102 protein-coding genes and 1 riboswitch (2 of these 103 cut by a window edge) are annotated in these 115,343 nt (G+C 34.6%); of the genes, 33 read left to right on the plus strand and 69 right to left on the minus strand.

The window, feature by feature from the left end:
- On the minus strand, positions 1 to 107 hold the 5' end (the start) of the coding sequence (locus BW983_RS04990) for a helix-turn-helix transcriptional regulator (protein ID WP_076550362.1). 313 nt of this gene lie to the left of the window's left edge; the window shows 107 of its 420 coding nt (coding positions 1-107); it begins with the start codon at positions 105 to 107; its stop codon lies off the left edge, out of view.
- 185 nt (positions 108 to 292) lie between these two features.
- Between BW983_RS04990 and BW983_RS04995 the strand changes: the two genes are divergently transcribed.
- Positions 293 to 487, plus strand: coding sequence for a SymE family type I addiction module toxin (locus BW983_RS04995; protein ID WP_228408955.1), 195 nt, complete (start codon positions 293 to 295; stop codon positions 485 to 487).
- 862 nt (positions 488 to 1,349) lie between these two features.
- Positions 1,350 to 1,898, plus strand: a complete 549-nt coding sequence (locus BW983_RS05000) for a YdcF family protein (RefSeq protein ID WP_228408956.1) — start codon at positions 1,350 to 1,352, stop codon at positions 1,896 to 1,898.
- 78 nt (positions 1,899 to 1,976) lie between these two features.
- Here the strand turns inward: BW983_RS05000 and BW983_RS05005 are convergent, their stop codons facing one another.
- Positions 1,977 to 2,852 (minus strand): YDG/SRA domain-containing protein, encoded by an 876-nt coding sequence (locus BW983_RS05005; RefSeq protein WP_228408957.1) that lies wholly within the window; start codon positions 2,850 to 2,852, stop codon positions 1,977 to 1,979.
- 224 nt (positions 2,853 to 3,076) lie between these two features.
- Positions 3,077 to 3,472 carry a VOC family protein gene (locus BW983_RS05010; RefSeq protein ID WP_076550366.1) on the minus strand — a complete coding sequence of 132 codons (396 nt, stop codon included), beginning with the start codon at positions 3,470 to 3,472 and terminating at the stop codon, positions 3,077 to 3,079.
- Positions 3,473 to 3,645: 173 nt separating this feature from the next.
- Here BW983_RS05010 and BW983_RS05015 point away from each other — a divergent pair, with 173 nt between their 5' ends.
- Both BW983_RS05015 and BW983_RS05020 read left to right on the plus strand, forming a co-directional pair.
- A complete protein-coding gene (locus BW983_RS05015; RefSeq protein WP_228408958.1) occupies positions 3,646 to 4,185 on the plus strand; it encodes a hypothetical protein in 540 nt (179 codons plus the stop codon).
- An 8-nt stretch (positions 4,186 to 4,193) separates the two neighbouring features.
- On the plus strand, positions 4,194 to 4,787 hold the full coding sequence (locus BW983_RS05020; RefSeq protein ID WP_076550368.1) for a hypothetical protein: 594 nt from the start codon (positions 4,194 to 4,196) through the stop codon (positions 4,785 to 4,787).
- A 144-nt stretch (positions 4,788 to 4,931) separates the two neighbouring features.
- On the opposite strand, the gene BW983_RS05025 is transcribed toward BW983_RS05020, so the two are convergent.
- From BW983_RS05025 to BW983_RS05055, 7 genes are all read right to left on the minus strand, one after another.
- Positions 4,932 to 5,720: a GLPGLI family protein gene (locus tag BW983_RS05025; RefSeq protein ID WP_076550370.1), complete on the minus strand. Its 789-nt coding sequence runs from the start codon at positions 5,718 to 5,720 to the stop codon at positions 4,932 to 4,934.
- A 146-nt stretch (positions 5,721 to 5,866) separates the two neighbouring features.
- Positions 5,867 to 6,652 (minus strand): hypothetical protein, encoded by a 786-nt coding sequence (locus BW983_RS05030; protein WP_076550371.1) that lies wholly within the window; start codon positions 6,650 to 6,652, stop codon positions 5,867 to 5,869.
- 177 nt (positions 6,653 to 6,829) lie between these two features.
- Positions 6,830 to 8,329, minus strand: a complete 1,500-nt coding sequence (locus BW983_RS05035; protein WP_076550373.1) for a BspA family leucine-rich repeat surface protein — start codon at positions 8,327 to 8,329, stop codon at positions 6,830 to 6,832.
- 240 nt (positions 8,330 to 8,569) lie between these two features.
- The gene (locus BW983_RS05040) at positions 8,570 to 10,957 is read right to left on the minus strand and encodes a TonB-dependent receptor (RefSeq protein ID WP_076550374.1); all 2,388 of its coding nucleotides are present in this window, start codon (positions 10,955 to 10,957) and stop codon (positions 8,570 to 8,572) included.
- 238 nt (positions 10,958 to 11,195) lie between these two features.
- Positions 11,196 to 12,014 carry a ferritin-like domain-containing protein gene (locus BW983_RS05045; protein ID WP_076550376.1) on the minus strand — a complete coding sequence of 273 codons (819 nt, stop codon included), beginning with the start codon at positions 12,012 to 12,014 and terminating at the stop codon, positions 11,196 to 11,198.
- A 25-nt stretch (positions 12,015 to 12,039) separates the two neighbouring features.
- On the minus strand, positions 12,040 to 12,753 hold the full coding sequence (locus BW983_RS05050; RefSeq protein ID WP_076550377.1) for a ferritin-like domain-containing protein: 714 nt from the start codon (positions 12,751 to 12,753) through the stop codon (positions 12,040 to 12,042).
- 78 nt (positions 12,754 to 12,831) lie between these two features.
- Complete coding sequence (locus tag BW983_RS05055) at positions 12,832 to 13,401, minus strand: fasciclin domain-containing protein (protein ID WP_076550861.1); 570 nt, start codon at positions 13,399 to 13,401, stop codon at positions 12,832 to 12,834.
- A 341-nt stretch (positions 13,402 to 13,742) separates the two neighbouring features.
- Here BW983_RS05055 and BW983_RS05060 point away from each other — a divergent pair, with 341 nt between their 5' ends.
- Together BW983_RS05060 and BW983_RS05065 are read left to right on the plus strand one after the other, a co-directional pair.
- Entirely contained in the window at positions 13,743 to 14,312 is a 570-nt protein-coding gene (locus BW983_RS05060; protein ID WP_228408959.1) for an RNA polymerase sigma factor, read from the plus strand.
- A 1-nt stretch (position 14,313) separates the two neighbouring features.
- Positions 14,314 to 15,129, plus strand: coding sequence for an anti-sigma factor (locus BW983_RS05065; RefSeq protein ID WP_076550380.1), 816 nt, complete (start codon positions 14,314 to 14,316; stop codon positions 15,127 to 15,129).
- 89 nt (positions 15,130 to 15,218) lie between these two features.
- Here BW983_RS05065 and metE read toward each other — a convergent pair whose 3' ends face one another.
- Entirely contained in the window at positions 15,219 to 17,522 is a 2,304-nt protein-coding gene (gene metE, locus BW983_RS05070; RefSeq protein WP_076550382.1) for a 5-methyltetrahydropteroyltriglutamate--homocysteine S-methyltransferase, read from the minus strand.
- Positions 17,523 to 17,696: 174 nt separating this feature from the next.
- A riboswitch (cobalamin riboswitch) is annotated at positions 17,697 to 17,881 on the minus strand.
- A gap of 191 nt (positions 17,882 to 18,072) precedes the next feature.
- On the opposite strand from metE, the gene BW983_RS05075 reads away from it, so the two are divergent.
- A complete protein-coding gene (locus tag BW983_RS05075) occupies positions 18,073 to 18,534 on the plus strand; it encodes an Lrp/AsnC family transcriptional regulator (protein ID WP_076550384.1) in 462 nt (153 codons plus the stop codon).
- A 74-nt stretch (positions 18,535 to 18,608) separates the two neighbouring features.
- On the opposite strand, the gene BW983_RS05080 is transcribed toward BW983_RS05075, so the two are convergent.
- On the minus strand, positions 18,609 to 18,893 hold the full coding sequence (locus BW983_RS05080) for a bacteriocin-like protein (RefSeq protein WP_076550386.1): 285 nt from the start codon (positions 18,891 to 18,893) through the stop codon (positions 18,609 to 18,611).
- 437 nt (positions 18,894 to 19,330) lie between these two features.
- Between BW983_RS05080 and BW983_RS05090 the strand changes: the two genes are divergently transcribed.
- Positions 19,331 to 20,119, plus strand: coding sequence for an XRE family transcriptional regulator (locus BW983_RS05090; RefSeq protein ID WP_076550390.1), 789 nt, complete (start codon positions 19,331 to 19,333; stop codon positions 20,117 to 20,119).
- 122 nt (positions 20,120 to 20,241) lie between these two features.
- Here the strand turns inward: BW983_RS05090 and BW983_RS05095 are convergent, their stop codons facing one another.
- Positions 20,242 to 20,580, minus strand: coding sequence for a MerC domain-containing protein (locus tag BW983_RS05095; protein WP_076550392.1), 339 nt, complete (start codon positions 20,578 to 20,580; stop codon positions 20,242 to 20,244).
- A gap of 86 nt (positions 20,581 to 20,666) precedes the next feature.
- On the opposite strand from BW983_RS05095, the gene BW983_RS05100 reads away from it, so the two are divergent.
- Positions 20,667 to 21,056 (plus strand): Fur family transcriptional regulator, encoded by a 390-nt coding sequence (locus BW983_RS05100; protein WP_076550394.1) that lies wholly within the window; start codon positions 20,667 to 20,669, stop codon positions 21,054 to 21,056.
- A 90-nt stretch (positions 21,057 to 21,146) separates the two neighbouring features.
- On the opposite strand, the gene BW983_RS05105 is transcribed toward BW983_RS05100, so the two are convergent.
- Positions 21,147 to 21,629: a hypothetical protein gene (locus tag BW983_RS05105; RefSeq protein ID WP_076550396.1), complete on the minus strand. Its 483-nt coding sequence runs from the start codon at positions 21,627 to 21,629 to the stop codon at positions 21,147 to 21,149.
- A gap of 149 nt (positions 21,630 to 21,778) precedes the next feature.
- Complete coding sequence (locus BW983_RS05110) at positions 21,779 to 22,282, minus strand: GNAT family N-acetyltransferase (protein ID WP_076550398.1); 504 nt, start codon at positions 22,280 to 22,282, stop codon at positions 21,779 to 21,781.
- 159 nt (positions 22,283 to 22,441) lie between these two features.
- Here BW983_RS05110 and BW983_RS05115 point away from each other — a divergent pair, with 159 nt between their 5' ends.
- Complete coding sequence (locus BW983_RS05115; RefSeq protein ID WP_076550400.1) at positions 22,442 to 22,939, plus strand: hypothetical protein; 498 nt, start codon at positions 22,442 to 22,444, stop codon at positions 22,937 to 22,939.
- 480 nt (positions 22,940 to 23,419) lie between these two features.
- On the opposite strand, the gene BW983_RS24315 is transcribed toward BW983_RS05115, so the two are convergent.
- The 19 genes from BW983_RS24315 to BW983_RS05215 form a co-directional block, all read right to left on the minus strand.
- Positions 23,420 to 24,262 (minus strand): sulfite exporter TauE/SafE family protein, encoded by an 843-nt coding sequence (locus BW983_RS24315; protein WP_228408960.1) that lies wholly within the window; start codon positions 24,260 to 24,262, stop codon positions 23,420 to 23,422.
- 125 nt (positions 24,263 to 24,387) lie between these two features.
- Entirely contained in the window at positions 24,388 to 24,945 is a 558-nt protein-coding gene (locus BW983_RS24320) for a precorrin-2 dehydrogenase/sirohydrochlorin ferrochelatase family protein (protein WP_076550405.1), read from the minus strand.
- A 5-nt stretch (positions 24,946 to 24,950) separates the two neighbouring features.
- Positions 24,951 to 27,827 carry a TonB-dependent receptor gene (locus tag BW983_RS05135; protein WP_076550407.1) on the minus strand — a complete coding sequence of 959 codons (2,877 nt, stop codon included), beginning with the start codon at positions 27,825 to 27,827 and terminating at the stop codon, positions 24,951 to 24,953.
- 302 nt (positions 27,828 to 28,129) lie between these two features.
- Positions 28,130 to 29,803, minus strand: coding sequence for an NADPH-dependent assimilatory sulfite reductase hemoprotein subunit (locus BW983_RS05140; RefSeq protein WP_076550409.1), 1,674 nt, complete (start codon positions 29,801 to 29,803; stop codon positions 28,130 to 28,132).
- A 30-nt stretch (positions 29,804 to 29,833) separates the two neighbouring features.
- On the minus strand, positions 29,834 to 31,546 hold the full coding sequence (locus BW983_RS05145) for a diflavin oxidoreductase (protein WP_076550411.1): 1,713 nt from the start codon (positions 31,544 to 31,546) through the stop codon (positions 29,834 to 29,836).
- On the minus strand, positions 31,536 to 32,381 hold the full coding sequence (cobA, locus tag BW983_RS05150) for a uroporphyrinogen-III C-methyltransferase (RefSeq protein ID WP_076550413.1): 846 nt from the start codon (positions 32,379 to 32,381) through the stop codon (positions 31,536 to 31,538). The genes BW983_RS05145 and cobA overlap by 11 nt, the downstream gene beginning before the upstream one ends.
- Positions 32,382 to 32,402: 21 nt before the next feature.
- A complete protein-coding gene (gene cysK, locus BW983_RS05155) occupies positions 32,403 to 33,314 on the minus strand; it encodes a cysteine synthase A (protein ID WP_076550415.1) in 912 nt (303 codons plus the stop codon).
- A 28-nt stretch (positions 33,315 to 33,342) separates the two neighbouring features.
- Complete coding sequence (epsC, locus tag BW983_RS05160) at positions 33,343 to 34,173, minus strand: serine O-acetyltransferase EpsC (protein WP_076550417.1); 831 nt, start codon at positions 34,171 to 34,173, stop codon at positions 33,343 to 33,345.
- A gap of 4 nt (positions 34,174 to 34,177) precedes the next feature.
- Positions 34,178 to 35,416 carry a sulfate adenylyltransferase subunit 1 gene (locus BW983_RS05165; RefSeq protein ID WP_076550419.1) on the minus strand — a complete coding sequence of 413 codons (1,239 nt, stop codon included), beginning with the start codon at positions 35,414 to 35,416 and terminating at the stop codon, positions 34,178 to 34,180.
- Positions 35,417 to 35,489: 73 nt separating this feature from the next.
- The gene (gene cysD / locus BW983_RS05170; protein ID WP_076550420.1) at positions 35,490 to 36,398 is read right to left on the minus strand and encodes a sulfate adenylyltransferase subunit CysD; all 909 of its coding nucleotides are present in this window, start codon (positions 36,396 to 36,398) and stop codon (positions 35,490 to 35,492) included.
- Positions 36,399 to 36,409: 11 nt separating this feature from the next.
- The gene (locus BW983_RS05175) at positions 36,410 to 37,123 is read right to left on the minus strand and encodes a phosphoadenylyl-sulfate reductase (RefSeq protein WP_076550863.1); all 714 of its coding nucleotides are present in this window, start codon (positions 37,121 to 37,123) and stop codon (positions 36,410 to 36,412) included.
- An 81-nt stretch (positions 37,124 to 37,204) separates the two neighbouring features.
- Positions 37,205 to 37,621, minus strand: a complete 417-nt coding sequence (locus tag BW983_RS05180) for an RrF2 family transcriptional regulator (RefSeq protein WP_076550422.1) — start codon at positions 37,619 to 37,621, stop codon at positions 37,205 to 37,207.
- A gap of 378 nt (positions 37,622 to 37,999) precedes the next feature.
- Complete coding sequence (locus tag BW983_RS05185; RefSeq protein ID WP_076550423.1) at positions 38,000 to 38,485, minus strand: GNAT family N-acetyltransferase; 486 nt, start codon at positions 38,483 to 38,485, stop codon at positions 38,000 to 38,002.
- Positions 38,486 to 38,789: 304 nt separating this feature from the next.
- Entirely contained in the window at positions 38,790 to 40,940 is a 2,151-nt protein-coding gene (locus BW983_RS05190; protein WP_076550425.1) for a zinc-dependent metalloprotease, read from the minus strand.
- 81 nt (positions 40,941 to 41,021) lie between these two features.
- Positions 41,022 to 42,287: an NAD(P)/FAD-dependent oxidoreductase gene (locus tag BW983_RS05195; protein WP_076550426.1), complete on the minus strand. Its 1,266-nt coding sequence runs from the start codon at positions 42,285 to 42,287 to the stop codon at positions 41,022 to 41,024.
- A gap of 15 nt (positions 42,288 to 42,302) precedes the next feature.
- Complete coding sequence (locus tag BW983_RS05200) at positions 42,303 to 43,301, minus strand: 4-hydroxyproline epimerase (protein WP_076550428.1); 999 nt, start codon at positions 43,299 to 43,301, stop codon at positions 42,303 to 42,305.
- A complete protein-coding gene (locus tag BW983_RS05205) occupies positions 43,298 to 44,782 on the minus strand; it encodes an aldehyde dehydrogenase (NADP(+)) (RefSeq protein WP_076550429.1) in 1,485 nt (494 codons plus the stop codon). The genes BW983_RS05200 and BW983_RS05205 overlap by 4 nt, the downstream gene beginning before the upstream one ends.
- 17 nt (positions 44,783 to 44,799) lie before the next feature.
- Entirely contained in the window at positions 44,800 to 45,705 is a 906-nt protein-coding gene (locus tag BW983_RS05210) for a dihydrodipicolinate synthase family protein (protein WP_076550430.1), read from the minus strand.
- A gap of 88 nt (positions 45,706 to 45,793) precedes the next feature.
- A complete protein-coding gene (locus BW983_RS05215) occupies positions 45,794 to 46,678 on the minus strand; it encodes an AraC family transcriptional regulator (protein WP_076550431.1) in 885 nt (294 codons plus the stop codon).
- A 186-nt stretch (positions 46,679 to 46,864) separates the two neighbouring features.
- Here BW983_RS05215 and BW983_RS05220 point away from each other — a divergent pair, with 186 nt between their 5' ends.
- Positions 46,865 to 48,259, plus strand: a complete 1,395-nt coding sequence (locus BW983_RS05220; RefSeq protein ID WP_076550432.1) for an aminopeptidase P family protein — start codon at positions 46,865 to 46,867, stop codon at positions 48,257 to 48,259.
- Between the two features lie 14 nt (positions 48,260 to 48,273).
- Positions 48,274 to 50,442 carry a S9 family peptidase gene (locus BW983_RS05225; protein ID WP_076550433.1) on the plus strand — a complete coding sequence of 723 codons (2,169 nt, stop codon included), beginning with the start codon at positions 48,274 to 48,276 and terminating at the stop codon, positions 50,440 to 50,442.
- 42 nt (positions 50,443 to 50,484) lie between these two features.
- On the opposite strand, the gene BW983_RS05230 is transcribed toward BW983_RS05225, so the two are convergent.
- Entirely contained in the window at positions 50,485 to 50,820 is a 336-nt protein-coding gene (locus BW983_RS05230) for a lipocalin family protein (protein WP_139329223.1), read from the minus strand.
- A gap of 214 nt (positions 50,821 to 51,034) precedes the next feature.
- On the opposite strand from BW983_RS05230, the gene BW983_RS05235 reads away from it, so the two are divergent.
- A complete protein-coding gene (locus tag BW983_RS05235) occupies positions 51,035 to 51,637 on the plus strand; it encodes a DNA-3-methyladenine glycosylase (RefSeq protein ID WP_076550435.1) in 603 nt (200 codons plus the stop codon).
- Between the two features lie 104 nt (positions 51,638 to 51,741).
- Here the strand turns inward: BW983_RS05235 and BW983_RS05240 are convergent, their stop codons facing one another.
- From BW983_RS05240 to BW983_RS05265, 6 genes are all read right to left on the minus strand, one after another.
- A complete protein-coding gene (locus tag BW983_RS05240) occupies positions 51,742 to 52,443 on the minus strand; it encodes a LytR/AlgR family response regulator transcription factor (protein WP_076550436.1) in 702 nt (233 codons plus the stop codon).
- A complete protein-coding gene (locus BW983_RS05245; RefSeq protein ID WP_076550437.1) occupies positions 52,424 to 53,497 on the minus strand; it encodes a sensor histidine kinase in 1,074 nt (357 codons plus the stop codon). The genes BW983_RS05240 and BW983_RS05245 overlap by 20 nt, the downstream gene beginning before the upstream one ends.
- Before the next feature lie 79 nt (positions 53,498 to 53,576).
- A complete protein-coding gene (locus BW983_RS05250) occupies positions 53,577 to 53,966 on the minus strand; it encodes a DoxX family protein (RefSeq protein WP_076550865.1) in 390 nt (129 codons plus the stop codon).
- Between the two features lie 148 nt (positions 53,967 to 54,114).
- A complete protein-coding gene (locus tag BW983_RS05255) occupies positions 54,115 to 54,618 on the minus strand; it encodes a TlpA family protein disulfide reductase (protein WP_228408961.1) in 504 nt (167 codons plus the stop codon).
- A 1-nt stretch (position 54,619) separates the two neighbouring features.
- Complete coding sequence (locus tag BW983_RS05260; protein ID WP_076550439.1) at positions 54,620 to 55,048, minus strand: rhodanese-like domain-containing protein; 429 nt, start codon at positions 55,046 to 55,048, stop codon at positions 54,620 to 54,622.
- A gap of 85 nt (positions 55,049 to 55,133) precedes the next feature.
- Positions 55,134 to 55,409, minus strand: a complete 276-nt coding sequence (locus tag BW983_RS05265; RefSeq protein ID WP_076550440.1) for a hypothetical protein — start codon at positions 55,407 to 55,409, stop codon at positions 55,134 to 55,136.
- Positions 55,410 to 55,524: 115 nt separating this feature from the next.
- Here BW983_RS05265 and BW983_RS05270 point away from each other — a divergent pair, with 115 nt between their 5' ends.
- The 3 genes from BW983_RS05270 to BW983_RS05280 all read left to right on the plus strand — a co-directional run bounded on the left by BW983_RS05270 (position 55,525) and on the right by BW983_RS05280 (position 59,248).
- Complete coding sequence (locus BW983_RS05270) at positions 55,525 to 56,637, plus strand: SMI1/KNR4 family protein (RefSeq protein ID WP_076550441.1); 1,113 nt, start codon at positions 55,525 to 55,527, stop codon at positions 56,635 to 56,637.
- Between the two features lie 118 nt (positions 56,638 to 56,755).
- On the plus strand, positions 56,756 to 58,435 hold the full coding sequence (locus BW983_RS05275) for an FAD-binding dehydrogenase (RefSeq protein ID WP_076550442.1): 1,680 nt from the start codon (positions 56,756 to 56,758) through the stop codon (positions 58,433 to 58,435).
- A gap of 9 nt (positions 58,436 to 58,444) precedes the next feature.
- Positions 58,445 to 59,248, plus strand: coding sequence for an SDR family oxidoreductase (locus BW983_RS05280; RefSeq protein ID WP_076550445.1), 804 nt, complete (start codon positions 58,445 to 58,447; stop codon positions 59,246 to 59,248).
- Positions 59,249 to 59,315: 67 nt separating this feature from the next.
- Here the strand turns inward: BW983_RS05280 and BW983_RS05285 are convergent, their stop codons facing one another.
- Positions 59,316 to 60,917, minus strand: a complete 1,602-nt coding sequence (locus BW983_RS05285; protein WP_076550447.1) for a T9SS type A sorting domain-containing protein — start codon at positions 60,915 to 60,917, stop codon at positions 59,316 to 59,318.
- A gap of 794 nt (positions 60,918 to 61,711) precedes the next feature.
- The gene (locus BW983_RS05290) at positions 61,712 to 62,392 is read right to left on the minus strand and encodes a MarR family winged helix-turn-helix transcriptional regulator (RefSeq protein WP_076550449.1); all 681 of its coding nucleotides are present in this window, start codon (positions 62,390 to 62,392) and stop codon (positions 61,712 to 61,714) included.
- Positions 62,393 to 62,656: 264 nt separating this feature from the next.
- Between BW983_RS05290 and BW983_RS05295 the strand changes: the two genes are divergently transcribed.
- Complete coding sequence (locus BW983_RS05295) at positions 62,657 to 62,938, plus strand: hypothetical protein (RefSeq protein WP_076550451.1); 282 nt, start codon at positions 62,657 to 62,659, stop codon at positions 62,936 to 62,938.
- 56 nt (positions 62,939 to 62,994) lie between these two features.
- Here the strand turns inward: BW983_RS05295 and BW983_RS05300 are convergent, their stop codons facing one another.
- The 17 genes from BW983_RS05300 to BW983_RS05380 all read right to left on the minus strand — a co-directional run bounded on the left by BW983_RS05300 (position 62,995) and on the right by BW983_RS05380 (position 80,431).
- Positions 62,995 to 63,366 (minus strand): response regulator, encoded by a 372-nt coding sequence (locus BW983_RS05300; RefSeq protein WP_076550453.1) that lies wholly within the window; start codon positions 63,364 to 63,366, stop codon positions 62,995 to 62,997.
- Between the two features lie 26 nt (positions 63,367 to 63,392).
- A complete protein-coding gene (locus tag BW983_RS05305; RefSeq protein ID WP_076550454.1) occupies positions 63,393 to 63,962 on the minus strand; it encodes a chemotaxis protein CheB in 570 nt (189 codons plus the stop codon).
- Between the two features lie 11 nt (positions 63,963 to 63,973).
- Complete coding sequence (locus BW983_RS05310; protein ID WP_076550456.1) at positions 63,974 to 64,804, minus strand: CheR family methyltransferase; 831 nt, start codon at positions 64,802 to 64,804, stop codon at positions 63,974 to 63,976.
- A complete protein-coding gene (locus BW983_RS05315) occupies positions 64,805 to 65,167 on the minus strand; it encodes a response regulator (RefSeq protein WP_076550458.1) in 363 nt (120 codons plus the stop codon).
- Positions 65,168 to 65,182: 15 nt separating this feature from the next.
- A complete protein-coding gene (locus tag BW983_RS05320; protein WP_076550459.1) occupies positions 65,183 to 68,785 on the minus strand; it encodes a hybrid sensor histidine kinase/response regulator in 3,603 nt (1,200 codons plus the stop codon).
- A 5-nt stretch (positions 68,786 to 68,790) separates the two neighbouring features.
- Positions 68,791 to 70,263: a hybrid sensor histidine kinase/response regulator gene (locus tag BW983_RS05325; RefSeq protein ID WP_076550866.1), complete on the minus strand. Its 1,473-nt coding sequence runs from the start codon at positions 70,261 to 70,263 to the stop codon at positions 68,791 to 68,793.
- Positions 70,264 to 71,175: 912 nt separating this feature from the next.
- A complete protein-coding gene (ribA, locus tag BW983_RS05330) occupies positions 71,176 to 71,766 on the minus strand; it encodes a GTP cyclohydrolase II (RefSeq protein ID WP_076550461.1) in 591 nt (196 codons plus the stop codon).
- Between the two features lie 25 nt (positions 71,767 to 71,791).
- A complete protein-coding gene (locus BW983_RS05335; RefSeq protein WP_076550462.1) occupies positions 71,792 to 72,340 on the minus strand; it encodes a lipocalin family protein in 549 nt (182 codons plus the stop codon).
- Entirely contained in the window at positions 72,330 to 73,019 is a 690-nt protein-coding gene (locus BW983_RS05340) for a lycopene cyclase domain-containing protein (RefSeq protein ID WP_076550464.1), read from the minus strand. Before BW983_RS05340 ends, BW983_RS05335 begins: the two co-directional genes overlap by 11 nt.
- A complete protein-coding gene (locus tag BW983_RS05345) occupies positions 73,016 to 73,468 on the minus strand; it encodes a sterol desaturase family protein (RefSeq protein WP_076550466.1) in 453 nt (150 codons plus the stop codon). The genes BW983_RS05340 and BW983_RS05345 overlap by 4 nt, the downstream gene beginning before the upstream one ends.
- 1 nt (position 73,469) lies before the next feature.
- Positions 73,470 to 73,937: an SRPBCC family protein gene (locus tag BW983_RS05350; RefSeq protein ID WP_076550468.1), complete on the minus strand. Its 468-nt coding sequence runs from the start codon at positions 73,935 to 73,937 to the stop codon at positions 73,470 to 73,472.
- A gap of 58 nt (positions 73,938 to 73,995) precedes the next feature.
- Positions 73,996 to 74,832, minus strand: coding sequence for a phytoene/squalene synthase family protein (locus BW983_RS05355; RefSeq protein ID WP_076550469.1), 837 nt, complete (start codon positions 74,830 to 74,832; stop codon positions 73,996 to 73,998).
- Between the two features lies 1 nt (position 74,833).
- Complete coding sequence (locus BW983_RS05360) at positions 74,834 to 76,324, minus strand: phytoene desaturase family protein (RefSeq protein WP_076550471.1); 1,491 nt, start codon at positions 76,322 to 76,324, stop codon at positions 74,834 to 74,836.
- Between the two features lie 47 nt (positions 76,325 to 76,371).
- On the minus strand, positions 76,372 to 77,028 hold the full coding sequence (locus BW983_RS05365; protein WP_076550473.1) for a MarR family winged helix-turn-helix transcriptional regulator: 657 nt from the start codon (positions 77,026 to 77,028) through the stop codon (positions 76,372 to 76,374).
- A 446-nt stretch (positions 77,029 to 77,474) separates the two neighbouring features.
- Positions 77,475 to 77,771, minus strand: a complete 297-nt coding sequence (locus BW983_RS05370) for a helix-turn-helix domain-containing protein (RefSeq protein WP_076550474.1) — start codon at positions 77,769 to 77,771, stop codon at positions 77,475 to 77,477.
- Positions 77,772 to 77,867: 96 nt separating this feature from the next.
- Positions 77,868 to 78,719, minus strand: coding sequence for an RteC domain-containing protein (locus BW983_RS05375; RefSeq protein ID WP_076550476.1), 852 nt, complete (start codon positions 78,717 to 78,719; stop codon positions 77,868 to 77,870).
- A gap of 59 nt (positions 78,720 to 78,778) precedes the next feature.
- Positions 78,779 to 80,431 carry a helix-turn-helix domain-containing protein gene (locus tag BW983_RS05380; protein ID WP_139329225.1) on the minus strand — a complete coding sequence of 551 codons (1,653 nt, stop codon included), beginning with the start codon at positions 80,429 to 80,431 and terminating at the stop codon, positions 78,779 to 78,781.
- 307 nt (positions 80,432 to 80,738) lie between these two features.
- Between BW983_RS05380 and BW983_RS05385 the strand changes: the two genes are divergently transcribed.
- Genes BW983_RS05385 through BW983_RS05395 form a run of 4 tightly spaced genes read left to right on the plus strand, consistent with a single transcriptional unit; the run spans position 80,739 to position 82,923 of the window.
- Positions 80,739 to 80,966: a hypothetical protein gene (locus BW983_RS05385; protein WP_076550481.1), complete on the plus strand. Its 228-nt coding sequence runs from the start codon at positions 80,739 to 80,741 to the stop codon at positions 80,964 to 80,966.
- Positions 80,963 to 81,136 (plus strand): hypothetical protein, encoded by a 174-nt coding sequence (locus tag BW983_RS23980; RefSeq protein ID WP_167369959.1) that lies wholly within the window; start codon positions 80,963 to 80,965, stop codon positions 81,134 to 81,136. The genes BW983_RS05385 and BW983_RS23980 overlap by 4 nt, the downstream gene beginning before the upstream one ends.
- A gap of 10 nt (positions 81,137 to 81,146) precedes the next feature.
- On the plus strand, positions 81,147 to 82,640 hold the full coding sequence (locus tag BW983_RS05390) for a MauE/DoxX family redox-associated membrane protein (RefSeq protein ID WP_076550483.1): 1,494 nt from the start codon (positions 81,147 to 81,149) through the stop codon (positions 82,638 to 82,640).
- 34 nt (positions 82,641 to 82,674) lie between these two features.
- Positions 82,675 to 82,923, plus strand: coding sequence for a hypothetical protein (locus BW983_RS05395; RefSeq protein WP_228408962.1), 249 nt, complete (start codon positions 82,675 to 82,677; stop codon positions 82,921 to 82,923).
- 40 nt (positions 82,924 to 82,963) lie between these two features.
- Here BW983_RS05395 and BW983_RS05400 read toward each other — a convergent pair whose 3' ends face one another.
- The gene (locus BW983_RS05400) at positions 82,964 to 83,296 is read right to left on the minus strand and encodes a hypothetical protein (RefSeq protein WP_076550490.1); all 333 of its coding nucleotides are present in this window, start codon (positions 83,294 to 83,296) and stop codon (positions 82,964 to 82,966) included.
- Positions 83,297 to 83,922: 626 nt separating this feature from the next.
- Positions 83,923 to 84,792, minus strand: coding sequence for an AraC family transcriptional regulator (locus tag BW983_RS05405; RefSeq protein WP_076550492.1), 870 nt, complete (start codon positions 84,790 to 84,792; stop codon positions 83,923 to 83,925).
- Positions 84,793 to 85,743: 951 nt separating this feature from the next.
- Here BW983_RS05405 and BW983_RS05410 point away from each other — a divergent pair.
- On the plus strand, positions 85,744 to 86,367 hold the full coding sequence (locus BW983_RS05410) for a hypothetical protein (RefSeq protein WP_076550494.1): 624 nt from the start codon (positions 85,744 to 85,746) through the stop codon (positions 86,365 to 86,367).
- Positions 86,368 to 86,498: 131 nt separating this feature from the next.
- On the opposite strand, the gene BW983_RS05415 is transcribed toward BW983_RS05410, so the two are convergent.
- Genes BW983_RS05415 through BW983_RS05425 form a run of 3 tightly spaced genes read right to left on the minus strand, consistent with a single transcriptional unit; the run spans position 86,499 to position 93,490 of the window.
- Positions 86,499 to 88,979, minus strand: a complete 2,481-nt coding sequence (locus BW983_RS05415; protein ID WP_076550496.1) for an alpha/beta hydrolase family protein — start codon at positions 88,977 to 88,979, stop codon at positions 86,499 to 86,501.
- Positions 88,969 to 90,360 carry a RagB/SusD family nutrient uptake outer membrane protein gene (locus BW983_RS05420; RefSeq protein ID WP_076550498.1) on the minus strand — a complete coding sequence of 464 codons (1,392 nt, stop codon included), beginning with the start codon at positions 90,358 to 90,360 and terminating at the stop codon, positions 88,969 to 88,971. The genes BW983_RS05415 and BW983_RS05420 overlap by 11 nt, the downstream gene beginning before the upstream one ends.
- Positions 90,361 to 90,370: 10 nt before the next feature.
- On the minus strand, positions 90,371 to 93,490 hold the full coding sequence (locus BW983_RS05425; RefSeq protein WP_076550499.1) for a SusC/RagA family TonB-linked outer membrane protein: 3,120 nt from the start codon (positions 93,488 to 93,490) through the stop codon (positions 90,371 to 90,373).
- A 725-nt stretch (positions 93,491 to 94,215) separates the two neighbouring features.
- Between BW983_RS05425 and BW983_RS05430 the strand changes: the two genes are divergently transcribed.
- From BW983_RS05430 to BW983_RS05450, 5 genes are all read left to right on the plus strand, one after another.
- Positions 94,216 to 94,476 carry a helix-turn-helix domain-containing protein gene (locus BW983_RS05430; RefSeq protein ID WP_047432759.1) on the plus strand — a complete coding sequence of 87 codons (261 nt, stop codon included), beginning with the start codon at positions 94,216 to 94,218 and terminating at the stop codon, positions 94,474 to 94,476.
- A gap of 359 nt (positions 94,477 to 94,835) precedes the next feature.
- Complete coding sequence (locus BW983_RS05435; RefSeq protein WP_076550500.1) at positions 94,836 to 95,828, plus strand: hypothetical protein; 993 nt, start codon at positions 94,836 to 94,838, stop codon at positions 95,826 to 95,828.
- Positions 95,829 to 96,182: 354 nt separating this feature from the next.
- Positions 96,183 to 97,379, plus strand: a complete 1,197-nt coding sequence (locus BW983_RS05440) for a hypothetical protein (RefSeq protein WP_139329226.1) — start codon at positions 96,183 to 96,185, stop codon at positions 97,377 to 97,379.
- A gap of 144 nt (positions 97,380 to 97,523) precedes the next feature.
- The gene (locus BW983_RS05445) at positions 97,524 to 98,264 is read left to right on the plus strand and encodes a hypothetical protein (RefSeq protein WP_139329227.1); all 741 of its coding nucleotides are present in this window, start codon (positions 97,524 to 97,526) and stop codon (positions 98,262 to 98,264) included.
- Positions 98,265 to 98,363: 99 nt separating this feature from the next.
- On the plus strand, positions 98,364 to 99,692 hold the full coding sequence (locus BW983_RS05450; RefSeq protein ID WP_076550504.1) for a HEPN domain-containing protein: 1,329 nt from the start codon (positions 98,364 to 98,366) through the stop codon (positions 99,690 to 99,692).
- A 65-nt stretch (positions 99,693 to 99,757) separates the two neighbouring features.
- On the opposite strand, the gene BW983_RS05455 is transcribed toward BW983_RS05450, so the two are convergent.
- Together BW983_RS05455 and BW983_RS05460 are read right to left on the minus strand one after the other, a co-directional pair.
- A complete protein-coding gene (locus BW983_RS05455) occupies positions 99,758 to 100,663 on the minus strand; it encodes a hypothetical protein (RefSeq protein ID WP_076550505.1) in 906 nt (301 codons plus the stop codon).
- Between the two features lie 158 nt (positions 100,664 to 100,821).
- A complete protein-coding gene (locus BW983_RS05460; protein WP_076550506.1) occupies positions 100,822 to 101,043 on the minus strand; it encodes a DUF2188 domain-containing protein in 222 nt (73 codons plus the stop codon).
- A 265-nt stretch (positions 101,044 to 101,308) separates the two neighbouring features.
- On the opposite strand from BW983_RS05460, the gene BW983_RS05465 reads away from it, so the two are divergent.
- From BW983_RS05465 to BW983_RS23985, 4 genes are all read left to right on the plus strand, one after another.
- The gene (locus tag BW983_RS05465; protein WP_076550507.1) at positions 101,309 to 103,480 is read left to right on the plus strand and encodes a hypothetical protein; all 2,172 of its coding nucleotides are present in this window, start codon (positions 101,309 to 101,311) and stop codon (positions 103,478 to 103,480) included.
- 350 nt (positions 103,481 to 103,830) lie between these two features.
- On the plus strand, positions 103,831 to 106,383 hold the full coding sequence (locus BW983_RS05470) for an AAA domain-containing protein (RefSeq protein WP_076550508.1): 2,553 nt from the start codon (positions 103,831 to 103,833) through the stop codon (positions 106,381 to 106,383).
- Between the two features lie 82 nt (positions 106,384 to 106,465).
- Positions 106,466 to 106,873 carry a hypothetical protein gene (locus BW983_RS05475; protein WP_076550509.1) on the plus strand — a complete coding sequence of 136 codons (408 nt, stop codon included), beginning with the start codon at positions 106,466 to 106,468 and terminating at the stop codon, positions 106,871 to 106,873.
- 147 nt (positions 106,874 to 107,020) lie between these two features.
- The gene (locus BW983_RS23985) at positions 107,021 to 107,161 is read left to right on the plus strand and encodes a hypothetical protein (protein ID WP_165690254.1); all 141 of its coding nucleotides are present in this window, start codon (positions 107,021 to 107,023) and stop codon (positions 107,159 to 107,161) included.
- Between the two features lie 143 nt (positions 107,162 to 107,304).
- Here BW983_RS23985 and BW983_RS05480 read toward each other — a convergent pair whose 3' ends face one another.
- Complete coding sequence (locus tag BW983_RS05480) at positions 107,305 to 108,594, minus strand: DUF3945 domain-containing protein (RefSeq protein WP_076550512.1); 1,290 nt, start codon at positions 108,592 to 108,594, stop codon at positions 107,305 to 107,307.
- 768 nt (positions 108,595 to 109,362) lie between these two features.
- Here BW983_RS05480 and BW983_RS23990 point away from each other — a divergent pair.
- On the plus strand, positions 109,363 to 109,530 hold the full coding sequence (locus BW983_RS23990; protein ID WP_167369960.1) for a hypothetical protein: 168 nt from the start codon (positions 109,363 to 109,365) through the stop codon (positions 109,528 to 109,530).
- Positions 109,531 to 110,166: 636 nt separating this feature from the next.
- Here BW983_RS23990 and cas13b read toward each other — a convergent pair.
- Positions 110,167 to 113,277, minus strand: coding sequence for a type VI-B CRISPR-associated RNA-guided ribonuclease Cas13b (cas13b, locus tag BW983_RS05485; RefSeq protein WP_139329228.1), 3,111 nt, complete (start codon positions 113,275 to 113,277; stop codon positions 110,167 to 110,169).
- A 1,133-nt stretch (positions 113,278 to 114,410) separates the two neighbouring features.
- On the opposite strand from cas13b, the gene BW983_RS05490 reads away from it, so the two are divergent.
- Positions 114,411 to 115,343, plus strand: the 5' portion of a protein-coding gene (locus BW983_RS05490; protein ID WP_076550515.1) for a hypothetical protein. Its footprint extends 12 nt past the window's final position; the window shows 933 of its 945 coding nt (coding positions 1-933); the start codon lies at positions 114,411 to 114,413; its stop codon lies beyond the right edge, outside the window.

Consider the following 115,343-nt stretch of genomic DNA (forward strand, 5'->3'; position numbering starts at 1 on the left):
CCCAATTCAAAAGCTAAGGCTTCCTGTTTGATGCCCAGCATTTCACGGAAACGTTTTATATTTCTACCCTGATGTATTTTTTTATTTTGCATATCTGTGTAACTCATAATAACAAATATAAAGTTTTAAAAGATAAGAATAAAGTCCTTTCTTAAAATAAATTATCTCCTAAAATAGGTGCTTTTCAGTATAAAATATCCTTTCAATAACTGGTATAGCCCAACAGATATTTCTTGCTTTGTTGAAAAACAACAAGATGAGAGAAATAGTTATTCGGGGCAAATATAAGATTGTGTCCATTAGGAACCTTACGGTTTCCCATAAAGCATTTGGAAGAGCATATAGAAGGCTGGTTTTCTTCCCGGAAATCCGGCTGGCAGGGAAGTGGTTGCTGGAGAGTGGTTTTGAACCGGGAGATAAAGTGCTGGTGACGGTTCGGAGGAATCAGATTATTTTAGAAAAGGAGATGAATTATGAAGAAGGGTAAACAAAACTGTGGATTACGGAAAAAATATTACTTGCCACGAATGCACGAATAAGATATTTTACAAGATTCTGTTATGATAAAAAAGAAATCTCTTTTCTAAACTTCTTAAGATATAATCTGTAGATAGATTAAAATCAATAAATCCTTTTTATTCGTGCATTCGTGGCAAAAAAATCTGCGTCATCTGTGTGATCCGCGGGAGAATTTTTTAACGCAAAGTTTTATGATGATGGCTGCAGATTTTTAGGGAGCTAAGGACGGACAAGTGAACTTGTCTGATGAAGGGGAGTGAATAGAGTTTCGGCGACCGGAGGTCGCCGAAACTTTTTATTATAAGTCTAGAGGTTTATCTTTTTATTTAAAATTCTATCTTATTTTTATTGCTTTTTATTCAAAAGCTTCAAAATCATTAAGATGTGTTAATGGTTTAAGTAAAGTTAGGATTCAAATCAATTTGAATGAAGTCTTTCTCTTAAAAAATTCTAAGATATTTTCCTTAATAATTTTAACAACTTAATATATTCTTAATGGCTCAGAAAAATGTCGTGAAAAAAGAGTAGTTGTGAAATTACCTTATCTTTGTAAATCCAATGTTTTCTTTGCATTAATTAATCAATTACTATCATAGAAGAAATTTTTACTAGATCTCTTATTTCGTGTTTTACAGCTTTTTACAGAACCTTATTTTTTACTATTTCTTGCGGTAATTATTATTGCTCTGCTGAAAAGAAAAAATAAAGGTAAAAATCTGAGAATAGGAATTTTCACATCGGTAGTTTTAGTGATTATTCTTATAGGAAATGGATTTCTGGGTAAATTGATCTCCGGATATCTACAGAAAAATTATATCAATAGTTCTGAAATGAAGAATTCAACTGATCAGAATCCTATTATTGTAGTTCTGGGTGGCGGAAGTGTAAATATTGATAATACAGAGAAATTGCACACCATGTCTTATTCCAGAATTGTGGAAGCCTACCAATTGTATCATGAATACAGGAAAAATAATCAACCTTGTAAAATACTGATTTCCGGAAAAGGAAGAGGATATATAAGTGAAGCTGAATTATTCAGTAAGAATTTTAAAAGTATGGGTGTACCGGATTCTGATATTATTAAGGAAGATCAAAGCATGAATACCTATCAGAATGCGAAATATTCCAGTCAGATATTAAATAAGATTGCTCCTTCCAGTGTATATTTGGTGACTTCAGGATTTCATATGAAAAGATCTGTTGCTCTGTTTCAGACATTTGGGTTAAAACCTATTCCGAAAGCATCAGATTTTATTGATACTGAGATCACCTGGTTTCCGAATAGTTATAATGCCGCATTTACATTCGTTATGCTGAAAGAGGTTGTGGGAATCTGGCAGGTGCAGGTGTATAATAGCTTGGGGATGAATAAATGATATATTACAGTTTATTGAGTAAATTGTAGCTTAATAAAATAAAGGAGCCTTTCAAAATACTTTTGAAAGGCTAAATTTTTATTCAAAACCATGAGTTTTACGGTGATATTGTAGATTAGAAAGATTTAACTTATGAATATCCTTAACCGTTAATTCTCCTTCTAAGCAACCAATTAATTGTAAATTATTGGTAATAGAAAATACTCCTTTATCAAACATGATATGATGATTGGGGCAAAGACAAATAAGATTATCCGGATTATCATCTCCATTATGAGGTTGACCTAATGGTTTGATGTGAGCACCTTCAATATAATAACCTAATTTGGTTGGAATAGAAATCTGACAAACTTGGCATTTGAAGTCATATATTTTTTTTATTTGCCAGGCAACTTTTGTATCTCGTATGATCCTTAAAACAGTGCTTTCTATTCTCTTTTTTGTTCTTTCAGAATAGTCTAATTCAATTTGCTGCACATTTTTTTTAGAATAATTATTACCAGAATATTCTAAACGGAATCTACAAATTTTAAACCCACTTTTACCAATCTCTTCCCAAGCATCAACAACACTATATAATCCAGCATAAGAATAACCTTTTTGAGGTGAAAATTCAGACTTATGTGTGGAACCACGAACAACTCTTACAGGTAATCCCTGGTCCATGCTTTTAATAAGTCCTGCATTTCCTTTCTCCCATATCTGATCTTTTATTTGCTTACCTGTATTACTATCATTACCACCTGCACCTGTATAAACAATTTCTTCTCCAAAATCTAAGTCGTCTTCATATCCCCCAGAAAGAACAATAGCAGCAGTACCTTCTTTTGCATTTCCATCAATTCCAGTTCCCCAATTTCTATGGAAGCTTGTTAGCATCATCTCTTTTCTATTATTAAAATGATATCCTTCTTCAATACCTTCAATTTCACCAAATATAATAGACTTACTCACAGTTTTTTGTTTGGCAGCAAATATATGATTTTGAGTGAAAAAAAATAATTCTTTTTAGCTTTTTTTAGAATAATATACTGAATTGAAATGGGTGATTTAGGCAATGTTGAAAATCCAAAATAAGCTCAAAAATCGAGTGTTTTTCAATCCTCAACCTATGCTATCTTGTTGATAATAAGCGTGATTTATGGGTGAAATTGAATTTTAAATATTCAACCGAGATTTTACATATGAAAAACATTAAATTTATGACCATGAGGGTCTGCAAAGACAAAGCCATAATAATTAGTTCCAAAACTTTCTGGTCTTGAAATAAGTGTTCCGCCGGATTTTTCAATTTCTTCAGCCCATTCATCAGTTTGATCTTTACTTTCTGCATAAAGGGTGAATATTATTTCGTTACTTTTTTGTGCATCTCCGAATTCCACATTTTTCACATTGGTTTCCAATATATTTTTGAGAAAAAAGTGGATTACAAAATCATTTTCTCCGAAGAAAAAACTTACTAACTCATTAGAAGAGTGTGGATTGTTAGGCTTAAATCCAAGTTCTGTATAAAATTTCTGTGTACGTTCCAGATCAGAAACGGCTAGATTTGCCCAAATCATTTTAGGTTTCATATTTTTATATTTTTGGTTGAATAAAGTTAGTTTCTTTCAATTAATTGAAGCTTGTCATGTGGCAAGATTTTGTATTTTTAGACCTATTAGCAGGAGAGTGGTTGGTATGAAATCGTATCAAAATTATTTTCCGGAAATGAATTTAACATAATATATAGATAAATGTATTAATAATGATGGAGTTAAGAAAAGAGATCGAGCCGGATTTTGATGTGGCATCACAAAGATATCCTGAGGTTCTGAGACTTGTCCTGGAATATTCAGACTATTGCGATGAGCATGGAGATGAAGACTCTAAAGAATATGAAAAACTTGAAAACAAGTTACAAGAGATGACCGGAAAGGAAATGTCTCAGTTCAATCTTTGGGAATGGTGGGAAGGTGATGGGGCTGAGCATCTGTCTTTTGACATCAGTTTACCAGATCCCAAAGTGGTAACAGACATTACAAAGGATGAACTTGCGGAAATCGTAAGAAGAATGAGTACTTTTGAAATTCAAGACCCGAATGACAAATCGTTTAAAGGTATGTTTTACAGTTATATATGCTTTGGAAGTGATTATTTTCCTAAGTTTCTAAAGCTGAACTTTAAAAGTTATAATATTAAGCTGTTTCAGTCTCATAAAGATAAAAATGGCAACTATTATGAATACAGCCTGGAGGAAAAAACAGATGCTTTATGGAACGAAAAGCTAATCCATAAAAATAAATAATTCACACAATGAATCAGAATATTATACGTAAAATCAATGCTTTAGGAGGAATTACAGATACTGTCAATGCTGAGAAAAGTTTTACTGAAAACTGGCAGAGTATCATTTTTAATCATCATTTATATGATAAAGATTGGGATGTTTATGGCATTGATCATTTTTATGAGGAAAATAAAAAACTGTATTACAATAATCAGGAAAAATTCTACGAGAATTTGCTGGATCATTATTTTTCAGATCATGAGCTTCCGTATGGACAGTATTTTGTAAGAAATTGGAATTTTACGCCATTTAAAGAAAACTCAGAAGATCAGGAAGAATTTGATGGACTGATTGATGAGAATTACGTACAGGAAGTTGTAGGAATTTTTCAGCCGGATTTTCTTTGTGTATTTTATTCTTACGGATATCCGGATCATTTTTTTGTATGTACGAAAGATATCGATCAATCTAATCCGACGGTTTACAGTACAGACCATGAAGTATATTTTGATGAGCTTGAAAATGAAGGAAGCTTTGAAGAGTTTCTGGATCGGTTTATGACCAAAGAAGAGTTCCGAGAAACTGTTGTAGGATATTTGGCTGAGAAATTTGGTGAATAACGGATTTTGGAGCGGTTAATACTCTATTCTGCTGTAATATTATTTTTCCTATAATTTATATTATGTTAAATTGAATATAAGAATAGATTCGACATCAATGACTAAAACATTCATATTTAATTATTTATATAAATCGTATGCTTATTATTTGTAGTCTATTTTATGATTTAATTCTATAGGATTATTCTCTTGTAAAATATCACTTTGCATTTCCTTACTCTTTACAGAAATATCCATTTTATTACCATTCGGGTCGGTAAATGTAATCGTTTTCCCTATTTTTGAATTTACATCATATGGGTCATTAAAATATGATTTAGCAAGTGTTTCATATTTTTCCCAATCAATTTTTATTGTCTTTTTTCTTACATCAAATAAATTTCCTCCTTTTTTTATCTGTACTAAATTGAAGGAATAATCATTGTTTGTGTCTTGAAGCGATATTATTAAACCTGGTAAACCATTGAAAATGTATGGTCCATCACTAAAAGGTAGTTCAGTTGTAAACCATGCAATCCAATTTCTTCCACCGTAATTTGTTTCAGCTTTTTGAGATTTATATTTTCCAATTGTTTTTTGTTCAGGAGTAATTTTCCAATTTAACTTTTCATCTATTGGAAGAAGATAATCTGTTCTTAAATATGTTATTATTTTTTCTATTTTGTTTTGACTCAAATCTTTCTTTACATAAAATTGGTTTTCAACACCCATTTTATACATTCCGTTTCCATTATTTAATTTTATCGAATCGGATTTCTTATCCTGTGATTCTCTAAATATTGAACTATTATTTTTATAGTCTAGAATCATAGTACCCGAATTAATGTCATCTGGTTTTTCTGAGTTCAATTTATATTTAGTTTCATAAATGAAACTAAATTTTTGAGAAAAGCAAAATGAAGAAATTCCAAGAAAGATTAATATATATTTCATTTGTGAAGTTTGTTTGTGACTAATATAGAATTTATTTTGATGATTTTTTGAATATTCACCTTAATTTTGTTCAAATTTAAGATGCACTTAATGTAAAATATATAATAGTACACTCTCCTATTAAAGATTATTGATTCCCTATAATATTAATTAAGCTCAAGATCATCAAAATCCTTTATTTCAGATAGTTTCATAAGTTTGTTGAGCTTGATTGTTTCCCAGATATCCTTGTACTTAACTTCATAATTATCTCCATCATCATTTTTATTTAAATTGTCTTTTGTGAGCTTCTTTTTTGTCAAAAAATTAATACTCACTTCATATTGTGGTACTGGACCATTGCTTGAATAAGAATCATAACCAATAAGCTCCATATCTCCATTTTGATATCTAAAAGTATACCCCCAGTTTCCATATCTTCCATGCCCATAATTGATGTATAAGTTTCCTTTTTCAATACCTACATTTAGCTCGGGGGCAAAATATACACCGCCATCCTCATTTTCGGAGGAAAAGCAATTGTAGTTTTTGGAAGCCAGTTCATAATAATTTCCTTTATTCAAAAGGACAATAATCCCTCTTCGGTTTCGATCTAACGCGCCACGATCTTCGTCTTGTATAATTTTATTTTTGTCTGTTCCTTTAATAATTAGTATTACGTCTTCAAGTCCGTCTTTATTCAGGTCTCCCTTAATTTCATCCCAGCCTTCCGCTGAAATTCCTCCTCCATATTTATTAATTACATAGCCTTCCGGGATAAAATCATTTGGATTTTTCTTTCCTTCAATACTTTGAGATGATTGATTTACAGAAGTTTTGCTCGGTTGTGTTTTTTGATTTTCTGTATTTTTGCTTTCAGTTGATTTTTGTTTTTCATTTTTACAGGATTGTAGTGCAAAAGCAACTGTTAGAAATATAAATATTTTTTTCATGGAGTTTTAACTTTAAATGAAGCTAAGTTAGAATCAGGAACGTTATTTACTGACGAATATAAATAAATTTTACAATTTTATAAAATTTGATTTAATGTATTGAAATTTCAAGAAATTCAGCCCCAAAGTCGATGGCTTTGGGGCTGAATTTATAAAAATGAAAGTTTAAAAATCAATCTATTTTTTAATAATTTTAGTGAAAATTGTATTACTTTTTAACATATAATTTCCAGACGGATATTCAGAAAGGTCGATACGGTTGTTTCCTCTATTTAAAGTCATATTTTTAATGATTTTACCTGTAATATCGTATAAATAAGCATTTTCATTGGTTGTAGATTCAATAGTAATCACTCCTGTAGTAGGATTTGGAAAGGCTGGAGTTTTCATTTGTTTTGATGTTTCTACTGTAGATAAATTGGCATTACAACTCGCATTATAAGAATCTCCAGTAATAGTAAAACCTTTGTTAATTAATTGAGCTCTAGCCATAATAGCTTGTGTTGTAGAATAATTTAGTCCCACTGCATTTATATTTCCTCCTGTTATTGTTGACGTTGCCCATGTAGGATTATTGATGAGAGCAATCAGAAATTTATTATAATTGCTACATGATAATCCCGAATCTTTAAATCCAAAAGAGATAAAATTTGCATCAAAATTTTGAAGCTGAATATTCCATGTAGAAATATCTTGGTCAAAATGGGAAGCACCATTAAACATATTAAAACCAGTGCTATTAATAACTTTACTCACATTCCAATTTCCTATGGGTTGATTGAATGCTACTGCATTTTCAAACATATATTCAAAAGATGTTGATTTACCGGTATTCCAATTATTAAGTGGTTGATTAAAGGATGTTGCATTAGAAAATGTATAACGAAAATTAGTAACATTGGTGGTATTCCATGAATTCAATGGTTGGTTGAAAGCCACAGCATCTTTAAACATAGCAGTGAATGTGTTTCCAGAAGCTGTATTCCATCCAGAAATATTTTGATTAAAAGCCGACGCAAAAGAGAACATGCCACTAAAATCTTTTACCTTCGCTGTATTCCAGGTTCCGATATTTTGATTAAACAAGGTTGCTCTGCCAAACATACCATTCATAGTAATAATTGTGCTTGTATTCCAATTAGAAAATGAATTATTACCAATTAAAGATGAACAATTATAAAACATTTGTGATAAATTGTTTATTTGTGACAGATTAGGCGTATCTGTAGCAGTTACATTAAGATTAGGACAGCCTGCAAATCCCTGATTGAATTGCTGAAGCCAAGTAGTTTCTCCCCATTGACTGATCTCGACGAGTTCAGGATTGGCATTAGGATCAATATAATTTATACTCGCCCTAAACCCATAAAATAATCCGCTGCCATTTGATACTTTCAATCTGTAAGCTGCCTGAACCGGATTTGTATGCAGTGATGGACCAAAAGAAATGATTGTTGGAGTATTGCTATTAGAGGTGATAGAACTTAGGACTCCATGATGTTGAGGGTATCCTACTTCTTCCCAGCTGATAGTATAATCTGTTCCGGTACCACCAAACGATATCGAATTATCAATGGTTCCATTGATGTTAGGTTTCCACAATGTAATAAATTCACTTTGCGCATAAGAAATGAAAAATAGAAAAAAGAAAATGGTTACTAGTTGTTTTTTCTGCATAATTTGAAATAATAATTTAAAGGTTAAAATTTGGCTTGATAAGGTTGTAACTTCCCGGGGTTCTGTATCTTATCTCTATAACAAAGATATAGCTGCACAGCGACAGAACGTGTCGTATTATAATTTTAAGAGTATTTTTTTTAATTTTTTTTTCATGATATTTTAATCAATTACAAAAGAAATCCACTGTTATTATAACAATAACAGTGGATCAAATGTTTGCGTTTAAAATTCAGAATATTAAATAGTTACCTTTACTCCGACTGAAATATTAATTCCAGGAAGCGGACTCAAAAATTTTAATTGTGAATTTTGAAGCCTTGCCTCTGAATTCAACAGATTATTTCCTACTATATAATATTCCATTTCTCCAAAATTAAATACATTATCCTTGTATGAAACACGAGCGTTCAATAAAGAAAATGCAGGCATCGGAAGTTCAGGATTAATATTTTTTCCTAAGTATTTTTGCTTTAAATAATGGTCCAGAGCTACATTAATGCTTAGTTTTTGTAATGTTCCGGTAAGACTGAAACCAAAACGGCTGGTAGGCATATTAGGCATATAATCCCCATCACTCCATTTTCTTATTGAGCTGTCGGCGGTGCTTATATTTCTTACAAGATCATAATAACCTCCTATCTCCCACTTCCCTAGCTTATTCAAATCTGCTTTATAAGCTGCTTCTGCTTCCATTCCATTGATTTCGGTATCATCAGAACGCCATTCTTTTACCAAATAAATTTCTCTGGAAATTCCTGTATGAGCAAGGTAAATGTAGTTTTTATAGGTAGTATGATACCAATTGGCAGATAATCTGAGGTTTTTCAAATTGATTCCGCCACCAATTTCCAATGTTTTTGCGGTTTCTTTTTCTAGACTGTCATCTCCGTTTTCTTCTGTAAGTATGGCAAAGTGGTTGTTACCCGCATAAAGTTCATTGACTTCCGGTGCTCTTTCAGAGTGATTATACTGTACTTTCAGAAATCCTTTTTTAAATATATTCCATTGACCTGCAGCATGAAACTGATTGAGCGTAAAATCTCTATCACTCAATTGTCCACCAGATAAACCACGACTTCGGATGTATTTCTTGTCTGTATCATCAGCTCTTCGCTGAACATGATCGTTTCGGTATCCTAAGTCAAATTCAATGAATTTAAAATCAAGGTGTTGCATAGTGAATACTCCGATTTCACGGCTGATTGTATTGGGTAAATATCTTTGATTTCCTTCACCTTCCATATCTCTGTACTGAACTTCAAGCCCTGTGGTACCTGTAAGGAATTTTAATTTTTTTTGATTGATTTCCAAGCGTCCATTATGTTGATTAACGCTAAACTCATTAGCCCGATGACGTTCAAGAAGTTCCGCATTTTTAGAAAATACTCCCATATAATTAAGTTTTATACTGGAAATTGGAAAGTTCTTGAATGTATAACCTGTTTCAAGCATTGCTTTATGAGAAAGGCTTCTTATGTTGATAGGCAGATATTCAATCTTGGGTTGAGGAGCTCCATGAGAATGCCCCGGTATTTTGTAAATAGCATATCCAGGCACTCCAAAGTATGAATAAGAATTTTGATACGCTCCTCCTGCATAAAATGATTTTCCGATATAACTTGTACCTACATAAAATGAATTACTTTCCGAGTGACTGTTAGGAATAGCTCCGTCTTTCGTCTCAACATAATCTTTGATGCTGTTTACTTCACTTCTGTAACGGTCTTTTATTGGATCTTGTCCGGAAATATATTTGTCATTTTTAGGATTAGGATAATATTTACCGTCTGAAGGATTATAATAGGTAGCACTGAAGGTATAAAGGTCCCCTTCCGAAAGACCATACTCTTCCATGTGATCCAATGCAAACTGACTGATGTACGGGAAAAGGCTGGTATTAAGGACATTTCTCGAGTCGACATCTATCTGGCAAAGCGATTGTAAAATACTATTGAATCCAACTAATTGCGGATCAAAACATCTGCTGTCTTTAGATTTCCCCGGGATTCTGACGATTTCTTGTTTCTGATTGGCTGCTCCAACCGTCCATACCCAATTATTAGAAATGGTACCCTTAGCTGAAAATGCCTGCTTTTGTCCGCTATTACTTCCGCCTTCAAGAACTGCCCGAAGATTTAAATTTTTAGAGGGTAGCTGCTTGGGTACATAATCTGTTTCAATATCAATAGCTCCTCCAATAGCTTTTCCTCCAAATAAAACTGCAGCTGAGTTTTTGTAAATATTGATACTTTGTACACTGTTCATTTCTATATCAGTATTAAAATCAGGGCTTATACCTGAGAGATCATTGACTGACATTCCGTTTTCCAGAACTTTTACTCTGTTTCCACTTAAGCTTCTGATCACCGGAGCTCCGGAATTAGGACCATAGCCGGAATTTTGAATTCCAGGAATTTTACTTAAAGTTTCCCCTAATGTATTAGACTGAATAAAATCCAGCGTTTTTCTGGAAACGTTGACTAGATTATGATTTAGTTTTCCTTTTACCTCTACAGATTCAATGTCTTTAACAGCTTTTTTTTCAGGGTTTACTTTTTGTGCCTTTAGAAGAGAAGGACAATACATAAGTGAACTCCCCATCAAAAAAAAGAAGGTCTTTTTCATGTGCATATACTTTAATTATTCAGCAAAACTAAATAATTAAATTCATTAATGCAATAGAGTTGCATTAATGAATTTTAAGACAAGTATTCTTATCGAGGCGATTTAGAAGTAAGGTGTTAATTTACTGTTATATACCGACTTTTTTATTTTTCCAATTAAAAAGCATCCAAGTTAGGATGCTTTTCTTATCAAATCTATATTTCCTTTTAAGGATAATATTTGCTATCATTCAAAATTATTATACAATAAATAATGATGCAATAGTCTGTGCATCGCTTCCTGTTAAAATTTCATCATAGGCTGCCGATCCTGCTGCTGCTCCGAATGCGTTTCCTGTATTATAACCTGCCTGATTCACATTATCTTCACCTGCGTAAACAGGATTGGTTGCTGAAGGCATATTTCCTCCATCGGCAAGCTCAATCCAGCCTTTATTGGCTCTCATTCTTCTTACTTGTGAAGCATGTCTTGCTTCCACAGAATGAATCTGTAATGCTGCCTGAAGGACAACTTTATTCGACATAACGTTTCCAGCCTGTCCTTTGTAAGCTCTTACCTCGGTATCTTCAAAAGCCTGGGATAGGATAAGAAATTGATTGTAATCGGTAAATGGGGAAAAGTTACCGTTCGCAGTAAAATCAAAAGTGGGTTTGTTGCCAGGGGTTACCCCCAGAGAAGTAAGTGTGCTTTTCAGAAAACTAACATGAGCAGATTCATGTTTGGAGATTTGCATAAAAACAGGTCTGTCTGTATTGGGAATTAATCCAGATGTTGATAATCCTTTGGCATAGTATTCATCTTCGAGGTATTCAAGTACTAAAGCTAGTTGTAAGGCATCTGTTAAAGTACTTTTAAGGACCATTCCTGTGGTTTTTTGTGTATTTACTGTTTCTGCTTTTGCGGGTGTAGTCATTAAAGCTCCTAACCCTAGAGGAACAGCTGCTACGGCTGTTTTTTTTCCAAATAAGGATATATTGGTAATGGTTTCTAATCTTGATGCTTCCGTTGTGAAAAATTTATCATGAGAAAGCTTATCTAATATCTTAAGAATATTCATAATATAAGTTTTTGAAGGTGAATGATTAATTAATACCTCTTTCTTTCCATGTAAAGCGGGTTTTTATAAATCCTCCTGCTGCCATTACGATATCCTTTGGCTCTTTAGCAAGGTCCAGACCATTCGCATCTATCACATCATCTCCGGAAAAGTCAGTGGAGCCTGGATTGATGAGATTTCTTATAGCAGAAGCATGTCTTGCCTCCACAGAAACTATTTTTCCTGCAATGACGAGATAAGCTGGATTGGTAATATATTTTCCGGCACCATTATAAGCTGCCACACCGGTATCTTCCAGTGCTTTTGCTGTGGCGAGTACAGAATTTCTGTCATTAAAGTTTACATTAGGATACTGAAAATCAAGTTTAGGAAGTACATTTTGAGTAGCACCTGTGATTGCAGCTTTGAAAAAGTCTCTGTGAATAACTTCATGATGATAAAGGTCTGTGAAAACCTCTTTTTCAATACTTGAAATTCCGGTGTAGAAATTATTGACCACTTTAGTATAGAAGTCTGCTTCCAGTTGCTCAAGAGCGTAGGCATAATTTAAAACTCCTACATCTCCTGTTCCTAAATCAAAGATTTGACCGTCGTTTATCATCTGAAAATCATCATCATCATTACAGCCAATCATAGTGAGCCCTGCGATTGCCAGTCCTACACCACTCAGTTTTAAAAAGTTTCTTCTGCTTGTATCAAGAGTTGCCCCCTGATTAGAAACATGAATCGTTTTTTTCATAATATTAATTTTTTAAAGTGTTTGATAAATGATAAAAGAAAAACAGCACACTGAAAATATGCTGTTTTAAGTACTTTACTATGGCATCAGAACAGTATCAATTACATGAATAACCCCGTTGGACTGATTCACATCTGCAATGGTCACCTTAGCATTGTTTCCTTTTGCATCTTTTATATAAAGATCTTTTCCTTTTGTCCAGAAAGTAAGATCTTCACCCTGTACTGTTTTCATCATACTCTTTCCGTTTCCAGCTTTTACAGCAGCCCAGATTTCTTTAGCATTATATCTTCCGGGTAGAACATGATAGGTTAATATACTTGTGAGCATTGCTTTGTTTTCTGGCTTTACCAGATTTTCTACAGTACCTTTAGGTAGCTTTGCAAAGGCAGCATCAGTAGGTGCCAATACTGTAAAAGGTCCTTTTCCTTCCAAAGTTTCTACAAGCCCCGCTGCTTTTACGGCGGCAACAAGTGTTTTATGATCCTTGGAGTTTACAGCATTTTCAATAATATTTTTTGAAGGATACATAGGAGCTCCTCCTACCATAACTGTTTTTTCTTTCATCACCTGTGCAGTTACCTTCCCACTGAATGCAAATGATAATGCTACCATTGCTAAAACTGTGATTTTTGACCGTGTGTTCATTGTAATGTTTTTTAATGAGTTATTATTAATTTGTGTTCTTAATGTCATTTACGAGTTTGGTTTTATTTTAGATTGAAAAAAGATGAAATGTTTTTTAATAATCAGATAATCAGTTGTTTAATTTGTTGTTAGGTTTAGAATCAAGACAAATAGAGTTCTTACAGAATCTTTTCCGGTTGGTTTGAAATCGTCATCGAAAATATGTCCAAATAGAGGTTCTTAATTTTGAAATGTTCTTTTTGATATTAGCCTTTTTATATTTTTTAAATATTCTACTAATATCATTTATGAAATAAAAGATTATTAAGATTTTGTTTGATATGTTTATTATTTCATTACATTTGAATAGAAAAATAAAAATTATCAAAACAACCTATTCTGAAGAAGAACTTATCGTTTTATTAAAAGAAAAAAACGAAAATGGGTTTCATTATCTGTATGACCACTATTCTGGTGCGCTGTACGGAATTGTTCTTCGTATTGTTCAGTCTAAGGAATATACTGAAGAAGTTATTCAGGATGTTTTTGTTAAAATTTGGAATTCAATTCATCAATATGATGCCACTAAAGGAAGGTTTTACACTTGGATAATTAATATTGCAAGAAATACTGCAATAGATTATTTAAAGTCCAAAGGATTCCAGAATGAGCTTAAAAACCAACCTCTCCCCGATTTCGTATATAATACTGCAGAGCTTTCAACAGACAATAATTCAGCTGATTATATTGGATTTAACAATGTGCTTGAAAGTTTAGAGGTTGATAAACAGGAACTTATTAATCTCTCTTATTATCAGGGATATACTCAACATGAAATATCCGAAAAATTAAAAATACCGCTTGGAACGGTAAAGACAAAAATGCGGAATGCATTAATGAAATTAAAGGATTTGTTAAAAGATTATCAATAAATTGAACACTAAAGAATACATATCATCCGGAATTATAGAATCTTATATTCTAGGTCATGCTTCTCCTGAGGAAGCAGGAATTTTGGAGTGTGTGATGAAAAATAATGCTGAAGTAAAAGAAGCTTTTGAAGAAGCACAGAAAACGTTGGAAGATCTTGCTACGGCACAAGCTATAACACCTCCAAGTGATTTGAAAGCTAAAATCTGGAATAAAATCCAGAAAGAGCAATCTTCTGAAGAAGGAATTCATGTGGGTTCTATAGAAGAAGCTCCGGTTATGAAACCACTGGAAGTAAATGTCGAAATTAAAAGGAACAATAACTGGAAAACATTAGGCATTGCTGCTTCTGTTTTATTTCTAGTGAGTATTGCAGGAAATCTGTTTTGGCTTAATAAACAAACTGAAAATCAGAAAGAAATTGCACAAATGAATTCTGAGAAGAAATCTCAGGATGTAGCAATGCAGAAAATGAATCAAAAAATGGCTATGTTTTCCAATCCTGATATGCAAATGGTAATGCTAAAAGGAGTTGAAAAGCATCAGGATGCTAAAGCAATGGTATTCTGGGATAAAAAGACAAAAGAAGTTTACCTTAATGCAGAAAATCTTCCTAAGGCTCCGGAAGGCATGCAGTATCAGCTTTGGGCAATTGCAGACGGAAAACCGGTAAATGCCGGAATGTATTCAGAAAATAAAGACAGTTTAGTTGCTTTAGCCAGTATTTCAAAAGCGCAGGCTTTTGCGATTACCCTTGAAAAAGAAGGCGGAAGTTCTGTTCCTACGATGGAGAATATGTTTGTAATGGGAGAAATCTAAACTATAGACTTAGATATGTTTATTTCTGTTTTCAAAATAATATAAATCAAAAAGCATCCAATTGGATGCTTTTTATATATTGAAAATAATTATGCTGAATATTCCAAAGAAGCTTCTTTAGCTGCAGCTACCATTGCAATTAAAGCTTTTTCAGTTTCATCCCAATGTCTGGTTTTTAATCCACAATCAGGATTTACCCAAAGCTGATGAGCAGGAATTACATCCTGAGCCTTTTTCAGCAGCTCAATCATTTCTTCTTTAGACGGAACTCTTGGTGAATGAATATCATAAACACCAGGACCGATTTCATTTGGATATTTAAAGTCTGCAAAAGCATTCAAGAGCTCCATTTGTGAGCGGGAACATTCTATCGTGATAACATCAGCATCCATATCCGCAATATTTTTAATAATATCATTGAATTCAGAATAGCACATATGGGTATGGATCTGGGTTGCATCTTCTACTCCGCTGGCTGAGATTCTGAAAGCTTCCACAGCCCATTTCAGGTAGGTTTGCCAATCAGATTTTCTTAGAGGAAGACCTTCACGTATTGCCGGCTCATCAATCTGGATAATCCTGATTCCAGCTTTTTCAAGATCGTTTACTTCATCACGAATTGCCAGAGCAATCTGCTTACAGGTTTCAGAACGCGGCTGATCATCACGTACGAATGACCATTGTAAAATTGTGACAGGACCCGTTAACATTCCTTTTACCCATTGATTGGTTTGAGATTGCGCATATTGCGACCAATATACCGTCATTGGGTCAGGTCTGAAAACATCTCCAAAGATGATCGGTGGTTTCACACAACGGCTTCCGTAGCTTTGAACCCAGCCATTTTTAGTAAATGCAAATCCTTCCAATTGCTCTCCGAAATATTCCACCATATCATTACGTTCAAATTCCCCATGAACGAGAACGTCTATTCCTATTTCTTCCTGCCAGCGGATAGTTCTTTGGGTTTCTTCTTTTAATAAAGCATCATATTGTTCGGCTGTTAATTCTCCCTTCTTAAATTTTGCTCTCCAGTTTCTTACTTCTGTAGTTTGAGGAAAAGACCCGATGGTAGTTGTGGGAAACAATGGTAATTGTAAGACTTTCTGTTGCTCCTCTCTACGGGTTGGGAATGTATTTTTCCTTTGTGAATCCTTTTCCGTTACTGCTGCTGATCTTTCTTTTACATTCTCATTGTGGATCAGTAAAGAAGTTTTTCTGGTTGAAATTGCTTTTTTATTTTCCTCAAAATCTGCAAGAAAAGTTGAGCTCTCTGCATTTGAAGCCAATTCTTTAAGGACTACAACCTCTTTCACTTTTTGCTTTGCAAAGGCTAACCAGTTTTTAATTTCAGGATCAATATTAGTTTCAAATTCTAAATCACATGGTGAATGAAGCAAAGACGAAGATGGGGCAATGAATATCCTTTCAGACCCTAGTTTTTCAAGAGCTTTTTTAATGAAAGATAAAGACTTTTCATAATCGTTTTTCCAGATATTTCTTCCGTCTACAACTCCAAGAGATAATCCCAGATTGTCAGGAATAGATTCAAGTACTTCTCCTAACTGTTCAGGGTTTCTTGCCAGATCAATATGTAAGACATCAGCAGGAAGTGAAACAGCAAGAGGTAAATTATTTTTTAACCCTTCAAAATACGTTGCGATAATGAACTTTAATTTAGGAAATTGCTTTCTAAGCTCTGAATAAACCTTGAGATATGCTTCTTTCGCGTCGTCTGCTATGTCTAAAGCTAAAAAGGGTTCATCAAACTGAATCCATTCAGCGCCCTGAGCCTGAAGTTTTGATAGTATTTCAATGTAGACAGGAAGGATATTTGAAACAAGATCCAATTTATCAAATCCTTCTTCCTTTTCCTTTCCTAAAAGTAAATAAGAAACAAGTCCGATAATCACAGGTTTAGCATTGATTCCAGCTTGTTTTGCACCTGCGAATTCATTGAAAATTTTATCTGAAGTAAGCTTAAACTGTTGATTTTTGTAGAATTCCGGAACGATATAATGATAATTAGTATCAAACCATTTCGTCATTTCCATAGCTGTAATATCCAATCCGTCTTTTTGATACCCCCTTGCCATTGCAAAATAAAGATCCAGTTCAGAATTGTTCTTTTTAAGGGCAACTTCATGGTAACGTGAAGGAATGGCTCCAACAATTAAACTCATATCTAATACCTGATCATAATAAGAAAAATCATTGCAGGGAATCAGATCTATTCCTGCTTCTTTCTGGATATTCCAGTTTTGGCTACAGATATTTCTTCCTACTGTAAGAAGTTCCTCCAAAACAATTTTCCCTGCCCAATACTGTTCGCAGGCTTTTTTAAGCTCTCTTTTGCTACCAATACGCGGATAGCCCAGAATGTGTGTTTGCATTTTTAATACTTTTAATTAAACTTATTGTTAAAAAAAGTCCTTTGAATGCTTCGTAATGTTTTGCAGGTATGAAATTTTGAATATAAATGATATAAATAACCAGCGATTCCATCTTATATGAAACTGCAGCACAATATATCATCTGTATGACTCAAAGCTTCAGACCGCGAAAGCATTGTCAATTCAGTAAAGGCAGGTCTCCTGACTTGTAACAGCTTCCGTCATCCTTCCCGCTTTCACAGTGGATATACAAGGACAGAAGCCTTTGGTATGTTACTTACAGTTGCGCGACAGCTCGTGATTTGCACACGATTCCCTATTAATTTACCTTAAGTAAAACCTTTTCCGTTTGATGAAGATATGTAAAGAACTGTACTTTTATCAAATGATTATTTTGATAGAAGATTTTAATTTTGTGTAAAATTAGTAATACAGAATTTATTATCAATTAATTGTTATTTATTAAGCAAATAAAGCTTTAATATTTATTTTTAATAGAATATAATTCTGTAAATTTGACAAATTTTAAACGCTAAAAGAATAATATTCTGTGGAACAACTTGATGATAAAGATCTGAAGCTGCTTCGATTGCTTCAAAACAATGCAAAATTGACCGTAAAAGAGCTTGCGAAGGAAATTAACCTTTCTCCTTCCCCTGTTTTTGAAAGGGTGAAAAGACTTGAGCAGGAAGGCTACATTAAAAGTTATGCAGCTGTTTTGGATGCTGAAAAACTCAACCGTGGATTCACTGTTTTCTGTCAGATTAAATTAAAAATTCATGACAGATCTGTAGGGTATGATTTTGTAAAAGAAATTCTGGAGATTGAAGAAGTTGCAGAATGTTATAATATCTCCGGGGATTTTGATTTTCTGCTGAAAGTTCAGGTTAGGGATATGAAACACTATCAGGATTTTGTTTTTAATAAACTAGGCTCTGTAGATTCTATTGGTAGCACTCACAGTACATTTGTAATGGCAGAAGTGAAAAATAATCATGGATTAACCATATAGTAAATAATTTTTTACATAATAAAACCGCTCTGAAAAGAGCGGTTATACTTTTTTAAGTGCTTGTTCGTTTTATCTTAGCAAGTAGATCCACATTCAAGTAACTTGATGTGAATTACACCGTTGACAACGCACTGAGTTTGACATAATGCATTACCAACAATAGTACCTACACCGCCAACAACGCCACCAACAACACCGCCTACGCCTCCTACAGCTCCGCCGATAACTCCACCTAGGCCGCCAACAACGCCACCAATTACACCTCCAAGACCTCCTAATAATCCTCCGATTGGATCAAGTAGTCCGTCTCCTGAAATAGTTTTTAGTTTGTTTCTGTCTAGTTTTTTGAAATTTTTCATGATTAAGATTTTATATGATTAATACTTCACAAATATATGACAAATAATTATATGTTCATATTGTTTCGAATAAAATAATCAAACAATTTTACTATTTAATATTTCGTTAATATAATTGGTAATTTATGAAAATATCATTTTTTAATTATATTTGATTGATTTACTATTTGTTAATAAATATATTTCCAATTATGAATTTTAGAGTTATTTTTTCAACAACAAGTGAAGTTTTTTTATCCTTAATATTTCAAGCTTTAAAAAGAAAATTTTTTAATCTTAAAAAGAGGAATTTTATCGTTTTTGGCGGCTTTAGATCTAGGATTTTGAATGAACTGAGCAATAAAAAGGTGGATTTCTTCTATTTTTATGGTAAAACAGGTTCCTAATCATTGAATAACGACCTCAAATTTCGTATTTTTGCCTACATACTTGTATCAATGTCAATTTTTTCAAATAATATACGCTCCTTAAGAGCTAAGAGAAAGCTTTCTCAACAAAACGTAGCTGATGATCTGACGATCTCCCGAGTGAGATACTCCAAATATGAAAACGGGATTTCAGAACCACCTATAGAACTTCTGATTAGAATCGCCAAATATTTTCATGTAAGTATAGACCTTTTGTTGTCTGTAGATTTGCAGAAATATTCAACAGACGACATGCTTAAACTACCTGATAACAGGATTGTTCTTCCGGTAGCAGTGGATGATCTGGGTAATGATACCATTGAAATTATTCCACAAAAAGCATCTATGGGGTATCTTGAAGGATATAGCGATGTAGAATATATTGAAGGTCTTCAGCGAATTGCTCTACCCTTTTTAACTAATGGTAAATACAGAGCTTTCCCAGCTGACGGTGATTCGATGCCGCCTTTTAGAAATGGTTCTTATATTGTAGGAAAATATGTAGAGGGAATTGAGGAACTTAAGCCTGGAAAAACCTATGTTTTTATCACTCTTAATGATGGAATTACCTATAAGCGTTTTAAAGAAAATAAGGGAACTGCTATCTGTGTAAGTGCAGACAATTCTTTTTATGAACCTTATGATATTCCGTTTGAAGACATTGTAGAGATCTGGCAGTATGCTTCTGGTATTTTCCCGGAGGATTTTGAACCTGGAGATTATGAAAGCTATAACTTTAAAGAAATGTTCCGTGAACTGAGACAGGATATTAAAGAATTAGACAAGAAAGTTTCCGGTCGTCGTAAAAAATCATCATAAAGGTTTAGAATATATTTTTTCAATATAATAAACGGGCTCTTCAAAATTAATTGAAGAGCCTGTTTTAAAACCAGTTAAAAATGTAAAATATGATATGAAAAATACTGTGTAAAAAATATATTTTAATGCTTGTGATTCTTAAAATTAATAAGATGTGCTGTGATTAATCCTGCAGCGCCTACATAGATTAAAGGAAGATGTACTTCGAAAATAAAATCTGCCATTACAGAAACTGCAATTAAAACAATAGATCCCCAAAATAAAACATTCAGCCATGGATTTTTTACTTGTTTCGTAATTCTGAAAACAACTAAGGTTCCGATAATAAGAAAAGCAAGATCAATATATGGGTTGTGTGATATTCCTAAAGGAATAATCAGTAATAAAGGGAAAACAATACAGTGAATCAGACATAATACAGCAGCCGATATTCCTATTGCATCAAGAAGTTTTGATTTCATATGGATTAGGATTTAATTTTCTTGTTGTAACTTTGTTGCAAATGTAAATATAAAAATTAAATAACGCAACTTTGTTGCATTAAAAAATGAAGCAAGTCAGAAATACCCAAGCAAAAACTGAAATATTAAACCTCATTATGGATTCTGAGGTGGCTTTAAGTCATTCTGATATTCAAAAAAAATTAGGTGATTTGTGTAATAGAGTTACGATTTATAGAGTTTTGGAAAGGCTTGAAAATGAAGGATCTATTCACAGGATTGTTAATGTGGATGGTGTTGTTAATTTTGCGAAATGCAGTGGTAAATGTAGTAATGAACAGCATTTTCACAATCATGTTCATTTTAATTGCAAAAAATGCAACTCTGTAACCTGTATTGAAAACGCTATCCCTGAAATCAGTTTGCCAGATAACTTTATTGCTGAGGAGTACAATTTTATTATCAGTGGAATTTGCCCGAAATGTAGTAATGCTTAGTATTTTATTGTAAAAATATAATTGCCACGAATGCACTAATAAAATAATCTGTGCATTCGTGGCAAAAAATAAAGTGAATAAGAATATCTTCTATAAAGGAGAGATATACACTTCTATTTTGGTTCCGTCATAATTGAAAGTACCATCAGAATTTTTTTTACCAAGTACCCATTTCATATCTACGGGTACAGACCATGTAGAACCTAATGTAAATCCGTTAACAGATCTGATTTCGTTTCCGTTTCCTGTTGTAATCGCTGAATGAAACCATGTTTTGTCTATAAGTCTATAAAATCCAATGGCTTTTCCTTTGGGAATTGGAGAATATCCATTCCATTTTTCTCCTGCGGGATAGTTAAATTTGTTTAACCATTTTTGTCCTGAAGACCCTGCAAGTTCGTCCGGACTGATACTTGCACCCCGCATATACAAGGCATAAGCAACAACATCGTGGCAGACTCCAGTGTTGTATTTTGAAATGTTTTCTGCTCCTGAAAGAACGGCATGTGCAACCGGTGCTCTTTCAGATAGAGATAACTGAGCCTTCCTGGCTCCTTCTGGTGTTACTGACATATTGATAATATTTTGTTTGGTGAATGGTAAAGATAGTCTTTTTAAAATAAATCGAAATTATACATTGAAAATGAGTTGTTTATAATGAGTATTTAAGTATTAAACTTAAAACTATTCCTCCAAGATTTGTAAAACCAGTCAGTTTAATTTTATATTTCTAATTGGAAAAGTCCCATTGTCGCATTGTGATAATGATTGGGAAGTCCTTCTGTATCGGTCATCTTTTTTTCGCCCAGATAAGAAAAACCACATTTTACATAATAATCGATCAGTCTTTGATTTCCTGCTGTGGTATCCATTCTTACATATAGTTTATGATTTTCCTTTGCAAATTTCCTTGCCCATTCTACAATCTGTTCTACAAATTTTTGCCCGCGGAAATTAGGATTAGTTGCAATTCTGTGAATGTAGATAGCCGGATCCGCACTTTTTTCACCCCAAACCTGTAGATCTTCATAAGTAATGCTCCAGACACAAGCTACTTTTTCATCCACTACAATTTTAAAATGGCGGTTTTCTTCGATTTCTGTTTCTATCATACTTCGCTCAAATTCGGGCCATTGTACTCCGGATACAGTTTTCTTAAAATCGGAAGCCATTTTATATAAACTAAGGACTGCTTCAATATCCTTTAAAGATGTGTTCACTATCATTATTCCTGTTATAATTACAAAAATACTGAAAAATGAGCAGGTAACTTTTCGTTATTGTTATTCAGAATGGGTATAAATACGGCTCTATTGCTAATGTTACGTTGGGAAACGCAAATAAAAATACTAATTTTATCGCCCGATTAAAGATAAAGACACACTATGCCGACTGATGCTTCTCACAAGCTGATTCCGATGACTACCTTTGTGCTGGAATATTATGCCCACGAAGGATATGCAGATCTTCAAACATTAAGTTTGATGAATAATTATGCCAATTTTTTAAAACAGACTTTAGTTCTTGGAATGTTTGTTCCTGTAGATTCGCAGGGAAATATACTGAAAGAGCCTAAGAATTATACATCATGGAAATCACTTGAACATAATGATGGTGAGAGAACTAATATGGCTGGTTTTGAAGAATATGGCGAATATCAGAAAGCAGAACGTAAGTGTTTGTTTGAAGGATTCAGAGTTGATTATAACGGATATTCTAAGGTAAGAATTGTTGCCTCGTATGATCTATCTATCGAATTATCCTTTAATAAAAGCGATCTGTTACCTACAGGCTTCAATGATGTAGAATCACTGACTGTTTTTGATGATATATTTTTAACTTCTAATGCTTTGAAGTTCATAGGAATAAAAGACAGAAAATAGATTTTGTGCTATTGAAAACAATGTTTACTTATTTCAAAAAATGAAATTATAGGCTTTAAGATAAAAAATCCCTTTACTGCAATAAGTAAAGGGATTTCAATTTTAATATAAATAATTTTATCGAATACATTCACCTGAGCGACATAAGTAACCTGAGGGACATAATCCATTAATGCATGGACCTGCAACGTCGGGATAACACTTTTCATCTGCGCGGCAATGAGAGTTTGGAGGGCAGAGACTGATAAGGTTTCCGATACAGATCCCTACCGGAAGCGGTAAATTCAATTCTATACCAATTTCACCGACAATGTTCTTTAATGTTTTTCTGTTTAATTTTTTCATGGTTTTAGTTTTAATCAGTTGTTGTTTTGATAAGTGCTCACATTGGATTTTAACCTGTGAACAGATCAAAGGTAATCATACTGAGAAATGAACGCTTCAGTACTTTTACTTAATTTCAGATTATCCTAAAAACATTTATGATAAAAATGATTTGAATATGGTAACCAGACTCATCATAATGACTACAAATCCAACAACGATAAACATTTTCTTGGTTGGCAATTTGGAGGTAAGCATGGCTGAAAACGGAGCTGTAAAAACGCCACCAAGCAGCAGCCCTAAAACAATATTCCAATGATGGATGCCAATGGTAAAGATGAATGTAATAGCACTTGTGACAGTCAGTAGAAATTTGGCTACCGTTGAACTACCGACAACGTAACGGGGAATTCTCCCTTCTTTGATCAGTGTTCCGGTTACTAAAGGTCCCCATCCGCCCCCCGCAAAGGAATCTATGAAACCTCCCACGAAACCTAATACTCTGAGATTGGTTTTTCTCTTGGTTTTAATACGGCTTTTATTCTTATCCTTAAAGGCATTTTTCAGAATATTTACTCCCAAATATAAAGTATAAAAGGCAATGATAGGTTTCACAATATGAGCGTAATGTTCACCATAATGAGATAAGGTTAAAGCCCCAATGATTGATCCTACAATGGCAAGCGGAAATAAAACCCAAACCATTTTTTTATTGACATTCCCTAGTTTATAATGACTGAACCCTCCCGCAGCAGTTGTAAATGACTCTGCAGAGTGAATGCTTGCACTTACTACAGGTGGTGGAACATTCAGTAATAATAAAATGGTAGTACAGATCACACCATATCCCATTCCCATTGATCCGGCAACAATTTCAGCAACAAAACCTGCAAACAGCATCCAGTAAAAGATGTGACCGTCTTTATTAAGAAAATTCTGAATATCATCAGCCAGATTGAATTGATAAATTACCAGTCCAAATACCCCGAAAAGAAGCATTACTCCTATTATAGCAAGATAGATATTTGCTTTTCTCTGAGCCGTTTTGGTAATATGGATCAGTTTTTCAATTTCAAGATCGTCTTTTTTTGCAGGAAGTGCTCCTTCAGACAGATATTGTGTAGTTATTTTGTTGAGTTCTGTTCTGTTACTTTATAATTAAAATCTCCCTGTAACTGATTGCGGATATTTTGCATATTATCCAGCACAAGATCCATTTCGTCAGGAATCATTTCTGTAAATGTTTCTCTGAGTCTTTTTGCGATAGTTGGAGATTTCCCGTTGGTTGAAATAGCTATTTTAAGACTTCCTTTTTTGACAATTGAACCTAAGTAGAAATCGCACAGATCAGGTTTATCTGCAATATTAACCAATACATTTTTTTGTTGTGCCTGTTCACGAATCTGCTCAGCCAAAGCAATATCATTTACCGCAATAATGGCAAGATCTGAATTATCAAAATCATTGATATGATAAGGTCTTTCATGCAATATGATATTAGGAAACCGATTCTGCAAAGCAATAACTTCTGGAATAATTTCCTTCGCAACCAATGTTATAGAAGTTTCAGGAGAATTACCTAAGACAGATTCCAGCTTTTCGAGGGCAATTTTTCCGCCTCCGATGATCAGTAATGATAATTTTTCAAGCTTTAAAAATACAGGATATAAGGAATTACTCATTTTGATTACAGTTTTAAGTCATATGTAAATGCGAGATAATATAAACCTCCGATCTCAGGACCTGCTGCGTATTGAAAGTAACGTCTGTTCAGCAAATTCGTTGCTCCGATTTTTACATTAGCATGAATTTCTGGAAGTTTCCAAGTAGCCTGAGCATCTATGGTATAATAAGCGGGAATGTTTCCTGATGCTAAAGGACTTTCCCACATAAAACTGTTCTGCCATCTTGCCACAAGCGTAAATCCAATATTTTTGATAATCTCTCTGTTTCCTACACTTACATTGATCATCCATTTTGGAGTGTTGAATGCTGTAATAAACAGATCTGATGAATTATTGGAAGCAAGATCATTATAAGATACGTTGGCATTGACGTTGTAATTTCCGGCAATGTTATAACGGATGCCTAATGAGGTTCCATAGCTTTTATAAGTGGTGTTGCTATTGGTGTAAACTCTGTAACGATCCTGTTTGCTTCGGTCAAGCATGGCAAGAACAGCAGTATTGCTTCCGATCTGACTGTTTTTGGGAACTGCTACTTCTACCTGTCCCAAAAATCCTTCATAGATATTGTAATAAAAATCCCAGTCAAGAACGAGTTTATTATTAAAGAACACAGATTTATAGCCTACTTCAAATGAATTGATCTTTTCCGGTTGTAGTTTTTGAAGATTAGCAACAGCTAAGAGATGTTTGTTGTTCTGAGCAGCCTGGGTTTGGCTCTTTCCATTGTCTATATCTGCATTTACGGCAGAAGTAAATTTATCAATAGAAGCTAAAGTGTAAGAATTTTCCAGATAGCCTAATCCGTCATTTACTTTTGAAAGACCTCCTACTCTACGTACATTTCCGTTATTAACGAAAGAAAGTGCTTCAAATAATGATGGAAACCGGTATCCATTTTGAAAAGATGCTCTGAAATTATGTTGATTGACAGGAGAATATACAATACTTATTCTTGGGTTTAATTTAGCTTCAAACTCTGGATTTCTGTCTATACGTAAAGCAGCATTAAGCTTTAATTTATCATTAAAGAATACTTTTGTAATCTGTGCAAAGGCTCCATATTTCTGATAAACAACGTCTTTCCCGAAGGTTCCATCGGATAATGGAATATTTCTTTCAGTGACAGGCCTGTCAAAATCTACAAAATTATTTCCATCCGGAGTTATGCTGTACAAACGGTAATCTATTCCTGCAAGAAGATTGAATATTTTTATAAATCGAGTAAAATCATAAGTTAATTCTCCCTGATAAAATCTTGATTTCTGTTCAAGTTTTGCACCGCCTGTTGCTGGAGCGCCAACAATTCCTGCGTTGGCGGAGTCCCAGTTATTGATTCCGATGATGGTGTTTTTCAACTGTTCAAAGGCTGCGGTTCCGGGTACTGCTCTATTTTTGTCTGCTGACTGTCTTGCCAGATTGAAAGCTTCATTAAGGTTTACTCCTGCATTTAAATTATTCTGAAGTGACGTCTGAAATATATTTTTCCAGTTGTTATTTGAAAGATTGGTAAGATCTAAGTTATCTGCTAAAGGTTTTAAGTTATAAGAATCACCGGTATTTTCAATAGAAACATAGGCTCTGAAAGTAAGTTCTTTACCTGTAAGTTCTACTTTATGATTCTGAACGGTGGCATTCTGGAGACGGATTTTATTTCCTCTCTGAAAAGTTCCGTCCAATAACCCATATCGGTAGACGTAAGATGCTTTCCATTGATCTCCAAAGCGGTAATATAATCCTGCATCAAATTTTATGTTCTTTACCTCCGGACTTACCAGATCTTTTTCAAGATATCCTGTTCTCGAAACATTAAAAGTGGTTGGTTTGCCATTATAATCCACCTTTACAGCTACCCTGTTGTTTCTTTCGTCGCCATATTTATTCCAAAGATCTTCGGCGGGATTATTTGTCAGAGAAAAATTGGGATTGGCTGTAACCAGAGAACCCGGGTTCTGATCTGTCTGATTATTTGAAATCCAGTCTGTTCCGGTAAAGTAAGAAGCATTGACTTTAATGGCAAGGTTATTATTGAGTGCTTTGGCAAATCGGATCGCACTTTCTCCCAGAGAACTTATTTTATGATTAAAATTATCTACATGATTGACACCGCCACGAAAGTAAACACTTAATCCCTGTGAAGTAAACGGATCTTTTGTTTGAAGGCTGGCAAGCCCGTTAATAGCATTCATTCCATACAAAGCTGAAGCCGCTCCGGGAGTGACTTCCATAGATTGAATATCGAGTTCTGTAGGACCAATTGCGTTGCCAAGAGGGACACCCAAAGTGGCAGACTGTACATCTACTCCATCTACGAGCTGCATAAATCTGAAGTTATTCGGAGAATTAAAACCTCTTGAATTGGGAATTTTCAATGTAAGACTGGAAGTAAGCAATTGCAATCCTTTTACATTTTCCAAAGTTTCATAAAAAGAGGCAGCCGGACTTTCTCTGATCGTTTTAATATCAATTTTTTCGATGGCTATCGGAGATCTTAATATCTTTTCAGGAGTTCTTGATGCTGAAATAACAACTGCGTCAATAATTGTATTCTGAGGATTGAGTCCGATGGTTATTTTATTGGATGATGAAAGTACTTCAACAGTTTGGCTGCTGAAACCATCTTTATTAATAACCAATCGAAAAGGAATGGTAACTCTTGTTCTGATCTTAAAATTTCCGGATTCATCTGTAAATGCGTTGTCTTCTGAATTTTCTATCTGTACTTTTACGGAATCAAGACCTTTACGAGTTCCTGTGTTTTTTATCGTTCCACTTAACTCAATAAGCTGCTGTTGTGCTTCTACCAGGTTAAAAAATAGAAATGTGAATGCAATAATACCAGCTTTAGGCAGAAAATTTCCATGTTTTTTGTTTTTCATTTTTTCTTCATTTTTAGGTTGAGAATGAAGCTGTCTGAACTTTATTATTGATTATTTTGAACCACCAAGGCATAAGATTTTTAAACACTTAAGTTTTTTAAGAGCTAAATTTTATGAATAAGAATTGAACTGAAGTGTTAAAAAAATGAAAGCTTTTGTGCCTTTTGTGGTTGTACAAAGTTCAGACAACTTTGTTTGTATTGTTATTTGAGAATCAACAACACATGCACATTCGTCTCCCTGAAAGAAGAGGTTGATAGTTTTTGTTTTTTGTCAGATCATATTGAAAATGAGTCATATATTCAGTTTAAGGTTTGTAAGTAACGGTATGAAAAATCACCAAATGTTTCTTCTGTAAGTTTTTGCTTTATATAAATACCAAACAGCTCATCCAAAGTGTTCAGAATTTCTTCTTCACCAATATTTTCTTTAAATTTTGTATTCAGTCTCAGCCCCAATCGGTCTCCCCCGATGTGCAGGTTGTACTTGCCGTAAGCGGTTCCTACAAAGCCTATTTCAGCATTGGGAGAACGTCCGCAACCATTAGGGCAACCTGTCATTCTGATGGTAATATCATCTTCTAAAAGACCATGTTTTTCAAGGATGGGTTCTATTTTGGTGACTAAAGACGGTAAATATCGCTGCGCTTCTGCTAATGCCAGAGAACAAGTATTTAAAGCAACACAGGCAACGGAATTTTTACGCAAAGCACTTGCATTTTCTGTATACGCTGAAATACCATACTCCTGTAAAATGTTTTCTACTAATACTTTATCCTGATCATTGATATCTGAAATAATCAGGTTTTGATTACAGGTAAATCTGAAATTAACCTTTGCGGTCTGAGCAATTTTTAATAATCCTGATTTTAAAGGATAATCTTCTGTATCCAGCACTCTTCCGTGTTCTACAAATACTGTATAAAACCATTTTCCTTCATGATTCTGCGTCCAGCCATAGCGGTCTTTTCTTTGTTCAAATTTAAATTCTCTTGCCGGCTTAAAACTGAATCCGGTTCTTTTTTCCACTTCAGCCCTGTACTGATCTATTCCCAGTTTATCAATAGTGTATTTTAACCTTGAAAGTTTTCTGTCACTTCTGTTTCCAAAGTCACGTTGTACGGTGATGATTTCGTACACAGCCTTTAAAGCCTTTTCTTCTGTATCTACAAATCCAAGTACGGAAGCAAGACGTGCATAAGTAGCTTCATTTCCGTGTGTAGCGCCTAAGCCTCCACCTGCTGCAATGTTATAGCCTACAATCTCATTGTTTTCAATAATAGCAATAAGCGCTATATCATTAATGAATACATCTACATCATTATTGGGAGGAACTGCAATCCCAATTTTTAATTTTCTGGGAAGATATCTGTCCTGATACAAAGGGTCTTCTTCTGTTTTTCTGTCAATAATAAGTTCATCATCAATCCAGACATCATAATAAGACTTTGTTTTTGGAAGACACATTTCACTTATTTTACCAGCCAGTTCATACGTCTGCTGATGTAAAGGTGATTCTGAAGGATTTGCAGTACAGGTCACATTTCTGTTGACATCACCACATGCCGCAATGGAATCAAGATGATTGATATTAAAGCTTTGAATGGTAGGTCTTAAATGTGATTTTAAAATACCATGCAGTTGAAGCGTTTGTCTTGTTGTTATTTTGATAGTTCCTGTGGAGTGGTCTTTAGCAATATCATTCACACCAATCCATTGATCTGAGGTCAGAAAGCCACCAGGGAGCCTAAGTCTGATCATATAGGAATACAGCCATTCCAGCTTTTTGGCAACACGTTCTTCCCTTCTGTCTCTGTCGTCCTGCTGGTACATTCCGTGGAATTTGATCAGCGTTTGATCATCTTCTCTTATTGCGCCAGTAAAGTCATCGGCAAGACTTTCTTTTAATGTTCCCCTGAGCCCATTACTTTGGGTTTTGATTCTTTCTACCGGTGAAAGATTATCTTTATTGCTCATAATTGTTTTCTTTTAATAATTGTGATTCCTTTAATAAACGTCTTTAGCATACCTTCCGCTAAGCTCCATCTCTTCCAGATAATGAAGTGCTTCTTCTTTGCTACGTTTTCCATGTTGCTGAATAATATTCAAAAGGGTGTCTTCCACATCCCGGCTCATAGGATCTTTTGTGCCACATACATACACTGATGCTCCCCCTTCAAGCCAGTAAAAAACTTCCTGTGCTTTTTGTTCAAGCTTATGCTGTACATATATTTTTTCTGCGGTGTCTCTGGAAAAAGCGAGATCCAAATTGGTAAGGCTTCCGGTTTTAAGGAAATCCTGAATTTCAGCCTGATAAATAAAATCTGAGACAAAATTCCTGTCTCCGAAAAACAGCCAGTTTTTCCCTTCTCCTCCTACCGCATCACGCTCCCAAAGGAATGATCTGAAAGGTGCAATTCCAGTTCCCGGTCCTATCATAATAATATCTTTATCCGGTTCAGGAAGTTTAAAGTGCCCGGCATCCTGAATATAGAATTCAACGTCTTCTCCTTCATTAAATTCACTTAAAAATCCACTGCATAATCCTTTGTGTTTTTCATGGTCAATAAAGAACTCAGATTTGGCAACAGTGATATGTATTTCATTTTCGCCATGGGCTTCCGGTGATGAAGATATAGAGTACAGACGGGGTGCCTGACCTGTTAATATTTGAATCACGTCTTCAAATTCCTCTGCATTTTTTACCGGATAAATTCTTAGAAGATCAAGAAGACTCAAACGAACTTCGGGAATAGAATGTCCTGTTATTTTTGAATATTGAGCTACGACAGATTTAAGCAAGTAGCTAATATTTAAATACCTGTGTAAAAGCTCTTCAACAGTATCTGTTATTTTTGAGGTTGAAATTTGTTTTTTAGGATCAATTCCTGTTAACGTAATAATCTCCTCAACAATTGTTTTTGAATTAAATGGAAGAACTCCTAATGCTGCACCAGGTTGATATACTAATGCTTCTTCGGTTTCTATTTCAATATGATAAGTCTCTTTTTCAGAAGTAATATCATTAAGATTAAGGATTGCTGATATTTTTCCCTGATATTTTTTTCTTCCGGTTGAAACCTTTTGCACAGTTGCATTTTTACTACTGATTCCTGAAGTTTTATTAACGGCTTCAAATACGTGCTCGATCCAGTTCTGTGCGTCCTGTTCGTAATCAATATCACATTTTTTTAATGGAATAATTCGTTGTCCGCCAAGGTTTTCAAAGCGGGAGTCAACATCTTCTCCTGTCTTACAGAATAAAGGATAGCTGCTGTCTCCCAATGCCAGAACTCCAAATTTCAGATTGCTGAGATTGATTTCATTTTCGTAGATATAATCATAGAATTTCTTGGCAAGAACCGGAGGGTCACCTTCTCCCTGGGTACTGATGACCACAAAAAAGAATTCTTCTTTGCTAAGGTCTTTCGCTTTGTATTGAGACAGGTCAGTTAATTTAACCTGAATTCCATTTTTCTTAATGATTCCTGCTAATGAGGTAGCAAGTTTCTTACTGTTTCCGGTTTCTGTGCCATAAGCTAGAGTTATTTTCTTTACCGTATTCTGTATTGAGTGATCAATTTGTTGTGGAGGTAAAGCTGCTGTTAATGTGGTTCCTCCAGCAAGCCCTGCAAGATAACCGCTTGCCCAGATGGCTTCATCCCGGGATAAGTCTACAGATATTTGTTTTAATACATTGAGTTTCGTTTCAGACAGCATATTCAAAGAAATTTTGATTGTTTGGGATTACACTTCCATTCTCTACCGATTTGAAATAAAGACCTTCTTTTCCGGTATTTTCCAACCACGAAAATTCTTCATGGAGATTTACTATTTTTCCTACAATTACCAGTGATGGTGAAGCGAATACTTTATCACCAAAAGTCTTGTTGAAGTCATCAAATGATGAGGTGTATACTTTTTGGTAAGGAGTTGTAGCCTGTTCAATGACTGCAATTTTTTTATCGTCGGAAATTTCAAGTTGTCTGAATTTCTCTACAAGGCTGGTAAGATTTCCTTTAGACATATAGAAAACAAGGGTATCACTGGTCGTGGCAAGTTCTTTCCAATATTCTTCATTAAGAATGTCTGATTTGTAATACGTCAGAAAACGCACAGATGTTGAATATCCTCTTGCTGTCAAAGGCATCCCTGCAAATGCTGCTGCTCCCAGCGCTGCTGTAATTCCCGGAATGATTTCGTAAGGAATGTAGTTTTGTTTTAAAGCTTGCAATTCATCCAGAATATTGGAGAAGATGGAAACATCACCTCCTTTAAGTCTTACGATGGTCTTATTTTGACGGGCATACTCCACAATTAAGGTATTGATATGAGATTGGGGAGTAGATGCGTTTTTGCTGCATTCTTTACCTACATAGATTACTTCTGTACCTTTATTAGCGTACATTTCCAGGATTTCAGGGCTTACAAGACGGTCACATAAAATGACGTCTGCTTTTGCAATGGCATTTACAGCTTTTACAGTGATCAGTTCAGGGTTGCCGGGTCCTGCACCGATAAGGTAAACCTTTGGTGATTTTATATTTGTTTTCATTGAAGTCGGTTAATTAAGGTGTTAGAAGAGTCCTTCTACAGACAGATACCTTTCTCCAGTATCATAATTGATGGTAAGGATTTTAGCGTTAGATTGTATTTCCGGTAAATGTTTTGCGATGGCTGCCAAAGCTGCTCCTGTAGAAACTCCTACAAAAAGACCTTCTTTTTTGGCTGCATTGATGGCATATTCGTAAGCTTCGTCTTTACCTACTGTAATGACTCCGTCAAGTAATGTTAAATCTAAAATAGATGGTACAAATCCTGCTCCAAGTCCCTGTAAAGGATGTGGTGCCGGGCTTCCGCCGCTTAATACGGGAGATAATTCCGGTTCTACGGCAATTACTTTTACGTTGGGGTATTTTTCTTTTACGGTTTTTGCAATTCCGGTGATGTGTCCTCCGGTTCCTACTCCGGTAATAATATAATCCAGTCCATCAGGGAAGTCTTGTAAAATTTCCTGAGCGGTTGTTTCTGTGTGTACTTTTACGTTTGCAGGATTATCAAACTGTCTTGGAATCCATGAGTTTGGAGTTTCTTCTGCCAGTTCATTTGCTTTTTCAATGGCACCTTTCATTCCTTTTTCTCTTGGTGTCAGTACGAATTCAGCTCCGTAAGCTTCCATGATCTTGCGGCGTTCGATACTCATGCTTTCAGGCATTACCAGAATAAGCTTATATCCTTTTACAGCAGCTACCAAGGCAAGTCCTATTCCTGTATTTCCGCTTGTAGGCTCTATAATTGTACTGTCTTTGTTTAATAACCCTTTGGCTTCGGCGTCTTCTATCATTGCTAATGCAATTCTGTCCTTAATACTACCTCCAGGGTTGCTTTTTTCAAGTTTGATCCAGATTTCGTGATCTGTATTGAAAAGATTATTAATTTTTACGACGGGTGTATTCCCTATCGTTTCTAATGCGTTCTGAAATTTCATATCAATATAATTTTTATTTTTTCTGTTTTTAAATTACAAAAGTTAAAGATTCCGGTAAAGAACTATTGTCTTTTATTTTGATCTCACTTTTATGGTAAACCAGAGAATGAGGAGGTACGTCTTGGGTAACCCAAACATTTCCACCGATGATACTTTCTCTGCCTATGGTTGTATTTCCTCCTAAAATTGTTGCTCCTGAGTAGATAATGACGTGATCTTCAATATTAGGATGTCTTTTTTGGTTGGCTTTTTCTTTGGAAACATTTAAGGCTCCGAGAGTTACTCCCTGATAAATCTTAACATGATTTCCTATAATGGTGGTTTCGCCAATAACAATTCCTGTTCCGTGATCTATGAAAAACGATTCTCCAATCACTGCTCCCGGATGAATATCAATTCCTGTTTTACTGTGGGCATACTCTGAAATGACACGTGGTAATATTTTTACTTCCTGGCTCCATAGCTGATGCGAAATACGATAAACATAAGTGGCAAAGAAACCCGGATAGGCAAGATATACTTCTTCAAGAGAATCTGCAGCAGGATCGAATTCCAGAATAGATTTTGCGTCTAAAACAAGCTGGTCATACAATTCAGGGAGCGTCTCAAAGAACTGTTTAACATGTGTTTCTGCATTTTCTTTGTCCGCTGTGATAATCGTGATCAGATCCAAAAGTGTTTTCTGTAAATCCTCAAACCTGCTTTTCAGCTGCTCTTCACTATTGTCATTCTGAGGAAGGAAAAGTACTTCGTACAAATCTTTCACCCATTTTTTTGTCTTTATCTTATCAAAGAATCCATGAATATTATTTTGTTTCGTCTGATGAATTCTTGCAATTAAATTAATTGGAATAGCCATTTTTCTATTGAATTATACAGGCTGCAACAGTAGAATTTGAGGTTTCATCCACTAAAATTGCTGATCCTGTTGTTTTATTACTTATAAAACTATCATAGACCAAAGGTTGTGCCGTTCGAAGGGTAACTTTCACAATTTCATTAAGTTTGATTTCGCTTTCAATATGTTCATGCTGAAGTGTATTGACATTGATCTTATAATCCACTTCCTTTACGATAGCTTTTACAACTCTGCTGTTTTGCTGAAGCAGATATTTGTTGCCTGGTTGTAATGGTTTTTGATCCAGCCAGCATAAAAGTATTTCAAGATCTTTTTCTACCACGGGAAGTTCTTCTGTTGTAGCAAAAACGTCTCCTCTGCTGATATCCAGATCGTGTGTAATATGAATAACAGCGGGCTGCCCTTCAACAACTTCTTCTTTTTCGATTCCGTTGACTTCAATCCTGGAAATTTCACTTGTTAGCCCTGCCGGAAGAATATGTACAGAATCTCCTTTTTTGAATTTTCCGCTTAATATCTGCCCTGCATAACCTCTGTAATCATGTAATTCCTCAGTCTGAGGACGAATCACATACTGTACCTGAAAACGGTTTCCTTTATTTTGTTCTTCATTCAATGTTACCTGTTCCAGATATTCCAAAAGTGATTTTCCTTCATACCATTCAGTTCTGGATGAGGTAGAAACAATATTATCTCCTTTCAATGCGGAAATCGGGAAATAGCTTACATCATTTAAGCCTAGATTTTCTGCAATTTTTGAATAGTCTGCTTTAATGGTTTCAAAAACATCCTCCGAATAATCAACCATATCCATTTTATTAATTGCAACAGCTACTTTTTTCAGTTTTAAAAGAGACGCAATAATGGAATGTCTTCTGGTTTGTTCAATAACACCTTTACGAGCGTCAATAAGAATGACCATAAGATCGGAATTGGATGCCCCGGTGATCATATTACGGGTATATTGTACATGTCCCGGAGCATCGGCAATGATAAATTTCCTTTTTGGTGTTGAGAAATAGCGGTAGGCAACATCAATGGTTATTCCCTGTTCTCTTTCTGCTCTCAGCCCATCAGTTAAAAGGGCTAAGTCTACACCGTCTTCATTTTTGTTTTTAGAATGTTTCTCAAGCACTTCCAGCTGATCCTGTAAAATACTTTTGCTATCGTAAAGCAGTCTTCCGATAAGGGTACTTTTCCCGTCATCTACGCTTCCTGCTGTTATAAATCTTAATATGTCCATCCGTTTTTTGAATTATAAGTGATGAGTAATTTTTAGGTTTTAATCAACAGATATTCAATCTGTTATTTATTATTTAAAAATAACCTCCTTTTTTTCTGTCTTCCATTGCTGCTTCTGTCACTCTGTCATCGATTCTTGTTTCCCCACGTTCTGAAATTCTTGTTGCTACAATCTCTTCAATAACGGCATCAATTGTTTCTGCATAAGACTCTACAGCGGCAGTGCATGTCATATCACCTACAGTTCGGTAACGAATTTTCTTTGTAGTAATAATATCTTCAGGCTCTAAAAACACATGCTCGGAATTGGCAAGCCATTGTCCGTTAAAATCTACCACTTCCCTTTCGTGCGAGAAATAGATAGAGGGTAAGGCTATTTTTTCTCTGCGGATGTAGTTCCAGATGTCAAGTTCAGTCCAGTTGCTGATTGGGAAAACTCTTACATTTTCTCCTTTGTGAATCTTTCCGTTGAAGATATTCCACAGTTCCGGGCGCTGAAGTTTTGGATCCCATTGCCCGAATTCATCACGAACAGAGAATATTCTTTCTTTGGCGCGGGCTTTTTCTTCATCTCTTCTGGCTCCTCCGATACAGGCATCAAATTCAAATTCTTCAATCGTATCTAATAAAGTATAGGTTTGCAGCCAGTTTCTGCTTGGGAATTTGCCTTTTGCTTCAGTGAGTTTTTTACTTTTAATAGTATCTTCTACTTTTCTTGCCACTAAATCTACGCCTAGTTGCTCAACCAGATGATCCCGGAACTCAAGGACTTCGGGAAAATTATGTCCTGTGTCTACATGAACGAATTTGAAGGGAATCTTCCCGTGAAAGAATGCTTTTCTTGCGAGGTGAGCCAGAACAATACTGTCTTTTCCACCGCTGAATAATAAAGCGGGACGCTCAAACTGCCCGGCAACTTCTCTTAATATGTAAATAGATTCGGCTTCCAGCTGATCTAAATAGTTTAATTGTTGTATTGACATTTTTATCTTTTTTATTGATGAATATGCAGACCACACTCTTTTTTATTGGCATCTTCCCACCACCAGCGTCCTGCCCTGAAATCTTCTCCTTCCTGAATAGCTCTTGTACAAGGCTCACATCCAATGCTTACAAAACCTTTTTTATGGAGATAGTTGTAAGGTAAATGATTATCTTTTACATAGTCTGTCACCTGTTCAGTACTCCAGTGAAGAATCGGATGGAACTTAATGATCTTATTATCTTCATCCCATTCCAGTGCCGGCATATTTTGTCTGTTGGGAGAATGTTCGGCTCTTAAACCTGTGATCCATACTTTATATCCTTGTAATGCTTTTTTCAATGGATGTACCTTACGGATTGTACAGCATGCTTTTCTTTGATCCACAGATTGATAAAATGAATTGGGACCGTTTTTGGATACAAAATTTCTCAGTTCTTCTGTGTCCGGATAATAGGCTTTGATCTCCTTTTTAAAGAAGGCTTTTGTAGAAGCCCAAGTTTCATAGGTTTGTTCAAAAAGTCTTCCGGTGTCCAACGTAAAAATATCAACCTCTAAGTTTTTTATCAGATGAGTGATTACCTGATCCTCATAGCTGAAGCTGGTAGAAAAAACCACTTCATTCGGAAATCTTTCTATCAGTCTTTGCAAAAAATCGGCTTGAGAAGGCTCTCCTGCAAGCTCTTCCTGAAGTTTTTCGAATTCAATTTTCAGACTATTTTCCATTTTCATTTGAAATTTGTTGTTGCAAATATATATAAAATTCTATAACTCCTATCAAAATAGTAGAATTTAAATGAAAAAAAATTAATCTTTATTGATGAACTTAGTCAGAGTAGCTTCCATCATGCTTTTTCTGGTCTTTTCACGAACGATTATTAATTCTTTTCTAAGATAGCAAACAGCTTCATCCACACAATCATCACATGCTTCATAGAAGTTTAGAGAAACGCATGGCGTAAGAGCAATGGGACCATCAAAAATGCGGTAAATATCTGCTAGTGAAACATCATCAGGGGATTTCAGGATATAATACCCTCCTACTTTACCTTGTTTACTGTTAACAAGTTTAGCCCTTTTAAGTTCGAGAAGAATCTGTTCTAAGAATTTTTTTGGAATGTTTTCGTCTTGTGCAATAACTGAAGTGGGCAGATAGCCTTGATTGTAATTTCTTGCTAATCTGACCATTGCTTTTAGTGCGTACTTGCAGCGTTTAGACATCATAATCTACGCAAGGTATAACAAATTATCTGATAAATGAAATGTTTTCGGGCTAATGCTGAAATTTTGGTATAACCACAAAAGTTACAAAAAGGTTTTTAACACGTAAGTTGATTTTAAGTTACGAGTAAACTACAGAGAAGTTCACTTAAGTTTAAAAAAAATCAAAGATTTCTATTATTCTCGCAGATGTCACAAATTAAGTAGATTTTTTACCCATAAGAATAATGAGATCTTTTGGAAATTATCGGATCAAACCTTATAGGTTTTAAAACCTATAAGGTTTAGTCTATCTATAAAATCTGTGTCATCTGTAAAATCAGTGAGAAATAAATAACACCTACGTATCTGTAAGTGTTTGTTGATCAGTGATTAAAAATATTACAATACAAAAAAAGCTAACTCTCTGTTTTCTTCTATCAGGTTTTCATTTCTGTTAAATCCACATTTAAGAAGTACCTTTTGAGAACCGATATTATCGAGATCTGTTACGGCAACAATTTCTTTATTTTCGTCTGTTGAAAGACAATGGGTGGTAAGGGCTTTACATATTTGGGTTCCAATTCCTTTTCCCCAATAGTTTTCTCCAAGAATATATCCAATTTCTGTTTGATTAGGATTATGATGGAAAACTCTGGCAAGACACATTCCAACAAAAGCGTCATTCTGAGCATCAAATACTCCCCATCTGCTGAATGGTCCTTCATTATAGTCTGATAATGCTTTTTCGAACATGGATTTAAACTCTTCAGGAGATTTGTAAGGCAGATGACGGGTAACATTTTCATTTTTAAATAGATCTAAAAATAAATTGAGTTCCTGTGGGATAAACTCCCGTATGATGATGGTATCGTTTTTATAGTACATAAGAATAATTTGAGTTTGAAATTGATGAATAAAATTACGTAAATAAACTTACAATTGTCGATAAAACCTAATAATATTCGCCATAAAACAAAGATGGACTTAAAAAATTAAGCCCATCTTGTATTCAACAAGTGAATAACTAAAATATCAATACTAAATTATTTTATTAATTGCATCTTTTTAAAAAGTTTTAAACCAATTTGTAACCGCTTTGAAGTAGTAATCAAGAGGCTGTTAACCAAGAAGGGTTCCCTTTCCAGAATACTGCTCATCTTCAATATTGTATTGATATAGCGTTTTGACCCTATTTTTTAATGAATTTTTGGGAAGACTTCCCTAAAGAAGTTTCAATATCAATTAAATAAGTTCCGCTTAGGAAGTGTTTAACATCAACCTTATCACCAATCACTTTAGCATTCATTTTTCTTCCAAACATGTCATAAACAGAAATTGATTTAATTTTCCCTTTTGTTTTAATATTCACTACATCAGAAACTGGATTTGGATAGATGGATGTTTCTGATTTTGTTGTATCAACGTCTGAAGTGGATAATGATGATAATGCACAAGGGGTTGTAATACTGCCATTTGGTTGTGTATTATATCCAAACTCAGTTACAGAATAACCTGAACCATTGGTCCCAACAATCACTTTGAAATAGCCGTTAATATTGTAACCTTCGAATTGGTTTCTAAAACCAACATAAGCGGTTTTGCCAGACCAGTTAGTGTATGTAGGGGTGTACACGTCAAGTTGTCCGGGAGTACCAATTGGGTAACCTGTATTATTTGCATTAGTTATAGTGGTGCAAGCCGGAATTAAACTAATATTTCTTGTTCCTGTTTCGCAAACTAATCCTTTCCAATAGGTCTCCAATTTTAATTGATTTGCGCCATAGTACCAAGCGCCATATCCTGCATCATCACTAAGCTCCGGGTTAATGATAAAATATTTCCAAGTTGCCCCGGAGTTGGTTGTTACTGTTGTTGGTGTTGGGTTTGCATAACTTTCCAGAGGAGTTCCTGTAACTATTTTATAGGGGGCTTTGTAAGAAAAAGTTAATGCCAAAGCTGTAGTTGATCCTAATGAAGTTACGCCTCCTGTTATAGCCGGATCTCGGAATATAATTGATGAATTCAGGACCTGACTTTTAGGATGACTGGTTGCCGCACCATTTATGGTAAGTGTAGCGGTAGTAGGGCTTGTAACTGCTATAGCTGCTGTTAGTCCTGCAGGTAATGAAGAAGTGAAATGTGTTCCTGCAGTAAGATTTGTTCCATTGGGTACGGCAAATGTTGCTCCGTTTAGTGTAATCGTTGATTTAGGGGCAGATGCTACGGTTCCATCTAATGACACGGCTCCATTATTGTTTAAGTTCTCTGTAAATGTACTGTTGCTAAGGGTTAATTTAGGTGGAGTATTGGCAACTCCGGTTGCGGCTAAGTTGGCAGGCTGCCATAAATTTATTCGCGAAGGATGGTTTAATGCTGCTAGCATTCTGTCAACTTGTCCATTGGTAAACATTTTATAACAACCGGAAGAACCATTGTATCCCATATAGTTTTCAACGTTTACTTTTTGCCCAAGACAATTGTTTCCAGTTGTACATCCTAATCCGGAAGAAGCATTTTCTACAGGCGTGTCAGCAACTCCATCACCATCATTAGTTGGGTTTGCAGTTGAACACGGAATATTAAACGTGTGTTGAAGATTTAACCAATGCCCAAATTCGTGAGTAAATGTATCAGAAAACTCGTTTGAAGCTACTGTACCAGCGGCATTAAATATATAACGTCCATTATAAACAACTCTGGCTGTATTTACTGAAGCCATGTATGAATCCGGATACCAGGCAACTCCCGATTGATATAAATCCTTATCAGCATATAGATCATTTTGTATATACACATTCATATACTTTGCATTATCCCATGCATCTGCGCCAATTTCTGTATCATATCCGCCTCCATTGCCATATCCGCCTTTGAAAGGATGAAAAATAACTCCGCTTGTTGCTTTTCCGGTTGGATCAATTTTAGCTAATCGAAATTCAACACTTAATGCTCCTCTGATAGATTGGAAGTCAGGATCTACAGTATTTGAATCAGTGTTAATTCCATTGAAATTTAAATTGATTTGTTGCAGTAAGTCAACTACTTTTTGGTGATTTACTTTTACATTACTTTGAGATTCTCCATAAAGATGGAAAACCACAGGGATGATGTAGGTTGGGTTGCTGGTCTTATTATCCAGTGAATTTTTGTTTGATCCCCTTTTTTTTATGAAATCTTTGGTGTATTTCTCAAAATTTTCATATTCAGCCTTAGATTTAGGATGCAGTTCAAAATGTTTTTTCATCATTTCATCTGCTTTACACTCATGAGGTCTGTTTTCTTGAGCAAAACCTATTATTGGAAATAGGGAAACAAGTAGTAGTAATTTAAATTTTTTCATGATTTTTGGATTTGTTTGTTAATAAATTGTTTGAATAATCAAATTGTTTTGGGTTTAATTTTTTGTGTTATGTGATGTTTTTTAACTAAATCTTTCAGGGTTAAAAATCCTGATATCAACCGTTGGTTTTTCTTCATTGGCAAGCTCAGAAACAGTTTTCCCGAAAATAGGTCCGAGACTTAAGCCCATCATTCCACCGGCGCCTGCAATAATCAGATTTTTTAATTTTGAAGACTGTCCCAGGTAAGGAAGCCCATCCGGTGCACAAGGTCTATAGCCTAACCATATTTCTGATTCTTTAGGTAATTTAACTTGAAAATCAGGCATGTATTTAGGAATAGAATTTACGATCCCCTCTACTCTTTTCATATTCACTTTATTATGATGGGATGCCAGTTCCATAGTTCCTCCAAAACGGATCTGCCCGTTCATTGGGGTTACCGCTACCCTTGCTTCCAGTAATAATGCTGCATGTTCTAATCTGTTGACTGGATTTTCAGGAGTATGCATGAAAGAATATCCTTTTCCGGGCATCAGTTGAATTTTAATGCCAGCTTTTTGAGCCAATTCGGGTAAAAATGAACCTCCGGTCATAATGAAACGATCAGCTGAAAATTTTTTACCATTGGCGATTACTGCTTTAATGGTATTTCCTACAATTTCGTAGCTTGTTACTCTATGTTGCGGGTGAAAAATGACTCCATTGTTTTTAAGGTAAGAGATCATTTGTTTCATCAGCTTCATGGGATTCATGTGACCATCACATTTGTAATTGATTCCGCCGATAACATCCAATTGGGCATTGGGCTCAAGCTCCTGAATTCCTTTTTTATCCAAAATGTCAACAGGAAGTCCCAGACTGGTGGCTTTATGGGCTAACTCTGTTTCTTCCTCGGCTACTTTTTCTGTTTTATAGAGCATCAGAATCCCGTTTTGATTCAATTCAAAATCAAATTCTTCTTTTCCTGCAATTTCATTGTAAAGGCTGCTGCTTGCGAGATTAAGATCTCTGATTGCCTGTGCAGAACGGTCTACATGGTTCTGGTTTGAGTGTTTCAGAAATTTAAGCCCCCATGATAACAGTTGAGTACTTAGTGAGGGTTTTACATAAAACGGACTTTTACTGTCGAACATCCATCGAATTCCCTGTGCTACAACTCCGGGTGCGGCTAATGGGGTAAAATGACTGGGTACAATCATTCCTGCATTGCCATAAGAGCAATTGTTGCTAAGGTCATTTTGTTCCAGAATTTCTACCTGCCATCCTTTCTGTAAAAGATAATATGCTGAGCTTAATCCTGCGATTCCGGCACCTATAATCAGTGCTTTGCCTTTATTTTGTGTCATAACTCATTGTAAATTTTACATTACCTGAAATCCTTGCCAATAAGGATCTTCATCATCAATAATAATCTGATTATAGCCGGTAATCCTTGCCCAGCCTTCTACTGAAGGAATAATAGCCGGTTTACCATCAATAGTAGCTGTTCCCTCAATTCTTCCGATAAACTGGGAACCGATATAGCTTTCATGGATGAATTCTTCTCCTTCTTTTAACTTCCCTTTTGCATACCATTGAGCCATTCTTGCTGAAGTTCCTGTGCCACAAGGGGAACGGTCTAAAGCATTTTCACCTACTAATACGGCATTCCTTCCGTTGGCTTTGGTATCAGTGGGATTTCCCGTCCATTGAATATGGCTTAAGCCTGAAATGTGCTCATTTTCAGGATGAATGAACTGGTATTTTTCATTAAGCAGTTTTCTGATGATTTTTCCATAATGGATAAGCTGGCTTGCCGTGAAATCAGAGATGTCTCTGAAATTTTCCTGAGGATCAATGATGGCGTAAAAGTTTCCTCCATAAGCAACATCAGCCTTTATCAATCCAAGATCAGGGCATTCCACTTCAAGGTTTTCAGCATAAAGGAAAGATTTTACGTTGGTCAGTTTTACAGATTTTACTTTTTTTCCTTCCTGTATATAATCTATGAGAATAAGCCCGGCAGGGGTTTCAAGACGTAGTTTTCCCGGAATTTTAGGAACTACCAAGCCTTCTTCTATGGCAATGGTAACCGTTCCGATGGTTCCGTGTCCGCACATGGGAAGACAGCCGCTGGTTTCAATGTATAACACTCCGATATCATTTTCTTCATCAATAGGAGGATAAAGAATGCTTCCGCTCATCATATCATGGCCGCGGGGTTCAAACATTAAACCTTTTCGGATCCAATCATATTCTTTCATGAAGTGAAGCCTGCGCTCCATCATGGAATTTCCTTTTAAAATAGGCCCACCCCCTGCAACAAGACGTACAGGACAGCCACAGGTATGGGAATCTATGCAAAAAAATGTTCTGTTCATACGGTTTCTAATTGTAATGATCCTGAATTCACTTCTCCATCTACAATTCTGCTGATCTGTAATGGGTTTTCATTCTTCAGTTCTTCTGGTAAGAATTCATCCGGCCAGTTCTGAAAAGAAATGGGACGAACAAATCGTTTTACGGCATCCGGTCCTACAGAAGTAAAGCGTGCATCAGTTGTAGATGGAAACGGTCCTCCATGTTGCATGGCATAAACCACTTCTACTCCGGTAGGCATTCCGTTGAATAACAGTCTTCCGCATTTATCTTTCAAAAGATTAATAAGTTCAGCATTCTCATGTACATCAGTAGGAGTTGCTGCTACAGTAATGGTTAACTGTCCTTTTAAGTTTTTAGCAATTTGTATAAGCTCTTCCTTGTTTTCACAAGCGACAATGATTCCAAAAGGCCCGAAGACTTCTTCACTTAATATAGGGTTGTTGAGGAAACTTTGAGCATTGGTTTTGATAATAGTTGCACTTCCTTTTCCTTTTTCAGTTTCTCCTAAGGCTATAACTTCAATATCAGGTTGTGTTATTGCGGTAGATTTATGCTTTTCAAAGCTTTCATATATGCCATTGTGAAGCATGTGAGCAGGTGTGACTTCCTGGATTTCATTTTTTACTGCAGCGATGAAACGATTCAGGGATTCTCCTTTAACAGCAATAAACACCCCCGGATTGGTACAGAACTGCCCTACTCCTAATGTTAATGAGCTGATGTATTCTTTAGCTAATGCTTCTGCTTTATTTTCAATCAAGTTTTCAAGTGCAAATACCGGATTAATGCTTCCCATTTCAGCAAAAACGGGAATAGGATTTTCACGACGATTGGCAATATCAAACAAAGCTTTCCCACCATTGAAAGAACCGGTAAATGCTACTGCCTGAATATCTTTGTGCTGTGTTAAATAAGCCCCAATTTCATAGGATGTTCCCGTAATATGACTGAAAATACCTTCTTCCCACCCGAATTCTTTTACTGTATTTGTTATAGCACCAGCCATCATTTGAGAGGTGTGAGGATGTGCAGGATGCGCTTTTACAATAACAGGACAGCCTGCTCCTATAGCACTCGCGGTATCACCTCCCGCTGTGGAAAAAGCAAAAGGAAAGTTACTGGCTCCGAAAACGACTACAGGTCCTATACCTATATTATATTTTCTGAGATCTCCTTTTTGTTTATCTGTCTGCGCAAGATCAATTCTGGGCTCAATATATATTCCTGAAGCTACTGCCTTTGCGTAACTTCTCCATTGTCCTACTGTTCTGGCTTTTTCACCCACAAGTCTAGCCAGAGGTAGTGATGTCTCAGCATGGGCAATCTGGATAAGTTCTTCTCCTAAAGCTTCAATCTGATCGGCAACAGCATTCATCAATGCAGCTCTTTCTTTTATTGTTGTATTCTTCAGGAATTGGTATGCTCGGGAAGCCATTTGAATTCTTAACTCAATATTTTCTTTTGATGTTTCTTCAATCATAGCTTTTGTTTTTGATATTAATTTAATATTGGGCGATTCTTTCTGCCTTCTTCAATAATCTTATTAACTCTTTCTGCTTCTTCACCCTGAAGTTCAAGACGTGGTGCTCTTACAAACGGGTTGCTGATTCCTTCAGCGGTAGCAGCCAGTTTGATATATTGGATAAGCTTTGGATGAATATCTAATTCTAATAATGGCATAAACCATCTGTAAACGGTAACCGCTTTATCATATTCACCTGTTTTGGCATAGTTGTACATAGCCATTGTTTCATTTGGAAAGGCATCTACCAGCCCTGCTACCAAGCCATCAGCTCCAAGCATCAGGGTTTCAAGGCAGATGGTGTCTACTCCACCAAGGATTTTAATTCTTTTTCCGAAACGGTTGATCATTCTGGTTACGTTAGCAAGATCTCTAGTGGATTCTTTAACAGCCTGAATGGTTGGATACTCTATAAGCTCATCAAACATTTCCAAGGTTACATAAATTCCGTAATCAACAGGGTTATTATAGATAAGGATAGGAAGGTCTGTAGCAGTAGCAACCGCTTTAAAATATTCTACGACTTCACGGCTGTCAGCTTTATAGCGCATTGGTGGAAGGAGCATTAATCCGTCAGCTCCCAGTTCTTTTGCTTTTTGGGCAAAGTTTACTGCATTTTTAGTAGTATTTTCAGAAAGGTTAAGGATAACCGGAATTCTGCCCTGTGTAATTTTTTTTGCATATTGAAGAAGTTCAAATTTTTCTTCAGTTTCCAACACACTAGCTTCTCCTAATGTTCCGGCAAGAATAATTCCGTGAACTCCGGCTTTAATCTGGGCTTCTGTATTAATCGCAAACATTTCAAAATCAATCTTTCCTTCTTTCGTAAAAGGAGTTAATACAGCAGGATAAATTCCTTCCCAGTTTAGTTTTGTACTCATATCAAATAATATTTATTCAAAACTAGGTGAATTTTAAAACGGTAAATGTTAATATTTTAATTAATTCTGACCATATTTTAACATGTGGTTATTCGTGGTCAAAAGTAGCTTCTTTATAATGCTTCAGATATTCTTTGGGTGAGTATTTCATAATGGATTTAAAAACCCGGTTGAAATTGGTTAAACTATTGAATCCGCTATTAAAGGCAACAGAAGAAATATTATACATGCTGCTGGAGGTTAATAATCTGCAGGCTCTTTGCACTCTCAACTCATTAAGGTATTGAATATAAGTAATTCTGGTACGTTTTTTAAAAGATCTGCAGAATGCCTGAGGAGTCATACAGGCTTCTTTGGCAATGGCATCAAGGGTTAGTTTATGCTGGGTGAAATTTTTCTTAATATAGTTTTGAGCGTCTATAATTCTCTGATCATTGTCAGAAATATGATTGGGCAGGTTCTGTTCTGATGATAAGGGAATGTGCAGGTGCCTGTTTTGCATCAGGTGGTTTAGGATCTTTATAAAACCTATGATTTGTTCTATCCCTTGTGTCTTTTGTAATGCTGCCATACTTTCTCCTACACTTGATTTTAATTTGGAGGAAATCTGAAAGCCAACTTTTGAATGTTCGATGAAGTTTTTGAGCTCTTCAAATTCCGGTAAGTCAAAAAAAGCAGATATTTTTTTATTAGGATCAAAAAAAATTGAAATAGCATGTACTTTTTGTGTTTCATTTTCAGCAAAATCCCCTTTGAAAACGTGCGATTGGTTGGCTCCCAGATAGAAAATATCTCCGGGTTCAAAAGTGAAAAGGTTTTGTTCTATGGCTAAAGTACCATGTCCTTTAAGGATCCACATAATCTGTGTTTCAGTATGCCGATGGAAATAAGGATAGAAATTAGGCATAATATCTTCCTGAATACGGATACTTTTGTTGGTGTCGGCCGGAACTGAAAACTGAAGACTTTTCATACAATCAATACTTTATACAATCAATAAATGAGAAGGTTAAAATATTGCCGAATTTAAGCAAAATATGAACATTAACTATCATATTAAAATCCAAACTTTACATCTCTATTATTTTAACGAATAAAGTGCTTCAAATAGTACAAAATCGTAACTTTAAACTTTTAAAATAAAAAATATTCATAATATATGTTTTCAGCACAAACCTATCAGGACAGACGGTCAGTATTGCAAACTAATGTAGCTGGCGGAGTCTTATTATTTTTAGGAAATATAGAAAATCCCGTAAATTTTGAGCATAATCCTTATTATTTCCGTCAGGATAGTACTTATCTGTATTATTTTGGAATTCAGGAGCCTAGAATTGCAGCCATTATTGATATTGATGAAAATAAAACCATTGTTTTCGGAGATGAATTAAGTATTGATGATATTGTCTGGATGGGCAGACAGGAAACATTAAAAGACAAATGTCTGAAATCCGGTGTACAGGAAACCTTGCCTTATGCTGAGCTATCTCAGTATTTGTCTAAAGTACAGAATTCCGGTAGAAAAGTACATTATCTGCCTCCGTATCAATCCTCAAATAAAATTCTTCTGTCTGATATTTTAGGAATTAAAATAGCGGAATTACAACCTTCAGTAGAAATGATCAAAGCAATCGTAAAGCAGCGTTCTATAAAAGAAGCTCAGGAGATTGTACAAATTGAGCAGGCGGTAAATGTATCGAACGAAATGCATCTTTTGGCGATGCGCGTGGCAAGACCTGATGTTAAAGAATATGAAGTGGCAAATGCTATTCAATACCTTGCAGCAAATAAAGAATGCCAGATGTCTTATCCGCCGATTGTTACCATAAACGGAGGAATACTTCATAATCATTATCGTCTTAATACTTTGAAGGAAGGTGATCTTTTCCTGAATGATTCAGGAGCCGAAACTTCAATGGGGTATGCTGGTGATTTAACCAGAACATTTCCAGTGAGTAAAACTTTTACTACCAAGCAAAAAGAAATGTATGAAATAGTTCTGAATGCTTTTAATAATGCTCAACGTCTTCTGAAACCTGGAGTTCGCTTTAAAGATATTCACCTGAAAGCGTCTCAGCATCTTGTAGAAGGTCTTGTTGATCTAGGATTGATGAAAGGAAATCCTGAAGATGCGGTGAAAAACCATGCTCATACCCTATTTTTCCAATGTGGACTGGGACATATGATGGGACTTGATGTACATGATATGGAAGACCTTGGCGAGCAATACATTGGTTATACCGAAGAAGATCCAAAAGATACCAAAACATTTGGGCTTAAATCTTTACGCTTAGGAAAGTCTTTAGAATCGGGATTTGTAGTGACAGTGGAACCGGGTATTTATATGATTCCTGAACTGATTGATATCTGGCAGGCTGAAAATAAAAATGCAGACTTCATTAATTACGATAAAGTATATGAGTACAGAAATTTCGGAGGAATACGTGTAGAAGACGATTTCCTGATCACGGATGATGGTTACAGACTTCTTGGAGACGGACTGATCAAAACAGTTGAAGAAATCGAAAATTACAGAGCTGAACATTTAGCTTAATTCAAATATTATATATGAAGAAGATAAAAAAACTAACAATCATTGCATTTTACTTCCTGAGTCTGTCACCATTGGCTGCACAAAAGGTGCAATGGACACCGGATGGGAATGCTTATTATTCATTTACTAAAAAAGGTGTTGAAGTCGTAGATGTATTAAATCCAGGAAAGGAGCAGACTTTTTTAGATAAGAATGAACTGATTCCTTCCGGAAGTTCTACTCCTTTAGATGTACAGAATTTTAGAGTTTCTCCTGATGGGAAAAGCCTGTTATTGTACACCAACAGTCAGAAAGTATGGCGCGATAATACCCGTGGAGATTACTGGATCTTTGATAAGAACAGTAAAAAGCTTACTCAACTTGGAAAAGACTTACCAGCATCATCTTTAATGTTTGCCAAGTTCTCTCCGGACGGAAAAAAAGTAGCTTACGTATCAAAGCATAATATTTATATCGAAGATCTTGCGAACAATCAGCTTACCAAAATTACTGATGATGGTACAGACAGAATGATCAACGGAACTTTCGACTGGGTATATGAAGAGGAATTCGGTGCTCAGGATGGTTTCAGATGGTCGCCAGACGGAAGTAAAATTGCGTATTGGAAACTTGATGCACGTGGAACCAAGGATTTTTTAATGATCAATAACACGGATAGTCTGTATTCATTTACGATACCTGTAGAATATCCGAAAGCTGGAGAAAACCCTTCAGGATGCAGCATATGGTTCTATGATGTGGCAGCTAAAACAACAAAGAAAGCTGATATAACAGGTGATGAAGTACAACATTATATTCCAAGAATGGAATGGGTACAGGATTCTAAATCCATTATTCTGCAGCAATTAAACAGAAAGCAGAACCAAAGTAAAATAATCATTACTGATGCAGGTTCAGGAACCAGTAAAACCATTCATACAGAAACAGATCCCGCATGGATTGATATAAAAACCCGATGGAATGACAATGATCCGACGGGCTGGGACTGGGTTGAGAATGGTAAAGAATTCCTATGGCTTTCTGAAAAAGATGGCTGGAGACATATCTATAAAATAGATCTGAACGGAAAGGAAACATTAATTACAAAAGATGCTTTTGATGTAATAAAGCCAGAGTTTTTTGATGTATCAAATAAGCAGATCTACTTTATGGCTTCTCCTGATAATGCGACACAGAAATATCTGTATAAAGTAAGCATGAAAGGAGGTAAATCACAAAGAATAACGCCTGGAACTTATACAGGATCCAATCAATATACAATCTCACCCAACGGAAAAATTGCTATGTTTAATAATAGCAATGTCAGTGCACAATCCATTGGAGCAGTTGTATCTCTTCCTGAACATAAAGAACTTGTAGCTGCAAAAAATGTAACAAAAGCGAATCCCGAAAGCTCCAAAACGGAATTTTTCCAGGTTACAACAGAAGACGGAGTTACTCTTGACGGATGGGTGGTAAAGCCAAAAAACTTGGATCCATCTAAAAAATATCCAATTGTTTTTATGGTATATGGAGAACCTGCATTACAGACAGTAACGGATAGCTATTATTCAAGCTGGAGTTTATATACAGGGGATATGGCTCAGGATGGGTATATATATGTATCCCTTGAAAATCGTGGAACTCCTGCCCCAAAAGGGCGTGAGTGGAGAAAATCAATTTATCGTAAAATTGGCAAGCTGAATATCCGTGATCAGGCAATGGGAGCTAAAGCCTTATTTGCAAAATGGTCATATGTAGATACTTCCAGAGTTGCTGTATGGGGCTGGAGCGGCGGAGGATCTTCCACCTTAAACCTTCTGGGGCAATATCCGGATATTTACCAGACAGGAATTGCCATTGCTCCGGTAGCCAACCAGTTGTTTTACGACAATATTTATCAGGAAAGATACATGGGGCTTCCACAGGAAAACAGAGAGGACTTCGTAAACGGTTCTCCATTGGCTTATGCTAAAAATTTGAAAGGAAATCTTTTATTGATACATGGAACAGGTGATGACAATGTACATTACCAGAACACAGAGGTATATATCAATGAATTGGTAAAATACAATAAGCAGTTTCAGCTGATGTCTTATCCTAACCGTACCCATTCTATTAATGAAGGCGAAGGAACATCACTACACCTTGCGACTCTATTTACTAAATATTTGAAAGAACATTGCCCTCCAGGAGCAAGATAATGAATACAAAGCCTCACGTAATGTGGGGCTTTTTTTGTAGAATTATTTTCTTTTAAATATAAGTGTCCAGGTGATAAGAAAAGGCTCTTTCTTATATTGGTCAGTATCCTTCATTACAATTTTCATGGTTGTTTTATCCAGTTGTACGATTTCAAACTTTCTCTCATAATTACCTCCATCGAATAAAGACAAGGTTTTATCATCGGAATCTAATGAATATGAAAAATAAAGTTGCCCACCATCGGTAATAGAACCATCCGAATTAAACTGCATGATGTCTTTACTGCTATATTTTGAATGAGTTTGAACCGTTCGTTTTCCGTTCGCTTCAATACCTTCTGCTGCTGAAAGAAAAGGCTGCCATTTTCCGACAATCATTTTTTTATTAGATTGCTGAAAAGAAATATTGAATGACATTACAGTCAAGCAAAAAATAGCAGAAAACAGGATTATGTTAAACGATTTCATTACATTTTGACTTTTAAAAGATAAAAAGCTGATTTTTCAAATGTAGTGACAATCTGTTTAATTATTGAGAATTTATTTTTTATAATTATTAATTTTGATTTGTTGATTTATAAAAGAATTTAATTTGAAATTACCACTCTCCTACTATTCCAATCAGGATGTTCTTTTTCTGGCAAAGGATCTCTTGGGAAAAGTTATTTTCACTGAAATTGATGGAAATATTACTGCCGGAATCATTGTAGAAACAGAAGCTTATTTTGGGATACAGGACAAAGCTTCCCATGCTTACGGAGGAAGACGTACAGACAGAACCGAAACGTTGTACAACCATGGTGGAATATCCTATGTTTACTTATGTTATGGAATTCATCATCTTTTCAATGTGGTGACCTCCGTGGAAAATGATCCTCATGCCGTTCTGATCAGAGCAATAGAACCTTTGATCGGAAAAGAAATCATGGAATCCAGACGAAATATGCCCGCTTCCAAAGCTGCAATATCTTCCGGTCCCGGTTCTGCTGCAAAAGCTTTAGGAATTGATCGTACCTTCAACCAAAAAGACCTTTCCGGATCAGAAATATGGATTGAAAATCATAATACGCAATGTTCTTTGGATAAAATAGAATCCGGACCGCGTGTAGGTGTTGCTTACGCAGGTGAAGATGCATTACTGCCATGGAGATTTTGGATAAAAGGGAATAAATATGTGAGTAAATATAAGCCTTAAAGAAATTTTCCTGATAAAAGATAAAAGTTGTAAGTTTCAATGTTTGCTCAGCTATATCAATAGAAGCCCGGTCAAATAAAAAATCCAAAACCTTTTATATAATATTAAAGATCAATAAACGGTTTATACGTTCTCCCAATCGGAAGTTTTTTCCCTTTAATCTGTACAAAAGTTGCTGACTTCACCTCCATTTTAGACCTGGAAATAATATACGATTTGTGAATACGGGTAAATAAAGCCGAACTCAGGCTCTCTTCTATTTTACTGATGGGCATTTTAAAAGTAAAAGTCTCTGTTTTCGTATGAATATTAATGTATTCCCTCAGACTTTCGATATAAAAAACATCCTGTAAAATGATTTTAACCTGTTTTTTACCACTATAGATAAAAATATAATCACGCTCAGCCATTTCCAGCAAAGCATCTTCAGCATCCATTAAATACTTGAATTTCCCAACAGCTTTTGTAAATCTATCGTAAGGAATGGGCTTCAGAAGATAATCGAGAATGTCTAATTCATAACCTTCAATTGCATATTGGTGATAAGCGGTAGTAACAATCACCAATGGAGGATTTTTTAAATTTCTCAAAAACTCAAAACCTTTTATAACAGGAAGATGAAGATCTAAAAATATCAAATCTACCTCATGAATGCTCAAAAGGCTGCTTGCATACACAGCATCTGCACACTTTCCCACAAGATGAAGTTCAGGATCTCTGGAAATAAAAGTTTCCAGAATTTCAGCGGCAATCGGTTCATCTTCTACAATAATGCAGTTGTACTTTTTAGGCATTGGATGTATCATTGAAATCTATAATTAATTGAACAATATATCTGTCGTCTTTATTTTTTACAGTAAGATGATGCTTGGGATAAAGAAGTTCAAGCTGCCTTCTGATATTTTTAAATCCGATTTTTGTGGAATACTCATGAGCTTTCTCTTCTTTTGAATTTTCAACATAATAAGTAAGAATTCCTTTTTTTAATTCAATTTTAATATTAATAAATGAATTTCCCAAGCTCTCAGAAACACCATGTTTAAAAGCATTTTCAATAAACTGAATCAATATGAGCGGTGAAATTTCCTGAGAGGGATTGTCTATATTCTCTTTTAAATTCACAATAAGATGATGGTAACGGATTTTCTGTATCTGTACAAAATCTTTAATATTTTCAAGATCTTTTTCTATGGAAATCGTTTTTTCAGCAGCCTCATAAATATTGTATCGCATCACCTTTGAAAGTTGTAAAATAACATCTGGTGTTTCATCAGCCTTTTTGAGTGCCATTCCATATATATTATTTAATGTATTGAATAGAAAATGAGGATTGATCTGTGCTTTAAGCATGGTAAGTTCTTGATCCAACTTTTCTGACTTTAACTGTGAGATCTGATTTTTCAGAATATTCTTTTGCCGGGTAATTTCAACGCCGAAAATAAGACCTACCATAAAAATAAGATCCATAAAAGAATTGAAAAATACATAACCATTAATAAACCCGGAATTCTCTTTTCCATCCAACGTTTCTTCAACTCCGTAGATATAAGGATAGATTATAAAATGAGTTAAAAAGCGATGTCCTAAAACAGCAACAATAATAATGAAAATGTAAAACAAATATTTGAAAATACCTTTAACAGATACTTTTTCATACACATACAATAAAGAATAGGCAAGCGGAATTTTAACCAAAAGATATCCCAGCTCCAAGATAAGTGTATTCCAAAGTCTTAACTGCCATGTGAAATCCGGAAACCGATATCTGGACCAATAAAATTCAAGGTAAGCTTCCAGGATATAATAAAAGATCCAGAAAAGCAGATGAATACGAAGTTTTGATTGATAATCCGGTTTCAAACTATTACTTTTTAAACTGTAAAATAATAAGATTCAGTGAAATATAAAAATATAAAATCTATCAAATCATTTTAGAGATCTATAAATGACGATTTCTTTTTAAACTTATCTCAGGAAACATAAGATTCAGAAAGCAGAATATCAACAAAAAATTGAATTCCATACCATTGGTGGCACCTCCTACTACAAACCATCCGTTCTGCCAGTGAACAAAATAAATCCCAAGAATAAAGATGATTATATTACAAACCGCTACAGGTTTTATGTATTGATCTATCCAAAGTAACGGAACAGAAATCAAATGGGTAAGCTTTATTGCCCAGGCAAGATAAAGTCCGATGGGCGCAAATCCTATGGTATTCAGATATTTGATTCCAAAATCATTGACATCTCCACTGAGAATAGAGATTACACTATGCATCAGCAAAATCGCTGATAATGCAAGCCTGAGGAATAGGTTCTTTTTCATGAAACCAAGGTATAAAGTATAAGAAGTAGATGTTATATCTTGAATATCAACTACTTTTAATAGTATATGAAAGTTTCCTGATTCCGTTAAATAAAAAAGAACAGTAAAATGAATCACTGCTCTTTAAAATATTGTAAGGATTTTGATCCTAATTATGACTTAAACTTTTCTTTAAAAATTCTTCAAGTTCCTTTTCATGAAGATTTTTGGCAATGATGATCCCTTCTCCGTCAATGATAACGTTAAAAGGCAGTTCATCAATTTCATAGGCTTTTGCTACCGGGCTTTTCCAAAATTTTAAATCACTGATCTGTATCCAGTTGATACTGAATCGGTCTATAGCTTTCTGCCAGCTCTCCTTATTTTTATCCAAAGAAACACCAAGAATTTCAAATTTGTTATTCTTTACCTGTTCTGCATAAGTTTCATACAGCTTTTTCAACTGCGGTTGTTCACCCACACAAGGAGCACACCATGTTGCCCAAAAATCAATAAGGACCAGTTTCCCTTTTAATTCAGAAAGTGAAAATGAATTTCCATCTGCTTTAGACATTGTAATTTCAGGGGCTTTCTTTCCTACCTCAATCTTGTTTTGTGCGAAAATATTTCCTGAAAAAATAATTAAAAATAATACTGTAATTCCGGTTCTCATATTAATCATTTGTCGGGTAATCTTTATCCAGCCAATCCGTTTTGATATTCTTAGGAAGATTTAAAAGTTTGGCATTTTTAAAGCCCATTTCCATTAATAAATTGAATGCCGGACGAATATTCGGACACTTTACAAAAGGACAGCAACCACAATAGATGACAATTTCCCTGTTTTTAGAAATATCTTTAAGATAATTTCTTAATTTTTCCAGATTTTCAGGCTCATGAGTTGGTCCAATATCTACAGAACCTTTGATAATGGCTTCAGGACCTACGGAAATAATCAATAAATCCTTGGTTTTGTTCTTTACAATTCTTGATGCCAATAATGCCGGATCCATCAACTGGCTTTCTTTCCATGGATTTTGTGTCTGCTGTGCCTGTCCAAAAATGGAACAAACAAAACAAACCATGATAAACAAATACTTCATACTTCTATTTTTCACAAATATATAAATGATTTATTGAACAATAAAAGGCTGTATACGTGTGTTTTTGCACTATCACGAGAAATTTTTATATATTTCTATTCTTTTTAGGAGTAATGTGAATCACGTTGGACGCTCCCGGTTCTATTACAAACTGAGTACCAGAGCCTCTCTCCTGTTCACGTCCTTGAATTGCAGAACCTGTAGTGAGTGTTAATTTCCCTTTAAAAACAGGATGTGGTGGTATCAGTGATATTTCTATTTCCTCTTCCTCCAGTTGTATGATAATTGATGTAGCTTCAATACTGTGGCGGCTTCCATCTTCAGCGATTATAAATGCGGGGTATTGTTTCAAATCTTTCATTGAGATAATGATTTTTAACAAAGATAAAATTTCAGATGATTTCCATTTTTGTATTTTAGCCTTAAAAATGAGTCATAGTCTATGATTTATGATAATTTAAAAGTATTTCTTCCTTATGAAAATCAGTATTCCTGACCATTGGTCAAATTTTATAAAGATTTTTACCAAAAAACATAATGAAACCATCATTTATGATGTGGTACGTGTTTTTCGGAATGAAGAAGAGATTCAGGAACGTTATGATACCTATGAATTTGAAGACTTTCTTCCTGAATATATTCCTATTGCAGATGATTCTGGTGGACAGGTTGCTGTGATTTCAAAAAATAATAAGGATACAAAGGTTTATTTAACTTCCTACGGGGTATTACAGGAAGAATATCTTGAAGTTTTAGACCGTGATTTATTACACTGGATGCAGCGTAAATTTCCTTTTGAAAACCAAAAGAATGTATTATCTGAGATTGATATTGAGAAACGGAAAAATGAAAATACTCTTTTGCTAGAGCAAATATCTTCCTTTACGGATATTACAGAATTCTTAAAAAAAGCCATTGTTATTGAAGGAATTGCATTGCCGGAATATTACGCATCTATTGAACATATTTATTATTTCCAGGATGGTTATCATTATAACTCAGTGGAAAATAAAGACTTGGTAAGCGATAAACCCGGAGGTTTTAAATCAAATTGGATCGTACTAGCAACTAATTATTTTGCTGATCCTTTTTTTATAGATTTAAATGAAGCTGAACAAATGTTTCCTGTGTATTTTGCTTATCACGGACAAGGACATTGGGAGCCTTTAAAAATAACTGATAGCCTTGAAATATTTCAGAAAAAACTGGAAGACATTCAAAATATTAGATATGATAAGACAACGTTGATCAATTATTTTGATGAAAATATAGATCCTGAAAATCTTTTTTGGAAGGATGTTTATCTTACGATCGAGGATGAAAGTGTTTTAGATTGGGAAGAGATAAAGCAGGAATCTTTTGACTCAAATGGCTCCAAAGTAAATTTATACATCACAGATACCGGACCTAATAAAATGAAGATCATTACCCTTTTGAAAAAAGAGCTCAATATTTCCGGATCGGAAGCCCTTAAATTGAGTAAATCACCGCGAATATTCTTCAGAACAGGATACAGCAAATGGTTAGAAAAGACATCCAAAGAACTGGAAGATCTTGGAGCTCAGGTAGAATTTGAAATACTGGATTAAAATATCTGTATTTTTTATTTAAATTATTTATTTAATATTTCCTGATGTGTTTTTTTATGTGGAATACAAATATTTTACACTTTTATATAAAGTATTGTGAATAAAAAACACCTTTATCATGGAAGAAAAATTCCAGCCAGATGCTATTATTATAGGAACCGGATTGGCAGGGCTTACTGCAGCGATGGAAATTACCAATGTCGGTAAAAAAGTACTGTTACTGGATCAGGAAACTGAACAGAATATCGGCGGACAGGCATTTTGGTCTTTTGGTGGACTTTTTCTGATTAATTCTCCCCAACAACGGAGAATGGGGATTAAAGACTCTTATGAACTCGCATTGCAGGATTGGAAAGGTACAGCAGGTTTCGACCGTGAAGAAGATTATTGGCCCCGAAAATGGGCAGAAGCCTATCTGAAATTTGCGGCAGGAGAAAAATACGAATACATTTCTAAATTGGGAATCAAGCTGATGTTTATGGTTGGCTGGGCAGAACGTGGCGACGGTTCAGCAAATGGTCATGGAAATTCTGTACCTCGTTTTCATGTAAGCTGGGGAACCGGAACCGGTGTGGTGAAACCTTTTGTGGAAAAGGCATATCAGGCAAGAGAAAAAGGACTGTTACAGATGAATTTCAGGCATAGAGTAACTGAATTCATTATAGAAAATGGTAAAATAACAGGTCTTAAAGGAGACATTCTTGAAGATGATACTAAAGAAAGAGGTGCTGCGACCAATCGGAATATCATCTCCCAGTTTGAATACTTTGCACCTCATATTATTATTGCATCAGGAGGAATTGGTGCCAATCATGAATTGGTAAGAAAAAACTGGCCCGAAAGATTGGGAAAAGCACCCGAAAATATGGTGTGTGGTGTTCCTGATTACGTAGACGGAAAAATGATAGGAATCGCTGAAAATGCAGGAGCAGACATCATCAATCGAGATCGCATGTGGCATTATACAGAAGGGATTCAAAACTGGAACCCGATCTGGTCTAATCATGGGATTAGAATACTTCCCGGACCGTCTTCCTTGTGGTTTGATGCAAAAGGTAATCGCCTTCCCGCTCCTTTCCTTCCAGGATTTGATACGTTGGGAACTTTAAAATACATACAGGATACGGGATATTCTTATTCCTGGTTTATTCTTACTCAAAAAATCATTAAAAAAGAATTTGCGCTCTCAGGTTCAGAGCAGAATCCGGATATTACCAATAAAGACTATGCGCTTTTTCTGAAAAGAATCTTTGGTAAAAAAGCTCCGGGTCCTGTAGAAGCTTTTAAGGAACATGGAAAAGACTTTATTGTTTCGGATAATCTAAAAGATCTTGTAGAAAAAATGAATTTGCTGTCGGGTGATCATCTGTTGAATTACGAAAAGATAAAATCCCAAATTGAAGCCAGAGACAGAGAACTGGATAATAAATTTTCAAAGGATACCCAAATTAATTATATCAGAAGTACAAGAAGTTATTTAGGTGATAAACTTGGAAGAGTTGCCGCTCCACATAAAATATTATCTCCGGAAAACGGACCTTTGATTGCGGTACGTCTTAATATTTTAACCAGAAAAACATTAGGCGGAATAAAAACAAATCTTGACGGACAAGTTTTAAGAGAAGATGAAACAATTATTGAAGGACTTTTTGCAGCAGGTGAAGTAGCAGGTTTTGGCGGTGGCGGAATGCATGGCTATCGAGCATTAGAAGGAACATTTCTAGGTGGCTGTATCTTCTCCGGAATGAAAGCTGGAAAATATATTGCCGGATTAAAAAAAGAAAACACAAACATATAATTTTTCATGATGAATAATTATTACAATGATAAAGTGATCTGGATTACTGGAGCATCATCTGGAATTGGAGAAGCACTGGTAAGAGAGCTGGTGAAAAGCAGTAATGCTAAAATTATTCTTTCTTCAAGAAATGAAGAACAGCTATATGAAGTAGCAGAAAGTGCCGGACTTACTGTAAATCAATATGCAGTAATCCCATTAGATTTAAAAAGCTATAAAGATATGCCCGATATTGCAGCGAAGGCAATAGGAACGTTTGGGAAAATTGATATTCTTATCAATAATGCAGGATTATCTCAACGTTCGCTGGCAATGGAAACGGATATAGAAGTTGATAAACGTTTGATGGACATTGACTTCATAGGAACTGTAGCATTGACAAAAGCCGTTGTTCCTTATATGATTAAAAATAATGGCGGACAGATTGCTGTCGTTTCAAGTTTAATGGGAGTTTTCGGAGCACCTATGCGTAGTGGTTATGCTGCTGCAAAACATGCTCTTCACGGCTTTTTTGATGCTTTGCGTGCAGAATTATATGCTCAAAATATTTTGATTACGATCATCTGCCCAGGATTTATACAAACCAATGTGTCTATAAATGCTATTGTAGGTGATGGTTCTACACAGGGAACTATGGATGATGCCACCAATAAAGGAATGCCTGTAGATATTTTCGCCAAAAAAATGCTGTCTGCTATTGAAAAAAAGAAATATCAGAAAGCTATTGGCGGTAAAGAAGTATTGGGCGTTTATCTGAAAAGATTCTTTCCTTCCCTATTGGCAAAAATTGTGCGAAAAGCAAAAGTGGTATGAATAATACATTTTATAACAGAAAAACCACACTTCAAGTGTGGTTTTTGTCTGCTATTTTTAGTATAAATTATTCAATAATGAATTTTTTAGTCGCTTTTTGTGTACCACCAATTACATTCAGGAAATAAACTCCTTTTTCAAGGTGAGTTGTATTAATTTTAGTATTTAATCCTTCTAATTTCTGTTGATGAACTGTTTTTCCTAACATATCTGTAATGGTTATATTCATAGAAGGAGTAAAATAATCAAGTTTTAAAGTTACATGATCTTTTGCCGGATTAGGGAAAACATTAGCTGTAACGGAAGCTTTTTTCGAGACTTCATTAGTAGACAAATTTTCCGGAGCAAGTTTTACTACCCAAATATCAGTATCTCCATGATTCCCACTTACGTCTCCGTTGTTTGATTTGGAGTTCCCTGCAATTATATAACCACCATCTGTGGTTTGAATAACAGAGGAAGCTTCATCACTTTCTGATCCTCCCAGACATTTTTGCCACTGAATATTTCCTGTTGCATTGAGTTTTACAGCCCAATAATCAAAAGAAAGAGGCGCTTCTCCAGGACCTGTATTTGTAGGAGTATGATATCCTGTTACATCACCATCGGTTGAAAGAGTATTTCCTACTACCATATATCCGCCATCAGAGGATTGGATAATAGAAAATGCTTGATCTAATTTTGTTCCACCCAACGCTTTTTGCCATTGAAGATTTCCTGCTTCATTTATTTTTACAACCCAGGCATCCGTTCCACCGTGATTTCCCGTTACATCTCCATCAGTAGAAAATGATTGACCTGCTATAATATATCCACCATCTGAAGTGGCTACCATAGAATATGCTAAATCTGGATATAATCCTCCAAAAGATTTTTTCCAAAAAACAACACCACCATCAGAATTTAATCTTAAGATCCAAAAATCTGCGTTGCCATGATTTCCTGTTATATCACCAGTATTTCCTTCAGCAAATCCGGAAACGGCATATCCGCCATCACTGGTCTGAACAATGGAAGTCGCTCTGTCATCTGCGAGTCCACCGAAAGATTTTTTCCATTGGATATTTCCATCAGAATTTATTTTTACGATCCAGTAATCAATATAACCTTTATTTCCTGCTATATCGCCATTATTTGACTTAGAATGTCCCGCAAAAACATATCCGCCGTCTGTTGTTGGAATTATTTTATCGATCCAGTCATCGTCTGTTCCGCCGAAAGTTTTTTTCCAGTGAATAACTCCTGCGTCAGAATTTAATTTTAAAACCCATCCATCATCATACCCGTGATTTCCTGTTACATCACCATTGTTCGAACCTGTAGCTCCAGCAACCACATATCCCCCATCTGCAGTCTGAATGATGGAACGTGCAAAGTCGTTTTCTGTTCCTCCTAAAGATTTTTGCCATTGAAGGTTTCCTGTTGGATTTAATTTTACAAGCCAGTAATCATAATTTCCGTGGTTTCCGGTTACATTGCCATTGTTTGAAGTAGAACTCCCGGCAACCATATACCCGCCATCAGCAGTTTGAATAATAGAATTTGCATATTCTTTTCCTGTACCACCCAGAGATTTTTGCCATTCTATAGCCGGAGCTTGTGCCATACTAAAGCCTGAAAAAAAGATACCTGCCAAAACGGGGATCGTTTTTTTGTAATTGAATTTCATGGTTTTTTAATTTTTCTAATTTAGAATCGCAAAAATATAATTTATAAAAGAATAAACATCTGTATTCTATATACTTTTTTAGAATAATAATATATTTGATTATCCTATTTATGGGATTATGATGTTAACACCTTAAGTTTAACATATTATCTGTTGATCAGTAAAATGTATCCGTTTTCAGGTAAAATGTCTACCTGCTTTGAAAATTGCTGACTGTACATTTGTATCATAAAAGTAGGATCTACTCTACAGAAACGCTATTCAATATAGATTTGCGAGGTTTTAAAAAAATCAAGGTAACGATTTAGTAATGGTGCACATTTCACTTGATTTCAAAGAATTGCCTTCATAACTCTGTATAAAAATACAAATTTTATAACATAATTAATAATAGTATTTAATAGAGGTAAATACTGTGAGTCATTTTTTCTTAAAAAAGAATGGTATTGTAAGCTAGTAAACCTCCTTACGATCTTTAGTATATTTTTAATGAAGAAAAGATTGACAAAATAATTTTAGAATTTGATTTAGATAATCCTACAGGGAACTTAAGAAAAAGCATTTCAAATTTTTTGCTGAAAAATTACTCTCTTATTTTGCATATATTCCAAAACAATGTACAAAAAGAGAGGATTAATGAACAGTTTTCTTTTTTTGTGAACGCAGAAGCAGAAATATTGAGCTCTTTTATTAAAAAAAAATACAAAAAATTGAAGATTAATTACTTTCCTAATTTGATATAATAACAATTCTAATTATAAACTAAAAACTCTGCTTAACTTTCGCTTTATATTCTAAGACATTTTAAACTTATACTCATCATATACAGTAGTGATGAGTTGTTCGGAATTTATGTTACGTGAAAAAATAGGATAATGGAAACGATCAAGCTTATTAAGAATACGTATAAGATCCATTTTTTCTTTGTGACTAAGATTTCCTGCGACTATATTTGTAGCCTGGCGAATCTTCTCCATTTGCTTTTCCAAAACTATAAGTCCTCTTTCGGAAATTCGGATTAATTTACTACGTTTATCCTCATTAGAATCAGTCTGCTCAATAAGTCCTTGGCGTAGCAATCTTGCAATAATAAGCATACCAACTGGTTTGTCCTGAATATTTTTTTTGACCAAAGCCATCTTACTCATCTCACCAAAAGCTTTCAGGTTAATTAAATAAATAAAGTCTTCCTGAGTAGAAAACTCAGAATCTGCTATCGCTGACTTTGAATAGGTTTTTGCATATCTATTAAGATGAACAAGTAAAGTACTTATGACACTTTCTGGTGTCCTTCCATTTTCTTTTCCTTCCCAGTAAGGCTCTTCAATACTATCTTCTTTCAGAACATTTTCTTTACTAGAAATCCACTCCTTAAACCCCTTAATAGTTTCCGGATACAAATCGGGACAAGCCTGAATTTCTATTTCAAATTCATGCAACATATCGATAAAATCTTTAATAAGCTCGTAATTCATTTTCACTACAATAGGTTACAAATATACTTATTAATTGGATTACAGCTATTGATCATAATGATTACTACAATAAAAGTAAAATTTAAATTTGTTTTCAATTTACTTACAAGAGTGTTAATAGCAGCACTATCAAAAAAAGCTGAGTATTCTACAAAAATTATGGCTCATTACATAAATAATAATTGAGAATTCCTCTATTTATGGGGAATTAAATATTATTTACGGCATAAAACTTGTTTATAAATAAACAATTAAATATCTGTTATGGACCAAATCAAAGCTGAACCATTACATTTAAACAACGATAAAAGATTAATTGATCAATACTTTAATTTTGTTATTAAAAAGGAGCTAAATATTGATATCAGTATCATAAATGAATATGTGGTTGTACAGAATATTGTTTCCAAAAAATTAATACTTGTTAAGACATTTTCGGAAAACGTTCTGATAAATCCATCATTATATCTTTTATTATCTTCTTTAATTCAGCAAATCAATACACGTTCGTTAACGAAAGACCAGATTATAAGATTCCTTGCCTAAAAATAAAAATCTCTCAAAAAGTTGAGAGATTTTATTGCAGAACTATTTGATATTGATCAGACTTGTTCTTTTATATGTTTTGCAACCATTATTTCAAGGTCATCCAAATTAAATGGTTTTGAAACATAATCATCTGCCTTTGCTTCTGATGCTAACGCAACTATATCATTATTGGCTGTGACATAAATTACCGGAATATGTTTAAATTCTTCCGTGCTTTTAAGAAGTTTTGTAGCTTCTACACCCCCTATTTTCGGGATCCAGTTATCCATCAAAATAACATCCGGCTGATAGTCTGCCACTTTCTCAATAATATCATGTGACGTTTCTGAGATTTTGACTTCATATCCGTTTTCTTCAAATATGATGGTGATCACTTCTAAAATAGCCGTATCATCATCAAAAATTAAAATTCTCTTCTTACTCATATTGTTTATATTTTTTTTCTAAAATTTTATAATTGTTTTATATAATTCGCAAAGTTATGGGGGGTAATGATTAAATCATAAGCAATTTCTTTTGTAGCATGTCTAGGCATATAATCCACTTCCGCTGTTTCAGGATCTTGAATCCAAACTTTTCCACTATATTTTTTAATATAACTAAGTCCTTCTACTCCATCAGCATTAGCTCCCGATAAAAGGACACCAATCACGTTTTCTCCATAAACTTCTGCTGCGGATCTGAATGTAACATCTATAGAAGGACGGGAATAGTTCATTTTCTCAGAACTATCTAGTGACATCATTTTATTATTCTCAAACAATAGGTGATAATCAGCAGGAACAATATATATTGTATTCTCTTCAGGTTGTGTTTTATCTTCAACCTCCACAACAGATATACTAGTAAACTGTTGCAATAAAGTTCTAAGAACATCTCCTGATTGTGCTTTACGATGAACTACCAATAAAATGGGAATAGGAATCTTATTATCCAGATTTTTAATCATTTCAATAATGACCTGAAGACTTCCTGCAGAACCTCCAATAACAATTAATCTGGTATTACTTTGTGACTTCATAGTATCAGATATTAATGATGGTCAATTTTTTTCCAAATCTTCTGATCTTCGATCTGATGATAATTGCGATCAATCGTAGAAAACCGTAAGGTTTCTTTCGCTCCTAATGCAAGAAAACCTAAATTCTCCAAGCTGTTATCAAAAAGTCTGAAAACTCTTTCCTGAAGATCTCTTTCGAAATAAATCAGAACATTTCTGCATACAATCAATTGAAAACTATTAAAAGAACTGTCTGAAACAAGGTTATGAGTTGATAAAATCAATTTTTCCTGCAAGTTTTTATCAAACCTTGCGCTGTCATAATTGGCCGTATAATAATCAGAAAAATCTCTGATCCCCCCAGAAAGCATATAATTTTCTGAATAAAGTTTCATGTGCTGTAGAGGAAAGACACCTGCTCTTGCTGTTTCAAGAACAGAAGGATTTAAATCGGTACCATAAATAAGAGACTTATTATAAAGACCAGCTTCTTTTAGGAGAATCGCTATAGAATAAACTTCCTCTCCCGTTGAACAGCCTGCAATCCAGATTCTGATTAGCGGATAGGTACCTAACTGAGGTAATATTTTTTCCCGTAATGTTTTAAAAAAAGAGGGATCCCTGAACATTTCTGTAACATTTACTGTAACTTCCTCTACAAAGCGTTTCAGGTATTCCGCATCATTGATAATGGTATATCTGAGCTCTGCAAAACTTGTAAACCGGTCTAAAAGACATATGCGATTTACTCTTCTTTTAAAAGAAGCTCTGCTATAACCAGAAAAGTCATAACCATATAAATCATAAACATCCCTGATGAGATATTCTATTTCTTCATCTTTTACGATACTTGGTTCCAGCATCTATGAAATTTTTTCTATTGCTACTATTAAAAGATCAACATCAATCGGTTTTGATATGTAATCATCTGCTCCTGATTCCAGGCATTTCTGGCGGTCTTCAGGCATTGCCTGTGCAGTTACTGCAATTACAGGCACATGCTTGATTTCAGGAGTATTTCTTATCATTCTAACAGCTTCATAACCATCTATTCCAGGCATCATCATGTCCATCAGAACAATATAGGATGAACCGGATTTCAGGATTTCTAAAGCATCCTGAGCCATAGTACAGGATTCAACCGCATATCCCCGGGCTTTAAGGGTCAATTTTAATGCAAATATATTGCGTGGGTCATCATCCACAATTAAGATTTTCTTATCCATCAGAATTTTATCTGTTTAACTTTCATATAACCAAACACGAAGGAGCGATAGTAACTGATCAATATCTACCGGTTTTGAGATATAGTCAGAAGCTCCTGCTGTAATACATTTTTCACGCTCTCCAATCATCGATTTGGCAGTAATCGCTATAATAGGTAGCTTTTTAAATGCCGGCATCTTCCTTATCATCTTAATGGTTTCATAACCATCCATTTCTGGCATCATCATATCCATAAGGATAACATCTACATCAGGGTTATTATCAATTTGTTCAAGAGCATGTTTACCATCCATAGCGACAATGACTTCAACTTTATATTTTTCCAGTGCTTTGGTTAAAGAAAAAATATTGCGAACATCATCATCAGTAATCAATATTTTCTTGCCACTCAAAACCTCAGTTAAAGATCCCAGCATTTTACCTCTGTTATTTTCAGCAGACACATTTTTTTCTTCTACAAGATGTAAAAATAGACCAACTTCATCTAAAACTCTCTGATAGGAATGGGCTGTTTTTACAACAATAGAATCTGCATATTGTTTTATTTTAAGTTCTTCTTCTTTTGATAAATGGTGTTCAGTAAAAATAATGATGGGAAGATTTTCCAGTCCCTCATAGCTTTTGATGGATTCAATAATATGGTAATCACTCCCTTTGGCGGTCCCAAAATCCAGGATCACACAATCAACAAGACTTGAAGTAAGTGCTTTTACGCTATCTTCAACATTGTGTTCCACAGATAAAGATATATTAAAATTACTCAGAAAATAGGACAATGCATTGGCATGTTTGGCATTTTCCTCGACAATCAAAACTTTTTGAGGTCCCTTTTGTAATGCTTCTTCAATTTTTTTAAATACGTCAGTCATTTTATCGAGCGCCACGGGCTTGTTGATAAAATCAACTGCACCTTTCATAAGACTTTCTTTTTTCACATGAAGGGCAGACATCATGTGGACAGGAATATGCTTTACATTAGGATCTGACTTGAGCTCATCCATAACTTCCCATCCATCTTTTACAGGAAGCTGAACATCCAGTAAAATCGCATGAGGATGATATTGCTGAGCTGCAGAAAGAGCATAATCCCCCCTAACCACCACAATTCCTTTATAGTTTTGCAAATGGGCATATTTCAATAGAGCCTTTGCAAAATTAGTATCATCTTCAATAATAAGGATGATTTTATCCCCTTCCTGAATATTCTCTCTGTCATCCTCTACATCTTCAGGTATTTCTAAGGTATTTAGATGAACCGTATCAGCTTTTTCAAGAATGTTCTGAATTTCTTCAACATCTTCTCGAATGATTTCCACCAAATCCTGATCAGTCTCGGAATGAGCAGTTTCAGTTACTGGATGCACAGGAATAATGAAAGTGAATTCACTTCCTTTGTTCACTTCACTTTCTAGAGACAGTTCGCCTCCTAAAAGCTTTGCAATTTCACGGCTTATTGAAAGTCCAAGACCAGTACCTCCAAATTTCCTTTTTGTAGATCCATCAGCCTGTTGGAACGCTTCAAAAATAATTTTCTGTTTATCTGCCGCGATGCCAATACCAGTATCTTTTACCGAGAATACAATAAATTTAGACTTTTCAGAGTGTTTTTTGATATGTAAATCAATGCATCCTTCTGTTGTAAATTTTAAAGCATTAGACAAAAGGTTTCTTAGGACCTGGTCAATTTTGAGACGATCCGTTTCTATCAATTTCTGTACGTCTGAATCTATCTGAATATTGAATGGAAGCGCTTTCTCCTGAAATACAGGACTGAAAAGACTTTTCAGATCTTTTACAACGTCTTCAATTGCCACTTTCTGGTATTCCAGTGTCATTTTACCGGATTCTATTTTTGCCAGGTCAAGAATTTCATCTATTAATGTTAATAAACTTGTTCCTGAACTTTGAATAACTCTGGCAGACTCCACCTGGTCTTCATTAAGGTTTTCATCCGGATTTTCTGCCATTAACCTTGACAAAAGAAGGATTGAATTAAGGGGAGTTCTTAATTCGTGGGACATATTGGCTAAAAATTCAGACTTATATTTTGTGCTAAGTGCCAGTTCTTCTACCTTTTTTTGAATCTCATTATTGCGTTCCGCAATTAAATGATTTTTTTCTTCCAGTAATCTTGAGCGTTCTTCCAGTTCTGCATTGGCCTGCATTAATTCTTCCTGCTGTACTTTTAATTCTTCTTCTGAGGCCTGAAGCTTTTGTGTCTGAGCTTCCAATTCAGTATTGAGATTTTCAAGCTCAGAGTGCTGTACCTGTAATTCTTCAGATTGAGCCTGGGTTTCTTCTAGGAGTTGTTGTTCTTTCTCTCTTCCTTTGGCAGCATTCAGGGCTATTCCTATATTTATACAACATTCCTCAAAATAACTGATTCGGTCTTCTTCAAAATTGAAGGTGGCTCCTAATTCAAGTACTCCGATAGCATGTCCATCTGCAAAAATAGGTATCAGAATTATTCCATAGATTTTAATGGTACTACTGGCAAAGGTTACTACGAAATCATCTTCATGAAGATTATTATATACTTGTGTTTTAGCGTTCAGAAAGGCCTGCCCTACCATTCCTTCTCCCGGTTCAAAACTTCTTTTCATATTGGTTTCTAATCCAAATGCAATATTAAGTTTTAGAATACCTTCATCAAAAAGATATAATGAGCCGTTGATGCAGTTTCCATACTCAATTAACTGATATAAAGCCTTGGTGGATACTTCTGGTACTGATTTATTCCCAACCAGCGATTCATTCAACAAAGCAAGTCCTTTCTGACGCCAGTCACTTTTATTAATCTTGTCAAAAGATATTTTCAGGGATTCAGTCATATGATTAAGCGATTCTACAAGATCTCCGAGATCATCCTCCGAATTATCTACTGCTTTCTCACTGTAATCTCCATTGGCCACTCTGTTTGCAATTTTCTGAATAGCACTTACACGGCGTGTCATTTCCTGATCTTTTTCTCTCAGCATTTTCTCAAGTTCATCTCTTCTAATAAGATCTGCACGCATTTTAAAATAGAAAAATGCGGTCACCACTACAGCAGCCAATGCAGAAAAAACAATAAAAATTACCGTTGTTTCTGAAGAACGTGATAAATCCTTATTTTTAATTTCAACCTGGTTCTCTTCATATTGTACAAAGTCTCTTACAATTTTACGGCATTCATCCATATAGCTTTTACCAGTAGTAATCTGCTGCTGAGTCATTACGATTCCTCTTCGTCTGTTTTCCACAAGGTTTTTCAGATTATCCATCACCTGACTGACTGCTATTTTTAATCCGACCAGTCTTTCCTGCTGGTTTTTATCCTGGGTTCCCAATGATTCTGCCTGTACCAAAGCTTTAGAATATTCTCTAACGCCACGTTTGTATGGTTCCAGAAAATCTTCCCTACCAGTCAGTTGAAAGCCTCTGTTTCCTGTTTCAGCATCAAGAAGTGCCACAAGAATATCTTTCACTGCTGTCACTGAACGTCTGCTTTGAGAAAGGCTTTCACGATGGTTCATCTGATTCTGGATACTCCAGTATGAGGCCACCGAACTCGCTATTAAAATCAGAAGAGAAAGTCCTATTCCAAACTGAAGATTACGTATAATTTTTTTCGGCATGAAAGTTAATTTAAAGGTAGAGTAAAATAAAATGTAGAGCCTTCACCTACAATACTGGAAACACCAACATTTCCGTGATGCTGCTTGATAATTTCAGCACATATAAACAGTCCGATTCCCATTCCCTGAAACTGTAATGATGATTCTTCTACACGATAGAATTTTTTAAATACTGCATCCTGCTTAAAATCAGGGATTCCAATCCCAAAGTCAGTCACATTTACTCTGACTTCCTGGGCTTCTTCATCTACAAATGTTGTCACAATTACCTGATTATTTTCAGGCGAATATTTAATAGCATTCGTAAGAAAATTAATGAGTACCTGCTCGATACGGATCTCATCCAACGGAATTAAAATATCAGGTTTTGTTCCATGGCGTTCAATTCTTATCTGTTCATCGTGGGTCTGTAATATTGTTTCAATCGCATTACTGATAACGCTTTCCAGATTAACGGACTTTCTATTAATTTTAAGTTTACCATTTTCAATTTTTGAGACATCCAATAGATCTGTAATAAGGGTATTGAGTTTTTCAATTTGCCCTTGAACTTTAGTAACAAATCCGCCTTCCGGACTTTCTTTATCTAATTTCAGCTTTCTTTCCAAGAGCTGAACATATGCTTTAATACTTGTTAAAGGAGTTTTTAATTCATGGCTTGCAATACTTAAAAACTCGTCTTTTTCCTTTTCTACTTTTTTCTGATCGTCAATATCAGTAAATGTTCCTACCCAGTTTTTAATCCGATTTTCATCATATACAGGAGTTATTCTCAGTAAATGGTAACGGTAATTACCTGAAACAGTATTTTTAATTCTGATTTCTAATTCCAGTGCTTTTCCTTTTTTCCTGCATCTCTCCAATTCCTCTCTTATATCATGATCATCAGGATGTGTTTTGGGAAAACTTTGCTCTGTATCGGAATATTGATACCATTTACCATTCACAAAATCCACAATCCCGTTTTCATTCAAGGTAAATGCAATCTGAGGAAGGGACTCTAACATCAAATGAAAGTGATCTATCTGGGATTTCATGGTTACCTGAGATTCTCGTCTCCCCTTTACTTCAAGTTCCAGATTTTGCTGAGTTTTTTTCATGGCAATATTCTGTTCTTGAAGGTTATAAAATGTTTTTACTTTTAGCAAAAGTATTTCGGGATCTACGGGTTTGGTAACGTAATCCTTAGCGCCGGAAGCATAGCCTTGCGTGATAAATTTTTTATCTGTATTAACAGCAGATAAAAATATAATAGGTACATCTTTAGTTTTGCTGTAGTCGGCAAGTGTTTCTGCAACTTCAAAACCGTCCATATCCGGCATCTGAACATCTAAAATAATTAAGGCATAGTCTTTTTTTAGCGCTTTACCAAGAGCCTCTTCACCGGATCCGGCCGTTTCGACCTGAAAATCCTTAGATTCAAGTAATTTTTGAAGTGAATAAAGGTTGCTTTGGTTGTCATCAACAATTAAAATCATAGAAGTTAAAATCAATAATTAGTTACGGATACTTTAGCTTCAAAAATACTTACAATATTTCGAAAAACAGTAATTTTAAAAGGATAATCATTAAGAATTCCATACCACATTTCAAGTATAAAAAATCAATAGTATATGGATTGAAACGGGTTACAGTATTTTAAGAAAAATGCAGTATTTTCAAATAAATAAACTATAAAAAATAAGCTATAAGACTATAGGTGTGCAAATTATTTATTAATTTGGAGGTTAAAATTAGTAATACTATTTTCCGTATTAACAGCAGCAAAGTCAAGCTGAACACATTTACTTAAGAAGGGAAAGAATTTATTCCTAACATCCTGAGTAAAAACCAGAGTTTTGGAGAACCTTTATTATTTATTGAAAAGCTTTATCCTGCCAATGCCATAAATCTACAGCTCAGAGAATTGATCGGATGCCTAAAAATAATTTCATAGAGAAATTCTTAAAAGCTATCCTGATCTTTGTCTGGAAATGAATATATGCTTATCACAAATGTTATATTACAACAGTTTAATGTTGCAGAATATAGCATCAGCAGATCCTATTTAACGCTTTAAATGGTTATTGGATTATTTGAAAAGCTATAATGATGGAGATTGCCAGCACTATCTTCATATAAAACTTACCCGTCAGCAAATTGCTGATCATAATTAATCTTCATCATTCTGCTTTCACTTACATAGTAGCGTCTTTGGACTTTTTCCATGCTTCGAAAACGTTTGACCTGAGTATATTTATCCACTCTTCCTGAGCCATCTCTTTTTCATCATCTCTCTTTTAATTGATATAACCTTTCACTAAATGTATTTTCCGCTTTGTTGTAATAGGAATTATTCATAATATTTTAGTAATTGATGCATAAAGAAACATTATTCTTCTGATAAGAGATCATATTTTCTCCAAAAGATGACCAAAGTATTTTTTCTTCTTCGCAAGATAGCTTTGATTCACTTCATTCGAATCAATTTCCAGAGGAATTCTGATATTGAGAATGATATTACTGTTTTCAACAGCTTTAATTTTATCCAGATTATTAGTTAATAAATTGATCTCTTTTATCTTTAAAATATCCAGTATCTCAACAGCTATATCAAAGTTTCTTCCGTCTGCCGGGAGTCCGAGCTTCAAATTGGCTTCAACGGTATCCAATCCTTTTTCCTGAAGTCCGTAAGCCCTGAGCTTTTTGATGATTCCAATATTTCTTCCTTCCTGACGGAGGTAGACAATCACCCCTCCTTTTTCAGACATGTATTTCATAGCAGCATCCAGCTGTTGTCCGCATTCACATTTTTTGGAATGAAAGACTTCCCCTGTAATACACTCTGAATGAAATCGTACATTTACTGGTTTGGTAAAATCTGTATTCTCTGCCACCCAAACTAAATGGGGACTCCAATCTTCTTCATTTTCTGAAAATGCATATGCTGTGAAGATGCCGTAATCTGTAGGTATTTTTGATTGTGCTTGTATTTTGAGCATTTTTTCCCTTTTTAAGTTTATCTAATTATTTATCGAACGGGCTTTTTTTGTCCTGTTTTACCCATATCAATTTTGATGTATTATAACCGATTTCCTGAGCTTTGATGATAAAATCTTGTTTTACATTCTCAGGAATAGTCTTTTCACGGGACAGAATCCAGAGATAATCTAAGTTTTTACCTGCTACCAGTGCATATTTATAATCTTCCAATGCAACTACGTTGTATCCGGCGTAAAAAGGTCCAAAAAAGCTAACTTTAAGCGCTGCAACATCCTTATCCCCTCTGAATTTAGCAGTACCATTAGCAGATACCCATTTATCCTTTTTAAAATTATATCCGCTGTTAAGCACATTTACGCTTCCATCCGTATTGAGACTGTATTGGGCTATTGCATTATCAAGATCTTTTTCAAAAAAATAATCAAATCTTGCTATTTCATACCATGTACCTAAATACCGATTGACATCAAACTGTCCTACAGGCTGTGCTTTTTCAGGCATAGAGGAACAGGATATTATAGTACTCAACAATAAAAAGCTTAAGGATACTGTAAGAATTATTCTATTTTTCATTTTTAGTTATTTTTTTAAAGAAATAAATATTAAGTAAAAACTGGCTGTAACCATATACAGCATCTTCTAAAGGGATCGTTCCCATTCTAATGCCTAAAAAATCATCAGGATTATAATTAACAATCGGCGAAGGAATTAAAGAACCTGTCAAAATTCCATTCACTGCAAAAAAACCGGGCATTAGAACCAGATATACAAAACTGGCCTTTCCTATCCATTCTTTTTGAGCAATAAAATGAAGATAACAAAGAGTAAGTATCGTTACAATTACTGTCAGCAAAGTATATATTCTTTCATAATAAAGAAGTCCTGCCACCCCAAGAACAATGAAAGACGTGAATACAATGAGATTATTTAAACCGTCAGTCCATTTAAGAGTAAAATACTTTTCCAAGCAATAATATGTAAAAACACAGGCGAAAGGAATGCAGTAAAAAAAAAGCCATTCCTCTACGGGAAGTCCCGCTATTTTAAATCCTAGGGTATACTTGAGATCAAACCACCATACTCCTTTTGCAGTGAACCATATATCCCAGGCAATAAAAGGAATTGCTACAATGGTGGATGACAACAGAAATTTTCCGAAAAGCTTATTAAACTGTATTCTTCCATCAAAAGAAGCCAAGAAGCAGATGATGACGGTGAAAAAATTAATCAATATGTAAGTATAAGAAATCATTTTTTATTGAAAAACATTTTAAAATATTTAACAGGAACCCACAGAAAACCAAAACACTCTCCATCTTCTTTTCCCAAATGTTTGTGATGCTGTTTATGAGCACGTCTTATGGCAAGTAAATACGGATTCTTTGTTTGAGTAAAAATCTTTGTCCTCTGATGGATAAAAATATCGTGTACAAAAAAATAGGACATTCCGTAAAGGCTTATTCCAAGACCGGTAAAAAACCAATAATTAAAATTCTGTTGTACTCCCAGATATAATAAAACAATAGCCGGAATTGCAAAAATGAAAAAGAACCAATCATTTCTTTCGAATTTCCCGTCGTGGCTATGATCATGATGATCTCGGTGCAGGGTCCACAGAAAGCCGTGCATAATATACCGGTGAATCAGCCAAGTAGCCCCTTCCATCGAAATAAATACGCCTAAAAGAATCAAAACATTCATTTTAATTATGCTTATTATTAAAAAGATTATTTAAAACCCTGTATCTGAAATCAAAAATGCTTTTAAGCTTTTCTTTTACAAACAGCTGGTGGGCTATTTTTCCTAAAAAACCTAGCGGAAGCTTATAGTCAACTGTATCTTTCATCAGTACTCCATGCTCATTAGGAATAAATTCATGAAAATGATTCCAGTATTTATACGGACCTTTTTTCTGAAAGTCTGTAAAGCTTTTATACTCTTCAACCTGGCTAATAATGGTCTTCCATTTCAAAGGAATTCCAAGCAAAGGAGAGACCGTATAATCTATTTCCATTCCTTTAAAAATAGGTTTATCCTTCACATTTGAAAGAACTACAAAACCCATGTTCTCAGGGGTTATTTCTGATAAATTATGAGGAGATGAAAAAAACTTCCATGCCGTTTCAATATTGCAACTCAGTTGTTGTTCTCTGTATAATCTGTACATCATTTATTTTTTATTGATTGTTAAACACTTCAAAAAATCATTCTCAAACGGAATTCTACTGTCAGAAATAAGCAGATTTGTAACGGATATAACTTTTGAATGCAACCAGCAGCTTTTGCGAATTAGCAATTCTGATTCTTTGCTGCAATATATTCTGAGAACTTGTTTTTTTTATTTTGTTAAACAGAGAAAGATAATACCTGTAGGCAAGATATACTCCGAAAATGGATGAGCCTGGCAGTTTTTTAATTCCCTGTAATGCTTCTTTGAATTCTTCCTCAATCTCCTTTTCAATCACCGTTTTTACAGTATTATCAAAGACTGACATATTCAGTGATGGAAAATAAGTTCTTCCTAAAATCTGATAATCATCTTTCAGATCCCGCAAAAAATTAACTTTCTGAAAAGCAGACCCCAATTTCATGGCAAAGGGTTTCAGTTTCTCATATTGCTGTTTATCACCTTCTGTGAATATTTGCAGACACATCAATCCTACAACTTCCGCAGATCCATAGATATACTCTTTATACAGTTCGGAATTATAATCAATTTTATGAAGGTCCATTTCCATACTATGCAAAAAATGATCAATCAGCTGCCTGTTTATATCATACTGACGGACCGTTTCCTGAAATGAATGCAAAATAGGATTGAGTGATATACCATCTTCCAGTGCATCATAGGTTTCAGCTTGTAATCTTTTCAGAAGTTTCTCTTTATCATAGCCATGAAAACTATCTACAATTTCATCCGCCAGGCGCACATATCCGTAAACAGCATAAACAGCAAGTCTGATGGAAGGCTTCAATGCCAGTATTCCCAATGAAAAACTTGTACTGTATTTTTGCGTAGTGTACTTACTGACTTCGTAAGACAACTCATCAAACAATTTTTTCATATTATTTTATTTTTAGTTTACATACTTCAGATGCTACAATTTTCCCGGAAATAATCGATGGTGGAACACCAGGTCCCGGAACCGTTAACTGCCCCGTATAAAAAAGGTTCCTGATCTTTTTGTTTTGAATCTTAGGTTTCAATACTGCTGTCTGTGATAAAGTATTGGATAATCCGTATGCATTACCCTGATAAGCATTATAATCCGAAATAAAATCACTTACACAATAGCTTCTTTTATATTCAATCCTGGAAATAAGTTCAGCTTCACCGGTATGTTTTTCAATCCGTTCAAGCATTTCAATCAGATATTTTTCTCGGATAGATTCCTCATCATATATACCAGGGGCAAGAGGTAACAGTAAAAAAATATTCTCACAACCTTCAGGTGCCACATCCGGATCAGTTTTAGAAGGACAACATGCGTAAAAAAGTGGTTTGGAAGGCCATTTCTTATTTTTATAAATACAATCTATATGATTGTCAAGCTCATTTTCAAAAAATAAGGTATGATGTTTTAAATGACTAATCTTTCCTTTGATTCCCAGGTAATAAATGAGGCATGATGGTGCAAAGGTTCTGGTTTCCCAGTATGCTTTGCGGTAGTTTCTAAAAGGTTTGGGCAACAATGTTTCTGTATGATGATAATCTGATGAGGCGATAATGGCATCAAATTCATACGTTTGACCATCTACTGTTATTGAAGTTGCCTGTCCGCTTTCTGTATTGATTTTCTGTACTTCATGATTAAAATGAAAGATTGCCCCTTGCTCTTCCGCCACTTTCTTCATGGCTAGCACAAGCTGGTAAAAACCTCCCATGGGATATTTTGTTCCCAAAACATACCCTCCGTAATTCATAAGACTGTATAAAGCAGGAATATGTTTTGGAGAAGCACCAAGAAATATAACAGGAAATTCCATTAAAGATATAAGTTTGGAATCAGTAAAATACCTTGAAACATAATTTCTGAAATTACTGAAGAGATCGAGTTTTAAAGCACCTCCCGCTATTTTTAAAGAAGCGAATTCAAGCCAGTTATAACAAGGTTTTGTTACAAATTCTTTCATCCCCACCTCATATTTAAACTGAGCAGACTGCATAAATTTATCATACTGTTTGGCTGCTCCCGATTCAATTTTTTCAAATAGCTTTCGGATGTCTTCATTTTTCTTGGGAACAGAAACCTTCTCTGTTGAAAAAACCATCTCAAACTGAGGGTCCAAAGAAATAAGATTAAAAAAATCTGATGCTTTACAGTTAAAATCAGCGAAAAAGCCTTCTATAATATCGGGCATCCAATACCAACTTGGTCCCATATCAAAAAGGTACCCTTCATCCGTTTTAAATTGTCTTGCACGACCACCTGGCTGCTCATGCTTTTCAAATACATGTACTTCATTTCCTGATTTTGCAGCATAAGCTGCAGCTGAGATTCCGGAAAACCCAGAACCTATCACCGCAATTCTCTTTCTTACACTTCCAGTATTCATTGTTATTTATTTAATTAATGGTTCTAATGGTAGACTTCTATATTCCATCAATTCAGTCTTTTATATACCATATCCAGTAGATTACCAGTCTCCACATTCATATGGTAAAAAGAATCGTGAAATTCATCCAATTTAGAGAGTATAGCGATGAGCAGCATTTGTTCAGAATGGTTCAGGTTTCCCACTACTACCCTTGAAGCTTTACGGATCTCATCCATATGTTCCTCCAGTACAGAAATTCCTTTTTCGGTTATTTGAATATGTTTCATTCTTTTATCTTTCTGAGAAATGGTCTGTTCAGCCCAGCCATTACTGATTAACCTGTTAATGATAAGCATTCCAGAAGATTTCTCACTTACATTATTCCTTATCAGTTCCATTTTTGTCATCGCTCCCATCGTTTTCAGGTTTATCAGATAAATAAAATCATCTTGGCTTGCAAAAAAGGAACTACCGATTGAACGGGAGTAGGTTTTCGCATACCTGCCCATTCTTATCAATAAGGTATTGATGATACTTTCAGAACTCCTTCCTAATTCTTTCCCTACCCAATCCGGATTTTTCTCCTCGGAATAAGATTTTGAAGAAGCATTGATCCATTCTTTAAATCCCTGAATATCATTACTGTATAGTAATTCATCTTCATTCTGTTCGATAAATTGCTGAACAAGTCCAACAACTTCTTTTATAAGATCAAAATTCATATGAAACAAATTAGTACACAAATATACTTATTAAAGTTTATAAATATACTATTTAATTTTTTATTTTTATCTTTACAAATTATAATTAAGCATTTAAAGTGCTTATTTACAGCTGTAAAAATAAAAAGCCTGTCTTTAAAAAGTCAGGTGTAAAAAGTATAGTTAACACATCAATAATGGTATATTAGTAAACCTAAATATAATTTATTATAAAAACTCATTGAAAATAACTTGATAAATAAGGAATAAATCCGATTACCATTGATATGAAGATAACCATTCTATGTAATTTTGAAGTTCTAGACGCCCGAGTATCTTTAAGTCTCTGATGAACCGATATATATATAGAAAATTGTTAATGTTATTAACCTCCAGATTTTATTAATCGTTGGATGCCCAATAATTAAAAAGTTTATTTCTGATACGATCTTTTTTCCAGCAGAGACTTAATGATTTTGTTTAGACGTACTAAAACTATCTCTGATAAGCTGATGGACATCAGAGAGTTTGTAATATAATTTGCCGCTTATGGTATAATAGGGCAGTTTTTTATCAGATCGATAACGCTGTAATGATCTTGAACTGATTTTAAGTAGTTGCAAAACATCTTGATTATCTAGGAGCTGCTCTCCATCGATACTGTTTAATACGTTTTGATTTTCTTTTACTTTCTCACTTAGGATATCAAATCTTGTCATAATTCTCTGCATCCATACTATAAATTCTGTTCTGTCAATATTCATAATATTTTTTTAGTGAAACAAAGTTTATTCTTTCCAGCAAAATTATTTCGGTAGGTCGCCGTAACTACCGAAAGATTTATGACTACAAAAACAAGTTTACTGATCCGAATCAGTAAATAACTGATTAAGATGATTACTTAAAAGCTGAAGAAACTTAGTCCTGTTAATTTTCCTGCTTTTGATTTCGTGAAGAGTTTTATAAAAGTTTCCCAGATTAACATTCAGTGATTTTTCGGTAAAGCGTATTACCTCGCTGAACTCAATATTCCCACCATTGAAACAGCGTGTTTGATAAAGGGCATATAGAAGTTCCACCAAGCCAGATTTTGAAGAAGACCAGTACAATGGTGATTTGTCATTGAGTTTTTCATAAACATATCCCTCAGTTTCATTGATAGATTTCAGGAGATATTTTTCCAGAAGATCATTGGCTAGAATCTGAGCAATTAAGTAATCATGGGAGGTCGCAAACTTCTCATCATAGTTATATAGTCCTGGTTCCAGCTTCGTTTTAAGATCAAATTGATTCCTTACAAAATATTTTTGATCCAGAAATGCTGCTTTTCTTCGGTAGTATTCATAAAAATCAATATGCTGCTGATAAAAATCTTTAAGCGCTTCCAGTTCACAACTATAATATTCTTTAAGATTAAGTTGTCCTGCATTTGGTTTCGCTGCCTCAATGGATAAAAGGTTTGAATAATAAATAAAACGGGCAATAAAAAATGGCTTTATCTCTTTGAAGAAATATATTTCATTTGCTACCGATGAAAATTCAAGCCCACTTACTATTGACTTAATGAGTCTTACAGCTGCATCAATTTCCATTAATGATTTTTCATAGCACCCTATCCTATCTTCAGGAGTGGTTAACTCAATCATTTCTAATTTTTCACTCAGTTCTTCTTGTAATTTTTTACACTTTTTAAAAAACAGTTGTACTTCCATATTTTTACATAAAAAGTACAACAATTAGACGAGCCTTCTTTTTTCATCAGTCGTTGGTATTACATTTTCAACCCATTACTTTTATCAATTTCAATTTTCTGGATAAACTCCACAGGGCTCATTGATGTTATTTCAAGAAATAATTTAGAAAAGTTGGACCGATTTGAGAAGCCACATTCTTTAGAAATATCATCAATGGCATATTTTCGCCAATGCTGATCATGAATAAGCATTTCTTTCGCGTAGATAATCCTCAACCGGTTAATATAAGTATTAAAATTACAGCCTTTATGTTCATTAATTATTGCAGATAGATAAGCTGTATTGGTTTTTAGTTTCTTTGCCAGCTGATTTTGTGTCAGTCCCTTTTCAATATAAAAATTCTTTTCTTCCATATGCTGCAGCTTACTTAAAATATCTTCAACCAACTGTTCAGGTACCTTTGAAGATTTGGGAGGACTACGCTCATTAGAATCACCAAGGTTAGTTTGATCATGCACCTCTACTCTTTTCCTCTTTTTTCTTACTATATAATAGCCTATTACAAAAAATACTACAAGACTGCTGGCTGAAACTGCTGCTATGAAAAAAATGTAGTAGGTCTTATTTTCTAGCTTTTTCCTTGATTCCACCAGGTCTTTTGTATCATATTCTTTATGAATCTTAGTGGAGAGATATTTAAAATCTGTAGATAATATTTTATCAAATTTCAGTAATTGGGTCGTGTAGTAAAGCTCTTTCTTATAATCTCCTTGATTCCTGTAATAATCGATAAGCAGTTCATATGTTTCTCTGGTTGCCGGTAATACAAAATTGTTTTTCTGGAATACTGAGTCAACCTTTTTAAGTAAACCAATGCCTTGCTTATTTTTTTTATTTCTCAGCAGAATTTTACCTTTTAAAAAATAAATAACGGAAGCGTTTGTATAATCGTTTGCTTTTTCAATAGCTCCCAATGCCGTGTTAAAATCTTCCTGTGCTGTTTCATCATTATTTTTAAGATAACCTAAGATAGCTTTAAGTTTATAAAAATAACTTCGTTCCAGATCAAAGTTTTTATCATTGGCAGATTCCTGCAGACCTTCAGACACCAATTCTTCTGCGTCCTTATAACGGGATAACAATATAAGACATATCCCCATCTGATTAAGGCTGTTCAAATATCCTCTCTTTCTGTTATGCCGGAGATTGGGAAGAGTTTCCGCTGTACTCTGCTTATTGTAATACACCTTACATTTTGAAAAAATCTTATATGCTTCTTCATAATATCCCAGGTAACTTTTAACGATTCCTATATGATATAGATTCTTATAATGAAGGTATGAATCTTTGGAATTTTTCAGATAATCCCAAGCTATTATATATTCATCCAGGGCTTTCTGATATTTCCTTAATGTAAAATAATAAATACTCCCTTTGGTTAAATATGCATTCCCTATTAGATCATGATCTTCTGACTGAACAGCGGCTCCTATTATACTGTCTGCGTAAACCAGCTTGTTATTCTTACTGAAGTAAACTGCATCCCTGTAAGCCTGTGAAAGTTCCTTATAGTCCCTATCCTTTTTTGCCTTTTTAATATAGGAATTTATAAATTCCATAGCACGGGCGTCATTTTCTTCTAAATTATCATACCGTGCCCTATAGTCTGAAAACTTCTGACCATTCATTAAAATACCAATACATACGAAAATAAATATTGCTTTTTTCAAAATGGAAAAAGTTTTATTAATATTTTTTTATAATTCAGTGAATATTATTCAAAAGTAAGCAAAATCATATAACAATTCTATTATTTCATAAATAGGAGAATTAAATATATTGAAATAAAACATATAACAATCTTGTTTACAGATATATATAATCGTAATTTAACCCTGAATCAATTTACAAAACATAGTCTTATTTTTTATAAATCAGACCAAAACACCTTTTTTTTCGGTTAAAACTTACTATACCTTCGTTCTCAGAATTCTATAAAAACCGGCCGGGATTATTAACATTTTTAAATCCCAGATCATGAAGAACTTAATTTATATTTCAGTGGGAATTATATTCTCAATAGTGATACAGTCGTGTCAGCTCGATCCTATAGTTTCCACAGATGAAATCCACCAAACGTATGAAGACCTTCAAAACAACAGTGTTTTATCAGCAAGGTCAGACAGTACCATCTGCAAGGAAACGGACCCACCAAAAGACCGTGATCACTGGAGACCATCGGGAACCTATAATAACGGAAGATGACCAGCGATACGAAACCACTATCCCCTGTAAAATCGGGACAAAAATGTCCTGTCAGCGGAATATGGAAAAACCTTGGAACTTTTACCACTACCATAGCTATTTCTGAAAAAACGGCAATGCCGGAATACTGTGGTGTAAAGGTTTTATGGATGTTATTATATCAATCCTGAATACTCTTATATGAAAAAGCTAACTCAACTCACCCCCATAGCCATCTCCTATTTTTTTGTACTTCTGTTTACGTATGCGGCCATAAGTAAAGTTTTTGATTTTGAAAATTTTCAGATGCAGATTTCTCAATCACCTCTGCTTAGTGCCTTTGCAGGGTTAACGTCCTACAGTGTTATTATTCTGGAATTTGTGATTGTTTCCTTTTTACTGATTCCCAGACTACGCTTAACAGGACTTTACTGTTCATTGGGTATGATGACCACTTTCACGGTCTATATTTACCTCATTCTGAATTACAGCGACTTTATACCATGTTCATGCGGAGGAATTTTGGAGAAAATGGACTGGACGGAACACTTGATCTTTAATTCAGTATGTATATTTATTTCATTAACAGCAATTATTCTCATTGAAAAACAGAGACGAACACAGAAAATAAAATTTATTCTTTATTCAGGATTAACGATCATTTTATCGCTTTCTATTGTTATCATTCTTTTCCTCCGTTCTGAGTATATTATCAAAAAAGAAAATAATTTCACCAGAAAGTTCCTGCCTAATTATTTATTAGAAAAGGAAAAAAGAGATCTTGATAACACCCATTATTATTTCGCAGGAAGGGATAGTGAGGGACTATACTTAGGAAGCCGGAGTACACCAATGATTTTAACAAAAATCACCTATAAGCTTGATCATACTTCATCCTTTACCATTGTACCTGATCATATTAACTATCCTTTCAAGAGTCTGCAGATAAAAGTTAAGTCTCCTTACTATTATCTTTATGATGGCACTGTTCCTATTATTTACAGGGGTAAATTAAATGAGCCCTCAGCCAGGACCATCAGTAAAGATGATGCCTTCTTTTCCCAGCTGGCAGTCATTGATTCTTTGGATTTCATGCTTAGAACCCAGGACAGTAAAACTCATAAGTATGCTATAGCGCAGCTTAACCTCAGTCAGAAGAATGCTATCAAATTATTTCCTTCTGTCCTGGAGAAACAAATAGACGGTATTTTCGACTGTGATGGCAGACTCACTGAAAACCAGAAATACAGTGGAAAATTTATTTATACGTATTTCTACAGAAACCAGCTTATTCTTATGGGAAATGCACTGCCAGAGGTAAAGAAACAGACCACCATAGATCCTACCTCTACAGCCAAGCTTACGATTACCAAGCTTTCAGACGGTACCCATATCATGAATGCACCACCGCTAAGAGTTAATATTAGCACTGCTCTTTATGGAAATTATGTCTATAATGTTTCCGGACAGCCTGGAAAATTTGAGCCTGCCAGAATCCGAAAGGGAAGAAAGGCAGTCGACATCTACAGAACAGACCGTAATGAATATGTAGGCAGCTTCTATCTGCCACAGCAGAAGGTTGACGATATTATAGTTACTGACCATGGACTTTATATCTTATCAGGAAAACAGCTGTTACGGTATCAATTCCGAAAATCAATACAAGGGGAAGCCGAAAACCTTATATCAGAGTAGGCATCACTAAATTCTTTATATTATGAAAAAGTTAATGATCCCTGCTGCCTTAGTATTACTAGGCACAGGCGCTGCTTTTGCAACTAAAGCAGCAAACACAAACAGAAGTATGGTTATTCCAACGTACCGAATGGATCCTGAGTCCGGATTATGTGTCCAGGTTGGCCAGGAATGCAGTACCGTTCAGAATGTTGTCTGTAGATGGTCTGCTGATGGTATGACGCCACTTCATAGTGCACCAATAAGCCCTACCGAGTGTGGCAGTGTTTTATTTAAACCATAACAATTGAAAAGGATGCTAATCAGCATCCTTTTTAATTTCCTTATTTATTGCTAGAAATGTCAAGATTAGCAGTAATATTATAATAAAACGCAGAAGTTGAGAAGAATTTAGCCGATTTCCTGGCAATTGATAATAAAAAGAGAGTACTTACATACTGCAGGACAGCAACTAACATAAATAAAAATGCGATCCATTTTGTTGATTTCTGCCTTGTCTCCTTATATGGATCATTTACAATTCGATATAACCGTGTTTTTACTTTTAAGTGAAAGAGGTGAATTTTTACAAGAATATCCTCGTTGTTTACTGTACTTTCTGCCTTGTAAATCATCAGCATGATAACTGCGAACAACCCGATAATAATAGTTGCCATTTTAATATATTTTAAAGTTCATTGAAGTAATATCCTTATTGACTGATAAAGTAAATATTTCAAAAGAAATTCATTTATTCGACCTCTTCAATCAAATCAAAAAAGCGGCAAAAATAAAAAAATAACAGTACATAGAAAAAGATATTACACAGTAGAAACCGATATATTTACATTGGTTTATAAAAATGACTTTTCCTTTACTTAAGTATTATGATTAGCTAGCGGGCGTGGACCGCGTGATCCCTATTCTTCTTCTAAAAACCAGGTAGATTGTGCTATCTCGCTATATCTTTACAAGATAAATTTCGTAAACAAACAAAATCTCCGGCAGGACCGGAGATTAAAAACACAAATGGTGAAAAAAATTATTTCGAACTGCAAAAATAAGTTCAACAGTTCATTTACAATGATAGAAAAACGAAAAAAAATGATAATAAATTACACCCACCACATATTTTTCTTAAAAACTGTTTTAAATTACCTTTTTTATTCCCTAGTTTAAAATGCGACAAATTAAAAGTCTTCGCAGACAGCAGGAAATTTATGTATTATATTTACATTCTTTAGCTTTATCCTCATTTCACAGCACTAATTGGAGTATTCGATCCGACCCATTTTAGAAGTAACTACATTTTTTGAGAGTTCCGGAACTGTGTTGGAGTCATCCCTGTTTTAGACTTAAAAAATTTTGTAAAATTAGTAAGCTCTTTAAATCCCAAAGAATATGCAACTTCGCTAACACTCGATTCATTATAGGTCAAATTCCTTTTAATCTCCAATATCAGCCTATTAATTAACCACTGCTTAGGTGTCTGATTTTCCACTTTAAGAAAAATTTTCTGAAAAGTTCGAAGATTTATATTCAGGGCCTCACTATAGTAATCAAGGCTTAGATGTTGATTCAGATTTTTATTTACTAAAGATTTGAACTTGGAAACTAAAAGTCTATCACCACAAAAGTCCAGCTTTATTTTTGAATTTGTCGAAACGTCCTCGGAAATCAATAGTATATTAAACAGATAATTATTTAATATAGTGCTCTGTATTTCTCTATATGGTCGACCTAATTCACTTTGTATACAGTCAAATAAAAGCAATACTTCTTCAAATCGATCTTCCAAATTGATATACGCTATATTCAGGGGATCATTAAATAAATTGGTTTCACCGTAAAACTGAGTTTGCAGTCTGCTCTGACATAGGAAACCTTCAGTAAAGATCATTACCCTACTTTTATAATTAACAGGTGTATTAAACTGGCAAATTTGATGTGGGGAAACAAATAAAATGTGCCTCTCTTTAATATTAATTGTTTTAAAATCAATATTGATTGATCCTTCACCTTCACAAAAAAGATGTATGCAGTTAAATAATATTTTATGTGGCTGGAAAAGTTGGCTGGGTCTACTCAGTAGAAGATCAGATATTCCTTTTGTTGTTATAAAATGAGGACTGTTCTCACTATGCAGAAAAGGTTCAATCTTAAAATCATTCATAAAATTTTGTTTACCTACAATTAAACATCTAATAAACGTAAAATATTTTAACTTAAAAACAGGATCATTCTAAAATGTAGCTAACCAAACTTAAAAAGCTGTGGCAAAATAGTTACCACAACCAATAATTCACATGGAAAAGATAGGGCGGTCAATGTTCATAAAATAAACATATTCATCGTATAACAAACCACAATTTCATACTTCCATATATCAATCATGGCTTGGAAGACCTGAAATAAAGGCTTGTATAGTTTAAGTTTTACTGCTCACCTACTATTAATCCGCTACGACAGATAAAAGTTGCAATATGATTGTCCAATAAATTTCAGCAACCTTTTTATCTCTCTTTTACCGCTGTATCGTAAAGATAACTGTAAAATTTTCACGAATAATAAGGGTTTAAAAAAAACTCCACCATCTGAACAAAACTGATGTTTAAAGCTGCAGTGCCTATCCCTTTTACTCCACTTCCGTCTTTTCAACAATGTACTATCCGCTATATCTTTTGCAACCTGCAAAAGGCTGCTGCTGCTATTACTCATAGACTGAAGTCTTTTTCTGATTCAGCCTCTCTTAAACAAAATTTAGTTCCTTCCTCTACCCGAACACTTAATCAAATTTATAGCCCTTCTATATCCTAAATAAGATTTTTCACCACCGATAAATAATTGTAATTTTTTCCAGCAAAACATCCAGCATAGTTGTTATTTATATTTAGACAATAGTATATTAATTCACGTTTAAATATAAAAAAGGTAAACAATAAAAAAATTAGTATATATTTGTTTAAATATGGAAACTTTATTGCTTACGGTAAAATTGTTGGCGAAGAGCAGTTCGGTACTATCAGTCAATAACTTGGAAAACGACTGTACGCCTATGATACCGCCATATTGCAGTAGAGTGAGTGGATTTTAATTAAACTATCTTATTTATAACGTTTATAACATGAAAAGAACAATTATACTAAAGATTTTTTTTGTCCAGCTTATCCTATGTTTATTCATTTCCTGTGTAAAAGCCAACGATAGGAAATTTCTTGGTTACTGGATTATGGTGGGAGACAAATATTCAGAAGTGATTGAAATAAAGGAAATAGGCTCCATAGTGTATGTTAAAAACCGCGATACTGAATTTCCGGCAGAATGGGATAAAGCAAAAGCAACTTTAAGTTCTGAACTCCGTATTGGTTCTGACAATATTCCAATCTTGATACAGCTTTCAGAAGATCCCAACAAAATAATACTGCATACGGATCAATATGAATTAAACTGGGTAAAGATCACCAAGAGCGAGGCGGAAAAACAGGTGAAAAAGGTGGATCAATATTGTAACCCCGATTTTTTTATTGGACGTTGGCAACGAGTTGATATGGAAGGCACTCATGAAATCAAAAAGAAAGGTGACACTTATTATTATATCACCGATCAGTATACGAAGAAAATGACTTATAATGCATTCAATCATATACTTTCCTGTGACCTTGGTGTTGGTGTCATACCTTTTCAGCGTAGTGGTAATAACGAGATTAAGGCTTTTGGTATGAATATTTACCGTCGAATTTCTCCCTAATGTAAATATTAATCAGGAAGTTTCAGCTATTCTAGTAGTTCATTTAGACTTGTTGTAATTGCCAATACTATTACTATCGGAGCGGATACTAAAGTAATGTTTTTTACTATTTAAACTATAAAAAAAGGATGCTAATCAGCATCCTTTTTCATTTCTTTACTTATCCACGTACTCTCTGATTTTCCTTTCAGAAAATAATCCCACCATTCTAATATTCTCCTGTTTAAATCCCGGGCTTCTTGAGTTCCTATTCCCAGATCATGTCCATGATCAGGATATAATAAAGCGATCACCTGTTTACTGCTTCTGCGCAGTGCCATATAAAACTCCACCGTCTGCTCAGGAACTACATTTCTATCCTTCAACCCTGTCCATAATAGAATGGGGGCACTCAACTTATCCGCATTAAGAACAGGACTGTTTTTAAGATATAGCTCTTTATCCTGAAAAAAAGAGCGCCCTATTTCATATTGACCAGTTTCTAACTGCCAGTAATGGGGGCTTGAATAGTTGTTGTTATAGGAAAAGTAAGAACTTACCAGATCACTTACTCCCGATCCGGAAATATACGCTGAGAATCGATTAGAATGCGTGGCTATAAAATTAGTCAGATAGCTGCCAAAGGAGTGTCCGATCAACCCTATTTTATCTATTTTCAAATGATATTCTGTTAAAGCATCCAAAGAGCGGTTCACACAGTCAAGCCCTGACCATCCCGGAGCCCCCTTTTCAGTTATACAATCAGGAAGATATACAAAATACCCCCTTTCCAATAAAATACGGATATTAAAACCCACTTCATTATACCTTGGCAACAGATATGTAGAAGCCTTATCGGACTGCTTCTGGTAAATATGCACAATAAGGGGATATTGACGGGAAGGATCATAATGTAAAGGATAATATAAAGTCCCTTTTAAGGGTAACCCGGATGAGCTTGTATAGGAAACAATCTGCTGTTTCAACAATTTCGCCTGCGGATCTGATACGGCGGCATCAAACACAAGCTCTTTCTGCTTCCGTTGAGTATCTATCATCCAAAGCTTAGGCGGACTGTTAAAGTTCTCTTCTAAGACAGACATTTTCTGACCATCATCACTGAAAGATACCGATTTCACATTTTCACCAGAAGAATACAGTATTGTATTCTTCTTATTTTTAAGCCTATGGTAGGACAGCTCTTCTTTTTCCTGATCGCTCACTTTTAGCAGTACACTATTATCCTCAATAAAATTCTGATAGAAATTAAAACCGGTACACAACGGATGCTGCCTACCGCCCAGAATTTCTACTTTTCCCCCCAGCCCAGCAGTATCTGCATATAACCTTCCATTTCCTACAGCGTATATCCAAAGTCCGTTATCACTTTCAAAATAGATTGTTCTTGCGTCCTTACTGAAATAAGGTTTCTTCAATCCCAGACCTTCAATGCTTCGTTTTTCAAAAGTTTCCACATTCAAGAGCTGCCACAATCCCGTAGAATCCATCATTAACAAGTGCCCGCCATCTTCTGAGCTGACCAATAGAGGTCTAACTATTCCTATCTTATTTCGTTCTCCTGTCTGCACAGTATACAAACTGATATTCAGATCAGGAATATGATGAATATAATCCTGCATTTCATCACTTTTAAACACCACAAAATAACGATCATTCCCTATGGAGCTTACCGTTTCCTCTTCCTCAACATCCAACGAAACTGCTTTATCTCGCTCTGGGTTCCATATCCAATACTTTCGGGACTTCTTACTCCCCCGCTCCCTGCTTTCAAGATCCCTGTCACTTCCATACCAGATCTGAACCTCTTTTTCTGGATAGGGAACCAAATTCACTGCTTCAATAAGACAGGATAATTCTTTTCCTCCTTCCTGGAACCTAATGAAATCAGCTTGCATATCCTGTTCTCCCAAAGGATAAAACCATTTCCCTGAGAGAACATTCATTACCATAAGATTACGAAATCCCTTCCTCCTGGACTGTTTATAAATTACTAGATAATGACCAGAATCCGTTAACTCCATTCGTTCCAACTCAGCCAAGGAGATCAGTTTTTTAAATTCCTTTCCCTCAAGTTTAAGAATATCATATCCGGAATCTGTTTTTCTCTCCGCAAAAAGGTTCCCTTTTCCATCTGTCAGGTAATAGACTATATCCTTATCTCCAACCAAGATCTTTCCTTCTTTATCCATCACCTGCAATTCTCCCAATGTGTTTAGGATACAATATCCATCTGAAGACCACACACTGCTCTGCTTTACATGTTGATATTCTTCCCTCACACGCGTTATAAGATTAACCCAAAGAACGTTATCTCCTCCGGCAAGCATAGCATAATGTCCAAAATGAAAAGTGCCCATTGAAGCCTGCTCTGCTATATTATGACTATTTTTTTTATCCTGGGTATCAAAAATAAACAGGCTGTCTTTATCCTTATAGTCCTTCTTCATGACCACCCACCGTCCATCCGGTGACATGGCCCCGCCTTCTGTTCCATAAAAACCTGAGAGCCAATGATCCATAGTATCTTTAGAATCCTCCTGCCCTGAAAACTCCCCCACCATCAACCATAGAAGAATAAAAAGCAAAAGTTTCATGATCCATTTAGTAACCATTATTCTGAGGTTTAAGGTTGGTATTCAGCAGGAGTTCTTTCTGTGGTAAAGGCCAACGCTGATGGTAGTCCTTCCAATTGGGCTTTACAGGACTCAGTGTATTGAGTTTCCCCAGTCTTTTAAGATCTATAAAGCGGTGTCCCATTTCAGAAAAGAACTCTTTACGGTATTCTGAAAGAATCTCATTCAATGCGGTTTCTTTTGAAGTAAGATCTGTCAGGACTAACAGTCCTGCACGCAATCGTGTAACATTAATATACGGCAACGCCTCTGCTAATTTATTCTGCATAACGAGCGTTTCTGCCAGATTAAGATTAGCTTCCTCTATTCTGAATACCACAGAATACTCTGTAGGATTTGCTGTACGGTTCTTATATTTATCAGCCCTGTACCAGGTATTTGCTCCTATAGTCACCGCTGCCATCCAATTCTGCTTTCTTTTATCTTCCTGAGCAAAAGAACTCACCAGATCATTACTCAAAGCGTATTGTGTTGGCGCTGCACCGGAAAAGTAATAAGTCTGAACCTCGCTTGTAGGATCATTATTATTTTTAGGTTTTAACTGCCATAAGATATGTTTTCCGGACTTTTGAAAAACTTTGGTAATATCAGGTTCAAAAGTATACAGAGGGCTTGAAACAATGGTCTTTAATAAAGTCTCTGCCTGACTCCATTTTTCTTCAAGCATATAAGTTTTGGCCAACATCAGCTGGGCCACCTTACGGTTAGGAAAAATCCTTTCCGCATTCCTGTAATCATCCGCCAACAGTCCTGATGCCAATTCCAGATCAGCCTCTACTCGGGAGAGCACCTGAGAAGCAGACGTTTTCCCAAGAGACTGGTTGATGTTATAATCCGTACTTAAAGGCATAGGAATATCTCCAAATACCTGCTGAAGATAAAAAAACAGGATAGACCGCACTAAAAGAGCTTCCCCTTTAATCCTATTTTTTTCTGACTGCGGCAGTGATTTTGAGTTTTCTGTTCCTTCTATAATTGCATTGCTCATATACACTTCTTTATAGGCTGATGCCCAGTACATATATACCGTAGAATTCGATGCAATCTGAAGGTTATGATGGAGATCCAGTGCTCCACTGCTTTCTCCGGAAGCATAATAACAGACCAGGTCATCAGTGTAGCTCCCCAAAAGAGCCCCACTTCCCTGCGGTCCTCCCGACAATGGAGAATTATCCCAGATATTGGCATACAGACCGGCTAAAGCAGCATCGGCAGTCTGTACATTTTCAAATACCTGCCCTGCATCCAGCTGATTAGAAGGCGGATCTGCCTCCAGCATATTTTCACAGCTTCCTGTTATACTTATTACAGTACATATAACTGCTATATTTTTTATATAAAGAATGATTGATGATTTCATGATTTTAGATTTAAAAGTTAATCTGTGTACCGAAAGAATAGGTTTTCATGGGGGGTAAAAATCCACCTACCGTAAATTCAGGATCCATTCCAAAATACTTTGTCCATGTCAGAAGATTCTGTCCCTGAAAGTATATTTTTACCATTTTCAGCACCCTACTTTTCAACGGCAAGGTATAGGTCAGCTGAACATTTTTAAGCCTTATAAATGAAGCATCTGAAACACTTGCCGTACTGCTTCTGAAATTGTTCTGTGCCCTATTCTGATCTCCTACGGTCCCCGTGCTGTAAGGCATGTAAGCCCCGGAAGGATTCTGAGGTGACCATACATCCAATACTTCTACGGGCTGGTTAAACATTCCTCCCGGCAAAGGCATTATACTGTTATAATTAAGATTTCTCTGTTTTACAAACTGAAACAGAAAGGAAAAATCCCAGTTCCTGTATTGCAGGGTATTGCTCCAGCCACCAAAATAGCGGACTCCGATATTTTCAACCACCTTATTATCCTCAGGTGCTGTTATCTTACCATCCCCATTAAAATCCTTAAATCGGTACAACCCTGTCGCAGGATCAATTCTCTCCAGCTGATACAGCTTCACTATGGATATGGGCTGTCCTACAATAAATATATTTTCATAGGGTGATCCTTCAAGCCCCGGAAATGAGAGCAGTTTATTTTTGGGAATGCTTATATTAAATCCGGATGCCCATTTTAAGAGCTCCCCGGAAATGGGTCTTGCATTCAACTCCAGCTCCCAGCCTTTATTTTCCACTACGGCATTCATATTAGCCAGTACAGAAGTAAATCCTGTAATTGAAGGAAGCTGATAGCCTACCAGCTGATTAGAACTCGTATTACGATACCATGAAACTGATATATTCAGGCGGTTCTTCAAGAATCCAAGCTCCAATGCCGTTTCCAGCTTACGGGTTTTCTCCCAGCTGAAATCAGGATTATACAGCCGTGAAGGAACCAATCCTGTGACTGAATTATAGATATAATCAGACACTGTAAAATTATCCAGATACTGGTAATCTCCGATATTATCGCTTCCTGTAATCCCATAGCTTCCCCTCAGTTTCCCAAAGCTCAGCCATGAACTGTCTTTAAAAAAAGCTTCCTCAGAAAACAGCCATGCTCCACCCAACGCTCCAAAGGATGCCACCTTCCGGTTTTCCCCAAAGCGGCTGCTCCCGTCACGTCTTCCAGTAACATTAAGTATATACCTGTTTTTATATTGATAGTTCAGTCTTCCGAATACAGCTGCATACCTGTACTGTGTGGTCACCTGATCAGCAATGGTCTTGGTCTGTGCTGCTCCGATATTCTGTAATAAAGCATTGCTTGCAAAACCACTTCCCCGCATCGATTCCCTACTATTTTCCTCTACCTCTACACTCGCTCCCAACAATACGGTCAGCTCATGTCCTCCCCTTTTCAAGCTCCACTCTAACTGTGGTTCTGCGATATAGGAAAAACGGTTATTATTGCTTTTTGAAGAACTTGAATAAAAGCTTGACTGTCCTGTCACAAACGAAGGGTTATAAATGGTATTCGGGCGAAGTGACCATTCTTCAAAAGCAGCATAATTAATCCCCCCATTCAGCTTAACCACCGTATGGGGAAGCAGTTCAAACTGTGCATTAAGACTGCTCAGAAAATGTATGGTCTTATTCTGATAAGAACTGTTGTACACCGCTACGGGATTGGTAAAAGTATTATTCTCCCAATTCAGGCTGCCATCCGGTTTATAAAGCTCCGGAGCATTTGGTGCCAGCAGCAGTGATTTCTGGGTAATATCTTCATTAACCACATTATTTTTCTGAAAAGAAAACTGATTGGCAAGCGTCATCTGGAATTTCCTATCCTTAGAACGGTGTGACAGGTTCCCAGACAGGGTATGGCTCACATATTTAAAATCCTTTTCAAACACCGTCGCCTGTTCATTCCTTCCCAGACTGATCAGAAAACTGGTCGTCTCACTTCCCCCCTTCAATGCCAGCTGAATAGATGACGAAGCCGCCCAATTTCCAATCAGCTTCTCAGGCCAGTTCGTATACCGCTCCGGAGACCATTTCCCATTAATATCATACGCATTCGCCGGATAGGCAGAGATTCCGTCATTAGCATAGGCCTGTTTCCGCATTCCCAGATATTGCCCTGTATTCATCATGGTAAGCCCTATCATCGCCTTACTTATCCCATAATTGGTAGTAAGACTCAATTCCGTTTTCCCTGATTTCCCACTTTTCGTTGTCACCAGTACTACCCCATTCGCTCCCCTTGAACCGTATATCGCTGTAGCATCCGCATCCTTTAAGATCTCAATACTTTCAATATCATTAGGATTGATGGCATTTAACGGATTAATACTCCGCAAAGGAATAACGAGTGTCGAAAACTCAGACTTCATATCCCCACCTACAGGAACCCCATCAATCACATATAAAGGCTGATTCCCATCTATCTCACTATTGGAAGAGGTCCTCAGGCTGTTCCTTCCCCGAATCTGAATATCAAAACCGCCTCCCGGCATTCCGCCCCCCTGGGTAATGCTTACCCCAGCCATTCTCCCCTGCACTGCTCCCAGTACATTTCCTACCGGCTGATTCCCAATCTCTTTCGCAGACACCTTCGCAATACTCCCCGTCCGCTCTTTATCCCGAACTTTATAATATCCCGCATTCAGCACAATCTCCCCAATCCCCGTCACTACAGCTTTATCCGTACCCCCATCAGCCTCCTTACCCTCAATCTCAGAATCCAGCTCAAGCGAAACATTGATGACGCTCCTTTCCACTTCATTATTTTCATTTCCCCTGCTCCCTTCTTCTCCATCCTCCTTACCCCTATCTCCCACCTTCACTCTCTTCACCGAATACCCAGCGTACCTGAACACCAGTACCGCACTCTTCCCTGAAACCTGTATCTGATAAGCTCCTGAACTTCCCGTTAATACTACCTGATCCTTTCCTTCCTGAGATACCGAAACCCCGCTTAAAGCACCTGATTTCCCTGTGACGGTACCTGAAATTTCACGTACCTGTCCTATTGCGGTGCAAGACACCAGCAATGCTAACCCAAAAGCCATTTGAACATGACCCAGGCTGCAAAAGTTTTTTTTCATACTTTTGAATAAGTTTAATTTATTAGACAATGCTCTTTCCTGCCAAGCAGTCAACTTACAGGGAAAGGGCTTTTCTTTTTTATATCTTCTCTATTTCTATGGTTATTATACCCTACATTTCTATTATTTCTTATCTATTCTATTAATTAATAATTACCCATTATTCCTTTCCTCTCTTCACACTCCTTCCATACAGCACCTAATCATCTTAAAAATGGACCAGGAACAAAAGCCTAACTGAGGTAACAGTAAAACCTACTGTCCCAGTCCATCAAAAAAAACTAATTAATATGAATATGAATAAAATTTGTGTTCCCATGTAAGCTTTTTAAGGCCGCAATAGGTTGTACCCTCCTATTGTATCGTGTAGTCTGATACTATTTTTGAAAGCGGGCTTAGATTTTAATGTAGAGATAAAGCGAACTGCATTGAAAAAGACGGCGTGGGTACTCTACATTATCCACTCTGAGGTACTGGTATACCTTGCAACAGATAAGAGAGCCCACGCCTAGGTCGTGAGCTTCCTGCTTATCCTCTCGTTGCTTTAAATTACCAGTTTTCAGAATGAGATTCTAAGCAATAGCTTCTATTATTCTTTGAAGTATCGCAAAGTTACATTTTTTGTAACCTATTTTACAAATATAGTAATTTTATTTATATTATGGTAATATATTACCACGGATTTTTAAATCAAAAATCCAAAATTGCTCATAAATACATTATTTATGGATAGCAAAGAAGTCTTAAGGTTATTTATGCTTGAGTTTTCAGAAAATTTAAAGAAGATTCGAGCTACAAAATATAACTCAATGGATGAGGTTGCACAGAATTCAAATTTCGATTCAAGCAATTACAATAAGTTTGAAAATGGTAAGGGCAATCCAACCATAGAAACGATGTTGAAAATGTCATCAGCTTTTGGTATTAATCCCAAGGAACTTTTTGACTTTGATTTCGATATTAAGAAATATAAGATTGACGAGTAAAAAATCCTAATTAATTAGTTAGGATTTTTTATTATTTACTAATTTCTTTATAATAACGGTCAGAGCATTGTTTTAAAACTTCTTCTGTCTCTTTGTACTCTTTTTCGTTTTGCTAAATTCTTTGTTTGTGCTGTAAAGTGAAACTAATAATACGATTATTGCAATCGTCGAAATAATGCTGTAGATTTTTAATCCCTTCATATTTTCACTTTTAGTAAATATAAAGATTTTTATCGCATCGCAGGAGAAGGCAATGACTTGCTTGTGAGACAATTATCAATTTGGCTCTGTTTAATTATTCTTCATGGTGAAACGTTTAAAATTTTGTAAATTGAATTTAAATGATTTTTAGGTTTTAAATGGAAAAAGTTATATTACTGAAAACACAATTAGCTGAAGCAGCAAGGTTTGGAAAGTCAAAAGAATTTAGATATCAGAGACTTGCTGGAATATTTTTAGATAATTTTGTTGAGATACAATTAAACTCAATAGCCAAGCAAAAATTTTTATTTGACACTGAGTTATCGAAATTTCAAGAAAAAAAATATACTGAAAAATACAGAAGACGAGTATTAAATCATTACGACGAGCTCCTCAAATTTGCAGTTAGTGAAGGTATTATTAGTGAACAGGAAAAATATTTATTAGCATTTTGTCATAATGTGAGAAACAATTTATACCATAGTATAAAAGAAGAGAAATTATTTGTTGCCATTTCAATAAAAGTTTTGAAAGACATTATAACCAAAAAGCAGCCTCACTGGAAAAATACAAGTCTATTTACAGCACATACCGGGACACTCATAGACCCATATAAATATAAAAATGTAACGAGTAACAGTCCGGAAGATTGGACAAAATTCTTAAATCAATATTTTGATTTCATTGATAAAAGAACCTTGAAACCGTCAAATCTCTTGCGAAAATTTATCCTTGAAAAAATGAGGGCTGCTCGAAACAATTACAAGTTTTTGAAAAATGAATTTGCGGATTATTTTCCATATGCAGAAGACTGGGGATTTAATGAGTATATCTATTACTATTATTTTAAAACGCTGCATGCTGAAAAGCTTAAGGAAATAAATGAAATAGAGGACAAAAAGGAAAAAGATAACTCCCGTAAATCATTAGAGGAAGAATATAAAAATACTTGGAAAAAGAAAAAACTATCCAGAATAGAAGCTATTGAGAAAAAAGCAAAATCAATGTCAAATACTGATATTTCAAAGAGTTTGGAGATATATACATCATTAAGAGACGAAATAAATTTAATATCACAGGGTTTGGAAAATGCAGCATCGGATTTATATGCACAAATTGATCTTGAATCGGAAATGGCAAATGGTAATTAGGTTTATGGAGATTACTTGCCGGATCAAATAATTTAAAATTTGCGAAATAGCTCACCTATCACATGCTTAATTTTCGAACCGAGATTCTCTGACGATGTCAAAACTTCTTTTGAAGTATCGCAAAGTTAAATTTATTGTCGCTTATTTTAAAAGTATGTTAATAAAGTAGTATTTGTAATAAAGATTTTATCAAGTAACTTTTTATGGTATAAATATAAACTCATAACAACTACGCAAAATAGACGCGTAGTTGTTAGTTTACTTTGTATTATGAAACAGGCAAATCTCTGATGAATACTTTTAAAACATTACCTCATAAACATGAACAAATTTTAATTTTATAACTTTTCATAAATGATAACAATAGAGAATTTGACCTCAATGATAAAAGGAACGCTTAAAACTCTCCATTTCTTTAATAGTGATTGCAAAGAGATAAATATTAAAGATGTATATCTTCTCAACGAAGATACACTTTGTTGTGATTTTTATCCAGTTTCAGAAAATTCATATGATATAAAATTTGAGATGGCTCCTATTCTTGGCTGCTTTAATAGTTTTTTCAGAAACAATCAATATGAGAATATTAATCTGAAGAACTATGCTATCAGAGCTTATGATGAGGATGATATTGAAATTCTCTATGCTTTATCAAGTAAAGCCAAAGCGGAATTGATTGGAAAAGGTGGGTCAATAGAATGGCTTACAACAGTCTTCTTTCAAGAAAACACGGCAGATTTTCGCCTTGGTCAGGCAAAGCAGATAATTTCTGAAATTGAAAATGGATTGAGGGAAATCGTCAAGATCAAACTTAAAGACAAGTTTGGAAATGAATGGTGGGAGACCGGAATAGACAATAAGACAGCAAGAGATGTCAAGAAGATCTATCTTAACAACTTTGGTGTAGATTGTACTAATGGAGATATTCTTATTGACTACACATTTATATACCAAGTGAAAGATATAATTTTAAGCAACTACGAATTATTCAAATCTTATTTTCATAGTTCCAGCCAGTTTGAAAGTTTGATGGATGATTTTAATAAATTAAGAAGAGGAGAAGCTCATAATAGATCTATTTCAAATATGGATTTGGAAAATCTGCGTAGCCTTCATGAAGATCTGTTAGCTGATATTCTACTTGACCTAAAATCTTTTCAATCATTGTTTTTAACAGAAAACTGGAAAAGAAAAATAAAAAAAATAATGATTGAAGGAAGGCCTGAAGCAATTCATAACGAGACTGAGATCAGCAACGAAGCTGATGTTATACAAAAGCTATTAAATATTCAAGAAAACTTGTCTTCCCGTATTTCATATTTGAACGATACAATAACAAAGTTAAAATCTGTCGTAGCACCAATACATAAGAATAGTGTCCATTCCGAATTGATAAGCTGTTTTGAAAAGGATCTGATACTATGGAAAACGCTCCTTAATGAGACTTTAACGTTAGATAATGAGAAGATAAGTACAATTGTAAATCAAATAAAATCCCACGAACAACAAATGGATGAATTCTCTGCGAAATTCTTGCTAAATGAGAAATAATAGAACTTTTGTGTAAATTTAAGAACACTTAAAAACTAATAATCGGAATTCATGGAGGATAAATATGCAACACTAAGAGATAGAATTTTAAATCCAAATGACTTTATTTTTTGAAAATTAATCGTAATTTTAAAACTGTACACATTGAACCAACAATTCGAAATAATGCACCCCCCAGAAAAACTTGCTGATGGGTTCCTTGAATTTGCTAAATCCATACATCAAAAAACAATAGATAGAGGAGCAAAATTCACGGAGGAAGAAATGAGTGAAATATTTAATAACAGTTTTCCTGGAATATCGAGAGCTAACATACTCTTTTGGGTTGCTGATGTAAATAAATATATAAAAACTGTCAATTTAATTTTATCTGATTTAGAAGACATAAAAAATGACAAAAATACATTAAAAGGAGAACCTGTAATAAGAAGTGAGTTTTTGTTTCAATCATTCTTTGGGGAATTTTTTAAGATGAGAGAAATTGCAAAATTATATTTGAAATTTTTTAAAAATCTAAAATTACTGAACAATGTTAACAAAGAGGAGTTTTATAATTTCTATCAACTTGCATTTGATTGGGTTTACAAAATAAGAAATCAATTCATTCATTTAGGAATGGAAATGAAAAACTTTGATGTTGATTTTGACATTGAAATCTTAAACGAATTTCCTGAAGAAGACAGAATTAAATTCATTAAAGCATTTAATGAATCAAATACTCGTGAAAACACTGTTGAATTTCAATGTGCAATTTATATTAAAATAATAAAACATATAATGAAAAATTATATAGATCTTCAAATTTTGGTAAACGAGACATTAGCAGACTTAATTATATCTTTTGAGAAGTATAATTTGGAAATTACTATAACTGAGAATAAATAAAACTATTAATTTATTGGCAAAACGAGGGAGACAATGCAATGCTGGAGATAGTTAGGATCTTACCTGTAAATAACTTTATCTTTATAAAACACCACTGAAATGAACGAAGATCAACTTCAAAATGAAGTTTTCAATTTTGTACCAAAAATAATTGAAACTAAAATTGAAAAAAAAATTAATAATATATCGGATATACAACTAAAAGGTTCTTCAGCGGAAAAAGGATTTATTGATCTTAGTGATAAAATTGTCGAGTCACCAATTATTTCACGACAAAATTTTTCCGATTTAAGTGATAAAAAAATATTTATATTAATAAAAGGTAGAGAATTTGGATTTTTAGAAAAAGATTACAAGGAATTTTATAAATATGTTTATCAGTTCATTTCTTTAGATAATTTTAAAGAAAGAGTTTCTGTTGATTATTTAAAAGAGAAAATACTTTTGTGGATTGTTGATGTTCATATCAACGGAAAAGTAACTGAAAACTTAATGACTTATTTATTTCGGAATATATCAAAGGACGTACAAAATCAAACTTTCTACTTTCCACTACTTAATATGGAAATTGAAAAAGAATTTTATATTGGAAATGCAAAGATTACATACTTTACAAAACAATATCTAGACGAATTCTATGAAAATAAACTATCAGAAGAATTAGAAAAGTCAACTTTTAGTAAATCATTTGGGAAATTTTTAGGAAAAGTACTAGTTTCTGTTGATATTGAAGCGGAAAGTAAATTAGCGATTAGCTTAGCAATAAAAAATGCTTCGTATGTTGTTGATGTATTAAAATTAACAAGTCCAACCGTTACAATTCCTTCCGAAAGATGTTTTCTAGAATTAGAAAGTAGAATGCCCTTTGATTACGAATATCTATCATTTAAAGATAATGACATTTCAAAGTTCACTTATCATATCGGAATTAACAGGGAACACGAATTAAACTACAATTCAGAAATGATAGAAAGTTGGTCAGAACTATTTAAAGAATTTGGAAATTTGATTAACAAAAAAGATGAAAAGAGTATTTTAATTGCAAACTCAATTTCATTTTATTCAAAATGTATTGCCGAAGAAGATTTGCATTTGAGAATTTCAAAACTTATTATGATTATTGAAAGTATATTTCTTAAAGAGGATGAAAATTTCAAAATGGAGATCAAAAGTAAAAGACGTCTATTAGATTTCAGATTCGACTCAAATCACAAGCTTAAAAATAAGTTTAGATTAGTTTTAGATAATATGTATGAAATTAGACATAAAATGACACACAAATCAATTAGATTATATATTGATAATAGTGAACTTCGTGAATTTCAACAAGAAATAGTTCATATATTATTTATGATTTGCAAAATATCATCGCCAAATTTTCACAAAGAAGATTTTTTAATTTGGTTGGATAAAAAAGCTAATGTATAATAAAAAAAGCACTCTATAACAATAACAATTGCGGCTTTTTTGACCGCAATTATTTAATCAATATTCTATCTTAAATCATCTAAATTAAGTTCAGGATAATTTTCTTTTGCATACCACACGAATTCATCCAATGAACCTCTAAATTTTTTAACAAAATCTATAAGTTCATCTTTGGGTTTTCTGTACGCTTTGTAAATCTTCTTAATAATAGCTTTCTGTGTGCCATTTTTCAATTTGAATATAAATTGACCATCTGTGGGCAATGTTTTTTTTCTATTGAGAATTTCCAAAGAAATATAATTTCTTGCAATAAACCAATTGTAGAGATTTGCATATGCTCTTCCTCCACTAATTATAAACTTAGGTAAGAGTATAATTGGTTTACCAACATAATCGGGTAATTCTACCTTTGTCACTTCCCAAAAACCTTTAATAGGATTGTAGAATTCTATACGTTTAAAAATTGTATAAATATTGTGTTTTCTACATATCTGCAATGTAAAATCAGCAAAAATATCTCTACAAACATTTGCTATTATATCAGACATAATATCTTGTCCAATACCTTTAACGAGAAGAAGTACAAAATGAGCTTCATTGGTAATTGCAGCATTTTGTTTTGCTAAAGTATTATTTCTTAGTGCATCATAAATTACTTCCGCTCTTATACCAGAAACTGCTTTACCTTTATTTCTATGCGAATAACCTAAATGAAATTCATTAGGCTCATGTAAATGAGAAAGAAATTCAATCCCCTCATTTCTTTTATCCGGTTCAATAAAATCCCTGTTAAGTTTTATTAAAAATTGATGTACCCTTTCATAAACTTTAAGTGCTATTGGTGTACCTAATTTTTTATTTTCGATTAAAAATGGGCAAATAAATGCCTCTAAATCTTCCCCTAGAGGGATGTCTACAAAGTCTATATCTTTATTTCTTAACTTTGTAAAATAAGTATTAAATGTTTCCATTTTGTTATTTTTATTAATTGTTATTTCCTTTTAATTTTTATTCATCATCTACTTTTATATATATATATCTAACCCATATGTAATTAATTTATAAATCTTGCTTTTCACCAACAATGGAAAAACGTCACTGATAATTTGATTTCATTAATTTTTTATAATTAACCTTTTACATCACTTGGATCATTACCGTAACTATTTTTAGCTCTGATCTGGCCACCTGTTCCATGAATAAAAAGCTCAGATTCTTGATTAATAGCAATACCCCTTGCTTTATCAATAGCTTCTTTCTGTGTATTTGTAATTACGGTATTCTTTTGATTACCTGCTCCTTTTACTGCCCACTTTCCTTGATGCGGCACGACGTGTTGATTTTTTTTCATAATAGAAAATTTTAATTTGTTATAATTTATTTTCAGTAATTAAACAAGTGCACATTATCAGATAATTCGAATATTTTTTTTGAATGAGCTATCTCTTACACTTTCTAATTATCATGATACGAAATTAGAATACTACTACGCAGTGATTTTGCGTATATAAAAATTTCATGGATTTTTTTGGAAAAATTCCATATTACGGTTTCACGCATATTTATTATCGAAATAAATCTTATTATTGGAACTGATATTTTTTAGAATAAAAACCATGAAAATTTTAAAATTAGATTTTGAAAATTGCTTTGGCATAGGAAAATTAAAACATGAATTTGATTTCAGTAAGGTTAATTCGTACCTTATTTATGCTCCAAACGGAACAATGAAAACATCATTTGCTAAGACGTTTGGTTTAATTTCCAAAAATGACAAAAAAGATAAACCAAAAGATTTAGTTTATAACAAAAAGTCAAAGTTCGATATTACATTTGATGATAAAGAGCTAATTCCAGATTCAATTCTAGTAATTAATGCAGAAGATAGTTCCTACGACGCAACTCATAAAATAACATCATTTATTGCTCGAAAAGAGCTAAAGGAAAAATATGATAAAATATATAATGAACTTGATGATGCAAAAAGTGAACTGCTAAAAAAACTTAAAGGTATTTCTAAAAGCAATGATTGTGAAGTTGAATATGTTGGAACTTATAGTAATAATTCTAATAAAGATTTTTTTGAGGTACTTACGTCCCATACCAATCAACTTAATGAAAGTTCTGATAAAATTACCTTTAGATACAACGCAGTGTTTGACACTAAAGGAAATGTGAAAAAATTCTTGGATAAAAATGAAGATTTATTAGATGATTACGTAGAAAACTACAATCAAATTCTTTCAAATTCGAAACTGTTTAAATTGACCGGTGAAAATACATTTGGAACCTACCAAGCAAATGAAATTATTAAATCAATAGAGGATAATTCTTATTTTGATGCTGGTCATAAGTTTGTTTTAGAAGATGGAACAGAGATTACAGAATCATTGCAGTTAAAAGAAATCTATAATGCAGAACTCGCTCGAATAATTGCAGATGAAAAACTTAAAGAATCCTTTAACAAAGTAGACAAAGCAATTGGAGCTAATGTAGATCTGAGGTTGTTTAAACAAGTGATCGAAAAGGACAACTCAATACTGGTCAGTTTAAAAGACTATGATGGTTTCAAAAAGAAAGTTTGGACTAGCTTCATGTCTGAAGTAAAAGAAGATGCTGAAAGTTTATCTAAAAAATATGAAGAGAAAAAGACAGAACTTGACACTATAATTACAGAATCAAAAAAAGAACAAGAATTGTGGAAAGATATAATTAAAAAGTTCAATGATAGATTTTATGTTCCGTTCGAGGTTAAATTAGGCAATTTACATGATGTTATTTTGAAACGTGAAACGGCTAATCTAGAGTTTATTTTTAAAGATAAAAATGAAGAACCTAAAAAACAGAGTAAAGATAATCTACTAAAAGTTTTAAGCAAAGGAGAAACAAGAGCTTATTTCATATTACAATTTTTATTCGAGATAGAATCAAGAAAAAATAATGATGATAATACTTTAATAATTTTTGACGATATCGCGGATTCTTTTGATTATAAAAATAAATATGCAATAATCGAATATATAGCAGAGCTTCATTATTCCGAAAATTTTAAATCGCTTATTTTAACACATAATTTTGATTTTTATAGAACAATTGCTTCCCGTCTAAATATTGGCCAACAATGCTATATGACATCAAAAGATGAAAATAGAAAAATTCACATTATTGAGTGGGTATATAAAGAGGATTTGTTTAAAGAGTTTTTAAATAATTATAATGACCCAAAAACATTTATTAGCCTCATTCCGTTTGTTCGTAATATCATAGATTATTGTGATTCAAAAAGCACAGATGACTATAAAAAGTTAACTAGCTGTCTCCATGAAAAACCAGATTCCAAGGATATAACAATCGAAGATGTTTTTAGTATTTATAAAAATAGAATTACTAGACTTAAAAGTTGCGAAATGGAATTTGAGAAAACAACCAAAATCCAAGATTTTATCTTTTTAACTGCAGATTCTTTAATCGAGGAAAAAGAGATTTTAGAAATTTTATTGGAAAATAAGATTACACTAGCAATCGCATGTAGATTAAAAACCGAACAGTACATGATATCAAAGTTACCAGATGTAGATTTGATAAAACTAAAATCCGTTCAAACAAGAATCCTATCGAATATGTATAAAAAAAGATACTCTACCAGTACCAATTTGGGAATTATCGATAGAGTAAATTTGATGACACCTGAAAACATCCATATAAATTCTTTTATGTATGAACCTTTAGTTGATATGTCTGTTTATCATTTAATAGATCTTTACAAAAGTATAAAAGGTTTAAAATAAATAAAGTAAGATTTTTTTGAGTTTTTATAAAATTAAAATATATTTGTAAACGTAAACAGGTCATAGCGATTTAGGTTATAATCTTTAATTTAAAATCCATTAATTATGACAGCAAACTGTTTACGTTGCGCTGGTTGGAAACCAGTGTTTGTGAGAGCCTATACAAGAATGCGCTTAGGCCGTTTAGAAAATGTTATCCAACACTGCAGGTCTAGACCTGGTCAGCACAGAAATTAGAAGCAAAGTTTCATTACTTTGCTTCATTTTTTAATCCCAATTTTGTTGGCAGTTTATTCTAGGCAAACTTCTATTAGGCAACAGATCATTATATTTGTAACAACAGATAATCCATGGAAAAACCCACTCCACATACCTTTAGAAAAGAATCAATCTACATTGATGGTAAAGACAAAACCGATGAAATAAAATCTTATTCTTTTGAGGGGAATAAATGTGTTGTTGAATATAAAAGCAGTGAGAAAACATATTCATATTCTCAAAGTAGAATTAAAATCGTAAGATCAGCTATTCAAAGTGAGAGAGCAGGAAATATTTTTTCTTACATAAAGGCAATTGCAGAAAGTGTTGGTTTGAAGACAGAGGCAGACAATAATATTCTTGCTAATAGCTATAAAAGGATATCTTTTATCCCCGAGACTTCTATTCTTTACAATTATCTTAATGGAAAAGAACCTGATAAGAATAACCACACCTCTCCTATTGAGATCTTTCCTTTTGGTTTTAATTTAAGTCAGAAAGCAGGGGTTGACAATGCATTTTCAAATCCGTTAAGTGTAATTGAAGGTCCTCCGGGAACAGGAAAGACACAGACTACTCTTAATATTATTGCCAATGCGGTGATGAATAATCAGAGTGTAGCTGTGGTTTCAAGCAATAATTCGGCAACAAAAAATGTTTTTGAAAAGTTGGAAAGTAATGGACTTTCATTTATGGCTGCATTGTTGGGAAGTAGCATCAATAAAAAAGAATTTATTGATGCTCAGACTGAAGTTCCGGATTTATCAAGTTGTAGATTAACTCAAGAACAGGAACAAACCCTTATTCAATCTAATACCTCCCTTTTTACTGAGCTTACTGAAAAGCTAGAACTAAAGAATGAATTAGCTTTGCTTAAGCTAGAAACAGAAAAGATCAAAACAGAGTATCAGCATTTTACTGATGGCGTGTCTTTGGCAATTGAAATCCGTTTTAAAAAGAATGTCAGCTCAGATCAGGTGCTTTCTTTATGGATTACATTGGAAGAGTACGAGAAAACTGGTAAGAAATTTTATTGGTTGCGTAAGTTGATCTTTCCTTTTCTATATGGAGTAAAAGATAAGATTTTTTATACCCTATCTTATGAAGACATGATCAGGATTGTCCAGTCAAAATACTATGGTGTAAAAATTTCAGAACTTGATCTCAGAAAGCAAGAGTTGCAAAACATATTACAGCATTTTTCTTTTAATGAGAAGATGAAAGAATATACTGAAGGATCTATGCAGCTGTTTAAAAACCAACTCTATAAAAAATATAAAGGAAAAGAACGTCCCGAATATACAGAACAAGACCTTCGTTTTAATTCAGAAGAATTTATTAAAGATTATCCTGTTATTATGAGTACAACCTACTCATTAAGAAGAAGCCTTGCTGAAAATGTGGTTTACGATTATGTAATTGTAGACGAATCATCACAGGTGGATCTTGCAACAGGTATACTCGCACTATCCTGCGCAAAACAGGCTGTAATTGTAGGTGATTTAAAACAGCTTCCGAATGTGGTAAATTCAGAAACAGTAGAAAATACAGATAAGATCTTTGATGCCTACGATATTCCAGAACCCTATCGATATTCCAATAATAGCCTTCTTTCTTCCGTTACGAAAGTATTTCCGGAACTACCCAAAACACTTTTAAAAGAACATTACCGTTGCCATCCAAAAATCATTGATTTTTGTAACCGTAAGTTTTATCGTGATGAGTTAATCATCCTTTCAGAAGCACAAACAGAAAGAGAGCCTTTACTAGTCTACAAAACAAAAGCCGGCAACCATGCCCGGCAAAGAGAAAATCAGCGACAAATTGATGTGATTATTCAGGAAATCATTCCACAACAAAATCTAGAAGGTGTAAATCTGGGAATTGTAACCCCATACCGCAATCAAACCTTAGCCCTGCAAAGGACATTTCAGGGAACAGATATCAAAGCCGATACTGTGGATAAATTCCAAGGAAGAGAAAATGATGTGATTATTCTCTCCACCGTAGACAATGAAATCTCTGAATTCACAGACAACCCGAACCGACTTAACGTAGCAATTTCCAGAGCCAAAGATCAACTTATTTTATTGGTGAACGGAAATGAAAGTGATAATGACACAAACATCTCAGATTTGATGCGTTACATTGATTACAATAATTTCAAGGTGATAAACAGTGAGGTACATTCTATTTTTGATTACCTGTACAAAGGATATGAAGAAAAAAGAAAAGCGCTTTTATCGTATCAACAAAAGAAATCTGTTTATGATAGTGAGAATCTCATGTACGAGTTAATAAGGCAAGTTTTATCGGATGATCAGTTTTCAAAATATGGAGTAATTATACACCATCCACTTAGAAATCTATTGTTAGATTTTTCCAGATTAAGTTTTGAAGAAGAACGCTACGCCAGACATCACGCTACTCACCTTGATTTTCTGATCTATAATAAACTAGGGAAAAATCCAGTATTGGCTATTGAAGTTGATGGTTATGAGTATCATAAAACGGAAAGTCAACAGGCCGGAAGAGATCGTATGAAGAATGATATTTTGGAGAAGTATAAGATTCCATTATTAAGGTTTTCAACAACGGGAAGTGGTGAGAAAGAGAGGTTGATTACGGCTTTAACAAAGCTGTAATTTCAAGATTTGCAAGACTACGGAAAACCGTAATTAGTTCCTTTAAAGTTCATTTAGATTTGTAGATGTAAAATTAACTACAATGAAAAAATCATTACTTTACCTTGTATTACTTCTCTCAGTTATTTCATGTACAAACTATTACACTGTTAGACTGCAGGAAGATACACCTCTTTATTTCAGCAGTGACAGCAGTAGATCTGTTACCATTATTCCTAAAGACACAGAAGTTTACTTATCATCAAAAGCCAATAAGAAAAATTATAGAAAACTTAAATGGGGAAGTTATTACGGATGGGCTAGTAAACCAAGCTACACCACCTATAGCAGCTATTCTAAAACATCATCGTATTCTTCTCCGTCAGTAGGATCATCCTCTAATTACAGTTCTCAATCAAATTCAGGTGGTTCAGTACATGTAAAAGGTTATACGCGAAAAGATGGAACGTATGTTAGACCACATACAAGAAGTGCTCCGAGAAGGAGGTAAAATTGCTTGTCTCGCATACTCTGTCATCCATTCAGAAAGCAGCTATTACGGCTTTCCGTAATAAAAGTAATAACCAAAAATTTACTTTTGATCCGGTATTAATCTGTTTTGATATCAAAATAATTATTAATTAATCTTTATTGTACTATGAATACAATCGAAGCAATCAAACCGGGGCCTAAGCCTAAAAAACCAGATGGAGAACCTGACAGAAGAAGAAGGGTAAACCCTCCCAATCAACCAAAGCATCCAAAACTAAAACCTCACGAACATGAAAAAGGTGATTAGAATTGGTTAAAATGTGAAATTTAGAAGCAGCTTATAAGCTGCTTCTTTAATTATTTGTAATAGCTAAGACTTTACCTGATACCTAAGAATTAAAATAATTGTAAGTCAACACATTTAGCAGAGTTCTTCCCACCAGAGAGCTTTCACATCCCCCTCCCTCTCTTCCTACTCTTCCCCAGCTCCTGTTTCCACTCCCCCTTCCACACATTCTTAAAAGAAAACTCAAACTTCCCCACCTTCTTCTCAAACCTCAAATATCCCTGATACCTTTTTCCATTCTTATCCACCAGCCCATCCACATACGCCACTTCCCCCACCTTAAGTTTCTCCATCTGCCATTTCCTTAGGTTCTTCCCTCTAAATACCTCCGGAACCTGTCTAAAATCTTCCACTCCCAATCTCCTTACATTTTTATCCAGCAAAAACTCCACATACCTTTTATCCGCATTATACTGCACTGCAGCATTAAACAATGTTCCTCTGGCAGAAAGCATATTTTCAAGATAAAGCGGTTTTCCTTCCCTTAGTACTTTTCTCTGCTGTTCATCCAACGTCACTCCTTTAATCACCAGTGGAATCCTGACAAACTCAGCCTTAACCTGAATCAGCTCATTAGTCAGTCTATCTCTGCTAATAAGTGAAGGCACCTTCTCTCCTGTAATCCTATGGACCAAATCTACCACCCTTCCCATATTCCCATTACCCATAAGATTTCTTTTATCTTCTTCTGAAAATGTATACCCAAAGAACGGTATAGAAAAATCAGGCATCGTTCTTACAGGATGAAACATAAGTTCCACTTCACCGAAATCATTACCCCTTAAAGAAAGCCTTGCTTCAATACTCCCCTTTACTGTTCCCAAATCAATATGTACCGGAACTAACTTATCCGTTTTATAGCCTTTCAGCATAGATTCCAAAACTCCAAGTTCCTGCAATATTTCCTTACTCAGCCCCAGCTTCTCCATCATCTTCCAGTTCACCTGCTCAGGCTTATATAAGTAATTATTAGAAGCCTCCCCTCTTTGATCTTTCATTTCTCCTCCAGGCCTTCTATAAGCCTCCACACTCTCAATAGAAATTTCATACTCTTTCAATTCCCTTCTTCCTTCATCAGAACTGTCATTAATATACTTCTGTAAGTGTAAAGCAGTCTGCCCGGCTTCATATTCCCTTACCTTAAAAAACGAAAACTCCTCAGGCTCTTTAAGCTGATGATAAAATCCAGCATAAAACTCTGCAAAAGAATTCTCATTAGAATCAATACTTACTATTTCTGCATTGTTCAGTTCCCTGGGATCCACTGTATACAATTCACCATCCTCACCCAATCCCTGAACAATTCCCACAGTACCTGTTTCATGATGTAACACCAGCAAAGTATCTGCTTTCTTTTTAATGATATCCGGCTGTTCATTTGTCACTGTATCCATAACGTTCTCAATTATGCAGATTTCAAATTACAATACCGGGAAACTTTCTTACAGCAACAGGAGGTAAAAGGCTTTAATTGGCTTTGAATAGCCTTAATATACTTAGAGTATATACAAAGAACCTCCCAAAGGAGGTCCTTCATAAAATAAGTAGAAACTTGAATAATTCAAGCATACAAATATAAAAAATCCCGGAATCTCTCCCAAGATAAATCTAATAGCAGCCTTTACATTTACTTTTATCAACATATACTTTATTCCCGGATGGATTGGTATAATAACAACTTCCTTTATCCCTCACATGTAAGTATGACCACTAAAAGAACATCCTTACTTGCCGTCATAAGATACAGAACCAATGAGAAAGGCTAATATTAGATTATTTTTCATTATACACTTATTATTTATTGCAAAAATATATGACGTTATCAATGATAAAATATGGCTACCCGTAATTCTGCCTTTTTACTGATAATGGATTATTTTATCAGTATCATCTCATCTTTGCTGTACAATTAATGACTCTGGGCCCGCCCCGCTTGATCAACATTCCTCACCCAAAGCATCAGGCAGGTCGAGCTATCCGCTATATCTTTTGCAACCACAAAAGAATACCTCTCCTATCTACTCAAGCAAATATAATCCAACAAAAGATGCTAGTGCAAACCTTTATGATGAATCATTATCCAAGGTTTAGTCGTTGTGAGTACCCTTCAAAACGTGATACTTCCCAACTCAACTAAGAAATAAACTAAACTAAGAAACGTTGTGAGTACCCTTCAAAATGTGATACTTCCCATCGATTCTGTACTTGAAATGATGGTGGAAGTTGTTGTGAGTACCCTTCAAAATGTGATACTTCCCATCTACACACAATTTCCGGACGATTCTCAGAGCGTTGTGAGTAACCTTCAAAATGTGATACTTCCCAACTAAAAATGAAAAATCCATCGAAAACATTCAGTTGTGAGTACCCTTCAAAATGTGATACTTCCCAACCATTTTCGCTGTCTACGATCTAGTCCAGGAGGTTGTGAGTATCCTTCAAATGTAATATTTCCCAACTTCAATAAAGCTTTCTAGAGCATTAATCACGTTGTGAGTACCCTTCAAAATGTGATACTTCCCAACTCAGCCGTGACTTTTTGATAGAGCAAATTGTTGTGAGTATCCTTCAAAGTGTCCAATAAATCTATAATTGTGCAACCATCTTTTTCAAAATCATACCCTAAAAGTCCAACAGTTCTGGAATTGCAAACCGTATAAATTCAAGATAAACCGAAGAAGCAGTCTCACCTTGAATTTGTGGATATTTCTCCCTGATAAATTCATAAAACTGTCTTTTCGGTAGATTATTGTGTGCAAACTGATTCCTGATCAGAACAACCAAAAAAGCAAGTTGGACGGTTGCAGGTTTTTCATCAAGCTGATCTTTGCTTAACTCATTAAACTCGTTTTCATCACAATCTTCAAGCCACTGGATATCATTTTCATTTATATTAGCCCTTTTTCTTAAAACTCCATTTGCTATATATTTTTTGAAATTTGGGTGTCGGATGCCCTTTTTGTCGCTTACTTCAAATTCAGCCGGATGGGTACCCCCATCCCACGAACACTTCTCAAGGATAACCTTTTCATCTGCTGAATCTCTTTAAACAATTGTTCCCTTCTAATGAATTCGTACGATCCAGCCCCTATAATCAATTCATTTTCAATAACCTGTTTACCTATTTCGGTGTTATTATAAGATAGCAATATATCGACTTTCTCATCGGTAAGTAAATTCCTAAATTTGCCAATATCTTTTAGTTTAACGTTTGGCTCAAAGACCCTTCCGCTTTTGAATGGAATTGTTTTGCTCCAGATAAAGTTCTCCTTGACAATATTCGGGCTGTCGTCACCTTTTGGGCGCTGGCTCTGGACAATGGCTTCCTGCTCTTGTTTCAGCCGCTCTTCTTGGGTTAAATAGAATTGATCCAGAGGCAAAGCTAGCTCATGACCGAATACATTTTCAAATAAGAACTCTGCCATCAACTTCAGGTACAGATCCTGTATTCTTACTTTCTTTACTTTCAGATCCTGCTTTTTCGCTAGCAGTTCTATTTGACTTTCCCTGCTGTAGTGAATGCTATTTTTTGTAAATGCTGTATCTTTTTCAAGTTCTTCCCTGAGAAGCTCTTCGTAATCTCTATCCCATGCATAAAATTCCTGAAATTTATGCTTAACATCGTATCCATAGCTATACCAGTCCGCAAAAGCTTCCGGCTCCTCGGATACCTGAACTCCCTTTTTAAATGTAGGTTTATCATCAAATATGCCTCTTGGAAAAATAAGTGGTTTGGATAGTATCTTATTCTTTTCTGTTGCAAGATCTTCAAGCATATAAAGCCGTCTATCAAAAAGCCCTTTCGGCATCTGTTGCTTAATAAAATTGGAGATGAGTTTATTAGTTGAACTTTGCTGGGCTATGTTATCCGCTAGACGCAGAAAATACTTCATTCTGCCGTTCAGATAGGATTCATAAAAACCATCAAACGTATTATCCCTTGCAAAACTGTTCATTACCCAACCATTCCAGAATGAACTACCGTCTGAAAAATCCCAACCAGCCTGTAGAAGGGAACGGGCTTCCCCAGGTCTACTCTCGAAGAAAGCCAGTGATTGCTGCAATTGGCTATGCTGATAACCCTTCCAATTCTTCTTTTGCTCTTCCGGCATAAAACGTTTAATATCATTGGCAAGCCATGTAGCTTCCGTTCCCAGTTCCGCATTTTTGAAGACTTTCTGCCTTTTGAATTTTCCCTTAACTTTTTCGCGACACTCTCTTCTATTTTTAGTGATCAAAGCCAATTTTCTTTCTGTTTGCTCAACCTCCTTATTAGCTAGTTCTACTAACTTCTCCTTATTATAAGATAATGTATCTGTATTATTGCGCAATCTCTTGCTGACCTGCGATGCAGGTAATGGAACCTTGGGATCATAATCCCTGATCCGTTCGAATACCGCGGTTAATTTTTGCCGGATCTTAGCCTCTACTTCCTCTGGGGAAGCCTTTTTGACAAGAATTTCATATAACAGTGCGGGAATTTCATTCATTGACAACAATGCCACCGGACTTTCTGGATTGATATCCTTGCTTTTTCCGATCTTGCTGGATATGGCAGGTTTATGCATTTTATCTCCCCCTTGACGATTTTTCATCTCTTCAGGTTTCTGCAATTTACGTTTCTCCTGGTATTCCTTGACACCATTTTTAAAACTAGGGTCAACGGTTAGGTGGATCGGAATATTGTTATCAATAAATACATATGAAGGATGCGGTAAAAGTTCCCATCCTGTGTCATCTGTTATATTTACAGCTTTAGCTAAATATTCAGCTTTTAAACTGCTTATTGTAGACAGTTTTCCAAAAACCTTGATACGGTCCTTCACCAGCCTTTCTGTCTTAAAACCTGTTCCTTCTATACTTTTTATCCTGCGGTCGTGCACATAGTTACCTGCATGAACCTGAAACCTTAAAGTCGGAAAGTTTACAAACTCATCCAAAAAACGGATCGCAAAATAATTGAATTTACTTTCATAACGTTTTCGGATAACGGGATGTACGATCTTCGATTCAATAAGGCTCTTATCTTCTTTTCCATCGCGGATATACTCATTGATATCTTCAATAAATCTTTCCCTTGTTGCAACGTCAAACGACCTATACAATTCATCAGGTACCTTGCTTAGCTCATCGATCAACTGTATTAAGAGTGTTTCTTCATGATAATCTGCATTCAGCCTTGTTTTTATTCCTTTAAAGCAAAATTCGGAGAATACCCAATGTGTCGCCATAAATTTTAGTCCACTGACATGTTGCTCCTCGTGCTTGATAATACGGGCTTTAAATCCACGTACCCTACTTTTTAGATCCTCCATCTCCCTTCGCCCAAGAAACATGCTCAGCAGAAATAACAGTCCGCTTTGGGAGATACTGATCCCATTCTCTGCTGTATCCGAATCGTAATAATATGAACTGTAGGAAACAGTAGGTTTAAAGTCTTCAGCATCCTTAAAGATCAAATGATTAAAAGCAGCATTGAGTACACCATTTCTGATAGCTTCTGTATCTCGCAAGTCAACCTTTTTTCCTTCACTTTTCAATTTTCTTAATCTTTCCAGCTGTTCCTGATAACGAAAATCCAATTCTTCTGAAAGATTCTTTTTAAGAAGGTGTCTTGTTTTATCATCTTTCATCTTATTTTGCCTGACCTCATTGCCTATTTCACCAAAAATTGTATCCAGCAGAGTCAATAGCTCATTAGGAAGTTGAATAGGTTTGTGGTAAAAGTGCGTATAGAAATTCCTTAGACTATCAACTGCTTGTAGCAATAACCTAAACTTCTCTTTTAATACCTCTCTATTTCCACCATATTTTAAATATTGTATGACCGGCAAATGCTTTCTAATGAATTGAAGTTTATGCTGAAAGTCAGCGTCTGAATCATTCTTCTTAAAGCACACATCCGGAAATTGTACCGAATTTAACTTTCTAGGACTAGATTCAAATTTACTGATATAAGCTTTGATTAATAAATCAATATTATTCTGCGCAGTATTCAGAAAACCACCGAAGAAGTGCTTGTCTTCTGTTTTGGTATGGTCGTAGGAAATACCATTGCCCAAAATTTGTGTTTCCATAGGTATTATTGTATTGTGACAATATATTAATTTATGATCAAACATAAAAATGGGAAACCATAAAAGACATCAAGATATATAGTTAGCTCTTTTGAAGTACCCTATTTAGAAAACAGCAAAAATAGAAGATGTAATAGGTTTTTGTTCTTTGTTTAAAGTGACCGCCTGCCCTGTCAGACATTTCCCTTGAGAAGCCAACTGGAACGTGCTATCCACTATATCTTTTGCAAAAGCAAAAGTGTTCTGCTTCTACCACTTACACAACTATAGTTCTATATAAGAATTGTTTTGAAAAAAAAGTACCTAAGTACATAACTTAGGGAGAATAAGGAATTTTGTGTATATGTTTTGGCTATAAGTATCCTTCAAACTGTGATACTTCCCAAACTTCTGTACTCCATAATCTTTGGTATGTTGTAGGAAATACTTTTCAAATAGTGATCCTTCCCAACTCCAAGCATTGTAGAAATAAAGCTCAAATAGTTGTTAATACTCTTCAATCTGTGATAATTCCCTACATCAATGGCTCTATCAAAAATCGTAATAATTTTTGAAAACTCTACGGTCTGTAAAAATAATCTTCGTCAGTTATTGGTATTTACTCGACTTATCTGATAGCTTGTATGAAACTGATAACAATTACAATAAAATGACAATCTTCTTTTAATTTGAGTTACACAACTCTCATAAAAATGCGGTTTACTTTTATAAAGGATTACAGCATCAATAAAAAACCATATTGCCTAAACATTATAATGATAAAGATTCATACTCTTGTCATAAAAAAACCTCCCGTGTCAATAGGGAGGCAAAAGTTCAAAATGAATTATAAGTAAAGTGATGTGGTGTTAAACAAGTTTTCTCTTAAAAACCTTTTTAAACAGTAACAATGCGCATGCCACATACATCACTGTTTATGGAAAATTGCTTTTTTTTAGTATATTTTAACACTCCTACTTTACCAATCTATTTAATGCTATGTCAACAAAAAGTCAGTAAATAAATACTCTGTACAAAACCAAGGCGGTTTACATTTCCTTACAGTCACCAGGATAAAATCACTGATTATAGGGAGTGATTAGCAGATTTTAAAAGCTTTACTTTGAAAACAAAAGATCAACTAAAAATACGTCATGAAGAAGGTAATCGAAACATTAATCCAAATGAACAGGTTTGAACAAGAAAAGGGACTTAGCTTAGAAGATATCAGAGCACTAAATGAGAATTTAGGAAAACCTATTCCTGACTTTTTTATATCCTATCTCAACATTTTCGGATTTAATGAGAATTTATTTGGGGAAGTTTTTAATGAGGAAGATGATTTTGTAGAGCAAAATGAGATGATTCAGGAATTAGGGTATACTGATTATATTGCTATCGGTGATGCATACAATGAAAATCTCATTGTTGCACACATTGAAAATCAACAGCTATTTTTAATAGAAGATGATCATTTGATTGATCTGGAAATAACTTTTTCTCAAATGTTAATTCAGGCTGTAGAGGCTTTAGATTCTAAAAAATTTGACAACATACAACAGGTTAATTCCGCTTATGAAAGCTTACAACATCATAAAACCACTTTGAGAAATTCTTTTATAGAGAGTTTTAGTCAATTAAATTCAGCTGTCACCAACAATCAGGATAGCTTATATGGTGTAATTATTACAAAAAACAGAACGCATAATCTATACAGTTTATATGCAGGAAGTCTTACTACTTTCAGATTAGAAATTAACAAGCAAACAATAGATTACAATCATTTATGGAACCCTGAAAAAATGGATTATCATCAATCTATTTCTATAGATGAAATTCTGAAAGATATTAAAACTGAAATTGATTATAAGGCGCTGGATTTATTGTTTTTGGACGTGTTGCGTGAATTAAAAGAAGAAGGGTATTTTATAGATCAAATAAATCATTTTTCAATTTCAATTCAATCAGATCATGTAAATTTATTTCCTGAAGATTCTTATCAAGAGTCTTTGATGAAGGAAAATAATTTGGAAACAAAAATCAGAAGATTTTGGGAATCACCGTATGACCGTACTCGATTATTAATA

The organism is Chryseobacterium ureilyticum (genome assembly GCF_900156735.1).
Taxonomy (GTDB): domain Bacteria; phylum Bacteroidota; class Bacteroidia; order Flavobacteriales; family Weeksellaceae; genus Chryseobacterium; species Chryseobacterium ureilyticum.

Coding starts and splice junctions, on each gene's coding strand:
- BW983_RS05000 (WP_228408956.1), top strand. CDS start 1,350: ATGAAGAATTCAACTGATCAGAATCCTATTATTGTAGTTCTGGGTGGC.
- BW983_RS05010 (WP_076550366.1), bottom strand. CDS start 3,472: ATGAAACCTAAAATGATTTGGGCAAATCTAGCCGTTTCTGATCTGGAA.
- BW983_RS05015 (WP_228408958.1), top strand. CDS start 3,646: ATGATGGAGTTAAGAAAAGAGATCGAGCCGGATTTTGATGTGGCATCA.
- BW983_RS05020 (WP_076550368.1), top strand. CDS start 4,194: ATGAATCAGAATATTATACGTAAAATCAATGCTTTAGGAGGAATTACA.
- BW983_RS05025 (WP_076550370.1), bottom strand. CDS start 5,720: ATGAAATATATATTAATCTTTCTTGGAATTTCTTCATTTTGCTTTTCT.
- BW983_RS05030 (WP_076550371.1), bottom strand. CDS start 6,652: ATGAAAAAAATATTTATATTTCTAACAGTTGCTTTTGCACTACAATCC.
- BW983_RS05035 (WP_076550373.1), bottom strand. CDS start 8,329: ATGCAGAAAAAACAACTAGTAACCATTTTCTTTTTTCTATTTTTCATT.
- BW983_RS05040 (WP_076550374.1), bottom strand. CDS start 10,957: ATGAAAAAGACCTTCTTTTTTTTGATGGGGAGTTCACTTATGTATTGT.
- BW983_RS05045 (WP_076550376.1), bottom strand. CDS start 12,014: ATGAATATTCTTAAGATATTAGATAAGCTTTCTCATGATAAATTTTTC.
- BW983_RS05050 (WP_076550377.1), bottom strand. CDS start 12,753: ATGAAAAAAACGATTCATGTTTCTAATCAGGGGGCAACTCTTGATACA.
- BW983_RS05055 (WP_076550861.1), bottom strand. CDS start 13,401: ATGAACACACGGTCAAAAATCACAGTTTTAGCAATGGTAGCATTATCA.
- metE (WP_076550382.1), bottom strand. CDS start 17,522: ATGCAAACACACATTCTGGGCTATCCGCGTATTGGTAGCAAAAGAGAG.
- BW983_RS05080 (WP_076550386.1), bottom strand. CDS start 18,893: ATGAAAAATTTCAAAAAACTAGACAGAAACAAACTAAAAACTATTTCA.
- BW983_RS05090 (WP_076550390.1), top strand. CDS start 19,331: ATGTCAATTTTTTCAAATAATATACGCTCCTTAAGAGCTAAGAGAAAG.
- BW983_RS05095 (WP_076550392.1), bottom strand. CDS start 20,580: ATGAAATCAAAACTTCTTGATGCAATAGGAATATCGGCTGCTGTATTA.
- BW983_RS05100 (WP_076550394.1), top strand. CDS start 20,667: ATGAAGCAAGTCAGAAATACCCAAGCAAAAACTGAAATATTAAACCTC.
- BW983_RS05105 (WP_076550396.1), bottom strand. CDS start 21,629: ATGTCAGTAACACCAGAAGGAGCCAGGAAGGCTCAGTTATCTCTATCT.
- BW983_RS05110 (WP_076550398.1), bottom strand. CDS start 22,282: ATGATAGTGAACACATCTTTAAAGGATATTGAAGCAGTCCTTAGTTTA.
- BW983_RS05115 (WP_076550400.1), top strand. CDS start 22,442: ATGCCGACTGATGCTTCTCACAAGCTGATTCCGATGACTACCTTTGTG.
- BW983_RS24315 (WP_228408960.1), bottom strand. CDS start 24,262: ATGCTTCTTTTCGGGGTATTTGGACTGGTAATTTATCAATTCAATCTG.
- BW983_RS24320 (WP_076550405.1), bottom strand. CDS start 24,945: ATGAGTAATTCCTTATATCCTGTATTTTTAAAGCTTGAAAAATTATCA.
- BW983_RS05135 (WP_076550407.1), bottom strand. CDS start 27,827: ATGAAAAACAAAAAACATGGAAATTTTCTGCCTAAAGCTGGTATTATT.
- BW983_RS05140 (WP_076550409.1), bottom strand. CDS start 29,803: ATGAGCAATAAAGATAATCTTTCACCGGTAGAAAGAATCAAAACCCAA.
- BW983_RS05145 (WP_076550411.1), bottom strand. CDS start 31,546: ATGCTGTCTGAAACGAAACTCAATGTATTAAAACAAATATCTGTAGAC.
- cobA (WP_076550413.1), bottom strand. CDS start 32,381: ATGAAAACAAATATAAAATCACCAAAGGTTTACCTTATCGGTGCAGGA.
- cysK (WP_076550415.1), bottom strand. CDS start 33,314: ATGAAATTTCAGAACGCATTAGAAACGATAGGGAATACACCCGTCGTA.
- epsC (WP_076550417.1), bottom strand. CDS start 34,173: ATGGCTATTCCAATTAATTTAATTGCAAGAATTCATCAGACGAAACAA.
- BW983_RS05165 (WP_076550419.1), bottom strand. CDS start 35,416: ATGGACATATTAAGATTTATAACAGCAGGAAGCGTAGATGACGGGAAA.
- cysD (WP_076550420.1), bottom strand. CDS start 36,398: ATGTCAATACAACAATTAAACTATTTAGATCAGCTGGAAGCCGAATCT.
- BW983_RS05175 (WP_076550863.1), bottom strand. CDS start 37,123: ATGGAAAATAGTCTGAAAATTGAATTCGAAAAACTTCAGGAAGAGCTT.
- BW983_RS05180 (WP_076550422.1), bottom strand. CDS start 37,621: ATGATGTCTAAACGCTGCAAGTACGCACTAAAAGCAATGGTCAGATTA.
- BW983_RS05185 (WP_076550423.1), bottom strand. CDS start 38,485: ATGTACTATAAAAACGATACCATCATCATACGGGAGTTTATCCCACAG.
- BW983_RS05190 (WP_076550425.1), bottom strand. CDS start 40,940: ATGAAAAAATTTAAATTACTACTACTTGTTTCCCTATTTCCAATAATA.
- BW983_RS05195 (WP_076550426.1), bottom strand. CDS start 42,287: ATGACACAAAATAAAGGCAAAGCACTGATTATAGGTGCCGGAATCGCA.
- BW983_RS05200 (WP_076550428.1), bottom strand. CDS start 43,301: ATGAACAGAACATTTTTTTGCATAGATTCCCATACCTGTGGCTGTCCT.
- BW983_RS05205 (WP_076550429.1), bottom strand. CDS start 44,782: ATGATTGAAGAAACATCAAAAGAAAATATTGAGTTAAGAATTCAAATG.
- BW983_RS05210 (WP_076550430.1), bottom strand. CDS start 45,705: ATGAGTACAAAACTAAACTGGGAAGGAATTTATCCTGCTGTATTAACT.
- BW983_RS05215 (WP_076550431.1), bottom strand. CDS start 46,678: ATGAAAAGTCTTCAGTTTTCAGTTCCGGCCGACACCAACAAAAGTATC.
- BW983_RS05220 (WP_076550432.1), top strand. CDS start 46,865: ATGTTTTCAGCACAAACCTATCAGGACAGACGGTCAGTATTGCAAACT.
- BW983_RS05225 (WP_076550433.1), top strand. CDS start 48,274: ATGAAGAAGATAAAAAAACTAACAATCATTGCATTTTACTTCCTGAGT.
- BW983_RS05230 (WP_139329223.1), bottom strand. CDS start 50,820: ATGATTGTCGGAAAATGGCAGCCTTTTCTTTCAGCAGCAGAAGGTATT.
- BW983_RS05240 (WP_076550436.1), bottom strand. CDS start 52,443: ATGATACATCCAATGCCTAAAAAGTACAACTGCATTATTGTAGAAGAT.
- BW983_RS05250 (WP_076550865.1), bottom strand. CDS start 53,966: ATGAAAAAGAACCTATTCCTCAGGCTTGCATTATCAGCGATTTTGCTG.
- BW983_RS05255 (WP_228408961.1), bottom strand. CDS start 54,618: ATGAGAACCGGAATTACAGTATTATTTTTAATTATTTTTTCAGGAAAT.
- BW983_RS05260 (WP_076550439.1), bottom strand. CDS start 55,048: ATGAAGTATTTGTTTATCATGGTTTGTTTTGTTTGTTCCATTTTTGGA.
- BW983_RS05265 (WP_076550440.1), bottom strand. CDS start 55,409: ATGAAAGATTTGAAACAATACCCCGCATTTATAATCGCTGAAGATGGA.
- BW983_RS05270 (WP_076550441.1), top strand. CDS start 55,525: ATGAAAATCAGTATTCCTGACCATTGGTCAAATTTTATAAAGATTTTT.
- BW983_RS05275 (WP_076550442.1), top strand. CDS start 56,756: ATGGAAGAAAAATTCCAGCCAGATGCTATTATTATAGGAACCGGATTG.
- BW983_RS05280 (WP_076550445.1), top strand. CDS start 58,445: ATGAATAATTATTACAATGATAAAGTGATCTGGATTACTGGAGCATCA.
- BW983_RS05285 (WP_076550447.1), bottom strand. CDS start 60,917: ATGAAATTCAATTACAAAAAAACGATCCCCGTTTTGGCAGGTATCTTT.
- BW983_RS05290 (WP_076550449.1), bottom strand. CDS start 62,392: ATGAATTACGAGCTTATTAAAGATTTTATCGATATGTTGCATGAATTT.
- BW983_RS05295 (WP_076550451.1), top strand. CDS start 62,657: ATGGACCAAATCAAAGCTGAACCATTACATTTAAACAACGATAAAAGA.
- BW983_RS05300 (WP_076550453.1), bottom strand. CDS start 63,366: ATGAGTAAGAAGAGAATTTTAATTTTTGATGATGATACGGCTATTTTA.
- BW983_RS05305 (WP_076550454.1), bottom strand. CDS start 63,962: ATGAAGTCACAAAGTAATACCAGATTAATTGTTATTGGAGGTTCTGCA.
- BW983_RS05310 (WP_076550456.1), bottom strand. CDS start 64,804: ATGCTGGAACCAAGTATCGTAAAAGATGAAGAAATAGAATATCTCATC.
- BW983_RS05315 (WP_076550458.1), bottom strand. CDS start 65,167: ATGGATAAGAAAATCTTAATTGTGGATGATGACCCACGCAATATATTT.
- BW983_RS05320 (WP_076550459.1), bottom strand. CDS start 68,785: ATGCCGAAAAAAATTATACGTAATCTTCAGTTTGGAATAGGACTTTCT.
- BW983_RS05325 (WP_076550866.1), bottom strand. CDS start 70,263: ATGATTTTAATTGTTGATGACAACCAAAGCAACCTTTATTCACTTCAA.
- ribA (WP_076550461.1), bottom strand. CDS start 71,766: ATGCTCAAAATACAAGCACAATCAAAAATACCTACAGATTACGGCATC.
- BW983_RS05335 (WP_076550462.1), bottom strand. CDS start 72,340: ATGAAAAATAGAATAATTCTTACAGTATCCTTAAGCTTTTTATTGTTG.
- BW983_RS05340 (WP_076550464.1), bottom strand. CDS start 73,019: ATGATTTCTTATACTTACATATTGATTAATTTTTTCACCGTCATCATC.
- BW983_RS05345 (WP_076550466.1), bottom strand. CDS start 73,468: ATGAATGTTTTGATTCTTTTAGGCGTATTTATTTCGATGGAAGGGGCT.
- BW983_RS05350 (WP_076550468.1), bottom strand. CDS start 73,937: ATGATGTACAGATTATACAGAGAACAACAACTGAGTTGCAATATTGAA.
- BW983_RS05355 (WP_076550469.1), bottom strand. CDS start 74,832: ATGAAAAAATTGTTTGATGAGTTGTCTTACGAAGTCAGTAAGTACACT.
- BW983_RS05360 (WP_076550471.1), bottom strand. CDS start 76,324: ATGAATACTGGAAGTGTAAGAAAGAGAATTGCGGTGATAGGTTCTGGG.
- BW983_RS05365 (WP_076550473.1), bottom strand. CDS start 77,028: ATGAATTTTGATCTTATAAAAGAAGTTGTTGGACTTGTTCAGCAATTT.
- BW983_RS05370 (WP_076550474.1), bottom strand. CDS start 77,771: ATGAATATTGACAGAACAGAATTTATAGTATGGATGCAGAGAATTATG.
- BW983_RS05375 (WP_076550476.1), bottom strand. CDS start 78,719: ATGGAAGTACAACTGTTTTTTAAAAAGTGTAAAAAATTACAAGAAGAA.
- BW983_RS05385 (WP_076550481.1), top strand. CDS start 80,739: ATGAAGAACTTAATTTATATTTCAGTGGGAATTATATTCTCAATAGTG.
- BW983_RS23980 (WP_167369959.1), top strand. CDS start 80,963: ATGACCAGCGATACGAAACCACTATCCCCTGTAAAATCGGGACAAAAA.
- BW983_RS05390 (WP_076550483.1), top strand. CDS start 81,147: ATGAAAAAGCTAACTCAACTCACCCCCATAGCCATCTCCTATTTTTTT.
- BW983_RS05395 (WP_228408962.1), top strand. CDS start 82,675: ATGATCCCTGCTGCCTTAGTATTACTAGGCACAGGCGCTGCTTTTGCA.
- BW983_RS05400 (WP_076550490.1), bottom strand. CDS start 83,296: ATGGCAACTATTATTATCGGGTTGTTCGCAGTTATCATGCTGATGATT.
- BW983_RS05405 (WP_076550492.1), bottom strand. CDS start 84,792: ATGAATGATTTTAAGATTGAACCTTTTCTGCATAGTGAGAACAGTCCT.
- BW983_RS05410 (WP_076550494.1), top strand. CDS start 85,744: ATGAAAAGAACAATTATACTAAAGATTTTTTTTGTCCAGCTTATCCTA.
- BW983_RS05415 (WP_076550496.1), bottom strand. CDS start 88,979: ATGGTTACTAAATGGATCATGAAACTTTTGCTTTTTATTCTTCTATGG.
- BW983_RS05420 (WP_076550498.1), bottom strand. CDS start 90,360: ATGAAATCATCAATCATTCTTTATATAAAAAATATAGCAGTTATATGT.
- BW983_RS05425 (WP_076550499.1), bottom strand. CDS start 93,490: ATGAAAAAAAACTTTTGCAGCCTGGGTCATGTTCAAATGGCTTTTGGG.
- BW983_RS05430 (WP_047432759.1), top strand. CDS start 94,216: ATGGATAGCAAAGAAGTCTTAAGGTTATTTATGCTTGAGTTTTCAGAA.
- BW983_RS05435 (WP_076550500.1), top strand. CDS start 94,836: ATGGAAAAAGTTATATTACTGAAAACACAATTAGCTGAAGCAGCAAGG.
- BW983_RS05440 (WP_139329226.1), top strand. CDS start 96,183: ATGATAACAATAGAGAATTTGACCTCAATGATAAAAGGAACGCTTAAA.
- BW983_RS05450 (WP_076550504.1), top strand. CDS start 98,364: ATGAACGAAGATCAACTTCAAAATGAAGTTTTCAATTTTGTACCAAAA.
- BW983_RS05455 (WP_076550505.1), bottom strand. CDS start 100,663: ATGGAAACATTTAATACTTATTTTACAAAGTTAAGAAATAAAGATATA.
- BW983_RS05460 (WP_076550506.1), bottom strand. CDS start 101,043: ATGAAAAAAAATCAACACGTCGTGCCGCATCAAGGAAAGTGGGCAGTA.
- BW983_RS05465 (WP_076550507.1), top strand. CDS start 101,309: ATGAAAATTTTAAAATTAGATTTTGAAAATTGCTTTGGCATAGGAAAA.
- BW983_RS05470 (WP_076550508.1), top strand. CDS start 103,831: ATGGAAAAACCCACTCCACATACCTTTAGAAAAGAATCAATCTACATT.
- BW983_RS05475 (WP_076550509.1), top strand. CDS start 106,466: ATGAAAAAATCATTACTTTACCTTGTATTACTTCTCTCAGTTATTTCA.
- BW983_RS23985 (WP_165690254.1), top strand. CDS start 107,021: ATGAATACAATCGAAGCAATCAAACCGGGGCCTAAGCCTAAAAAACCA.
- BW983_RS05480 (WP_076550512.1), bottom strand. CDS start 108,594: ATGGATACAGTGACAAATGAACAGCCGGATATCATTAAAAAGAAAGCA.
- cas13b (WP_139329228.1), bottom strand. CDS start 113,277: ATGGAAACACAAATTTTGGGCAATGGTATTTCCTACGACCATACCAAA.